Genomic DNA, 115343 nt, shown 5'->3' on the forward strand with positions numbered 1-115343 from the left:
CACCCTTGCCCGGGACGGTCACCGTGTCGAAGACGGCCAGGCCGCCGAGCGTCGCGGTCGCGCCGCCCGTGCTCTGCGGACCCTCTTCGGCCATCGCCGGACCCGCGACGGCTATCGCACCCGCGGCGACGAGGCCCGAGACCACGGTCGCGGCGGCAAGGCGGGCGGCGCCGCGCCTCAGAACAGAAGACATGTTTTCCCCTCCGGGCGAGCTGCTCCGGCACCGTGTGTCACGACGCGTGGGGGGAGCGCTTCGCCAGCAGATGCACAGACCCAAGTGACTCAAGGCCGGACTCGCGTGCAGACTCAAGTCCCGTATGAGTACCCGCGCATCCTAGGGACGGGGAAGAGCTGGGTGCCCGTTCGTACGGTCTGATAACCATTCCGACTCGGAATCGTTATCACCGAGGTCCGATTCGCGTGGATGCGCAGGTCACAGTGTCGACATATCCCCCACAACTCCTGTTCAGGGCACGGGTTCCAGCACGTGTGTGACCAGTGGGGCGGCTTTCGCGGCGACCGCCGGGGGGACCGGCGAGGGCGCCGGGCCCTTCGTCGGAGGCGTGGGCCGCGCGTCCCACGGGTCACGCGAATCGCCCGCGACACCGTTCTCCTGGCGTTCCGTCAGGCGTGGCTCCCCCTTCACCACGCGCCGGAACGCTGCCGTCCCCCGTGACAGATCGTGACCGACCGCGACCGCGTCGATGTCGACGAACGTCTTGCGCTGACCGTCGCGTTCCTCCTCGCGCACCTTCAAACGGCCGTGCACGACGAGCGGTTCCCCCACCGAGACCGAGGCGGCGAGATTGACGCCCAGCGCCCGCCAGGCGAAGACCGTGTAGAAGCTGGTGTGCCCGTCGGCCCAGGCGCCCCGCTCCCGGTCCCACCGCCGCGCGGTCACCGCGAAGCGGAACCGCGCCACCCCGCCCGTCGCCGTGTCCCGGTACTCCACGCCCGTCGCCACGTTCCCGACCAGCGTCACCGTCGTGTCGTTCATGACTCCGTCCCCCTCCGTACCCTCTCGACCGTGCCCGCCCGGTGCGCGCTCGGCCTGTCACCAGGGTGGTGGGGTGACGGAGAACCCGCCACGGGCTGTGGACAGAGGGGTGCCTGGGGAGAACCGGCTCACCCGTGCGGGTGAGCCCGTTCTCCTCACGCGGCCTGGCTACGTACGCGGGTACGTGCGCGGCCTGGCTACGTACGCGGGTACGTGCGCGGCCTGGCTACGTACGCGCCGCCCGCACCGCGCTCTCGTGGACTCAGCGCACCCGCGCGCCGGGCCGGGTCCCTCCCCATCGGGCGCCGCCGAGCCGGGTGACCCGCGTGCCCGAGCGGGTTCCCGATACCGTCACGTACTGCTCGCGCACCTCGCGGTAGCGCATCAGCTCCGCCGAGATCGGGTCGAGTACCCGAGCGCGCCCGCAGGCGGCCGCCGCCTCGCGCAACTTCCGCTCGGCCTCCTGCCCGTACCGCCGCGCCGGCCCCTTCACGGCGGCCGCGCACGCCCACTCCACCAGCGGTCCGCCGACGATGCCGGCGATCATGATCAGGACGGGCGGCAGCAGACCCGGCTCCACCACACCGATGATCTGACCGACCAGCCACAGGGCACCCGCGAACTGGAGGAGGGTCATCAGGACCTGTGCCAGCACGGCGGCGGGCCACCAGGCGGGCCGGGGCGGGCGTGCCGCCGGGTCGCCGACGCCCGCCGCGAGCTCGTCGAGGGCCTCGGGCAGCCCCTCCGCCCCGCGTGCCGCGGCCTCGCGCACCGCCTGCGCCCAGGGGGCGGGCAGCCCCCGTGAGGCGTCGGCCGCCACGATCCGTACCGCCTGCTCCACCCGCTGGCGGGCCGTCAGCTCGTCCTCGGCCGGGGGCTGGAGGCGCGGGTCGGTGGAGCCGTGGTCGCGGATCCGCTCGTACCAGCGGTAGAGCCGCAGCCAGGGCGTGCCGCAGGCGCGGATGGCGCTGCGGCGCCAGACCCGTTCGGCGGCCTCGCCGGCCGCGACGGCACCGACGGCGACGGCGAGGCGGGCCGAGAAGTCGTCCCGGGCGCGTTCGCCGAGACCGGTGGGCCCGTCGGAGACGTACACCGGCCGCAGCCGGCCCGCCGCGGCGTCGATGTCGGCGGCGAGCCGCCGCGCGGGCGCGGTCCGGTCCTGGACGAACCGGCCGAGCATCTCGCGCAGTTCGCCGACGCCCTCCCCCGTGAGGGCGGAGAGGGCGAGGACGGTGGCGCCTGGTTCGCCGTGTTCGCCGAGGGCCACGCCGTCCTCGTCGAGCAGCCGTCGCAGGTCGTCCAGGACGAGGTCGGCGGCGTCGGTGCTCAGCCGGTCGATCTGGTTGAGGACGACGAAGGTGACCTCGGCGTGGCCGGCGAGCGGCCGGAGGTAGCGCTCGTGGAGGGAGGCGTCGGCGTACTTCTCGGGGTCCACGACCCAGATGACGGCGTCGACCAGGCCGAGGACGCGGTCGACCTGGTCGCGGTGGGTGGTGACGGCCGAGTCGTGGTCGGGCAGGTCGATCAGGACGAGCCCCTGGAGTTCCTCGTCGGCGGCTCCGCCCGCGAGGGGGCGGCGGCGCAGCCGGCCGGGGACGGCGAGCCGGTCCAGGAGCCCGGCGGAGCCCTCGGACCAGCTGAGGGCGATCGGCGCGGCGGTGGTGGGGCGGCGCAGTCCGGTCTCGGAGACGGGGACGCCGGCGAGGGCGTTGAAGAGGGTGGACTTGCCGCTTCCGGTGGAACCCGCGATGGCGACGACGGTGTGGCGGGCGGAGAGCCGCTGGCGGGCGGCGGCTTCGTCGAGTACGCGTCCGGCCTCGGTGAGCGTGTCGTTCTCCAGTCGGGTACGGGAGAGGCCGACCAGTTCGTGCAGGGCGTCGAGGCGGCGGCGCAGGGAGCCGCCGTACTGTCCGCCCAGGAGGGGGAGTCCGTCCTCGTCTCCGGGGTGTTCTCCGCGTTCTCCGCGTGTGCCTCCGGGGTGCGCTCCGGGGTACTCCCCGGGAAGGGCTCCGGGATGCGCTCCGGGGTGCTCTCCGGGGCGCGCCTCGTGCGGGAGCGGGCCGCCGTGCGCCCGTGCGGCCGCCCGTTCGGCGGCTCTGCGGGCGATCAGGCCGTCGTCCCAGCGGTCGTCCCAGCGGTCGTCCACCGTGCTGCTGCTGCTCACCGGTCCTCACTTCTCCTTCTGCAGTACGGAGAGCGCGGCGATCAGCTCCGCCTGCGGCTCGGGGGTCACGTCGAGGGCGTCCAGGGGGGCGAGGAGCCGGTCGCGTTCGGCGTGCAGGGCGCGGTCGAGGTACGTGGTGAGGAGGTCGCCGCCCTTGTCGCGCAGGCGCAGGGCCGCTTGGGCGCCGAGGAGTTCGGCGAGGCGTTCGCCGGCGGCGCGGGCGCGTCGGGCGCCGAGGAGGGCGGTGGCGAGGAGGGCGGCGACGGTGTCGGGGTCGACGCCGACGGTGCGGGAGGGGACGGAGCGGGAGCCCGCGGTGCGTTCGCCGCCCCGTACCTCGTCGTCGGCCAGCTCTTCGAGTTCGCGCCGCCAGCGCCGTACCACCACGCCGATCCGCTCTCCGGCCTCCGGGTCGGTGCCGGTGGCGCCGGCCGCGCCGAGCGCCGCGGCGGCGGGCTCGCGCCGCCAGGCGTCCCGTACCCGCTCGTCGGCGGCGGCGACGGCGCAGTGGACGAGGGCGGCGAGGGATTCGGCGAGGGCGTCGAGGAGTTCCTCGGCGGAGCTGTCGCGGGGGTAGGCACGCCAGCGGGTGCGGGCGTCCCCGGCGAGGACGGCGCCGCGCTGGAGCCGGCGGCGGACGCGTTCTGCCTGTTCGGCGTAGGCGGCCTCGACGGCGCCGCCGAGGCGGACGGCGGCGGCGTACTGCGCGGCGACCGCCGCCGCCAGCTCGGGGATCCGGCTGTCGAGGGAGTCGACGACGCCGGAGACGGTGCGGCTGACGGCCTGCTGGCGGGCGGCGGGGTCCTGGGCGCGGTGGGCGAGCCAGGCGCGCAGCGGGGCGACGGCGGTGTCGGGCAGCAGCCCGCTGCCGTCGCCGGTGGACTCGGGCAGCTCGGGGATGGTGAACCGGGGGACGTCGGCGAGCCCGGCCTTGTCGAGCAGGGCCTCGTACTGCCGGGAGACCTCGCCGATGACCTGGTGGGGGACGCGGTCGAGCACGGTGAGGAGGGTGACGTCGTACTCCTTCGCGGTACGGAGGAGGTGCCAGGGGACGGCGTCGGCGTACCGGGAGGCGGTCGTGACCATCACCCAGATGTCGGCGGCGCACATCAACTCGGCGGCGAGAAGACGGTTCTCGACGACGAGGGAGTCGATGTCGGGGGCATCGAGCAGGGCGATGCCGGGGGCGAGGGCGGAGGAGGTCTCGACCCGCAGGGCGTTGTCCTGCGGCGGCTCCTCGGCGGGGTGGTCGTCGTCCTGCTGGGGCAGCCAGACGCGGGTGAGCTGGGGGAGGACGCGCATGCCGGCGAACCAGTGGTGGTCGTCGGGGTGGCAGACGAGGACGGGCGTACGGGTGGTCGGCCGGAGCACACCGGCCTCGCTGACCCTCCGTCCGACAAGGGAGTTGACGAGGGTGGACTTCCCGGCTCCGGTGGAGCCGCCCACGACGGCGAGGAGCGGGGCGTCGGGGTCTTTGAGCCGGGGGACCAGGTAGTCGTCGAGCTGGGCGAGCAGCTCGGTACGGGTCTGCCGGGCGCGCGGGGCGCCTGGGAGGGGGAGGGGTAGACGCACGGCGGCGACACAGTCGCGCAGGGCGGAGAGTGCGTCGATCAGCTGAGGCCGTTCGTCCAAGGTCACCACATGCGAAGAATGCCCAATTTTGGAGCCTTTTTGAAGCGTATAACGGTCCTACGCGCCGACCGAACAACTGACGACACGAGCCTCAGGCATAACGAGTGCACAACACCCGGGCCGAGTGGCGCGAAAAGCGCTGCGGGAATCGCACCTGCCTGCGATTATCGTTCCGCTTCACCGAACCTCCACATCGTGCCACGCAGGTGAAGCAACCGGGCCAAGGCGATCGGAGCCCTATCCTTGTCCCGGCAGGCCACGCCCCACCCACGAGGGGCTCCCGGCCACCGGTCCACCACCCGGCCCCCGTAGCTCAGTGGATAGAGCAGGTGCCTTCTAAGCACTTGGCCGCAGGTTCGAGTCCTGCCGGGGGCGCTCCAGGCGAGACCCTCCTTCGGGAGGGTCTTTTTGCTGTTCAGGGGCCATTCTCGATCGGGGACGGAGACGCCCGGGGAGACGGCCTCGGATGACCCGTTCTGTCCGCATGAAACCGGCCATAAGTGACCTCAGCGGCCGCCCGGCCCGAAAACGGCCCGAAGGTCCGGGACGAACTTTCCGCAGGTTCGGGGGGACAAATCGGCATTCGGGTTGAAGCCGCGATCACGCCCGGATCATCCTTACCGTCATGTCTCTCGCCGCCGCGCTCGACGTGTCACAGTGCCCGCCTACGCGTACGACTGGGCTCTGGTCGACGTCGAGACCTCCGGTCTGATCGCCCGGCGTGACCGGATCCTCTCGATCGCAGTGCTGACCTTCGGGCCGGACGGCGCCCAGACCGGCGAGTACTCCACCCTGCTGAACCCACGTTGCGACCCCGGACCCGTGCACATCCACGGCCTGACGGCGGAACGGCTGAGCGGCGCCCCGACCTTCGAGCAGGTAGCCGGACGGATCGGGGCGCTCCTGCAGGACCGCGTCATGGTGGCCCACAACGCACAGTTCGACTATGACTTTCTGGCCCATGAGTTCGCCCGGGCCCGGCTCTGTCTCCCGGTCACCCAGCGCCTGTGCACCCTGGCCCTGAACCGGCGCGTGGAACCGCCCGCCGCCGACTTCAGCCTGGCATCACTGGCCGCCCACTACGGCGTGCCGCAGACCAGCGCTCATGACGCACTGGACGACACGCGCGTCCTCGCAGGGATCTTCCGGTCGTCCCTCTCCGAAGCCGCACGGCTGGACGTCCCGCTGCCACTGGTGCCCTGCCCTCCCCGGCAGGATCCGCAGTTCGCGCCGAATCCACCGAAGGCCCCGTGCGCGTACCGGAACCCGGGCCGCCTGACACCCGGCGGCCCGCTCGTCCAGGGCATGAAGATCGCCATCACGGGCGAGACGGCGACCTCCCGGGCCGAGCTGGTGGCCCGGTCCGTCGCCGCCGGCCTGAACATCATGTCGTCGGTGAGTCGGCACACCAGCGCTCTCGTCACCCATGACGCGGCTTCGGGCTCGGCGAAGGCACGGCGCGCGATCGCCGAGGGCGTCACGGTCATCGACGAGCACACGTTCCTCAAGCTGCTGGGAGAGGTGCGTTCCGGAACACCGCACGAGCATCAGACTCCGAAGAAGACCCCGGAAGCAGCGGCCCCGGCCACACCGCCCACCACGCCGACGCCGTCCCCCGCTGCGACCGCGGCTGTCGCGGATGTGCCGGCGCCCAGGCAACCCGAGCCCAAGCATTCCGCCAAGCCGTTCGGCCGTCGGCGCGTCCTGATTCTGGGCGGCACCCACGAGGAGGCGTCCGCCGCCCGGGCCAGGGTCGTCGAGCTGGGTGGGGCCGCCGCGATCAACCTCTCGGCGAGCGTCACCGACGTCGTCCTCTTCCCCGGGGGCGAACTCGACCGCCGCATGCCCCGCATCACCGCGCTGGAGCTTCCGATCCACGCGCACGGATGGCTCGGAACCCCCGCCTCCGAGCAGGCCGACATCCCCGCACAGGACGGTGCGGTGACCGATGTCCTGCCGCGCGGCGGAGTCATCGATCTCCCCACACTTCCCAGCGCCGGCCACTGGCACGTGAGTGCCTCCTGGGCGCAACAGATGGACTGTGAGATCGACGTCGTCGCCTTCGTCCTCGACGAGGACGAGCAGGTCTCCTGCGACGGTGACTTCGTCTTCTACAGCGCGCCGGAAAGCCCCGACGGAGCCATCCGGCTCCTCTGCGACGGCCCGACGGAGCAGACCATCGTCATCGACCTCGGGGCACTGCCCCCCGCCGCGCACAGGATCGCGATCGCCGCCGCCATCGACGGCGCCGCCACCTTCGGGGACGTCGGAGCGGTCCAGATGACCCTCGCTCCGGGTGTGGATGCCCCGGCCACGGCCCAGGCCACTCTGGACGACGCCACGAGCGAACGCACCCTGCTCCTCACCGAGATCTACCGCCGGGGCCCGAGGTGGCGCTTCCGCGCCGTCGGCCAGGGCTACGACCAGGGTCTGGAGACCCTCGTACGGGGATACGGCGTCGACGTGGAGTAACCCTCGTCGCCTGCCGGATCGCAGAGGCCCTCGAGAACGTTCCCACCGGAATGGCCGAACGGCGGATGTCGCGCACCACAGGCATAGGCGTTGACGGGGGCGATGGGTACCGTCAGGGTCGCTGCATGCATGCAGCCACCGCGCCGCTCAGCCACGCAGCAGCCTGGGCGAAGCTCCTGGAGACGTACCGCTCCCAGCCCCGTTCCGGCCATCCGCTTCGGCCCTCCCTGGGCTGTCTGATCGCGGCCGCCCGCGACGAAGCCACGCTCGGCGCCATGTACCCCTGGGTGTCGATGGAAAAGTTGCGTGTGTCCGCAGGGGACAGTTGGGAGAAGCGGGGGCATGCTCCGCTGCCGGCGATGTTCACCGGTCCGGACCGGTACGAGGCAGTGGGCCTCGACGGTCGGGGAAACACCGTGCGGCTGACGACGCCCGATCCGGCGAAGGCCGCCGCGTTCGCGGCCCGTCTGGTGCGCACCGATGACGCCGTGAGGCCGAAGGGGCCGCACGCCTGGTCGTCCGAGGTGGAGCGGGCTCTGCGGGCGGCGGGCTGGTATCCCGGACGGGCCCTCGACACGAGGGACTGGAAACAGCAATGGGAGCAGGACGGCTTCCGCTCTCATGCCGCTGCCGAGGACTTTCTGCGCGAGTTCGGCGGACTGTGGGTCGGACACGGTGGTGCCGGCATCACACGCGCCCGGGAGCCCTTCGATCTGGACCCGCTCCTGGCGCTGGGCGAGGCCGACCGCTTCGGCGAGTGGGGCGAGGAGATCGGCCGCCGCCTCTTCCCGATCGGCGAACTCGACCGCGGTCACGCGTTCCTCGGCCTGGACGAGGACGGAGAACTGTACGCCGTCGACGACTGGTTGGCCCGCTTCGGCCGTATGCCCGAGGCCATGGAGAACCTCGTTCTCGGCGTCATGCCAGTTCGCATGCCGCACCCCTCATAGACCGGAGGAGCAGAAAAACCGTCCTCGCACGCCCCACCGCCGTCAGGGAAAACCCGGCAGGGGGCGCCATCAGTCGGACCGGCGCCCCCGCTCCGGGCAGGCCCGCACCTGGCCGGAGCGGGGTCGGCCCCGTGGGTCAGGAGGTGGGGGCGGGGCCGAAGCGGGTGCGGAAGGTGGTGAGGTCGTCGTCCGTGATCTTGGCGAAGAGGACCGGGGGGACCGTGAAGGGGGTGCCCGCCGGGACCGTGTCCAGGGCGGCGGCCTCGGCGGGGGTCGCCCAGGTCGCGGTGTCGTCCGGGAGGGCGAACGCGGCCCGCATGGCGGCGGACGTGGTCGGGATGAAGGGCTCCGAGACGACCGCGTACAGGTGGATCAGGTTCATCGCGGTGCGCAGCGTCAGGGCCGCGCCCTCCGCGTCGGTCTTGATCTCCAGCCAGGGGGCCTTCTCCTCCAGGTAGGAGTTGCCCGCGGACCACAGGGCGCGCAGGGCGGCGGCCGCCTTGCGGAACTGGAGCGCCTCCATCTGGTCCTCGTACTCGCCCAGCAGGCGGGCGATCTCCTCACCCAGCTTCGCCTCCGCCTCGCCGGCCGTGCACCCCGCCGGGACCTCGTCGCCGAACCGCTTGCGCGAGAAGGACAGGACGCGGTTGACGAAGTTGCCCAGGGTGTCGGCGAGGTCCTTGTTCACCGTGGCGGTGAAGTGCTCCCAGGTGAAGGAGGAGTCGTCCGACTCGGGGGCGTTGGCGATCAGGAAGTACCGCCAGTAGTCGCTGGGCAGGACCTCCAGGGCCGCGTCCGTGAAGACGCCGCGCTTCTGGGAGGTGGAGAACTTGCCGCCGTAGAAGGTCAGCCAGTTGAAGCCCTTGACGACGTCGACCTTCTTCCACGGCTCGCGCACGCCGAGTTCGGTGGCCGGGAACATCACCGTGTGGAAGGGGACGTTGTCCTTGGCCATGAACTGGGTGTAGCGGACGGTGTCGTCGGCGTCGAACCACCACGACTTCCAGTCGCGGCTCTCGCCGTCGGCGGCCGCGTCCGCCCACTCCTTCGTGGCGCCGATGTACTCGATCGGGGCGTCGAACCAGACGTAGAAGACCTTGCCCTCGGCGGCCAGCTCCGGCCAGGTGTCGGCGGGGACCGGGACGCCCCACTCCAGGTCGCGGGTGATGGCGCGGTCGTTGAGGCCCTCGGTCAGCCACTTGCGCGCGATGGACGTCGACAGGTGCGGCCACTGGTCGCTCACGGCGGCGATCCACTCCTCCACCTCGTGCTGCAGCTTGGACTGCAACAGGAAGAGGTGCGTGGTCTCGCGGACCTCGAGGTCCGTGGAGCCGCTGATCGCCGAGCGCGGCTCGATCAGGTCCGTCGGGTCGAGGACGCGGGTGCAGTTCTCGCACTGGTCGCCGCGGGCCTTGTCGTAGCCGCAGTGGGGGCAGGTGCCCTCGACGTACCGGTCCGGCAGGAAGCGGCCGTCGACCGGCGAGTACACCTGCCGGATCGCCCGCTCCTCGATGAAGCCGTTCTCGTGCAGCCTGCGCGCGAAGTGCTGGGTGATCTCGACGTTCTGCGGCGAGGAGCTGCGGCCGAAGTAGTCGAAGGCCAGCGCGAACCCGTCGTACACGGCCTTCTGCGCGTCGTGCGCCTGCGCGCAGAACTCGGCGACGGAGAGCCCGGCCTCCTTGGCGGCCAGCTCGGCCGGCGTGCCGTGCTCGTCGGTGGCGCAGATGTAGAGGACGTCGTGACCACGGCGGCGGAGGTACCGGGAGTACACGTCCGCCGGAAGCATCGACCCGACCATGTTGCCCAGGTGCTTGATCCCGTTGATGTAGGGAAGCGCGCTGGTTACCAGGTGTCGAGCCATCCTTGGATGCTCCATTTCGTGCGTACGGCGCCGGTGGCGCTGCCACGGCGGGCCCAGGTCGGGAGGCGGCAGCCGGCGCGATCACTCCGATCGCTCGTCGGCATCACGGCGGGTGACGGAACGGGGCTGCGAGCCGCCGTCATCGTAGCGAACCGGGGTACGGCCGGCTCGCGGGTTTACCGCCCGTCCCCGGCGCCCGCACGGGCCCGCGCTCCCCCGCGCGCGCCTCTCGTCACTCCCTCGCGCCCGGGCCCGAGTGTGACCTGCGCCACATCGCGTCACAGCCGTCACGCATGCGGTGTCTTGAGGCCGAACCCATGAAGACGCGTGAAGACGGAGGAGACACCATGAGCGAGAACACCCAGGTCGTCGTGGTCGGCGGAGGTTACGCGGGCGTCATGGCCGCCAATCGTCTGACCCTGCGCGAGGACGTGACGGTCACCCTGGTCAATCCGCGGTCGGTGTTCGTCCCGCGGCTGCGGCTGCACCAGCTGGTGGGCGGGACCCATGACGCGGTCGTCGACTACCGCGAGGTGCTGGCGGAGGGCGTCCGGCTGGTCGTCGGCAGCGTGGCGCGGATCGACGCGGCGGGGCGCCGGGTCGAGCTGGTGGGCGGGGACGCCGTGGGCTACGACCACCTCGTCTACGCGGCGGGCAGCGGCAGCGCCCCGTCCCCCGTACCGGGGGCGGCGGAGTTCGGCTACCCGGTCGCCACGCTGGAGGCGGCTCAGCGGCTGCGGTCGGTCCTCGACGCCGCCGACGCGGCGGCCGCGGTGACGGTCGTGGGCGGCGGTCCGACCGGGATCGAGACCGCGGCCGAGCTGGCGGAGCGGGGCCGCCGGGTGACCCTGGTCTGCGGAGGGGCGCTCGGCCCGTACCTCCACGCCCGGGGCCGGCGGGCGGTCGCCCGGCGGCTCGCGCGGCTCGGAGTGAGCGTGCACGACGGCCCCGGCTCCCGGGTCACGGAGGTGACGCGGCACCTCGTGCGCCTCGCCGACGGCCGTGAGCTGCCGAGCGAGGTCACCGTGTGGACCGTCGGCTTCGGCGTGCCGGACCTGGCCGCGCGCAGCGGGCTGAGCACCGACGCCGCCGGCCGCCTGCTGACCGACGAGACGCTGACCAGCGTGGACGACGAGCGCATCGTCGCCGCGGGGGACTCGGCGGCGCCCTCGGACCTGCCGTACCGCATGAGCGCCTACGTGGCGGGGTGCACGGGCGCCCACGCCGCCGACACGATTCTCCGCCGCCTCGCGGGCGAGCGGCCCGAGCCGGTCGGCATCGCGCTCAACGCGATGTGCGTGAGCGTGGGGCGCGGCTCCGCCGTATTCCAGCTCGCGCACAAGAACGACGTCTCGATGCCGCTCCACATCGGCGGCCGCGCGGGAGCCAAGCTGAAGGAGTTCGCCTGCCAGATCAGCGTCAAGCACTTGACGAACGAGGCGCGCAAGCCCGGCTCGCACAGCTGGCTCAAGAGCGACCACCGCGAGAAGCAGCTCCGGGAGCGGCCCGCCACCCGGCCGGGCACGGCGCCGACCGTCCCCGAACAGGTCGCCTAGACCTGCTTCCAGAGGGCCTGTCAGGAAAAGGAGCCGGTCCGGTCGGGGCGGGTGGGGCGATGATCATGACGTCCCGGCCGGAGTGTACGTATGACGTACGCACGGAGGAGGGCCGGCGCCATCGGGCCGGCCCGCGAAGGAAGGCACCCGAGAGATGAGCGACCAGGACACGGACCGGGCCGACACCGACCCCGCCCCCAAGCCCGACACCGCCCCCGCGACCGACACCGACCCCGCCGGCGGTCCCGCGACCGACCCCGCGACCGACACGTTCGTCGCGCACCGCAACCTGCTCTTCACCGTCGCCTACGAGATGCTCGGCTCGGCCGCCGACGCCGAGGACGTCCTCCAGGAGACCTGGCTGCGCTGGGTCGGGGTCGACCTGGCGCAGGTGAACGACGAGCGTGCCTATCTGGTGCGGATCACGACCCGGCAGGCGCTCAACCGGCTGCGCACCGTGAAGCGCCGCAGAGAGTCGTACGTCGGGCAGTGGCTGCCCGAGCCGTTGCTGACCGCGCCGGACGTGGCCGAGGACGTCGAGCTGGCCGAGAGCATGTCGATGGCGATGATGCTGGTCCTGGAGAGCCTTGCGCCGACCGAGCGGGCGGTGTTCGTGCTCCGCGAGGTCTTCGACGTCGGTTACGACGAGATCGCGGCGGCCGTCGACAAGAGTCCCGCCGCCGTACGCCAGATCGCCTCCCGGGCCCGTCGGCACGTCGACGCGCGCCGCCCCCGCCGGGCGGCCTCCGCGCGCGAGACGCGGGCCGCCGTGGAGTCGTTCCGGCGCGCGATCGCGACCGGGGACCCGCAGGCCCTGCTCGACGTGCTCGCCCCCGAGGTCGTCCTGCTGAGCGACGGCGGCGGCGTCAAGCGGGCCGCGCTCCGGCCGGTCATCGGCGCCGGGAAGGTGACCCGCTTCTACTTCGGCGGCTCGGCCAAGGTCGACGCTGTGATCACCACCGAACCCACCGTGCTCAACGGCAGTCCCGCGCTGGCCGTGTACCTCGACGGCGAGCTCGACGGTGTCATGGCCCTGCACGTCGAGGACGCCCTCATCACCGGTCTCTACTACGTCCGCAACCCGCAGAAGCTCACGCGCATGACGGAGGAGACCTCGCTCACCCTGCGGTGAGTCGGGCCGGACCCCGCCCCCCGGCCCCGGCTCCCGAGGCAGCGACGCGTCCTGTCCCCGTCGCCGCCTCGGGCCGCCGTCACGCGCGCGCTTCCGCCAGGTCCGCGCGGGTCAGCGTCGCCGGGCCGGCGTGGCCCGAGAGGGCCAGGGTGAGGTCGAGTTCGGCGAGGAGGCAGCGCAGGACGTGGTCGACGCCCGCCTGGCCGTCGAGTGCCAGGCCGTAGGCGTAGGGGCGGCCGACGAGGACCCCCGAGGCGCCCAGGGCGAGGGCCTTGGCGATGTCGGCGCCGGTGCGGACGCCGCTGTCGAAGAGGACGGTGAGGCGGTCGGCGACGGCGTCGCTCACCGCCGGGAGGGCGTCGGCGGCGGCGATCGCGCCGGCGACCTGGCGGCCTCCGTGGTTGGAGACGACGACCCCGTCCATGCCGGCGTCGGCCGCGGCCCGGGCGTCGTCGGGGTGGAGGACGCCCTTGAGGACGATCGGGCCGTCCCAGTGTTCGCGGAGGAACGCCAGGTCGGGCCAGGTCTTGCCCGGGTCGGCGAACATGCCCACGAAGTGCATCACGGCCGCGTTCGGGTCCTCCTCCACCGGCTTGGCCAGCCCCGCCCGGAACGCCGGGTCGGTGAAGTAGTTGGCGGTGCCGACACCGTGCAGGAACGGCAGGTAGGCCTGGTCCAGGTCGCGGGGGCGCCAGGAGAGGAGCGGGGTGTCGAGGGTGACGACGAGCGCGGTGTAACCGGCGGCCTTCGCCCGGCCAAGGAAGGAGCGGGCGACCTCGACGTCCCTGGGCCAGTACAGCTGGAACCACCGCTCCCCGCCCCCCATCGCCCGCGCCACCTCCTCCATCGGGGTACTGGAGGCGGAGGACAGGATGTACGGGATGCCGCGCGCCGCGGCCGCGCGGGCGGCGGCCGGTTCCGCGTCGGGGTGGAGGATCGACAGGACGCCGACCGGCGCGAGGGCGACGGGGGCGGGCAGCGGGCGCCCCAGCAGCTCGGTGGACAGGTCCCGTTCGCGGACGTCCCGCAGCATCCGGGGGACGATCCGGTGCCGGTCGAGGGCGGCCCGGTTGGCGCGGGCGGTGGAGCCGTCGCCCGCGCTGCCGGCGACGTAGCCGACGGGTCCCGGGCCGAGCCGGGCGGCGGCCAGTTCCTCCAGGCGGGTGAGGTCGGTGGGGAGCCGGGGGACGGCTCCGGACAGCCCGTTCAGATAGATCTCGTACTGGAAGTCCGACCAGTTCACGCGTGATCCGCCGCCTCTCCGCAACCGATTCGATGTCCGTGCCGTGCCGTGCCGTCCCGGGCGCCGGGACGCCGTCCGGCCTCAGCCTGCCATCGGATGCCACCATTGCCACCGGCCCGGATCGCACCTATCTTCGAGCTCACACCTACGGACCGGGATGCTCGTCAGTCCCGGGGCGGCCCGTCGCACGGGCCGGACGGCGGGGGGTGCTCCGGCGGCGCACGCGACGCGGGGCATTGGACGCCGGGCGTACGGGATCTTCGTATCCGCGTACCCGCAGGAGTTTCGCCACATGAGCAAGCACGTCCTCGCACAGAACCAGTACGGCAAGGCCGAGAACCGGATCGTGACGGTGACCCGCAAGGGTTCCGACGGTTCCTGGCACGAGATCCGCGACCTGAACGTGTCGGTCGCGCTCCGCGGTGAGTACCGCGACGTCCATCTGACCGGCGACAACGGCAACTGTCTGCCGACCGACACCACCAAGAACACCGTCTACGCCTTCGCCAAGGAGCACGGCGTCGACTCCCCCGAGGCCTTCGGCATCCACCTCGCCCGCCACTTCGTGGAGTCGCAGGCGGTGATCCACGAGGCGCAGATCCGGGTGGAGGAGTACGCCTGGGAGCGGGTGTCGGTGCCCAGCCGCAAGGAGCAGCACTCCTTCGTCCGCAGCGGGCAGGAGGTGCGGACGGCGCAGATCACGTACGGCGAGAACACCGGTCGGCCGCAGGTCGTATCGGGTCTGAAGGACCTGACGGTGATGAACTCGACGAACTCCGAGTTCCACGGCTACATCAAGGACAAGTACACGACGCTGAAGGAGGCGTACGACCGCATCCTCGCCACCAAGGTGACGGCCCGCTGGGCCAACTCGGCCGCCGCCGCCGGCGACCCGGGGCACGACTGGGACACGTCATACAGGAAGGTGCGCCGCCACATGCTGGAGGCGTTCGCGGAGACGTACAGCTACTCGCTGCAGCAGACGCTGCACGCGATGGCGGACCGGGTCCTGGACAACGTCACCACGGTCAACGAGGTCCGCCTCAACCTGCCCAACAAGCACCACTTCCTCGTCGATCTGGAGCCGTTCGGGCTGAAGAACGACAACGAGGTCTACTTCGCGGCGGACCGGATGTACGGCCTGATCGAGGGCACCGTCCATCGCGACGGCGTGCAGCCGGTGATCGCCACCAGCGACTGGATCACCGCCTGAGGGGCCGTCACAGAAGCGTGGCCGCCCCGACTCCCAGCCATACGGCTCCGAGTCCGGCGGCCGCGCTCCCGGCCACGTTGGCCACGGCGAACCCCCGCGCCCCGCTCTCGTACAGCCGCAGCGTCTCGTACGAGAAGGTGGAGTACGTGGTCAGCGCCCCGCACAGGCCCGTGCCGAGGAGCAGCTGCGCCCGGGCCGAGGTGACGCCGGTGAGCAGGCCGAGGACGAGGGAGCCGACGACGTTCACGAGGAAGGTGCCCCACGGGAAGAGGGAGTCGTGGCGCGCCTGGACGGCCCGGTCGGTGAGGTAGCGCAGGGGCGCGCCGACCGCCCCGCCGGCGAGGACGAGGAGCCAGTTCACCGGCGCTCCCGGCCGGTGTAGCGGATGACCTCGCAGTCGTCGAGGATGACCAGGCCCTCGCCCACCACCGCGTCGAGCTGGGGCAGGAACGCGCGGATCCGCTCCTCCGTGTCCACGAGCACGATCGCGACCGGCAGGTCCTCGCCGAGCGAGAGCAGGCGCGAGGTGTGGACGAGGGAGGAGGCGCCGTACCCCTCCATGCCGCGGAAGACGGAGGCCCCGGCGAGGCCGCTCTCGTGCGCCCGGTGGACGATCTCGGAGTACAGCGGCCGGTGGTGCCAGACGTCGCCCTCCCCGACCAGGACCGTCACCCGCAGGGCCCTGCCCGCCAGTCTCGTCATCGCGGTCTCCTCACCAGCACGCCACGGGCCGCCGTGGTCCCGGCCCAGACGGCGGTCAGTGCCACGATCGCCGTCGCTCCCAGATAGAGGATGCCCCGGGCCGCGTCCCCGGCGCTCAACAGGCGCTGCGTGTCGAGCGCGTACGTGGAGAAGGTGGTGAATCCGCCGAGGACTCCGGTGCCGAGGAAGGGGCGCAGGAGGGGGTGGAGCGGGGGCCCGGTCTCGGTGAGCAGGACCATGAGGACGCCGAGGGCCGCGCAGCCGGACGCGTTCACGGCGAGGACGGTCCACGGGAAGGCGCCGGGCGGGGTGGGCCAGGCCAGCACGGCGGCGTAGCGGGCGGCCGCGCCGAGGGCGCCGCCGGCCGCCACGGCTCCGACGGCCGGCAGCCGCCCGCGCAGTTCCATGGCGGCAGGTTAGCGGCGCCGGGGCCGGCCGGCCCCGCACCCCGCGCTCTCCCGGGCCTCCGCACTCCGCTCCCCCGCTCCCCGGCCGTCGGCCGTCGGGCGGCGGGCGTCGGGCGGCGGGCGTCGGCTACGCGGTCAGGGAGTCCAGCAGCGTGGTCGCCCAGCCGGCGTCGTAGTGGTCGAGGCGCGGGAAACCGCCGTCGTAGAGGTCTCCGGTGAAGACGTAGGTGGCGCCCGGGTTGTGCTCGGCGTAGCCGCCCGGGGCGAAGAAGTGCGGGCTCCCCTGGATCCGGGGGCCGCGGGCCTCGTGCCACTGTGCGTACACCTCGCGCCGGCCCGCGCCCTCGGAGAGGGCCTTCTCCAGGGCGGTGGCGTCCACGTCGGGGCACTCCTCGGCGATGTCGAGGATGACGGAGTGCAGGGATATGCAGCGGTGCTCGGTGTAGAAGGCGCGCCGCAGACCTGCGTCGAGCTGGTCGGAACCGCGCAGTCCGCCGGCCTCGGGCGCCTTGGCGGCCTGCACGGCCTCGAGGGCGGGCAGGATGCTCGACGGGTACTCCCAGGCGGGCGCGTTCCAGAGCCGCCAGCCCAGTTCGGGGCGGTGGGCGCCGAGCATGACGACCTCGGCGTCGACGATGTGCTTCGGCGTGGGCTGGCGGTTGAACAGCTCCAGGGGGAAGGCGCGGTGGTCGATGAGGAGGTCCTGGCCGCGGTCGGCGGCGGCGGTCCGCAGGGTGTTCAGGGCGAGCGAGGCCCAGGGGCAGCCGATGTCCGACCAGACGGTGACGACGGACGCGGTGGCTTCTCGTACGGGTGTCATGGCCGTGAGCGTGAGCATGCGGCGGCGGGGCGTCCAGCCCGCGCGGAAGACTTCGTCACCATGGCCGGTCGTGCGGTGGAGAGCGGCCGGAAGGCTACCCGGATAAGTTTCCGTTTCTGCCGGAGGTCGTGCACTATGGGGAGGACGGACTTTCCTGGGGCGGCTTGGAGTGTTGTGTCATGCAGTTCGGAATCTTCACCGTCGGGGACAGGACCACCGATCCCACCGACGGCACCACGCCGGGTGAATACGAGCGCATCAAGGCGATGGTCACCATCGCCCGCAAGGCGGAGGAGGTGGGTCTCGACGTCTTCGCGACCGGCGAGCACCACAATCCGCCGTTCGTGCCGTCCTCCCCGACCACGCTCCTCGGGCACATCGCGGCCCGTACGGAGCGGCTGATCCTTTCGACGTCGACGACGCTGATCACCACCAACGACCCGGTGAAGATCGCCGAGGACTTCGCGATGCTCCAGCACCTGGCGGACGGGCGCGTCGACCTGATGATGGGGCGCGGCAACACCGGCCCGGTGTATCCGTGGTTCGGCCAGGACATCCGGCAGGGCATCCCGCTCGCCGTGGAGAACTACGCGCTGCTGCACCGGCTGTGGCGGGAGGACGTGGTGAACTGGGAGGGCCGCTTCCGCACGGCGCTCCAGGGATTCACCTCGACTCCGCGCCCGTTGGACGGTGTCCCGCCGTTCGTGTGGCACGGCTCGATCCGCTCCCCCGAGATCGCCGAGCAGGCCGCGTACTACGGCGACGGGTTCTTCGCCAACCACATCTTCTGGCCGAAGGAGCACACGGCGAAGATGGTCGGTCTCTACCGGCGGCGGTACGCGCATTACGGCCACGGCACGCCGGAGCAGGCGATCGTGGGCCTGGGCGGCCATGTGTTCCTGCGGAAGAACTCGCAGGACGCGGTACGGGAGTTCCGGCCGTACTTCGACAACGCGCCGGTCTACGGCCACGGTCCGTCCCTGGAGGAGTACACGCGGGAGACCCCGCTGACGGTCGGCTCCCCGCAGGAGGTGATCGACCGGACGCTGTCCTTCCGGGAGTATGTGGGCGACTACCAGCGGCAGTTGTTCCTGATCGACAGCGGCGGTCTGCCGCTGAAGACGGTCCTGGAACAGCTGGACCTGCTCGGCGAGGAAGTGATCCCGGTGCTGCGCAAGGAGATGGAGAGCCTGCGGCCGGCCGGCGTGCCGGAGGGGCCGACGCACGCGGCCCGGGTGGCGCGGCGCGACGCCGAGGCGGCGGCGGGGGCGAGCCGGGGGTGACCGGGTGGTGAGCCGGGCGGCCGGGTGGCGAGCCGGCGCGGGGCCGAAGGCGCGGGCCCGGGGGCCCGGGGGCGCGGGGGCCTGTGCGTGAGGCTTGTGCGTGAGGCTTGGGCCGCGAGCGGGCCGCGAGTTGAGCGAGACGGACAGGCGCGGCCTCTGGCCTGGGGCATTAACCAGGGGCCGGCCCGTTCCGTCTCGTCCTGCGATGGTCGGGCCGCGCCCCACCGCGGTCAAAGCAGGGCCGCCGAGTCTGTCAGATCACCGGCGCGCCGGTTTGAAACCGGGTGACGCGAATGTGGCCGGACCACACCCCCTGGTGGTCCGGCCACACCTCTCTCCCCTCCCGGACGGTGTCCGGCCCCCCACGCGTCACCCGGGAAGCCACCACCGGTGGTCCGGTCACCATCCGGCGGCCAAGACGGGTGCCGGGTACACCTCGCCGCAGGTACGCACCAGGCGAGACGGTGTGAGGGCAGCTGGAGGGAGCTGCGAAACCGTCGGGCAGGAGTGTCGTGAGTACATCCGTCGCAACCAAGCGCAGGACCGTTCTCGATTCACTGGGGATCCAGCACCGCACCGGACTCGGGCCGCACTCGGCGCCGTACCGGAACGCGGTGGCCGACGATGTCTACGACGAGCTGTGCGCCACGCTCTTCTCGGGGTTTCCCCGGCGCGATCAGCGTCTGAAGGCAGAGCAGTACCTTCGGGGGCTGCTGACCGCACAGGGCCGGAAGTCGATCCGTAACATCGCCGCACAGATCGGTGGCGCCGCCGCCGAGCAGAGTCTGCACCATTTCATTTCGAGCTCCACCTGGGACTGGCGGCCGATGCGGGCCGCACTCGCCGGGTTCCTGGAGCAGAACAGCTGCCCGCAGGCGTGGGTGGTCCGTTCGATGCCGATTCCGAAGGCCGGCGAGCACTCGGTCGGCGTGGACCGTCGCTTCGACCCGGAGCGGGGGCAGGTGTTCCGCGGGCAGCAGGCCTTCGGGGTCTGGTTCGCCGCCGAGGAGCTGAGCGTGCCGGTCAACTGGCGGCTCTTCCTGCCCGACCCCTGGGTCAAGGACCGGACGCGGCGCGACCGTGCCGAGGTCCCCGAGGGGGCGGGCGAGGAGACCCTGGAGGAGTGCGCGGTCGCCGCGGCGCTCGACACCGCGCGCTGGCAGGACGTGACCCGCAAGCCGCTGCTCCTCGACATCCGGGGCGGGGCGGGGCGGGCGGCGCTGAACCGGCTGGCCGGGGCGGGGGTGCCCGTGGTCGCCAGGATCGGCGCGACGTGCCGGCTCTCGGTCGCGGACCGGGCGCTGCCCGGCTTCGGCGCCGGGCCGCTGCCGGCCCAGCAGATCCTCGAATCGCTCAAGGGCCTGCGCCGGCCGGTCGGCTGGCTGGACACCGCCTCGGGTACGCGGACCTCGCGGACCTCGCTGGCGACGGTGGTCCGGGTCGCGCTGCCGGCGCCCGCCGGGGAGCGGATGCGTCCGTTGCTGCTGCTGGGTGAGTGGGACGATCCGCGGCGGCCTCCGAGCCGGCTGTGGATCACCGATCTGACCGGGGCGACCGTCGGGACGCTGCTGCGCCTGACGAAGCTGTCCCGGCGGGTGGAGCGGGACTTCACCCAGGTCGGGGAGGGCGCGGGCCTGCGGGACTTCGTGGGCCGCTCGTTCCGCGGCTGGCACCGCCACATCACGCTGGCCTCCGCCGCCCACGCGGCGACGGTCCTCGCGACGGACTGGGACACCGCGTTCGAACCGGGCCGCACGGCGAGCTGACCTGGGCGGCCCGGCGAGCCGCCGACTCGCCCCCGGACAGGGGGGCGGGTCGGCGGCTCGTCGGCGCGGCGGCCTCTGCGCCGCCGGAGCACGCCCGGCCGGACGCGGGTCCGGCCGAGACCGTCGGCGGGACCCGCGGACGCCGGGTCGGCACACCACCACCGCCGCCGGAGCCCCGCCCGGGGGGTCGGCCCCGCCGGGGGGCCTGGCCGGCCCCCCGGCGCCTCGTCCACCCCGCGCGTTCCCGCCCGCGCCTACCCCGCCGGACGGTCGCGGTCGCGGTCCTGGGCGGAGGGGCGGGTCGGGTCCGTGCCGCGTTGGCGGGAGAGGACGTCGCGGGTGCGCTGGAGGCGCAGGGCCAGCTGGACCTCCAGGACCTGGCCGGGCTTCTGCCACTCCGCGCCGAGGAGTTCGCCGATCCGTTCCAGCCGGCGCGAGACCGTGTTGGGGTGGACGTGCAGTTCCTCCGCCGCGTTCGTCGGGCTCGCGCCCGAGGCGAAGTACGCCTCCAGCGTGCGCGTCAGGTCCGTGAACCGCTCGGCGTCGTAGTCCAGTACGGGCCCGATCGCGGACTCGATGAACCCGTCCACGTCGTGGTCGTCGGAGAGCAGCAGCCCGAGGAACCCGAGGTCCTGCACGGACGCGGCCGAACCCGAGCCGCCCAGCGCGCTCATCGCGTCCAGGCAGCGCATCGCCTCCAGGTACATCCGCGCCGCGCTGTCCGGGCTCCAGCCGGGGCCGGCCGCGCCTACCGAGACGGGGTGCCCGAGCAGCGGCGACAGCTCCCCCGAGACCGCCTGGGCGGCCGCGGAGGCGTCGACCCCGGGCAGCAGCAGGACGATGCAGCCGCCCTGCACGGTCTTCAGGCCCGCCATGCGGTACGCGTACGAGGACGCCCAGACCACCGCCCGGCCCTGCTCGCCGCCCTCCGGGCGGGCCACCACCAGGACGTGCGGTTTGCGCAGGTCGATGCCGAGGCGGCGGGCGCGCTGCACGATCTGTTGCGGGGCGTGCTGCGGGTCGGCGAGCAGGTCGTCGAGGAGTTCGTCGCGCACGGGGCCTTCGGCGACGGCCGTGGAGCGCTGCATCAGGAGCAGGAAGGCGACGGACTGGGCGGCGAGTTCCAGCAGCCGCTCGTCCTCGCCGGTGAGCCCGGTGGCGGTACGGATCACCAGCACGCCCAGGTCCTCGGAGCCGGCGATGACCGGCGCCACCCACGTGTTGTCGCCGGTGACCACGGGCCGCCGCCCCGCGTGCGCGTCCAGCGAGGCCTTCGCCACCGACTCCTCGTCGAGACCCGGTATGTCCCCGCCGGAGGCCAGGCTGCGGCCGCCCGGGTCGCGGATCATCACGGTGCCGTCCAGGGCGTCCCCGGCCGCCTTCGCGACGTTGCACAGGTCCCCGCCCGACAGGACGAGGTTCATGATCCGGCTGTGGGCCTCGCTGACGTGCCGCATCCGGGTGAGGCTGGTGCGCGCCCGTGAGCTGTCCAGCTCCAGTTCGGTGACCTCGGCCCGGGTCTGGTCGAGCAGTCCGGCCTTCTCGATGGCGACGGCGGCCAGGTCGGCCAGCGAGGACATCAGCCCGATCTCGTCCGGGGTGTAGTGGCGCACCCGGCGGTCGGCCCCGTACAGCGCGCCGACGGTCGTGTCCCCGCTGCGCAGCGGCACGGCCATGACGGCGTGCAGCCCCTCGGCGCGGACGACCTCGTCGATCGCCTCCGCGTGCGGAAAGCGGTCGTCCTCCAGATAGTCGGCGCTCCAGGCCGGTTCGCCGTGGGCGTGCGCCTCGCCGCCGAGTCCGTGGCCGTCGAGGACCCGCAGTCCGGTGGTCAGGCCGGTGAGGGAGCCCTCGGTGGTGTGGATGTAGGAGGAGCCGCCGGCGGTGCGCAGGCTCACGTACGCCATGTCGAAGTCGAGGAGTCGCCGGGCCCGGCGGGTGATGACCCGCAGGAGGCTGTCCAGGTCGTACGGGAAGGTCAGGTCCCGTGCGGTGTCGACCAGGGCGGCGAGTCCGGCCTCGCGCTGTTCGCGGCGGCTGAAGGAGGTGCTGATGCCGGTGGCGAGCTGAACGGCTCGTTCCAGCCTTGCCAGTTCGCCGTCGGGAAGGCCCGCCCGGCGGGCGTCCCCGAGGAGTGCCTCGAAGCGGCCTGGTGGTGCGTGTTGAGCCAACAGCTCAAGGACCGCGAGCGCGTCGGTGCCCCCGCCCCCGTCCGCGCCGTGCATGGACATCGTCCCAACCCCCGTTGTTGGAAGAAAACCGGGGACTCCGGAGAGTACCCGTACCGCTGGCCGAAACTAATTCGGTCCGGGGGTACGGTCAACGGTGACCTCGGCCACTTCATTCCCGGCCAGTGCAGGGGGGGTTGGGGCCGGACGGGTACGGGGCGGGGCGACGTCGCCTCAGTCGACCACCGTGCCCGACGTCGTGCGGAGCACGATGCGGCTGCCGTGCGGGCCGTGCGTCTCGATGCGGCGGTGGACCGCGGCCGCCTCGCTCAGCGGGCGGACCTCGATTTCACGCGGACGCAACGAACCGGCCGCGAGGAGCCGGTTGATGGTCTCGGCGGCTTCGGCCAGTTCGGCACTGGTGGCGTGCGAGATGACGAAACCGGCGATCGATCCGTCCTTCATGTACAGCCGCCCGGCGGGGAGTACGGGCTCGGTGCGGGCGCCCGCGAGGAGCACGATCCGGCCGCGACGGGCGAGCAGGTCCACGCTGTGGCCGAGGTCGTTGGTGCCGGAGGCGTCGAGATAGGCGTCGACGCCGTCCGGGGCCGCCTTGGCGATCAGCGCGTACACATCGGGGTCGGTGTAGTCGAAGACCTCGTCGGCGCCCAGCGAGGAGACGTACCCCGCGTCCCGCCGGCGGGCCGTGGCGATGACCCGGGCGCCCGCCTGGGCGGCGAGGACGACCATCGCGCTGCCGACGTTGCCCGCCGCGCCCGCGACGACGACCGTCTCCCCGGCCCTGACCCGGCCGTGGGTGAACAGGCCGAGGTAGGCGGTGGCCGCCGGGTGGACCACGGCGACCGCGCTCTCCGGGTCGACGCCGTCCGGGAGGCGGTAGAGCCGGTCGGCGGCGACGACGGCCCGTTCGGCGGCCGCGCCCTGCCGGCCCTCGTGGCCCAGGCTGTTGCACCACACCAGATCGCCGGTGGTGAATCCGGTGGCGCCGGCTCCGGTGGCGGCGACCCGGCCGACGAGGTCGCGGCCGATCACGAACGGAAAGGGCAGCGGCGTGCGGAAGAGTCCGGAGCGGACGAACGTGTCGACGGGATTGACGGTCGTGGCCAGGACGTCGACGAGAACATCCGTCGGTCCGGGACGGGGGTCGGCCACTTCTCCGTAATGAATCGCGTCCGGCGGTCCGAGCTCTTCGATGTAGGCAGCGCGCATGCGACGGATACTCGCAGAACCCCGGCCCGCTTTTCCGAAGACGGCCCATGATGTGTCAACTCGGCTCGAAGGTCGGCGCATTCGCACCCTAGGGTGCCGTTCATGGAATTGTCATTGACCGATCTCACCCCGGCCGATCCCGCCCTGGTCACCGACGTCGGCCCCTTGATACGGGCCCTGCGGCCCGGCCTCGACGCGGCCGCCTTTCTGGAGTTCGCGGTCGCCGCCCACGGCCAGGGGCTGGTCTTCACCGCCGCCCACGGCCCCGACGGGCGGTGCCTGGGAGTGGCCACCCACCGGGTTCTCGCCACCAGCCGGGGCAGGCTGCTCTTCGTCGACGACCTCGTCACCGCACCCGAGTCCCGCTCGGCCGGCGTGGGCGCCCGCCTCCTCGGCGCGCTGCGGGAACGGGCGAGCCGCGCCGGCTGCGTACGGATCGAGCTGGACACCGGCACCGCCAACCACCGGGCACAACGCTTCTACCACGCACAACGGATGAACATCGTGGCCCTGCACTATGCGCTGGACACCGCACCCGCGGACCGGACTTGACGGACCCTGATTCGTTCCGTTGACCCCACCCCCGGGCGCTCAGCAGTATCCCGTCCCGAGAACGGCGAAAAATACGCCCATTCTCCGTCCGCTCCGTCCGCCATTTTCCGACTGCCATTGCCCACCCGCGCGTTGTGGCGGGAGCGGCCCGCGCGTTCTCGCGGGAGCGGTCCGAATTCGCCTTGCCGATCAGAGTCGATCTCGGCATTTCTACCGACGAAAGCCTGGGGACATGCTGCTGCAGCGTATTGGAAACCGTGGTATCCGCCTGGGCACGCTGTTCGAGCGAGCGGCGTCCCGGCACCCCGCGAACGTCGTGATCCTCGATCACGACCTCGACATCGCCCCCGGCCTCGGGCGGCGCATGACCGTCGCGGAGATCGCCGACCTCATCGACGACTACGCGTCCCGCCTGTGGGCGGCGAAGGTCCGGCCCGGCGAGCGGGTCGTCGTCTACAAGTCGGACGGCTTCGACATCACGCTGCTGTCCTGCGCCATCGCCCGCGTCGGGGCCGTACCGGTCCTCCTGTCCCCCAAGCTGGACGGCGCGACCGCCACCGAGCTCGTACGGCGCACGGACCGGCCGTTCCTGCTGACGGACGCGGCCAAGCTGGAGAAGGAGCTGCCCGCCGAGGTCTTCGACCTGGCCGGGAAGGTGCTGCTCGCCTCCGGGAGCCACGAGGGCGCCACCGAGCTGGCCGCCCTCGAGGGCGTGGCGCGGGTCCCCGCGGTGACCATGCCGCCCGAGTACCCGACGCTGATCACGCACACCTCGGGCACCACGGGCACGCCGAAGCTGGCCGTGCACACCGGCCGTACGCTGCAGGCCCGCTACCGCCCGCAGATATCGGCGATCAGCGCGCTGATCCGGGACCGCGAGACGATCGCGATGCACGTGTCGTTCGTGCACTCGCGGCTCTTCACCGCCCTCGCGATCTCCCTCTTCCGCGGGTTCCCGATCCTCGTGCTCGCCGATCCCGACCCGCGGCAGGCCGCCGACCTCTTCGCCCGGCTCAAGCCCGGCATCCTGGAGGCGCACCCCAACTCCTTCATGGAGTGGGAGGAGCTGGCCAAGGACCCGCGGGGGCCGCTCTCCAACGTCAAGCTGTTCTCCTCGACGTTCGACGCCATCCACCCGCGGACCGTGCACACCCTGCTGCGCGCCACCAGGCGGCGGGCGCCGCTCTTCGGCCAGCTGTACGGCCAGAGCGAGGTCGGCCCGGCCGTGGTCCGCGCCTTCACCCGGCGCCGCTCGCTCGACGACGACGGCCGCTGCGTCGGCCGTCCCTTCCCCGGCATGACGGACGTGCGGGTGGTGAGCCGCGACGGCAAGGAGCCCTCGCAGGACAACCCCGGCTACATCGAGGTGCGCAGCGACGGCCGGATCGTCACCTACCTCGGCGAGCAGGAGCGGTACGACCAGCAGGTGTCGGCGGACGGCTGGTGGCGGATGGGCGACGTCGGCTACCGCACCAAGTGGGGCTGTGTGCACCTCCTCGACCGCGAGGTCGACCTGATCGAGGGCTTCGGCTCGACGCTGGCGGCGGAGGACACCCTCTTCGGCAAGCTGGAGGAGCTGGCGGAGGTCATCATCATCCCCGGCGAGGACGGCAGGGCCGTCCCGGTGGTCTGCACGAAGGACGACCGGCCGCTGGACCCGGCGGCCTGGAAGGCGGCCGCGGCGTCGCTGCCGCCGATGGCGGAGCCGGTGCAGTGGCGGCTCGGCGAGCTGCCGCAGACCGCGACCACCAAGATCAAGCGGTTGGAGCTGGCGCGTCTGCTGGCGGCCGGGTCGAAGGGCCCCGCCGGGTCGGACGGCGCGCCGGCGACGACGGGCGCGGCCACGGCCGCCGGTGCCCCGGCCGGTGCCTCCGGTACGGCCACGGCCGCCGGGGAGCAGGCATGAGCGGGGACCGGGGCGCCCTGGGCGGGCGCCACGGTACGGGCGTGGGCGACAGTCACGCGGAGTACTGCGTCGTCGGCGCCGGGCCCCGCGGCCTGTCCGTGCTGGAGCGGCTCTGCGCCAACGAGCGGCTCTCGCCCTCCCACCGGACCGTGACCGTCCATGTCGTCGACCCGGCCGCGCCGGGCGCGGGTGCGGTGTGGCGCACGGAGCAGTCCAGGCACCTGCTGATGAACACCGTGGCCTCGCAGGTCACCGTCTACACCGACGACAGCGCGCGGATCGAGGGCCCGATCGAGCCCGGTCCGAGTCTCCACGAGTGGGCCAGGGAGCTCGCCGTCCTCACGGACGCGGGCGCGTCCGTCGACGGCTACGACATGGCGACGCTGGAGGAGGCGCGCCGGCTCGGCCCGGACGACTACCCGTCGCGGGCCTTCTACGGCCGCTATCTGCACGACTGCTTCCAGCGGGTGGTGGCCCGCGCCCCCGCGCACATCACGGTCCGCGTGCACCGCTCGCGGGCGGTCGCGATGGCCGACACCCACGGCGTGCCCGGCGGACCGCAGGGCGTGCGCCTGGAGGACGGCACCCGGCTCAACCACCTCGACGGCGTGGTCCTCGCCCAGGGTCACGTGCCGGCCCGGCTGACGGCCCGCGAGGCTCGTACGGCGAGCCTGGCCCGCATCCACAACCTGCGGTACGTCACGCCCGCCAACCCGGCCGACCTGGACCTGAGCGGTATCGAGCCGGGGCAGCACGTGCTGCTGCGCGGGCTGGGGCTCAACTTCTTCGACCACATGGCGCTGTTCACGGCCGGTCGGGGCGGGGTCTTCGAGCGGCGGGACGGCCGGCTGGTGTACCTCGCCTCGGGGCGGGAGCCGAAGCTGTTCGCGTCCTCCCGGCGCGGGGTGCCGTACCACGCGCGGGGCGAGAACCAGAAGGGCGCGTACGGGCGTCACCTGCCGCGGCTGCTGACGCCGGAGTTCATCGAGCGGCTGCGCGCCCGCAACGCCGACGGCGAGCGGGTGAACTTCGCGCAGGACCTGTGGCCGCTGATCTCGCGGGAGGTGGAGAGCGTCTACTACGGCACCCTCCTGGACTCGCTGGGGCGCGGCGCCGAGCGCGAGGAGTTCACCGGCCGGTACCTGGCGACGGCCGGTGAGGCGGAGCGGACGGCGCTGGCGGCGGAGTACGGCATTCCGGAGCCGGACCGGTGGGACTGGGAGGCGCTGTCCCGGCCGTACGGGGAGCGGGAGTTCACCGGTCGGGACGACTTCCGGGCCTGGCTGCTGCGCCACCTGGAACGGGACGTGGCCGACGCGCGGGCCGGCAATGTGCACGGCCCGCTGAAGGCGGCCCTGGACGTGCTGCGGGACCTGCGCAACGAGGTCCGGCTGGCCGTCGACCACGGCGGCCTGGAGGGCAACTCGCACCGGGACGACCTGGAGGGCTGGTACACCCCGCTCAACGGCTTCCTGTCGATCGGCCCGCCGGCCTCCCGTATCGAGGAGATGATCGCGCTGATCGAGGCGGGCGTCCTGGAGGTCATGGGGCCCGGCACGCAGATCCGGCTGGACGCGGCGGCGCCGTCGTTCGTGGCCGCGTCGGACACGGTGCCCGGGCCGCCGGTACGGGCGTCGGTGCTGGTCGAGGCGCGGCTGCCGGAGCCGGACGTGCGGCGCACCCAGGACCCGCTGCTGCAGCACCTGCTCGGCACGGACCAGGCGACGCCGTACCGGATCGCCGGTTCCTGCGGCACGAGTTACGAGACGGGCGGCCTGGCGGTCACCGAGCGGCCGTACCGGGTGGTGGACGGCCGGGGCCGTCCGCATCCGCGCCGGTTCGCGTACGGCGTGCCGACCGAGTCGGTCCACTGGGTGACGGCGGCCGGCATCCGGCCGGGCGTCGACTCGGTGACCCTCGGGGACTCCGACGCGATCGCCCGGGCGCTGTGCGCGCTGCCGCCGGCGGCGCAGGTGCCGGCCGGGGTTCGTCCGGTGCCGGAGGGCTCCTCGGCGGAGCTGAGCGGGGTGATCGTGTGACCCGCGCGTGGGACGACGCGGGTCTGCTGTCGCCGGTGCGGGCGGGGACGCCGGTGGAGGCGGCGGTCGGCGACGTCGCCTGGCTCCAGGCGATGCTGGACGCGGAGGCCGCGCTGGTCCGGGCCCAGGCCCGGCTCGGCACGGTCCCGGAGTCCGCGGCGCGGGCCGTGTCCCACGCGGCGCGCGCCGAGCGCCTCGACGTCCGCGCCCTGGCCCTCGCGGCCCGTGAGACGGCCAACCCGGTCGTCGGGCTGGTCCAGGCGCTGACCCGGGTGGTCGCCGAGGACGACGGGGACGCGTCGGAGTACGTCCACCGGGGCTCGACCAGCCAGGACATCTTCGACACGGGTGCGATGCTCGTCGCGGACCGGGCGCTGCGGCTGATCCGCGCGGACCTGTCCCGTACGGCGACGGCGCTCGCCGCCCTCGCCGAACGCCACCGCGACACCCTCGTCGCCGGCCGCACCCTGGGTCTCCACGCGGTCCCGACGACGTTCGGCGTGAAGGCGGCGGGCTGGTACACCCTGGTCGTCGCCGCCGACGCACGCCTCTGCCGGGTCCAGGACGCGCTGCCGGTCTCCCTTGGCGGGGCGGCGGGGACTCTGGCGGGGTACGTGGAGTACGCCGTTCCGGCGGTGGGCGCCGGGGAGACGGCGGGGACGCGGGACGGGGACGGGGGCGCGGCGGCCTTCGACGTCGGCGCGTACCACGACCGGCTCCTGGAGGCGTTCGCCGAGGAGACCGGCCTGCGGACGGCCACGGTCCCGTGGCACGCGCTGCGCGCGCCCGTCGCCGATCTGGCGGCCGCGCTGGCGTTCGCGTCCGGGGCGCTCGGGAAGATCGCCGTCGACGTGCAGTCGCTGGCCCGGACCGAGGTCGGGGAGGTCGCCGAGCCGGCCGGGCGCGCCGGGCGCGGGGCGTCGTCCGCGATGCCGCACAAGCGGAATCCGGTGCTCGCCACCCTCATCCGTTCCGCATCGCTCCAGGTGCCCGCGCTGGCGGGCGCGTTGACGCAGTGCCTGGTCACCGAGGACGAGCGGTCCGGTGGCGTGTGGCACGCCGAGTGGCAGCTGCTGCGGGAGTGCCTGCGGCTGACCGGCGGCGCCGCCCACACGGCCGTCGAGCTCGCCGAGGGCCTGGAGGTGCGGGCCGACCGGATGCGGGACAACCTGGCGCTCACCGGCAGCCGGATCGTCTCGGAACGGATCGCCGCGGTGCTGGCCCCCCGGCTCGGGAAGGCCGCCGCGAAGGAGCTGCTGACCTGGGCGTCGGCCACGGCGGACCGGGAGGGCCGGCCGCTCCCCGACGTCCTGGCCCAGGCTCCGGAACTGGCCGGGGTCATGGACACCGCCGAGGTGGCCTCGCTCTGCGACCCGGCCGCCTACACGGGAGCGGCGGGCCCGCTGGTCGACCGCGCGCTGAAGGGATCGCCGTGACCACCCCGGGGACACCGGGCCGTCCGGGAGCGCCGGGCACCCCCGCCCCCCGTCCCCCGCGCCGCGCACGAGGGCGGCGGATCGAGGACTGGGATCCGGAGGACGTCCGCTTCTGGGAGGCCCGGGGGAAGCGGATCGCCCGGCGCAACCTCGCGCTCTCCGTCGCCTCCGAGCACATCGGCTTCTCCGTCTGGTCGATGTGGTCGGTCCTCGTCCTCTTCATGTCGCCGCGCATCGGGCTGCCCTTCACGCCCGGCGAGAAGTTCCTCCTCGTCGTCACCCCGACGCTCGTCGGCGCGGTGCTGAGGATCCCGTACAGCCACGCCGTCACCCGCTTCGGCGGCCGCGACTGGACCGTCTTCGCGACCGCCGTCCTCCTCGTGCCCGCCTGCGGCGCCGCCTATTTCGTCCAGCGGCCCGGCACGCCCCTGTGGGTCTTCCTCCTCATCGGCGCCCTGGGCGGCGCCGGCGGCGGCAACTTCGCCTCCTCGATGACGAACATCACCGCCTTCTTCCCGCAGCGCCACCAGGGCTGGGCCCTCGGCCTGAACGCGGGCGGCGGCAACCTCGGCGTGGCCGTCGTCCAGCTCCTCGGGCTGCTCGTCATCGCCACCGCGGGCGACACGCACCCGGCCTACGTCGCCGCCTTCTACCTCCCCCTGATCGTGACGGTCGCCCTGCTGGCCGCCCTGCGGATGGACAACCTGGCGCCGCCCGCCCGCAAGGAGAAGGGCGCCTGGACCGAAGCCGTGCGGTGCGCGCACACCTGGTGGATCTCGCTGCTCTACATCGGCACGTTCGGCTCGTTCATCGGGTACGGCTTCGCCTTCGGCCTGGTGCTGCAGACCCAGTTCGGCTCCACCGCCCTCGAAGCCGCCTCGTACACGTTCCTCGGCCCGCTCCTCGGCTCGCTCGCCCGGCCCTTCGGCGGGCGGCTGGCCGACCGGTGGGGCGGGGCGCGGGTGACCGCCTGGACGTTCGTGGCGATGGCGGCCGGCACCGGCGGGCTGCTGCTGGCCTCCGCGCGCGGCTCGTTCGCCCTGTTCGTGGGCGGTTTCACCGTCCTCTTCGTGCTCACCGGGCTCGGCAACGGCTCCACGTACAAGATGATCCCGGCCGTCTTCGCCGAGCGGGCAGGCCGCGAGGTCACCGACGGCCGGGACGCGCGGGACGCCTTCGCCCGGGCCCGGCGCCTGTCGGGTGCGGTCATCGGGATCGCGGGCGCGGTCGGCGCGCTGGGCGGGGTGGCCGTCAACCTCGCCTTCCGGGCGGCGTACGGCTCCGAGGGCGGCAGCGGCGCCCCCGCCTTCGTCGCCTTCCTCTGCTTCTACGCCCTGTGCGTCGCGGTCACCTGGACGGTGTACCTGCGCCCGGCACGCGGCTCCGGGCACGGCGACCGGAACGCCAACGGGGCCGGAAACAGCAGCGGCAACCGGGGCGCCGCCGGCGCCCGGCCCGCCCGACGCTCCGGAGCCGGCCGTGTCTGAACCCACCACCCACCCCACGCCCCCCACCCGTCGCACGGTCCACACCCACTGCCCGTACTGCGCGCTGCAGTGCGGTACGCGGCTCGGCAACGGCCTCGGCGAGGTGACCGTCACCCCCTCCGACTTCCCCGTCAACCAGGGCGGCCTGTGCCAGAAGGGCTGGACCGCGCCGGACGTGCTCGCCGTCCCGGACCGGCTGCGCACCCCGCTGGTGCGAGGCGCGGACGGCCGGCTCTCCCCCGCCGACTGGGACACCGCCCTGGACCTGGTCGCGGGGCGGCTGCGGGAGATCCGGCGGGAGTCCGGCCCGGACGCCGTCGGCGTCTTCGGCGGCGGCGGGCTCACCAACGAGAAGGCGTACATCCTGGGGAAGTTCGCCCGGCTGGCGCTGCGGACCAGCCGGATCGACTACAACGGCCGCTTCTGCATGTCGTCGGCGGCCGCCGCCTCCAACGCCGCCTTCGGTATCGACCGGGGACTGCCCTTCCCGGTCACGGACCTAGGCCGGGCGGACGTGGTGCTGCTCGCCGGGGCGAACCCGGCCGAGACGATGCCGCCGCTCATGCGCCACCTGGACCGGGCGGCCCTGATCGTGCTCGATCCGCGCCGCACCCCGACCGCCGAACGGGCCGCGCTGCACCTGCGGCCCGCGCCCGGCACGGACCTGGCCCTGGCGCTCGGCCTGCTGCAGCTGACCGTGCTCGACGGGCGGCTCGACCACGCCTTCGTCCGGGAGCGGACCAACGGCTTCGAGGAGACCTGGCAGCGGGCGCTGCCCTGGACGCCGGAGCGGACCGAGCGGGTGACCGGGGTGCCGGTCGACGCACAGCGGAAGGCCGTCCGGCTGCTCGCCGACGCCCGGCGGGCGTACGTCCTGACCGGGCGGGGCGCCGAGCAGCACAGCAAGGGCACGGACACGGTGTCGGCGTTCGTCAACCTGGCGCTCGCGCTGGGGCTCCCGGGACGGGAGGGCAGCGGTTACGGCTGTCTGACCGGCCAGGGCAACGGCCAGGGCGGCCGCGAACTGGGCCAGAAGGCCGACCAGTTGCCCGGCTACCGGATGATCACCGACCCGGCGGCGCGGGAGCACACGGCCCGGGTGTGGGGCGTACCGGCGGCGAGCCTTCCGGGTCCGGGGCCGAGCGCGTACGAACTGCTCGACTCGCTCGGCACGGACCACGGCCCGCGCGCCCTGCTCGTCCTCGGCTCCAACCCGGTCGTCTCCGCCCCGCACGCCGGGCACGTCGCCGAGCGGCTCGGCGCGCTGGACCTGCTGGTGGTGGCCGACTTCGTGCCCTCGGAGACCGCGCGCCTGGCCGACGTGGTCCTGCCGGTGACCCAGTGGGCGGAGGAGGAGGGGACGATGACCAACCTGGAGGGGCGGGTGCTGCGCCGCAGGGCGCTGCTCGACCCGCCGGCGGGGGTGCGCAGCGACCTGACCGTGCTGCGCGATCTCGCCGTACGGCTCGGGGAGCCGGCCGAGCGGTATCCGGACCGGCCGCAGGAGGTCTTCGAGGAGCTGCGCCGGGCGACGGCGGGCGGGCGGGCCGACTACTCCGGCGTGAGCTACGAACGGCTCGACGCGGGCGAGGCGCTGTACTGGCCCTGCCCGGCGGTGCCGTCGGGGCCCGCGCACCCGGGCACGCCCCGGCTCTTCCTCGACGGGTTCGCGCACCCGGACGGGCGGGCGCGTTTCGTGCCGGTCGAGCACCGCGACCCGGCGGAGGTGCCGGACGCGGCCTTCCCGCTGTACGCGACGACCGGGCGGGCGCTCGCCCACTACCAGTCGGGGGCGCAGACCCGCCGGGTGCGGCGGCTGACGGCCGCCGAGCCGGAGCCGTACGTCGAGATCCATCCCGACGCGGCCGCCCGCGCGGGCGTCGAGGCGGGCGGGCTCGCCCGGGTGGTGTCGGCGCGCGGAACGGTGGTGGCGCGGGTGCGCGTGGTGGAGGGCCTGCGGCCGGACACAGTCTTCGTGCCGTTCCACTTCGCGGGCGACGGCCGGGCGAACCTGCTCACCGGCCCGGCGCTGGACCCGCGCAGCGGGATGCCGGAGTTCAAGGTGAGCGCGGTGCGGGTGGAGCCGGTGCGCCCGGACGGCGACGACGAGCGGACCGCGGCGGGAGGCGTACGCGCCGAGGCCGTGCGCGACCGGGCCGTCCGCGACGAGCCGGTGGGGGCGTGATGCGGATCGTCGTCGTCGGCAACGGACTCGCCGCGCACCGGCTGACCGGCCGTCTCGCGGCCCTCGGCCATGACGGCCAGGTGACGGTCCTGGGCGCCGAACCGGGCCCGGCCTACCAGCGCACCCTCCTCGGCTCGGTGCTCGACGGCGGGCTGCCGCCCGGCGCCCTGACGCTGCCGCCGCCCCCGGAGGGGGTGCGGGTCCTGACGGGCGTCCGGGTCGTCGCGATCGACCGCGGGCGACGGTTCGTGCGCTGCGCGGACGGGACGCGGCACGACTACGACACGCTGGTCCTGGCCACCGGAGCGCGGTCGGGCGGCGATGTGCACACCCTGGCGGACTGTTCCCGTCCGGTCCGGGGCCGGGTGGCCGTGATCGGCGGGGGCGTCCTCGGCGTGGAGACCGCGACGGCGCTGCGGCGGCTCGGCCACCGGGTGGTCCTGGCGCACGCCGGGCCGTATCCGATGCACCGCCAGCTGGACGAGGTGGCAGGGCAGTTGGTCGCGGCCCGGCTGGAGGAGTGGGGCATCGAGCTGCGGCTCGGCGCGCACGTCCCGCCGTCGGACACGCTGGACGCCGACACGGTCCTGCGCTGCACCGGGACCGCGCCGGAGACCGCCCTGGCCCGCGGGGCCGGCCTGGCGGTCCGGCGTGGCATCGTCGTCGACGGGCACCTGCGGACGAGCGACCCGGCGATCCACGCGATCGGCGCCTGTACGGGCGCGTCCGCGTCCGACCTGACGGGCGCCATGGCCCAGGCGGAGACCCTGGCCGTCCTGCTGACCGATGGCGACGCGCGGTACGTCCCGGCACCCCGGATCCTGCGCCCCCGGGTGCCGGGCCTGGACGTCGCCTGCGTGACCGCCCCACCGGCCGACCGGCCACCGACGACCACGGCCCCGGCGACCTGGCCGGGCTCCGCCGGGCCCGACGCGCCGGCGGAGGGCCCGGCACCGGCCGACAGCGCCGCGGGGCCGACCGGTTCCGGGCACACCGGGCCGGACGAGGTGGTCACCTTCTCCGATCCCGCCCGGGGGCGGTACGCCCGGATCGAGATCCGGGACGACCGCGTCTCGCGGGCCGTGCTCGTGGGCCTGCCCGACGGCATCGCCGCCGTCGGCCAGTTGTGCGCCGAGGGCCGGCCCGTGCCCGGCGACCGGCTGGCCCTCCTGCTGGGCGGCGTCCGGGACGGGGCCGACGACGATCCGGCGGCGATGGCCGACGACGCCGTGCTCTGCCACTGCAACAACGTCAGCAAGGGAGCCGTCGTGCACGCCTGGCAGAACGGGGCTCGGGACGTCGGGGCGGTCGCCGCCGCGACCCGCGCCACCACCGGCTGCGGCGGCTGCGCGGACACCGTCCGCGCGGTGTGCGCGGCGCTGCGCGTCCCGGAGGGGGTCGGATGAGCCGCCGGACGCTGGTGGTCGTCGGGTACGGGCCCGTCGCGCACCGGCTGGTCACGGAGGTGCGGGCGCTGGACCGGACCGACGGGTGGCGGATCGTCGTGCTCGGCGAGGAGCCGCGCGGCGCCTACGACCGGGTCGCCCTGTCCTCGCTCGTCTCCGGTCTGACGCCGGCCGATCTGGCGCTGCCCGCCCCCGACTTCCTCGTGGACGTGCGCCTCTCGACGACCGTGACGGCGGTCGACCGGGAGCGGCGGATCGTACGGTGCTCCGACGGGACGCGGCACACGTACGACGCGCTGGTCCTGGCCACCGGCTCCCGCCCATTCGTGCCGCCCGTGCCGGGCCACGACCTGCCGCACTGCTTCACGTACCGCACGGTCGAGGACATCGACGCCATCCGGGCGGCGGCGCGGTCCGGCCGGCCGGGGCGGCCCGGGGTCGTCATCGGCGGCGGGCTCCTCGGCCTGGAGGCGGCCGACGCGCTGCGGCACCTCGGGCTGCGCCCCCACGTGGTGGAGGCGGCCCCCCGGCTGATGCCGCTGCAGGTGGACACGGGCGGCGGGCGGCTGCTCGCCTCGCTCGTCCGGGACCTCGGCGTCGACGTGCGCTGCGAGGCGGCCACCGTCTCCGTGGAGGAGGACGGCGTCCGGCTCGCGGACGGTACGGAGATCGAGGCCGGTCTCGTCGTCTTCTCCGCCGGGATACGGCCCCGGGACGAGCTGGCCGCGGCCGCGGGCCTGGCGACCGGGGAACGGGGCGGGTTTGTCGTGGACGACCGGCTGCGCACGGACGACGAACGGGTCTGGGCGGTCGGCGAGTGCGCCGCCGTCGAGGGCCGCTGTCACGGGCTGCTCGCCCCGGGCCACCGGATGGCCGCGTCCGTGGCCCGGCAACTCCTCGGCCTCGCCCACCCGCCGTTCACGGACACCGGCCAGCCGACGCGGCTGAAGCTGCTCGGTATCGGGGTCTCCGGCTTCGGCGACATCCACGCCCGCACCGAAGGGGCGATCGAGTTCAGCGAGGACGACCGCGCGGGCGGCCGCTACCGCAAACTGGTCCTGTCCCCGGACGGCCGCACCCTCCTGGGCCGCGTCGAGGTGGCCACGGCCTCCTCCCCCTGACCCGTCCGGGGCCGGCGGCCGTGCTCAGGCGCGGGCGTCGCCACGGAAGGCGTCGACGTTCTCCGCGGCCCACTGCCGGAAGGTGCGGCCCGGTGCTCCGGTGACCCGCGCGACCGTGTCGCGTACCTTCAACAGCTCGTCGTTCACGTCTCCGCCCGTGACGTCGAGCACCGCGTCCGCGGCCTCCTCGCCGAAGACGGCGGCCATCTGCGCGTGGGCCTCCTCACGGCTGATCTCGGCGAAGAGGACCTCTCGGCCGAGGGCCGCCGCGATGGCCTCGACCTGCTGTCGGGCGGTCACCGGCTCGGGACCGGTCAGGGCGTGGACGCGTCCCCGGTGGGCGGGGTCGGTCAGGGCCACCCGTGCCACCGACGCGATGTCCGCGGGGTGGACGGTCGGCAGCGCGGTGTCGGCGTACGGCGCGCGGACCGTCGCGTGGTCACGGATGGCAGCCGCCCACATCAGGGAGTTGGACGCGAACTGCGTCGGGCGCAGGATCGTCCAGGCCATGCCGCTCTCCTTGAGCAGCTGCTCCACCGCCAGGTTCTCGGCGGCGGGGCCGAGGTGCGGGTGGGTCAGGACCGTGATGGACGACACCAGGACGACGTGCTCCACCCCGGCCTGCCGGGCGGCTTCGAGGACGTCGGCGTCCGGGCCGAGACGCGACACGAGGAACAGCGAACGCACGCCTTCCAGCGCGGGCTTCAGCGACGCCGGCTCGGCGAAGTCGCCCTCCACGGCCTCGACCCCTTCGGGGAGGACGGCCCGCCCGGCATCGCGGGTGAGCCCTCTCAGCGGCCCGGCACCGTGGGCGCGCAGCTCCTTCAGCAGGGCGCTGCCTATGTTTCCGGTGGCTCCGGTCACGAGGATCACGGGCATGTTTCCCATCGTCAGATGATCAAGTGAGCTCACCCTAGGCGGTGTCCTGCCGATCGTGCCGGGGCGCGGTGGGCGGGCGGCGGCGGGAAGCCGAAATGGCCTGTTCAGGGCGGGAGTCGGGGCCGTAAGGTCGGGGCCATGCCTCCAGAGACATCCCCCGCGGCCTCGCCCCCCGCGCCCTTCCGTACGGTGCCGCCGTCCCGCTGCCGCTGGCGCGTCGAGGGCCCGCTCCGCCGGGCCGCGCGGGGGGCGGCGGCGTGATCGACTCCACCGCCCACGTCCGGGTGGCGCGGCCCTCGCGGAGCCTCGCCGCGGCCGAGCGCTTCTATGTGGACGGCCTGGGCCTGCACGTCCTGTGGCGCACCACCGAGCGCGTCCCGGGCGAGCACGACCTGCTCATGGTCGGCCCGCCCGACGGGGCCTGGCACTTCGAGCTGACGCACGACCCCGAGCGGCCGCTGGAACCCACCCCGACGGTGGACGACCTGTTCGTGGTCTATCTGGGCGAGCCGGTGGACGAGGAGTCGGTCGACCGGCTGGTCGCCGCCGGCGGCACCCGCGTCCCGGCCCACAACCCGTACTGGGACGAGCACGGGGTGACCATCGCCGACCCGGACGGGTACCGCCTGGTGCTGTGCTCGCGCACCTGGACCTGAGCCTCCTGCCCACCGCTCGACCGCACACCGCCACTCCCACGATCGAGAGCACACCTTGGACCTCACCGACCGCCGCGTGGTCATCACCGGCGCGGGCCGCGACTTCGGCCGCGCGCTCGCCCACCACTTCGCCGGCCTCGGCGCCGAACTCTTCCTCGCCGCCCGCGGCCTGGAGGCGGCCGAACGCACCCGCGCCGAGATCCGCGACCGCGGCCACGACCGCGTGCACGCCTTCGCCTGCGATCTCGCGGACCCCGCCTCGATCCGCGCGTTCGCCGCGGAGGTCGGCCGCCTGACCGACCGCGTCGACGTTCTCGTGAACAACGGCGCCCGCTGGCTGGAGGGCCCTGACCTCCTCTCGGTCTCCGACGAGGACGTGGCCGACACGATCGCCTCGGGCAGCACCGGCACCATCCTGGTGACGAAGAACCTGCTGCCGCTGCTCCTCGCCTCCGACCGCCCCGACGTGGTCACGATGGTGTCCGTCTGCGGTGTTCCCGGCGCCCGGCATCCCGTGGCGCACGAGGCCTATCACGCGGCCAAGCACGGCCAGAGCGGCTTCACCGAAGCGCTCTCGCGCCGGCTGCGGCCCCAGGGCGTCCGGGTGATCTCCCTCTTCCCGCCGGACTTCGACAGCAGCCGCGACCCGCTGTCCCCGGAATGGGACACCACCCCGCGCGGAGCCCAGGATCCGCTCGCGGCGCAGTCGGTGATCGACTGCATCACCTTCGCGATCCGGCAGCCCCGCGACTGCTACATCAGCGCCTTCCACTTCGAGTCCCCGCAGCCCCCGGTCACGGTCGGCGGCACATCGCCGCTCTGAGCGGCGGCGCCCCGGGGTGGTGGACGACGCCCTGCCGGGCGGTGCGGTCACCGGATCTGGAGGTTGTCGAGGTAGGAGCGGACGTTGCGGCGGGTCTCGGGGACGCTGTCGCCGCCGAACTTCTCGACCACGGCGTCGGCCAGGACGAGCGCGACCATCGCCTCGGCCACGATCCCGGCGGCCGGGACCGCACACACGTCGGAACGCTGGTGGTGGGCCTGGGTCGCCTCGCCGGTGACGACGTCGACGGTCGCCAGAGCCCGCGGGACGGTGGCGATCGGCTTCATCGCCGCCCGCACCCGCAGCAGCTCACCGGTGGTCAGACCACCCTCCGTACCGCCCGAGCGGCCCGACGTGCGCCGCAGACCCTCGTCGGTCTTCACGATCTCGTCGTGCGCCTGCGAACCGGGCACCCGGGCCAGCGCGAAGCCGTCCCCGACCTCCACACCCTTGATCGCCTGGATACCCATCAGCGCCGCCGCCAGCCGGGCATCCAGCCGCCGGTCCCAGTGCACGTGCGAGCCCAGACCCACCGGCACGCCGTACGCCAGGACCTCCACCACCCCGCCGAGGGTGTCACCGTCCTTGTGCGCCTGATCGATCTCCGCGACCATCGCCTTCGACGCATCCGCGTCCAGACACCGCACCGGATCCGCGTCCAGCCGCTCGACGTCTCCCGGCTTGGGGTAGACCCCGTACGGCGCCTTCGCCGCGGCGAGTTCGACCACGTGCGACACGATCTCGATCCCGGCGGCCTCCTTGAGGAAGGAGCGGGCCACCGCACCGAGGGCGACGCGGGCGGCCGTCTCCCGGGCGCTGGCGCGCTCCAGGATCGGCCGGGCCTCCTCGAAGCCGTACTTCTGCATACCGGCCAGGTCCGCGTGACCGGGACGCGGCCGGGTCAGCGGCGCGTTACGGCCCGTCTCCTTGAGCTCCGCCGGATCGACCGGATCGGCCGACATGACCTTCTCCCACTTCGGCCACTCGGTGTTCCCCACCATCACCGCGACCGGAGAGCCCAGGGAAAGCCCGTGACGCACACCGCCGAGGAAGGTGATCTCGTCCCGCTCGAACTTCATCCGCGCACCACGCCCATAGCCGAGACGCCGCCGCGCAAGGTGGTCCGCCACCAGCTCCGTGGTGACAGGGACGCCGGCGGGAAGACCCTCCAACGTCGCGACCAGCGCGGGTCCGTGGGACTCCCCAGCGGTCAGCCAACGCAACCTGCTCAACGACGTTCCTCCTGTGCGTACGTAGGGAAGAGCCGGGCCATCTCCGCGTGGAAGCCCGGGAAGGTCTTGGCCACGCACGCCGGGTCGTCCAGCGTGATCGTCCCCGGGACCGCGAGGCCGAGCACCGAGAAGGCCATGGCGATCCGGTGGTCCCTGCGGCAGGCGATCCGCGCGGGGCGCGGGACGCCGGGGTGCACGGTGATCCGGTCGGGGCCCTCCTCGACGCGGATGCCGCACGCCCGGAGGTTCTCCGCGACGGCCGCGATACGGTCGGACTCCTTCAGCCGGGCGTGGGCGATCCCGGTGACGGTGATCGGCGCGTCCGCCAGCGGGGCGATCGCCGCGAGGGTCATGAAGGTGTCGGAGATCGCCCCCATGTCGATGGTGAACCCGCCCCGCAGCCGGGCCGCGCCTCCCCCGCCCGCGCCCTCCGCGACCGGCGCCGCTCCCGTGACCGTCGTCGCGTTCCCGCGGGTCTCGACGTGCGCGCCGGCCTGCCGCAGGGCGTCGACGAACCGCAGGTCGCCCTGGAGGCTGTCGCCGCCGAGTCCGGGCACGGTGACGGCCGTTCCGGTGACGGCCGCGGCGGCGAAGACGTACGAGGCGGTGGAGGCGTCGGGTTCGACGGCCAGGTCGGTGGCGCGGTAGCGGCCGGGGGACACGGCGATGGCCCCGTCCCGTTCGGTCACCTCGGCGCCGAAGTGGCGCATCAGGGCGAGGGTCATGTCGATGTAGGGGCGGCTGACGAGGTCGAGCGCCTCGACCGTGAGGCCGTCGTCCATGAGGGGCGCCGCCATCAGCAGGCCGGTGAGGTACTGGCTGCTCAGCGAGGAGTCCAGGGTGATCCGGCCGCCGGGGAGCCCGTCGGACTCCACCGTGAGCGGCAGCCCGCCCGTACGCCCCCCGGCGTCGTCCGCGCCCGCGCCGCCGGCCCGGGCGCCGAGGCGTGTCAGCGCGTCGGTCAGCGGGGCGAGGGGGCGGGCGCGCAGTTGCGCCGAGCCGTCGAAGGTGAACGCGCCCCGCCCGGTGGCCGCGAACGGCGGCAGGAAGCGGGCCGCCGTCCCCGCGTCGGCGCACCAGACGCGGGCGGTGCCGCGCGGGCCGCGACCGCTGCCGGTGACCTCCCAGTGGCTGTCGTCCGGGGTGGCGCGGACGGGGGTGCCGAGGTCGGCGAGGGCGGTGCGGAAGGCGAGGGTGTCGTCGCTGACGAGCGGCGCGAGGAGGCGGGTCGTGCCCTGGGCGGCCGCGGCGAGCAGCAGGGCGCGGTTGGTGATGCTCTTGGACCCGGGGATCCGGGCCGCGACGGCGTCACGGGCCGGGACGGGTTCGGGGCCGGTAGGGGTGGCGGGTGCGGTACGGGCGGTGGTCAAGGGGACACCTCGCGGTACGCGGTGGCGAGCAGGTCGGGGGCGGGGCCTTCGAGGACGCCGGGCCGGCCGGGCCCGGGTCCGTCGAGGACGATGAAGCGCAGCAGGTCGCCGCGGGTCTTCTTGTCGACCCGCATGGCCCGCAGCAACTCCGGCCAGGCGTCGGCGCGGTAGGTCAGCGGGAGTCCGAGCGAGCCGAGGACCGCGCGGTGCCGGTCGGCGGTGGCGTCGTCGAGCCGTCCGGCGAGCCGGCCCAGTTCGGCGGCGAAGACCATGCCGACGGAGACGGCGGCGCCGTGCCGCCAGGTGTAGCGCTCGTTCTTCTCGATCGCGTGGGCGAGCGTGTGGCCGTAGTTCAGGATCTCGCGCCGACCGGACTCCTTGAGGTCACCGGAGACGACCTCCGCCTTGACCCGGATCGACCGGACGATCAGCTCGGCGGTGTGCGGTCCGGCGGGCGTACGGGCCGCCTGCGGGTCCGCCTCGATCAGGTCGAGGATCACCGGGTCGGCGATGAACCCGGCCTTGACGACCTCCGCGAGACCGCCGGCGTACTCGTCGACCGGCAGCGAGTCCAGCGCGGCCAGGTCGCAGAGGACGCCGGCGGGCGGGTGGAACGCGCCGACCAGGTTCTTGCCCTCGCCGGTGTTGATGCCGGTCTTGCCGCCGACGGCCGCGTCGACCATGCCGAGGACGGTGGTGGGCACCGCGATCCAGCGCACGCCCCGCAGCCAGCTCGCGGCGACGAAACCGGCCAGGTCTGTGGTGGCGCCGCCGCCGACGCCGACGATGACGTCGGTGCGGGTGAAGCCGTGCCGGCCGAGCGTCTCCCAGCAGGCGGCCGCGACCCGGGCGGTCTTGGCCTCCTCGGCGTCCGGCACGGGGACCGGGACCACGGTCAGGCCGGGGGCGGCCAGGGCGTCCACGACCCGGTCGGCGAGCGGGGCGAGCGCCGTCGGGTGGAGGACGGCGACGCGGACGGCCCGGTCGCCGACGAGGGCGGGCAGCTCGCCGTACAGGTCCGTTCCGACCAGCACGTCGTACGGCTCGGTGCCGGCCGAGCCGCCCACCCGGACGGTCGTCGTGCGGGCCCGAGGGGGTGTGGGCGTGGATGTCATGAGCGGATCGGCTCCAAGGCGTGCAGGACGGCGTCGGCGACCTCGTCGGGGGTGCGGCCCGAGGTGTCCACGACCGCGCGGGCGACCTCCGCGTACAGCGGTCGCCGCGCCTCCATGAGCACCCGCCACCGTGCCGCGGCCTCGGCGCCGGAGGTGGCCGGGGGCCCGGAAGCGGCAGCGGGCCCGGCGGCGGTCCCGCCCGCCGAGGGGGCGCCCCGTCCGGCTCCGCCGAGGAGGGGCCGGCCCGCGCCGCCGCCCACCCGGTGGACGGCCTCCTCGGCGTCGAGGGCGAGATGGACGACGGGCCGCCCGACGAGCAGGGCACGGGTGCCGGGGTCGGTGACGGCGCCGCCGCCGAGGGAGAGCACCCCCTCGTGCGCGGCGACGGCCGCCCGTACCGCCCGGCGTTCCAGGGCACGGAAGTGCGCCTCGCCGTCGGCCGCGAAGATCTCGGGGATCCCGCGGCCTTCGGCGGCGGCGATGTCGTCGTCGGTGTCGCGGTGGGTGGTGCCGAGGCGTTCGGCGAGAAGCGCGCCCACGGTGGACTTGCCGGAGCCCATGGGTCCGACGAGGACGACGAGGGGCCCGGTCATGCGACCGGCACGCCTTCGGCCACGGCACCGGCGACCGTGGCGTTCCGCACCAGTCCGCCCAGGAGGGAGGCGACGATCCGCGGGCCGCTCTGGGTGAGCACCGACTCGGCGTGGAACTGCATGGACGCGAAGTGCGGCCCGCGCAGGGCGTGCACCTCGCCGCTCTCCGGGTCGCGGCTGACCTCGACCTCCCCGATGCCCGCGCAGTGCAGGCGGTCGGTGTCGCTGCGGGCGGCGAAGGTGTTGTAGAAGCCGACGCGTTCGCGGCTGCCGAAGAGGTCGATCTCCTTCTGGACACCCTGGTTGGGCACGTCGCGGCGGGCGAGGTCCAGGCCGAGGCGCAGGCTCAGGACCTGGTGGCTGAGGCAGACCGCGAGGAACGGCCGGCGTTCGCGCAGCAGGGCGGAGACCGCCTCGCGCAGATGGGCGATCTTGGGGTGTCCGGCCTCGCGCGGGTCGCCGGGGCCGGGGCCCATGATGACGAGGTCGTAGCCGTCGAAGGCGTACTCCTCGTCGAAGCGGCGGACCGTCACCTCCGGCCCCATCGCGCGGACCTGCTGGCCGATCATCGAGGTGAAGGTGTCCTCGGCGTCGACGATCAGGACGCGCTGCCCGGCGAGCAGCGGGTCGGGACGGCCGCGTGCCGCGTCCCCGGCCAGCCAGAAGTCGGCGATGGTCGCGTTGCGCTGCTCCAGGGCCTCGCGGACCCGCGGGTGGGCGCGGAAGCGGGTGGAGCCGTCCTCCTGGAGGGCGGAGAGCAGGCCGGCGGCCTTGGCGCGGGTCTCGGCGACCTCCGACTCGGGGTCGGAGTGCCGCACCAAGGTCGCGCCGACGCCGATGGAGACCCGTCCGCCGGCGTCGATGTCGGCGGTGCGGATGAGGATGGCGGAGTCCATGGCCCGGCCGCCGAGGGCGTCCCGGCCGATGAGGGCGACGACCCCGCTGTAGTAACCCCGGCCGTGCGGCTCGTACTTGGCGATGACGCGGGCCGCGCTCTCCAGCGGCGAGCCGGTCACCGTCGGCGCGAACATCGTCTCGCGCAGGATCTCGCGCGGGTCGCGGTCGGTCCGGCCTTCGATGAAGTACTCGGTGTGGGCGAGCCGGGCCATCTCCTTGAGGTAGGGGCCGACGACCCGGCCGCCCTCCTCGCAGATCCGGGCCATCATCTTCAGTTCCTCGTCGACGACCATGTACAGCTCGTCGGCCTCCTTGCGGTCGGCGAGGAAGTCGAGCACGCCGGGCAGGGTGGGTCCCGACGCCGGATAGCGGTACGTGCCGCTGATGGGGTTCATCACGGCGGTGCCGTCGGCGAGGCTGACGTGTCGCTCGGGGGAGGCTCCGACGAAGGTGCGGTCCCCGGTGTGGATGACGAACGTCCAGTACGCGCCCGTCTCCCGCTGGAGCAGGCGGCGGAAGAAGGTGAGGGCGCTGCCGGGGCCGTAGTCCGTGATCTCGGCGGTGAAGGAGCGGCGGATGACGAAGTTGGCGCCCTCGCCGGTGCCGATCTCGTCGGCGACGATCCGGCGGACGATCTCGGCGTAGGCGGCGTCGTCGACGTCGAAGCCGCCGTCGGCGAGGGTGATCGGGACGTCGGGCAGCGCGGCCAGGACGGTGGCGAGCGGGAGGGTGGCCTGCTCGGTGACGGTCATGGCGATGAGCGGGGCGTCGTCGTCGGCGTGGTCGTAGCCGCGCTCGCCGATCTGCCGGTACGGGACGACGGCGAGGACGTCGTGGTGTCCGGCGCCGGTGTCCTGGCGTACGGGGATGTCCGCGAGGGTCGCGGGCAGCGAGATCTCGCCCGTGAGCAGGTCGAGGGCGCCGGGGCCGGTGGTCTCCGGCCGGTACAGGAGGGCGAAGGCGGGCGGGTTGGGGCCGAGGACGCGGCCCAGCAGCTCCTCGTGGCCGGACGCGGTCATCCCAGCACCTCCTTCGTGGTGGTGACGACGGCGCAGCGCTTGGCCGCGTACGTGAGGGCGGACCAGTGCTCGGCCTCGGTGAAGTCGCCGAGCGCGTCGGCGACCAGGAAGGTCTCGATGTCGTTGGTGAACGCCTCGACGGCGCTGGCGAGGACGCCGACGTGGGCGTACACCCCGCAGATGATCAGCTGGTCGCGGCCGGCGGCCCGCATCCGCTCCAGCAGGTCGGTCTTGAAGAAGGCGCTGTAGCGCCACTTGGTGAGCAGCCAGTCGTCGGACGCGGGCGCGAGGGGTTCGACGACCTCGCGGTCGACGGGGTCGACGCGCATGCCGGGGCCCCAGAAGTCGGCGAGCAGGCCGCGCTGTTCGGGGGTCATGCCACCGGGCTGGGCGGTGTAGGCGACCGGGACGCCGTGCGCGGCGCAGCGGTCGCGGAGCAGCGCGGCGTTGGCGATGATCTCCTCGCGCAGCGGCGAGGGGAACGGCGCCAGGAAGTAGCGCTGCATGTCGTGGACGAGCAGGACCGCGCGGTCCGGGTCCACGGTCCAGTGCGGGGTGGCGGGCGGCAGCGAGCCGGCCGCCGGCAACGGATAGGCCTCGATGGGCGGTATCCCGGCCATGACCGTCCTCTCGGGTACGTAAGGGATGAGGGGTGTACGGCACGCGGCCGCGCTGCCGTCCGGCCGCGCGGCGCGGGTTCACGGGCGCGGCACGCCACGGCCCGGACGCCCGGGCTGCGCGGACGCTCGGGCGCGGGCGCTCCGGCGCGCTCCGGCGCTCTCAGGCGCCGAGGGACGCGCCGCCGTCGACCGTCAGGTCGTGGAGGGTGATGTGCCCCGCCTGGTCGGACAGCAGGAAGACCACCGCGTTCGCGATGTCATCGGGCAGGGCCAGCTTCTTCAGCGGTATGCCGATCCGGAACGCCTCCGGGCGGCCTTCGATGGTGCCCTTCGGCCCGGACTCGTCGTGCCACATCGAGGAGAGCATCGGGGTGTCGGTGGAGCCGGGCGCGACCAGGTTGCAGCGGATGCCGTAGGGCGCGACCTCCAGGCCGAGCGACTTGGTGAAGAGGGCCGCGGCGGCCTTGGAGGCGGCGTAGGCGGCCATCTCGGCGCGCGGGGTGTTGGCGGCGTTGGAGGCCACGGTCACGAGCGCTCCGGAGCCGCGCGGGATCATCCGGTCGACGACGGCGCGGGAGAGGTGGAAGACGCCGGTGGCGTTGACGGCGAAGGTGGCGGCCCAGTCCTCGTCGCTGAAGGTGCGCACGGGCCCCAGGCGCAGGACGCCGGCCGAGTTCACGAGGTAGTCGATCGGACCCAGCCGTCGCTCGACCTCGTCCACGAGGGCGTTGACCTGCGCGCTGTCGGTGACGTCCGCGGGGAACGCCTCGACCGCCAGCCCGTCGGCGGCGTACGCGGCGACCCGCTGCTTCAGCGCGGTCTCGTCGCGGTCGACGGCGGCGACGGTGACGCCCCGCCGGCCCAGCATGTGGACCACCGCGGCGCCGATGCCCCCCGCGGCGCCGGTGACAAGGGCGATCTTGTCCTGCATGACGGTTCCTCCGTGGTCGTGGGCGAGAGAGGTGTACGGATCGGGCGGGCGCGGACGGGACGGCTCGTACGGACCGGCGCGTACGGGCGCCTCCGGACGGGCGCGCCGCGGGCCGGCGCGTACGGTCAGCCGCGCCAGGCGGACAGCACCGTGACGGCCTGGCCGGGGTTGAGCCGGGGGTCGCAGAAGCTGGTGTAGTGGTCGCCGCAGCGGCCCGCCCACTGCTCGCCGAGCACGCACTCGGTGACGTCGTCGGGGGTGGTCTCCAGGTGCACGCCTCCCGCGATGCCCCCGGAGGAGCGCACGGCGAGCTGGAACTCGGAGATCTCGTGCTCGATGGTCGTGGTGTAGCGGGTCTTCAGGCCGCCGGGGGCGTTGACCGTGTTGCCGTGCATCGGGTCGGTCAGCCAGATGACCGGGTGGCCGGCGGCGCGGACGGCCTCGACGAGCGGCGGCAGCTTCTTGGCCACGTTGTCGGCGCCCATGCGGGCGATGAGGGTGAGCCGGCCGGGCTCGCGGGCCGGGTCGAGGATCTCGCAGAGGGTGAGCAGCTCGTCGGGGCTCATGCTGGGGCCGACCTTGCATGCGACCGGGTTGACGACCTCGGCGAGCAGGGCGACGTGGGCGCCGTCGGTGCGACGGGTGCGTTCGCCGATCCACGGGAAGTGGGTGGAGGCGAGCAGCAGCCTGCCCTCGTCGTCGCGGCGGAGCATCGGCACCTCGTAGTCGAGGAGCAGGGCCTCGTGGCTGGTCCACACGGGCGGGTCGATGACCGGGCGGCCGACGGGCTTGCGCCAGCCGAGGTGGCCCATGATGTCGTTGGCGGCCATGTAGCCGGTCAGCAGGCGCAGCGGGTCGGGGCGGCGGGACTCCGGGTCGGGCTCCGGGCCGTTCACCATGTGGCCTCGGTAGACGGGGAGTTCGAGCTCGCCGATCTTCTCGGTGTTGTTGGACCGCGGCTTGCCGAACTGGCCCGCCATGCGCCCGACGCGGATCACCGGCTTGTGGGTGATCATCTTCATGGCACCGGCGAGCAGGTCGAGCACGGCGGCCTTGCGGGCGACGTGCTGGGCGGTGGACTCGTCGGGGTCCTCGGAGCAGTCCCCGGACTGGACGATGACGGCCTCGCCCGCGGCCACGCGGGCGAGCAGGGTGCGCAGGGTGTGCACGTCCTGGGGGCTGACCAGCGCGGGCCGTACGCTCAGTTCCTCCCGTACGCGTTCCACCTGCGACTCGTCTTCCCAGACGGGCTGTTGCAGGGCCGGCCTTTGCCGGATGTCGAGCAGAGTGTTGTCCACAGGGGGTCTCTCCTAAGACGACAGGGCGACGGTGCGGCGGCGTTCTCGGTGGGGATCCGCTCGGCGGGAAAAGCGCGGTGGCCGGGCGCGAGCGGAGGACGCGTGAGCGGGCGGAAGGGCCGGCCGGCCGGCGGACCGCCGAAACCGGTGTCCGCAGCAGGGGCGGCCGGCCCTGAATTCGTTCGAATCATGTGCCGGATGCGGGCCCGCGGCCAATGCCGCGGGCCGCACTCCGTCAAGTGGGCAGAGAATCCATCAGGTCGGACGGAGTCCCGGTTCGCGTGCGTTTGCGGTGTCGTACGCGGCGTGTCGGGCGGGCTTCACCCGTCACTTCGCCCGCGCATTCCGTCGGCTTCACGCGCCGGCGCGTACTCCGGTTCTCGCCGCGTTCACACGATTTCCATCTGGGCCATCATTCCCATGGCCGCGTGGTCGAGCATGTGGCAGTGGTACAGGTACTTTCCGCGATAGCTGTCGAAGGTTGCCTGGAACTTCACCGTCTCGCCGGGCATGACCCGGATCGTGTCCTTGAGTCCCGCCTCGGCCGGGCCGGGCGGATTTCCGTTCCGTTCCAATACGCGGAACTGCACGAGGTGAATATGGAAGTTGTGCGGAATGGCCTGGTTGCTGTTGGTCACCGTCCAGATCTCCGAACCTCCCCAGGGCACGGTGTTGTCGACGCGGTTGTGGTCGTAGATCTTTCCGTCCATGTAGCCCTGCGGGTGGGGGCGCCCGTCCTCGTCCATGCTCATGACGACGGTCCGGTGGCCGGTGACGGCCGGCAGCGGGGGCAGCGTGCGCAGCGTGGCGGGCACGGAGCTGGAGTCGGTCGTCGTCTTCACCACGTCGAAGCGGAGCACCTTGCCGGTCAGCTCGGCGGGCCCGGGGCCCTCGGTGTTCTCCAGGACGAGCTTCGTGCCGACGGGATAGCGGGAGAAGTCGATGACGACCTCGGCGCGCTCGCCGGGCGAGAGGGCGACGGTGTCGGTGGAGAAAGGTCTCTCCAGGAGGCCGCCGTCGGAGCCGATCTGGACGAACGGCGACCCGTCCGCGAGACGGAGGGTGAAGAACCGCAGGTTGGTGGAGTTGAGCAGCCGGAAGCGGTACTTCCTGGCGGTGACCTGGAAATACGGCCACGCCTTGCCGTTGGCGATGATGGTGGACCGACTACGGAAGTCGTCCATGGTGTAGACGAGCCGGCCCTTGTCGTCGAAGTGCCCCTCGCGAAGCATGATCGGCACGTCGTAGGGACCGGTGGGCAGCGGGAGCGCCTTCTCCTGGGCGTCGCCGAGCAGGTAGAACGCGGAGAGTCCGCGGTAGACGTGCTCGCTCTCCATGTGGTGGGCGTGGTCGTGGAGCCAGAGCGGGGCGTGCGCCTGCTGGTTGGGGTAGTGGTACGTCCGGACGCCGCCGGGCTCTATGGTGGCCATCGGGTCACCGTCGTGTTCCGGGGCCACGTGGCCGCCGTGCAGGTGGATCGAGGCCGGCATGGTGAGCTTGTTGTACTGGTTGATGACGACCGGGCGGCCGGACGTGGCCCGGATGAGCCCGGGGAAGCCGCCGTTGAAGGTGAAGACCTCGGTCCACTTGCCGGGCAGGATCTCCTTGCTGGTCCGCTTGATCGAGATGTTGTAGGTGTCCACGCCGTTGGCGGTGGAGCTGGGCGCGATGACCTGTGGCAGGGGCATCGGCTGGGTGAACAACGCGACGGCAGTCGCGTCGGCGGCGGAGGCCGACGCCGATCCGAGCAGCGGGGTCAGGGCTGCGCCGGTGGCCAGAGTGCCGCCTGTCGCCAGGGAGGCACCGATGAACCGTCGTCTGGAAAGCATGGGGATTCCCCTCGTCAAGGACGCGCGTGGTTCGCGCGCCCGTATCTCCGTGCTGTGGGCGTGGGGGGACGTGGGGGGAGCGTGGGGGTGTGGGGGTCCCCGGCCCCGCCGACAAGGGCGGACCCGGGTGTTTCACGGCCCGCGCGTGCACGCGGACCGAGCTTGTGGGGGCCGGGAGCCGCGGGGGACGGACCGGCCGGCGGGGCGGGAGCCACGGGGGACGACTCCGCGGGCCAGGGGCCGGAGGCCGTAGGGCGGACCCGCTGGCGGGGCGGGAGCCACGGGGGAGGCGGCTCCGCAGGTCAGGGGCCGGAAGCCACGGGGACGGCTCGGCAGGTCCGGGCCGGAGGCTCGGCGGGGTTCGTGACGGTCTACGTACGAGGGGGCCGGGACTCAGGCGGCCCGGCACGTGAGCGGCCCGGAACGGGCAGGGCGGGCCCGCCCGGGTCGTACGGCGTCCGGCTGCCCCCGGCCGGCGTTCGCTCGGTCGGCCTTCTCGGCCGCTGGTCGGGCGGGCCGGTGGCGTCCGGTACGACGTTCGCGGCGGGTCGGGCCCGACCACCCGGCGGCCCGTATGGGACCGGCCGGGGTCGGCTCACGGTCACACCGGCCCGGATTGCCTCGGCCGCTGGTCAGACGGGCCCGAGGCGTGCGGTACGCGGTCCTGGCGGCGCCGAGGCGTGGCTCGAACGGCCTCGGCCGCGCGGAATCGGGGCCGCCAGCCCCTCCGCCCCGCGCCGGCCCCGTCCCAGCACCCCTCAGGCGGACGGGCCCAGGGCCTGAAAGGGCCGGGGCCGGCCGGGCGGGCAAGGAGGCTCCGGGAATTCGGGGTGCGGGCGCCGGCACAATGCGGGCTGCCGCCGGCCAGGCGACCGACCCCGAAATCCGTTTCCCGGAACGCGGTCGCGCGCGTCAGTCCTTTTCGACGACGACCTTGATCTTGCCCAGCGTCTCGGTGATGTCCCGCGTCATCTTCTCGGTCCAGTCCGCGATGAACTTCCGCTTCCCGTCCTCGTCCATGTCCTTGGTGATCTCATGGATTCCGGGCGAGGCGTATCCCATGCGGAAGGTCTGCGAGAGCGTGGCCCCGTCCTCCGCGGGCTCGATGAGGAACGACCAGGTGAGTTCCTGCGGAGCACCCGTCTTCGAGTGGATCTTCCAGCGGAAGGCGCGGCCCGGAGTCGTCTCCAGCACTTCCGACTTCGTGTGCCAGATTCCGCGGATGAGCGGAGCCCACGACACGATGTCGTCGCTGCGGAAGTTCTCTCCCTCGAAGATCGAGCCGACCTGGCCCGGCTCTCCGGACAGCCACTTTCCGCCCTGGAGTTCCGAGCTCCACTCGGAATGCCGCTTCATGTCACTGACGATCGAGTAGATCTTGTCGGCGGAGGCCGCGATGTGAATCTCGGCACCCAGATCGAAAAGGGGGCGGGAGTCCAGAATCGACGTTGTCATGCCTGGATCCTGCCGATCCCCCCGAGTGTGCTCAAAGGTTCACGAGTGAATCCGTCAGGTCACGGTGACATGGCCCGACACCCCCGCGGCGACTGACCTGACTGAGTACGCCGAAGCGCATTGGCCGGGCCAGGGGCGTACGGCACCCTCGCAGCGTCGTCACTCTTCGACGTGCCGTCTTTCGGCATTCGCATACCCGGGGAGTTTTGTTTATGGACCGGTCGGGAGTTGGACATGAGCCGCCTTACAGTCCGCGGAGACGTACCGTCGTCGCGGCCGCCGCAGCAGTGGCGACCGCGGTGACCGTGCCGGGCGCGGCCGCCGCCGGCACCGCGTCCACCGCGGAGGCCACGGGTGTCGTCACCCGGGTCGGCGGCGGTCTCATCAGGGGCGAGCGGGCCGGCGGTCTGTCCGTCTTCCGCGGGGTCCCCTATGCCGCTCCCCCGGTCGGCGCGCTGCGCTACCGCTCGCCGCGTCCGGTGACCCCCTGGAGCGGGGTGCGGGACGCGACCGCGTTCGGTCCCGTCTCGTACCAGTCGTATCTGCCGGGCTCCAGCGAGGACAGCCTCTACGCCAACGTCTGGACCCCCGACACGCGGGGCTCCCGGCCGGTCGTGATCTACATCCACGGCGGTGGCTGGTTCCTCGGCGCGGGCAGCGAGCCGGACTTCGACGGCGCCCGGCCCTCCGCCCACGGCGACATGGTCGTCGTGACGTTCAACTACCGTCTGGGCGCGCTGGGCTGGGGCCTGCACCGGGATCTGGTGGACGGGCAGACCGGCGGATACTCCAACTGGGGCCTCCAGGACCAGGTGGCGCTGGTGCGGTGGGTGCGGCGCAACGCCGCGGCCTTCGGCGGCGACCCGGACAACATCACGCTCGTCGGCACCTCCGCGGGCGGCTCCTCGACCTGGCAGCTCGGTCTCCTTCCGGAGCTGCGCGGCATCATCAAGCGGATCGTCCCGATCAGCGTCAAGCACGTCTGGGAGCCGGCGAGTTCGATGAGCCCGGAGGACTCCCACCGGGTCTTCGAGCTGGTCGCCCGCAAGCTGGGCACCACCGTGCGGGGCCTGCGCGCGGTGCCGGCCGACCGACTGAAGGACACCTGGGAGAAGATCTTCTCCGGCAGCCCCACGGACCGCGAGATATCCACCTGGCGCGAATACCAGGGCCCGGTCGTCGACGGCCGGTGGATGCTCGGCCACGACTACGAACTGCCCACCCCGGACCTGCCGACGCTGTCGATCTACGGCCGCACCGAGGGCACCTTCTTCACCACCGGACCCGGCTATCCCTTCCCCGGCCCGCACCCCACCGACGACGAGAGCCTGCGGACGGCGGTCCGGGCCGTGCTCCACAAGGGCGCGGTCCACGTCGCCGACACCGAGGTCGACGCGGCCATCTCGGCGTACCGCAGGGCCGCCTCCATCGACGGGCTGCCCCAGGACCCGGTCTCGATCTGGGGGGCGATCTGGGGCGACAGCCTCTTCCGCTTCCAGATCACCCGGCTCGCCGAGCGCCAGGCCCGGGAACGGCCCACCGTCCCCAGCTATCTGATGGAGTTCGCCCACCCGGTGGCGCCGCCGCTGACCGGCACCCCGCACGAGGCCACCTCCAAGTTCCTGTTCGGCACGTACGGTTCCGCGGTCAACGCCCCGCAGTACGGCGACGGGCCGCTGGAGCGCCTGGTCTCGGACACCTTCATCGACCTGATCTCCTCCTTCGCCCGCGGCGGGGCACCGAGCAGCCCGAACGCGCCGACCGTCCCGGTGTTCTCGCCGGACCGGCCCAGCACGCTGCTCCTGGGCGGCGCGCGGGTGGCCGAGATCGGCGAGCGCTCCGCGCCGCGCCAGCTCGCCCACTGGGACACCGCGGGCTGGGTCCCGGTCCCCGCGCCGGCCCGCCCCGCCCGCACCTGACTCCGTACACCCCGCTCACCGTTTTTCGAGGAAAGGACCTGAGGCGCCATGTGCGGACTCACCGGCTGGGTCGCCTACGACCGCGATCTGACGCTCGGCGGCGACACCACCGAGGCCATGACCCGGACCCTGGAGTGCCGGGGCCCGGACGACGGCGGCATCTGGCTCTCGCGCCACGCCGCCCTGGGGCACCGCCGTCTCTCCATCATCGACCTGGAGAACGGCCGGCAGCCCATGCACGCCGTCCCCGGCGACGACAGCCGGCCCGTCCTCATCTACACCGGTGAGGTCTACAACTTCCGCGAGCTGAGGGACGAACTGGCCGGGCTCGGGCACGAGTTCCGCACCTCGTCGGACACCGAGGTCGTGCTGCGCGCCTATCTGGAGTGGGGCGAGGAGTTCGCCGAGCGCCTCAACGGCATGTACGCGCTGGCCATCTGGGACCCGCGTACGGAGGAACTCCTCCTGGTCCGCGACCGGATGGGCGTCAAGCCGCTCTACTACTACCCGACCGCCGACGGCGTCCTCTTCGGCTCCGAGCCGAAGGCGATCCTCGCCCACCCCGACGCCGAGGCCGTGGTCGACGCCGAGGGCCTGGCGGAGATCTTCGCCATCATCAACACCCCCGGCCACGCCGTCTTCAAGGGCATGCACGAGGTCGTCCCGGGCACCGTCGTCCGCTTCTCCCGGACGGGCACGACCACCCGCACCTACTGGACGCTCCAGGCCCGTCAGCACACCGACGACCTGGACGCCACCATCGCGAAGGTCCGCGAGCTGCTCGAGGACATCATCGAGCGCCAGCTGATCGCCGATGTGAAGGTCGGCACGCTGCTCTCCGGCGGCCTGGACTCCAGCGCGGTGACCGCGATCGCCGCGAAGGTGCTGCGCGACCAGGGCTCCGACGAGAAGATCACCGCCTTCTCGATCGACTTCAAGGACCACGGCAAGACCTTCCGCGACAACGGCATCTGGATGGACCCGGACACTCCGTACGCCGTCGACGTGGCCGAGCAGTCCGGCGCCGAGCACGTCATCGTCGAGCTGGAGAACCACGACATCCTCGACGAGGGCGTCCGGTCCGCGGTGCTGCGCGCGCAGGACCTGCCGGTCTCCACCGGCGACATGGAGCACTCCCTCTACCACCTGTGCAAGGCGCTCAAGGAGCGCGTCACGGTGGCGCTCTCGGGTGAGGCGGCCGACGAGATCTTCGGCGGCTACAACTGGTTCTTCGACGAGGAGGCCGTCAACGGCGACACCTTCCCGTGGTACGACGCCTGGCGGCGGCTCGGCGGCCTGGACACGATCAAGGAGATCGGTCTCTGGGACCGGCTCTCCCTGGAGGAGTACGTCAAGCGGCGGTACACCGAGTCCCTGGAGGCGGTGCCGCGGCTCGCCGGCGACTCCCGGCACGAGGAGCGGATGAAGGAGCTGACCTGGCTCAACATCACGCACTGGGAGAAGTTCCTGCTGGACCGCAAGGACCGGATCTCGATGTCCACCAGCCTGGAGGTCCGCGTCCCGTTCACCGACCACCGGCTCGTCGAGTACGTCTACAACGTGCCGTGGGAGATGAAGAACTTCGACGGCCGGGAGAAGAGCCTGCTGCGCGCGGCCGCCGCGCACGTGCTGCCCCAGTCGGTGCTGGAGCGCAAGAAGAGCCCGTACCCGTCCACGCAGGACGTCGAGTACGTCACCGCGCTGCGCGCCAAGGTCGAGGCGCTGCTCGCCGACGGCTCGCCGGTGCTCCGGCTCGTCCCGCGCGAGGGGATCCAGAAGCTCCTGGACAAGCCGCTGGAGGAGTACGCGGCGCTCGGCGGGCTCTGGGGCACCCGGGCGGTGATGGAGCGGCTGGTCGAGTTCAACGCCTGGGCGCTCGCCTATGAGGTCCGCATCCAGCTCTGACCCGCGCTCTCGCCCTGCTGCGGCGTCGTGTTCGGCCTCCCGGCCGGATGCGGCGCCGCGGCCGCATGTGTACGCCTCGCACCACCGGCGCCACCCGTTCCAACCGCATCACAGCTGGGAGCTGGTCACCATGACCAACACTAGTCGTCACCGTGCCGCCCGCCGGTCGGCCCTCTCGCCGCGCGCCCGCACCGTCGTCCTGGAGTTCCTGATCACGGCCGGGATCCTGTTCCTGATCGTCACCACGGCCCGGTGGATCTTCGCCCCGGACGCGCCGCTCGGCTCCGTACTGCGGGGACGTGCGGCCTTCGTCGCGCTCGGGATCTTCTTCGGCGTCGTCAACACGGCGATCATCCACTACTCGATGAGCCGCAAGACGGCCGGGCACATGAACCCGTCGGTGAGCATCGGGCTCTGGCTGCTGCGCGTCTTCCCGGGCCGGGACGTGCTGCCGTTCTGCGTCGCGCAGATGACCGGCGCGGTGGCCGGGGTGGGGCTCGCCCGTCTGGTGTGGGGGGCCGACGTCGGGCTGCCGCAGGTCGGCTGGGCGGCCGTCGCGCCGCAGCCCGACTGGGGGTTCTGGGGCGTCCTGACCGCCGAGACGGTGGGGCAGCTGATCTGCATGACCCTGGTCGCCGCGCTGCTGATACGGCCCCGGTGGGAGTGGCTGATACCGGGGGTCGTCGGGCTGTGCATCACCGGCTTCATCATGATCCTCGGACCCATGTCGGGTGGTTCGGTCAATCCGGCGCGGCAGTTCGGGCCGGCGCTGTGGGCCGGGAACTACGGCTTTCTGACCGCCTATCTGATCGGTCCGGTGCTGGGCGCGGCGCTCGCGGCCGGGCTCGCGGCGGCGCTCAGGCCGCCCCTCGCCCCGCCGACCGTCGCCGATGTCCTCCCCGTGGACATCGGCATTCCCGCCGCCCCCGTGCCGCCGCCTCCCTTCCCGCCGCCGGTGGCCGCACCGGCCGCCGCCGAGGGGACGGTGTGTCCCGACACGATCCCGCCGGAGTTCCTGTGGGACGACCCGCACCGCATCTGACCGAGACCCGAGAGCCCGACCGATCCAGGAAGACGGAGAGAACCATGTGGGGAACGTACGGACTGCCCGTGGCGGTGGAGACCGACCCGGAGTGGCAGACCGACCTGCTCGACCTCGACGCGTATCTCGCGCGGATCGGCTTCACCGGGCCGCGCACGCCCACCGCCGACACGCTGCACCGGGTGCTGCGCGGGCACATGTCCGCGATCGCGTTCGAGAACCTCGACATCGCGCTCGGCCGCCCGGTCTCCCTGGACCTCGGCCGGATCCAGGACAAGCTGGTCCGGGCGGGACGCGGCGGCTACTGCTACGAGAACAACCTCCTGCTCGCCGCGGCGCTCGACCGGCTCGGCTTCCCGGTGACCCGGCTCCTCGCCCGCATCCGGCAGGGGGAGACCCGGCGCCGGTTCCGTACGCACACGGTGCTGCTGGTCCGGGCCGACGACCGGGTCTGGCTGGCCGACGCCGGATACGGCTACAGCGGGCTGATGGAGGCGCTGCCGCTGGAGGACGGGGCGACCTCGACGGTCGCCGACTGGACGTGGCGGCTGGCGGCGGAGGGTCCGGACTGGGTGGTCCGCATCCCGGAGGGCGACGGCTGGTTCGACATGTACAGCTTCCGGCAGGAACCGCAGTTCCGGATCGACTTCGAGGCCGCTCACTACCTCTCCTCCACCCGGCCCGGCTCGCCGTTCGTGGGTCAGCTCGTCGCCCAGAAGGAGACCGAGAAGGAGCGCCGGCTGCTGCGGGACAAGACGCTGGAGCTCCGGTACGCCGACGGGCGGGTGGAGCAGCGTGAGCTGAGCGCGGCCGAGACGGTGTGCGCGCTGGACGAATTGTTCGGGATCGAACTGACCGACGAGGACGAGCGGCTTCTGCTGCGGTTCTTCGCCGGAAAGTGACATCCAGGGGTGGGACTTGACGGACTTTCCCCGGGCCCGTGGATCGCCGCCGTAACGTTCGGAGAAGGTCGCGAACGGGCCCTTCCGTTCAGCCGGTGCCCGTCATTCCGAAGTCAAGGAGCAGGTCTGTCATGACCAACGTCGCAGTCATCTACTACTCGTCCACCGGCAACGTCCACGCGCTGGCCACCGCCGCCGCGAACGCCGCGGAGAAGGCCGGTGCGGAGGTGCGGCTGCGCAAGGTGGCGGAGCTGGCCCCGCAGTCGGTGATCGAGACGAAGCAGGAGTGGGCCGACCACGTCGAGGCCACCCGCGACATCGAGGTCGCCTCGCCGGAGGACCTGGAGTGGGCCGACGTCGTGCTGATCGGCACGCCGACCCGCTTCGGTCTGCCCGCCGCCCAGGTCAAGCAGTTCATCGACACCACCGGTGGCCTGTGGGCGCAGGGCAAGCTGGTCAACAAGGTCGCCTCGGCGTTCACCTCGACGTCGACCGCGCACGGCGGCCAGGAGTCGACGCTGCTGGCGCTGAACAACACCTTCTACCACTGGGGTGCGGTCATCGTGGCGCCCGGCTACGCCGACCCGGTGCAGTTCGCCCCCGCCAACGGCAACCCGTACGGCACGAGCAGCGTCTCGGCGAACGAGGCGAACAACGTGGCGGGCGAGAACCTGGCCGCGATCGAGTTCCAGACCCGTCGCGCCGTCGAGATCGCCACCGCCCTGAAGAAGGGCTTTGCCGCCGTCTGACGGCCGCGGACACACGTGAAGGGGCGGGACGCTTCGGGCGTCCCGCCCCTTCGGCGACTTCGCGAGTCGCCGTGATGGCGCGTCATGTCGGCCGGATCCTTCGGCCTTGGAGTGCCCTGGCCACGGAGTTCCACGGCCCGGACGGCGTCCGGTCTCAGCCGAACGCTCCGGCGGTCAGGAGGCGGGGCCGGGCGGAGGTCTGTCGGCCGAAGGCCGGCCGGGCCACGTCGCGGACGGTCAGGATCGAGCGCTGGAGCCTGCGCAGCCGCGCGGACGGCTCCATGCCGGTCTCCTTCTTCAATCCGTTGCGGAGCCGCTGGTAGACCTCCAGTGCCTCGTCCTGGCGGCCGCAGCGCAGCAGGGCGACCATGAACTGCCCGTGCAGCGGCTCGTTGGTGCGGTACTGCGCGACGAGTTCGGACAGGTCGGAGATCATCTCGAAGTGGCGGCCGAGCCGGAGCTGCGCCTCGACCCACTGGTCGAGGGCGCTCAGCCGGGAGGCCTCCAGGCGCTCGATCTCGGTGCGCAGATGGGGTCCGGCCGCGACTCCCGCGTACGGTTCGCCGCGCCACAGGGCGAGCGCGTCGCCGAGGCGGCGCGCCGCGCGCTGGAGGTCACCGGCCTCCATGGCGCGGTAGCCGGCGCCGGCCGCCCGCTCGAACTGCCAGGCGTCGTTGGAGCCGCCGCCCGTGTCGAGGCGGTAGCCGCCGGGCAGCGAGACGAGGACCGACTCGGCGGTCCGCCGTTCCAGCCAGGCGGTGCCGGTGGCCGGCGGTTCGGCGCTGGGCAGCGCGGTCGTGATCAGAGCCCGCAGATCGATGATGTGGGACTGGAGTTCGACACGTGCGCCGCGCGGCGCCCCGGACGGCCAGAGCTCCTCCATCAGGACGGTCACGGGTACGACCTGGTCGGCCTTGGCCGCCAGCAGTGCGAGCAGCTGCCTCGGTGCGGCAGCCGTCGGAGTGATCGACACCCCGTTCTCGCGTACTGACAGTCCCCCCAGGATCCGGACGTCCACTTTGCCCCCTCAGTGTCTGTGCGCGGCTAAGGCCCTGGACGATTAGAAAAGAGACCGGGAGGCATGTCAATAAGAAACCGCGGGGTACGGAAACTCGGACTCGACGTTCCGCCAGGTTTGCCCCGGTTCACAGGGGTCTGACGACATCAAGAATCCGTGAACGAGAGAAGAAAACGTACCCGCGCGTCCAAGATCTGGACTCACGGGTACGCTTTCCGTCATTGATTCGTGACGACCAGGAGATGGCGGGTTCGTGTCATCCTCAGAAAACCAGCGCAGGGGTATGGTTTCAAACCATACAAATGTCATGCGGGGTTCACGGAGCGTGACACCCGGGCGTCGGGTCTAGGACGTGCTTCGAAAGTAGCGTCGTCCGCCCGCAGGGCGGGGCCGGGGGCGTCTGGTGCGTGCGATCGCAGGCGGAGGGTGGGGGCACCTCCCGCGCCGCCAGGCGCAGGGGGAGAGAGCGCAGCGGGCTGCGCCGACGACCGACAACGCAGCGTGGGGGCACCTCCCGTGCCCGAAGGGCTACGGGGGAGTACGTGCCAGGCGTTCCCGGCCAGACGGGACTTTCGAAACACGCCCTAGCCCGCCGCCGCCTCCGCGGCGCGCAGCGCGCGGGCGCCCCGGCCGGGCTCCATGTCGAGCATCGCGAGGACGGCGGGCACGGCGATGCTGGGCAGCACGTGGCGGTAGAGCGCCGAGGCCCAGCGGTCCATCTCGGACCGGTTGCTGCCCAGGGCCTGGGTCATCAGGTTCAGTCCGGCGTAGGAGCCCACGACGAGCGGGGCCACCTCCTCCGGGTCGGCGTGCGGCAGCAGTTCACCGCGCCGCTTGGCCTCGTCGAGGACCTTGAGGTTGAGGTCGGTCCACTCGCGGTAGGGCCCGCTGCGGTTGAGCTCGTGCCCGCCCTGGTCGAGGGTGAGGCGCACGCTCCCGCGCAGCAGGCCGTCGTGGGTCAGCCGGTGGGCGAACACCATGCCGATGTCGACGAACTCCTGCAGCTTGGACACTTGCGGCATGGGCATCGGCGCCGTCGACACCTGGGCGTCGATGACGGCGTGCGCGAGGTCTTCCTTGGAGTCGAAGTGGAAGTACAGCGCACCCTTGGTGACCTGGGCGAGCTGCAGGATGTCGGAGAGTTTCGCGGCTTCGTAACCACGCTCGTCGAAGACGGTGGCGGCCGCTTCCAAGATCGCCTGGCGCGTCCGAATCGCGCGATCCTGCTTCGCCATCGGGGTTCACGTCCCTCTCATAGCCCGAAGCCCCTCGGGGCGCTCGCGCTCGCTCCGTGCCTGCTCGCACTTCACAGTTGAAAACAGCAAGTATGGACGGATACGTGCAGGGGGCACAAGCCGTCCCGCACGTGCCGTCCGGCCGCTCGCGGAGCCCGTCAGAGCACGGGTCGTCATGGCGGTCACACCATCGTGAAGCCGCCGTCCACCGGCATGGTGACGCCGGTGACGAACGACGCTCGGCCGCTGCAGAGCCAGGCCGCCGCCTCGGCGATCTCCTCGGGCTCGGCGGTACGGGGCTGGGGCGTGGCGGCGTGCAGGGCGGCCTCGACCCCGGGGACCGCGTCGAACCAGGCGCTGACCACTTCGGTACGGGTCGTCCCGGGGGCCACCGCGTTGACGCGGATGCCCTGGGCGGCGTACTCGGCGGCGGCCGCCTTGGTCAGTCCGATGACGGCGTGCTTGGCGGCGACGTAGGGGGCGGCGACCGGGGTGGCGAGCAGACCGCCGACGCTGCTGTTGTTGACGATCGCGCCGCCTCCGGTGGGCAGCATGGCCGCTATCTCGTCCCGCAGGCAGTTCCAGGTGCCGCGGACGTTGACGTCCATGATGCTGTCGTAGAGGTCGTCGTCCATCTCGTGCAGGGGCTCTCGCGGGGTGCCCCAACCGGCGTTGTTGAAGGCGAGGTCGAGCCGGCCGAAGGTCCGGACGGCGTGTGCCACGGCGGCCCGGGTGTCCTCGCGTCGGGTGATGTCGGTGACCACGTACTCGGCCTCGAAGCCCTGTTCGCGCAGGTCGGCGACCACGGTCTTGAGCTTGTCCTCGCGGCGGGCGGCGAGGACGACCCGGGCGCCCTCCCGGGCGAAGACCCGGGCGGCGGCCGCTCCGATTCCGCTGCTCGCTCCGGTGATCAGGGCGACCTTGTCGGTCAGCAGGCGATGGTCGGTGGTCATGGGACTGTCGTCTCCCTCGGCAGGTGGACGGCCGGTGGCCGGCGGCGGGACGTCGGACCCGCCGTCGGCTTCATGCCGGCCCTCCAGGTGGCTTCGTGTACATACGCCACGGAGGCCTCAGCGGTTCCGTGGGCGACCGGTGGCGGCCTCGTCGTCGAGGGTCCGCAGCAGGGGCTCGTCGATCTCGTCGAGCGAGCGCACCAGGTGCCGGACGCCCGCGGCGCGCATCAGTTCGCCCTGGAAACCGTACGCGAAGTCGCCGGGGTGGCCGATGAAGGGGATGCCCAGCTCCTGGGCGGCCTCGGCGACGCGCGCGACGTCGTCGATGAACAGGGCCTGGTCGTGGCGGAGACCGAAGATCTCCGTGGTGATCTCGTGCAGGCCGGGGCGGAAGTCGTTGGTGCAGACGTAGCCGGGGCCGTCGAACAGGTGCGCCCACTCCCCCAGATGGCGGTCGAAGTGGCTCTTGTCCAGTCCGCCGTAACAGACCGTCCGCAGGCCCAGGCCGCGCAGCCGCAGCAGCAGCTCGACCGCGCCGTCGAGCAACCGCAGCGGATCCTCGGCCAGATGGCGGGCGCGTTCCTCGAAGTAGGCGGTCAGGACCGCCTCGGGGCTCGCGTCGAGCCCGGCGGCGGCGCCGAGGGCCTTGGCCGCGACGAGCTGGGGCTGGGAGAAGACCTCCCGCTCGACCGTCGCGTCGTAGCGCCCGCCGCGGCTGGTGACGAAGTGGTGGATGACCGGGCTGAACGTGTCGTTGAGCAGGACGCCGTCGATGTTGACGGCCGCGAGGCGTATCTGACGCAGAGGTTCCACGGTGGTCTCCCAGGGACAGCCGATCGGCGAGCCGGTCTTACCGGGGCGAATCGCTCGGATCGTGACGCACCCACTCGAACCGGCGTCTCGGGGGCCCGAGAAACAAACCTGGCGGTACAGATTTCCGGCAGCCTGGAAGATACCCGAAGCAACCTCCTTCGTGAACCCTGGGGTCTCACGAACCGGACATCCGCCGTGCTGACAGGCGCCGTTGGGCATATGACCGCCTCACGGGGCCCAGCGCGACCCGCGGCCGTTTTTCGTACCGGTCGCGCACCGACCTGACAGAACCGTACTCGGACGCTTGTCAAACAGACCCATGAGTTCGTACTTTCCGCCTGCTGATTGTCCGAATCTTCTTAGTAGGCCCCTAGTTGAGGGATCTCATGCTGCAGACGCCCGCTCCGAGCGACATCGTGGACACCGAACACCTCTCCCGGCTCACCACGACGGCTCCCCGCGAGTACGTCCACCGGGCCGCGCTCGCCGAGGTCTTCCTGACCGCCGAATGGTCCCGTACGGACGAGGCACACTTCACCCTGAGCGCCCAATGGCCACGTACCCACGCCTTCTTCGCCCCGCTCGGGCGTACGCACTACGACCCGATGATGGCCGCCGAAACGATCCGGCAGGTCGGCGCGCTGCTCGCCCACGCCGGGTTCGGCGTCCCCCTCGGCCACCAGTTCCTCATGTGGGAGCTCAACTACCGCGTCGTGCCCGGCGCGTTGAGCGTGGGCGAGACACCCGCCGACCTGCGCCTCGACGTGTACTGCTCCGACATACGCCGACGCGGCGGACGCCTGACCGGGCTCGCCTACGAGGTCGTCATCAGCGAGAACGGCCGCACGCTGGCCACCGGCGACGCCCGCTACACCTGCACCAGCCCCGAGGTCTACCGCCGGCTGCGCGCCGACCGGCTCGACGCGCCGCCCACCGCCTCCGCGCCGCCCACCGCACCCGTGGAACCGCGCACGGTCGGCCGCGTCGACGACTTCGACGTGGTGCTCACCCCGGCCGGCCGGCCCGACCGCTGGCGGCTGCGGGTCGACACCCGCCACCCCGTCCTCTTCGACCACCCCGGCGACCACATCCCCGGCATGGTCCTCCTGGAGGCGGCCCGCCAGGCGGTGCACTCGCTCGCCCCCGAGGGGCAGGTGGTGATGCCGACCGCGATGGACTCCACCTTCCACCGGTACGCGGAGTTCGGCAGCCCCTGCGTGATCGGGACCGAGCCGGCCGTGAACTACCCGGGCAGCAGCGAGCGTCTGGTCCGGGTCATCGGGCGCCAGGACGGCGAACTCCTCTTCACCGCGATCACCGCGGTCACCGCCCTGCCCACCCGGAACTGAGCCCTCCGGGCACCGACGGGTGCGGGCCCGGCGGCCCGGGTCAGGCGACCGCCGCGGCGGTCAGCAGCCCGAACGCCGCGGTGATCAGCACCGTACGGATCAGATGGAAGCCGTTCCACCGCTTCTCGAAGGCCGCCCGGACGGTCGTCGGCGACTCGCCGGTGCTCTCCGAGGCGGCCAGCGCGGTGTTGAGCGGGATGTTGCCGCCGATCGTGACCAGGTGGTTGAGGACGGCGCAGACGAGCCCGGCCAGGACCAGCCACGTCCCCGTCCGCGTCCGCCCCTCCTCGGGGACGAGGAAGGCGGCGACCGGGAAGGCCACGACCCCGAGGAACACCACCAGGAACACCGGCTTGGGAACGTACTCGTTGATCCGGCGCATGGCGTCGACGAACGCGGCGTCGTCCAGCCGGGCCAGGGCCGGCATGATCCCGGTGCGGAAGATCAGCATGAAACCGGCGTAGAGCCCGGTCGAGGCGACGGCGAGAGCGAGCAGCAGGGTGGCCATGGGCCCCATCATGGGGGCACGCACGGCCCGCCCGCAGCACCTGTGGATCAACCGCTGTACGGATCCCCGGATTCCGCTCCCGCCCCCGGATCCGCGTCCGTACGGACGCGGGCCGCCCCGAGGCGGTCCGCCCGCCGGATCGACTCCGTCAGCTCACGGACCACCTTCGAGTCCCCCCGCTCGGCGATCCCGCCCGCGTGCTCCGCGAGCCGGGAGAGCGGCGGCGCGCCCGGCAGGTCGCCGCCGCGCAGCGCATCGGCGAAGTACGCGGCCACGGCCGTCAGCTGCAGGCTGTCGTGCCCCCGCGCCCAGACGGAAGGGACGAGCGCGCCCGTCGCCATCGCGCCGGACCGCTCCCGCGGGGCACGGGTCGCCGGATCGAGCCACCGGACCGTCGCCGTCGCCAGCCGACCGGACCGGCCGGGCCGCGTCTCGACCGCGTACAGCGCCGTGACGGTGTGCCCCGCGCCCACCTCGCCGCCGTCCACCCGGTCGTTCCTGAAGTCCTCGTCGGCGACCTCCCGGTTCTCGTACCCGATCAGCCGGAACCGCTCCACGGTCGCCGGATCGAAGGCGACCTGCGCCTTGGCGTCCCGCGCGCGCAGCTCGACGTGGCCGGGGAGCTGCTCCACGAAGACCTTGCGGGCCTGCTCGCGGGTGGAGACGTACGTGGTGTGGCCGTCGCCCTTGTCGGCGAGCCGCTCCATGAACGCGTCGCCGTAGTCGCTGCCGACCCCGACCCCGAAGAGGGTGATCCCGTGGCTGCGGCGCTCGGCGTCGATCCGGCTCAGGATCGACTCCGCCTCCGTGTCACCGGTGTTGGCGAGGGCGTCGGAGAGCAGCACCACCCGGTTGGTGGCGCCCGCGCGGCGGCCCTCGACGGCGACGTCGTACCCCGTGCGCACCCCGGCCTCGACGTTGGTGGAGGAGGAGGTCGCCAGCTCGGCCACCGCGCTGCGGATCCGCTCCCGGGCGCCGCCCACCCGGGTCATCCGCAGCCGGGTCTCCGCCCGGTCGCTGAAGGTGACCAGGGCGACCGAGTCGTCGTCGCGCAGCTCGTCGGTGAGGAGCCCCAGGGACTCCTTGACCAGGTCGAGCCGGCCGGGCTCGGCCATGGAGCCGGAGACGTCGACGACGAAGGTGAGGGCGGCGGGCGGGCGTTCGCCCCGGCGGTCGGCGGTGCGGGTCGCGAGGCCGACCCGGACGAGCGACCACCCCTCGGCGCCGGTCCGCCCGCCGTCGACGGTCACGCTGAACCCGTCGTCCTTCGGCCGGGGGTAGTCGGGCCGGAAGCTGTTGACGAACTCCTCCGGCCGTACGGTCGCCGGGTCGGGCAGCCTCCCCTCGGACAGGGTGCGGCGGGCGTATCCGTACGAGGCGGTGTCCACGTCCAGCGCGAAGGTGGAGAGCCAGTCGGCGGCGGGCGGCCGCGACCGCTGCTCCCCTTCGGCCGCCCCTTCCCCCGGGGGCGCGGGGGCGTCGGGCGCGGCCGGTGAGCGCCGCCCGTCCGGGGCGACCGGCGCCCGTTCACCCCCGCTCCGGTCGGCCGTGGCCTCGCCGCCCGACCCGCCCGCGCACCCGGTCACCCACAGTCCGGCGGCCAGGATCCCGGCCGCGAGCCGCACCCGTCGTCGTCGCTGCATGTCATCTCCCCCTCATGACTCGGCACTTGTGTATGGGACGTCCGCGGAGCACGGAAGGAGCAGACGGGAGGGTTGCGGAAGGATCTCGATGCGGCAACGGCGAGCGGTGTGGACGGCCATGGCATGGAGTCGCCATCCTTTTCAACAGGGGTTGTCACCGTGTGCAGTCACATGCGTACATGGAGTGGCACACCGATCGGGCGGGGGTGGTGAGCGGTGTCAGAGACTGCGGGCTCCGTGATGCTCGCCCGGTCGGCCATGGACCGGGCCGCGCCCGAGGCGCAGCGGCCGCCGGGACGCCCGGTGCGCGGGACGCGCCGGATCAGCGCCGCCCTGGCCGGCCTCACGGCGTCGGTGCGGCACGAGCTGCTCACCTTCGACGACCCGGCCGCCTCCGCGGGCCGAGCGATCCCCGAGGCGTTCCTGGAGTTGGCGGCAGCGTGCATGCGGACCGCGGCGGAGCAGGCCCGCGAGGTCAGACGGATCGTGCCCCGGCACGCCCTGGCGCTGGTCGCGGGAATGGTCGATACGCCCGGCCAGGCGCGGATGACGGACACGATCCCCTTCAAGATGATCGTCGTCGACCGCACGGTCGCGGCCGTCCCCCTGGATCTGGAGCTGCTCCACAACGGCCTGCTCCTGATCCGGGACCCGGTCGTCGTCCAGGCCCTGGTCCGCGCCCATCACGTCAGTTGGGACCTGGGCGAGGAGCTGGTCGGGGCGACGGCCCCCTCGCGCGAGCTGACCCCCCAGCTCCGTCCGGTCCTGGAGGCCCTCCTCTCCGGGCTGACGGACGAGGCCGCCGCCGCCCGCCTCGGCATGTCCCCGCGCACGTACAGCCGCCGGGTGGGCGAGCTGATGCACGCCCTCGGCACGACGAGCCGCTTCCGCGCGGGCGCGGAAGCGGCTCGAAGAGGCTGGCTGTGACCGGCCGCCGGACAGGGCCCGGCCATGGCCCGGGGCACTCCCTAGGACACGATGTCCTTGCGGGAGAAGCCCCGGAAGGCCAGGGCGAAGAGGATCAGCGCGTAGGTCACCGAGATCGACGCTCCCTTCGCCATGCCGGCCCACTCCAGCTGGGGCTGGAGGGCGTCCGCCCAGGCGAACTGCCAGTGCGCCGGCAGGAAGTCGCGCCAGGAGCCGAGCGCCGTCACCGCGTCCAGGACGTTGCCGACGATCGTCAGGCCCACCGCGCCGCCGACCGCGCCCAGCGGGGCGTCGGTGCGGGTGGAGAGCCAGAACGCCAGACCGGCCGTCACGAGCTGGGAGACGAAGATGAACGCCACGGCGAGCGCGAGCCGGGGCAGGGTCTCGGCGGCCGGCAGGGTCCCGCCCGTGGGCAGCCGCAGCGGGCCCCAGCCGTAGGCGACCGTCCCCGCGACCAGGGCGACCAGCGGCAGCAGGACCATCGCCGCCGCGCTGAAGCCCAGGGCCACCGCCAGCTTGGACCACAGCAGCCGGGCCCGGGGCACGGGCGCGGCCAGGAGGTAGCGCAGCGAGGACCAGCCGGCCTCGGAGGCCACGGTGTCCCCGCAGAACAGCGCCACGGGAATGACGAGGAGGAAGCCCGCCGAGACGAAGAGGCAGGTCGCCGCGAAGTTCGCGGCGGACGCCGTCGCCGTGTCCATCAGCGTGATGCGGCCGTTGCCGTTGCCGTCCGGGGTGCCGCCGATCGCGAAGGCGACGATCAGCACGAACGGCAGGGCGGCGAGCACCGCGCCCATGACCAGGGTGCGGCGCCGCTTCAGCTGCCGTACGGCCTCGACGCGCAGGGGCAGGGTGTGCGAGGCCCGGTAGCCGGGAGCGGTCTCCACCGGTTCCGCGATCGCGCTCATGCGGATCCTCCTCCGATCAGGGTCAGGAACGCGTCCTCGAGGCGCCGGTGCGGTCCCACACCAGTCACGGGCACGTCGTGCCGCACGAGTTCGCCGATCAGCTCGGTGGCGGTGGCGCCGTCGAGCGCGACGAGCAGTCCGTCGTCCGCCCGTACCACCGACGCGATCCCCGACAGGGCGGCGATCTTGTCGACGAGGGGCGCGTCGACGGGCCCGCCGAGGGTCACCAGCAGGGTGTCCCCTGCGCCGGTGATCTCGGCGACCGGCCCGGCCTGGACCAGTCGGCCGCGGTCCATGACCACGAGGTGGGTGCAGGACTGTTCGACCTCCGACAGGAGGTGGCTGGAGACGATGACGGTCCGGCCTCCGGCGGCGTACCGGATCATCACGTCCCGCATCTCGCGGATCTGCGGCGGGTCGAGGCCGTTGGTCGGCTCGTCCAGGATCAGCAGGTCCGGCAGCCCGAGCATGGCCTGGGCGATGGCGAGCCGCTGCCGCATGCCCTGCGAGTAGGTCCGGACGGCGCGGGAGAGCGCATCGCCGAGGCCGGCGATCCGCAGCGCCTCCTCCGTGTGCGCGTCCTCGGCGGGGCGGCCGGTGGCCTTCCAGTAGAGGTCGAGGTTGTCCCGGCCGGAGAGGTGGGGCAGGAAGCCGGCGCCCTCCACGAAGGCGCCGACCCGTGAGAGGACGGGGGCGCCGGGCCGGATGGCCTGCCCGAAGACGCGGATCTCGCCGTCGTCGGGGGTGATCAGGCCCATCAGCATGCGCAGGGTGGTGGTCTTCCCTGCGCCGTTGGGTCCGAGGAGCCCGAGGACCTGGCCCTGTTCGACCCGGAAGGAGAGGTCCTGCACGGCATAGCGGTCGGAGGACTTGGCGTACTTCTTCGTCAGTCCGGTGATCTGCAGCGGTACGGCGGCCAGGGCCGGGTCCGGGGCGGGCGCGGCGGTCCGACGGCGGGCGGTGAGCAGCAGGGCCGCGGCGACCGCGAGTCCGAGGAGCGGCAGCCCCCAGACCCACCAGGGCAGCCCGGCCGCCTGGGTGGCGACGGCGGGCGCGGTCGGCACGGTCAGTCCGCTCGCGACCGCGACCGTGTAGGTGGCGGGGGCGGCCGGGGAGGCGTAGCCGAGGTCGGTGGCCGCGACCACGAGCCGCAGCCGGTGCCCGGCCTCCACCTCGTGGTCGATCGCGGGCAGGGTCAGCGCCACGCTCCTGCCCTGGCGGGCGTCCTCCACCCGGACGGGGGCGACGAGCTGGGCGGGCAGCACCTGCTGCCGTCCGTCGGGCCCGACGTCGTACACCTTGCCGAAGAGGACGGCGGAGCCGTCGGCGCTGTCCGACGTCACCGTGACGCGGACGGTCGGCGAGCCGGTGATCCGCAGGGGCGCCGACCGCGGCTTCGTGTCGAAGGCGGCGAACTGGCCGGGGAAGTCGAGGGAGAGGCCGACGCCGAGGGAGGAGAGCTGGGACAGCCCGCCGCCGATGCCGGGGACGGCGGAGATGGCGGGCGGGTTGGCGCCGGCCGGGTTGTGGAAGGGCCGGGGGCGGTCGCCGTCCAGCGGCAGGGAGGTGGCGCCGGCCGAGAGCCCCGGGTAGGCGGCGGCGGTCGCTCCGCGCAGCAGCGCCTGCCCGTCGGTGGAGTCGACTCCTCCGGTGCGGCTGACCCGGAAGGCGGGGCCGGTGTCGGCGCCCTTGTCGTCCTTCAGGTGGCGGTCGAACCAGGTGGCGATCCGGGCCTCGACGCGGCCGGCCTCGCGGTTGCCGCCGTCGTGTCCGCCCGCGATCCAGTCGACGGCCACGGGGGCGCCGTTGGCGGTGATCGTCCTCGCCATCGCGTCGGCGTGGGAGAGCGGGAAGAGCGAGTCGGTCTGGCCCTGCACGATGAGGGCGGGCACCTTGATGCGGGCGCCGACGGCGGAGGGGCTGCGCGCCTCGAGGAGAGCGCGGGCTGCGGCGTCGGGCTTCCCGGCGACGGCGACGCGTTCGTAGAGGGCGCACAGCTCGGCGGTGAACCGGCCGCAGGCGGGGGGTGCGGCGGCGCGCGTGGCGGCGGCCGGGGCGGCGGGCTGCGCGCCTGCCGGCCGCTCGCCCTGCCGCTCACTCGGCTCGCCCTGCTCCTCGCCCTGCGGCCGGCCCTGCTGGAGGCCGCCCGGCTGGTTGCCCGACGAGAAGAAGATCCCGGCCCAGAGCTTCTTGAAGACCCCTTCGGGGAAGAGCGCGTCGGCGAGGTTCCAGTACGTGATCTGCGGGGCGATCGCGTCGACCCGCGGGTCGTGTCCGGCGGCGAGCAGGGCGATCGCGCCGCCGTAGGAGGCGCCGGTGACCCCGACGCGCGGGTCGCCGTCCTTGTCGAGCCGTACCTCCGGCCGCTTCGCGAGCCAGTCGACGAGTCGTCGGACGTCCTTGACCTCGTGGTCGGGGTCGTTGAGCCCGATCTGCCCGGTGGAGGCGCCGAATCCGCGCGCGGACCAGGTGAGGACGGCGTATCCGTCACGGGCCAGGGTCTCGGCCTGGGCGCGGACGTCGTCCTTGGAGCCGCCGAACCCGTGGCCGAGGAGGACGGCCGGCCGCCGCTCCGAGGGGGATCCGGCGGTGAAGTAGGAGGTGTCGATGCGTGCCCCGGGCACGTCGAGCACCTGGTCCGCGCGGTTCACGGGAGGTGGTTCGTCGCCGGCGACGGCGGTCACGGTGCCGGCCCCCGCGAGCAGGGCGAGGGCCGCGGTGACCGCGGCCCACCGGGGAAGTCGGAGCTTCATGTCTGTGAGCCTAGGCGGACCGGCCGGGGGGCACGGGCGTCCCCAGGCGGAATTCGTCGGCCTCCCCTGGTCGTACGCAGTACGGTCGCCGTACAGCAGGCGCGGTACGCGCGCCTCGGATCCGGGGGGGGCGGGCGTGGAGATCCGGCGGGCGACGACGGTGGCGGAGCACCTCTACGACGGTCCGCCGCGGCCGGAGTGGGCGGAGCGCTTCCTGGCCGCCCCGGGCCATCTGATGCTGATCGCGTACGCGGAGGACGGGTTCCCGGCGGGCCTGGTCTCCGGGATCGAGATGCTCCACCCGGACAAGGGCTCGGAGATGTGTCTGTACGAGCTGTCGGTGGACGAGGGGCACCGGCGGCGCGGCATCGGCCGGGCGCTGACCGAGGCGCTGGCGGCGGTGGCGCGGGAGCGGGGCTGTTACGACATGTGGGTGGGGGTCGACACGGACAACGTCCCGGCCCTCGCGACGTACCGCTCGGCGGGCGCGGCGGACGACGGCGTGTTCGCCATGCTGACGTGGGAGTTCGAGGCGAAGGGCCGGTGAGGCCCTACCCGCCGGTGGTGCTCTGAGCCGAAGGGGCCGTCGGGGGAACACGGCCGAGCGCCGTCGCCTCATCCCGGGGTGCCCTATGGCGAGTGAGCTGAAGGGGCCGTCGGGGGAACACGGCCGAGCGCGCGCAGCTCCCGAGGAACGAGGGAGCGAGCACGTACGGCTGTGTGAGTCCGGCTCATAGGCCCCGGAGGCGAACCGAGCCCTAAGAAAAACGCTCCGCGACGAGCTGTCCGATGAGCTCGGGGCCCATCGGGTAGGGACGCTCCTCGGGCAGCCTCGTCCTGGCGTCGTCGGTCCGGCCGTCGCGTACGAGCGCGTGGATCTCGTGCGCGAGCGGGGTGACGTCCCGTATGCCCACCGTCCACCGGTCCGCGTAGAGCCGCGCCGCCTCTCCGGTGAGCCCCAGCTGTAGGGAGCGGTACGACAGCGCCTGCAGGTGCGGGTCCCGTTCGGGGTCCCACTGGACCCGCGCCGGAGAACGCCGCAGCTCCTTCTTCCAGGCCGCGTGGTCGGCGTGGATCTTCCGGACGTAGTGCGACAGGCAGGCGTGGCGCAGCGCCCACTCGAAGCCCTCGCGGGTGATCTCGATGGCGAGGACCGTCTGCTGTCCCTCCTTCAGGCCCCAGCCGCAGCGGTACATCATCCACAGGAACGAGGGCTTGATCCAGGTCATCCGGTCCCGCTTCCACGCGGGCGGGAACCGGCCGTCGCGGGCCGCCGGGAGGCCGATGGACGGGCCGTAGGCCTGGTAGACGGTCACCGTCGTCGCGGTGTGCAGGGCGCGGATCTGGTACTTCGGCGGAACGACGGACATGGCCCCCAGGGTGCGCCGTCACGCGCCCCGGGGGCCACCGGTTTTCCGGGTCCGGCCGTGTCAGTGGTTGCGCGGGAAGCCCAGGTCGACGCCCGCGGGCGCGTCGGAGGGGTCCGGCCAGCGGGTGGTGACGACCTTGCCGCGGGTGTAGAAGTGGACGCCGTCGTTGCCGTAGACGTGGTGGTCGCCGAAGAGCGAGTCCTTCCAGCCGCCGAAGGAGTGGTAGCCGACCGGCACCGGGATGGGGACGTTCACGCCGACCATGCCCGCCTGGATCTCCAGCTGGAAGCGGCGGGCCGCGCCGCCGTCGCGGGTGAAGATCGCGGTGCCGTTGCCGAACGGCGAGGCGTTGATGAGGGCGACACCCTCCTCGTACGTCTCGGCGCGCAGCACGCACAGGACCGGGCCGAAGATCTCGTCCTGGTACGCCTTCGCCGTGGTGGGGACCTTGTCCAGGAGCGAGAGGCCGATCCAGTGGCCGTTCTCGTGCCCGTCGACGGTGTGGCCGGTGCCGTCGAGGACGACCTCGCAGCCCTCGGCGGCGGCGCCCGTCACGTAGGAGGCGACCTTGTCGCGGTGGACGGCCGTGATGAGCGGGCCCATCTCGGAGGTCGGGTCGTTGCCGGGGCCGATCTTGATCTTCTCGGCGCGCTCGCGGATCTTCTGGACCAGCTCGTCGCCGATCGCGCCCACCGCGACGACCGCGGAGATCGCCATGCAGCGCTCGCCCGCGGAGCCGTAGGCGGCGGAGACGGCCGCGTCGGCCGCCGCGTCCAGGTCGGCGTCGGGCAGCACCAGCATGTGGTTCTTCGCGCCGCCGAGCGCCTGGACGCGCTTGCCGTTGGCGGAGGCGGTGGTGTGGATGTGGCGGGCGATCGGCGTCGAGCCGACGAAGGAGACCGCCGACACGTCGGGGTGCTCCAGGAGCCGGTCCACCGCGGTCTTGTCGCCGTGGAGGACGTTGAAGACGCCCTCCGGCAGGCCCGCCTCGGCGAGCAGCTCGGCGATCTTCAGGGACGGGGAGGGGTCCTTCTCGCTCGGCTTGAGGATGAAGGTGTTGCCGCACGCGATGGCGATCGGGAACATCCACATCGGCACCATGGCCGGGAAGTTGAAGGGCGTGATGCCGGCGACGACACCGACCGGCTGGCGGATCGAGGCCACGTCGACCCGGTTCGACACCTGGGTGGACAGCTCGCCCTTGAGCTGGGTGGTGATGCCGCAGGCCAGGTCGACGATCTCCAGACCGCGGGCGACCTCGCCCAGCGCGTCGGAGTGGACCTTGCCGTGCTCGGCGACGATCAGCTCGGCGATCGCGTCGCGGTTGGCGTCGAGGAGCGCCCGGAACTTGAAGAGGATCGTGGTGCGCTGCGCCAGGGACGCCGTGCCCCACGTCTCGAACGCGGTCTTCGCGGCGGCGACGGCCGCGTCGACCTCCTCGACGGAGGCCAGGGCCACCTGCGTGGTCACGGCTCCGGTGGCCGGGTCGGTGACCGGGCCCCAGTTGCCCGACGTGCCCTCGACGGTCTTGCCACCGATCCAGTGGTTGACGGTCTTCGTCATGACGGAATGCTCCTTCTGGCTGTTACAGGTGGCGGCGTCGGGCGGTGACGTGCCGGTCGTACTCCTCCCGTGCCTTGACCGCCGACGAGCGGGTCGCGGTCTCGGCCACGGGAACATCCCACCACGCCTGGGCGGAGGGCGGGCCCGACACTGTGTCTGCCGTTTCGGTCTCGGTGTAGACACATGTGGGAACGGTCGACGCGCGGGCGTCGGCCAGGGCTTCTCGCAGGTCACGTACGGTGCGGGCGCGCAGCACCCGCATGCCGAGGGAGGCGGCGTTGGCCGCCAGGTCGACGGGGAGCGGGGCGCCGGTGAAGGTGCCGTCGGGGGCCCGGTGGCGGTAGGCGGTGCCGTACCCCTCGCCGCCGACGGCCGCCGAGAGCCCGCCGATGGAGGCGTAGCCGTGGTTCTGCAGGACGACCAGAGTGAGGGGCAGCCCTTCCTGTACGGCGGTGACGATTTCGGTGGGGTTCATCAGATACGTCCCGTCCCCGACCAGGGCCCAGACGGGCCGCTCGGGGGCGGCGAGCGCGACGCCGATCGCGGCCGGGATCTCGTAGCCCATGCAGGAGTAGCCGTACTCCAGGTGGTACTGGTCCGAGGAGCGGGCCCGCCACAGCTTGTGGAGATCGCCGGGGAGCGAGCCGGCGGCGTTGATCAGGATGTCGTCCTCGGTGACGAGGGTGTCGAGCACGCCGAGGACCTGGGCCTGCGTGGGCCGGGCGTCCTCGTCCGGCACGGCGTAGGCGGCGTCGACGCGTCGCTCCCACTCCGCCTTGGCCGGGGCCCAGGCCGGCGGGTGCCCGTCGAGGCGGTGGCCTTCGAGGGCTTCGGTGAGGGCCGTGAGGCCCTCGCGGGCGTCGGCGACGAGCGGCAGCCCGCCGAGTTTGTGGGCGTCGAACCCGGCGATGTTGAGGTTCACGAACCGTACGTCCGGCCGGGCGAAGAGGGTGGAGGAGGCGGTGGTGAAGTCGGTGTAGCGGGTGCCGACGCCGATGACGAGGTCGCTCTCCGCGGCGAGCGCGTCGGCGGTGGCGGTGCCCGTGTGGCCGATGCCCCCGACGTCGCAGACGTGGTCGTACGGCAGCGCGCCCTTGCCGGCCTGGGTGGAGGCGACCGGGATGCCGGCCCGTTCCGCGAAGGTGCGCAGCGCGCCCTCGGCGCGGCTGTGCTTCACCCCGCCGCCGGCGACGATCAGCGGCTTGGCGGCGCCCCTGATCGCCCACACCGCCGCGTCGAGCTCGCCCTCGTCGGGCCGCGGCCGGCGCACCCGCCAGATCCGCTCGGCGAAGAACTCCTCCGGCCAGTCGTACGCCTCCGCCTGCACGTCCTGCGGCAGCGCGAGCGTCACGGCCCCGGTCTCGACGGGGTCGGCGAGGACCCGGGCGGCGGCGAGCGCGGCCGGGATCAGCGCCTCGGGGCGGGTGATCCGGTCGAAGTACTTCGAGACCGGACGCAGGCAGTCGTTGACGGACACGTCCCCGGCGTAGGGGACTTCGAGCTGCTGGAGGACGGGGTCGGCGGGGCGTCCGGCGAAGACGTCGCCGGGCAGCAGCAGGACCGGCAGGTGGTTGACGGTGGCGAGGGCGGCGCCGGTGACGAGGTTGGTGGCGCCGGGGCCGATGGAGGTGGTCACGGCGTGCGCGGAGAGCCGGTTCGACTGCCGGGCGTAGCCGACGGCCGCGTGCACCATCGCCTGTTCGTTGCGCCCCTGGTGGTACGGCATGACGTCGGCGTACTCCAGCAGCGCCTGGCCGACCCCCGCGACGTTGCCGTGTCCGAAGATGCCCCAGGTCGCGGAGACCAACCGGCGCCGCACGCCGTCGCGTTCGGTGTACTGGGCGGCGAGGAAGCGCACCAGTGCCTGGGCGACGGTGAGCGTGCTCACGTGTATCCCTCCGTGTGGTCGGGATGGAAGCAGATCTTCCATTCGCGCTCGGGACCCGGCCCCGCCATGACGTTGAGGTAGTACATGTCGTGGCCGGGCTGGGCGATCGACGGGCCGTGCCAGCCGTCCGGTACCAGGACGGCGTCACCGCTGCCGACCTCGGCGAGGAGGTCGGCGCCGCCGGGGCGGGAGGGGGAGATCCGCTGGTAGCCGAGGCCGGCGCGCCGGATCTCGTAGTAGTAGATCTCCTCCAGCTCGGACTCCGCACCGGGGCGGTGCTCGTCGTGCTTGTGGGGCGGGTAGGAGGACCAGTTGCCGCCGGGGGTGATCACCTCGACGGCGATCAGCCGGTCGCAGGGGAAGACGCCGGCGGCGGCGAAGTTCCGCACCTGGCGGGCCTGGGAGCCGCTGCCGCGGGCCTCGACGGGAACCTCCGGCGCGGGGCCGTAGCGAGCGGGGAGTCGTCGCTCGCACTTCGCTCCTGCCAAAGCGAAGCGGCCTCCCGCACCGGAGGCGATCTGGGCCCGGGTGTCGCGGGGCACGTAGGCGAAGTCGGAGACTCCGTCGAAAACGCTCTCGCGGCCGTGCACCTCGAAGGTCTCGTCGTCGAGCCGCACCGTGCAGCCGCCGGACAGCGGGAGCACGATCCATTCGCCGTCCCCAGTGTCCAGCAGATGGCTCTCGCCGGGGCGGAGTTCGAGAACGCGCAGGGCGGAATACCGCCACCCGGCCCGCGCCGGACCGACATCGAGGGCGTAGGGCCCGCCCGAGGCGGTCCCGGCGGGCAGATGCAGGGAGTTCATGCTCCTGTGCCTACCCCTTCCGCGAGGAGACTCGCCGCCGTGCCGGTGGCTTCGGCCGCCTTTCCGTCCGGCGGGTGGAGGAGGAAGCGTCCGCCGACGAGGCCACGGACGGCCGGCAGGCATGGCACGGCAGCGGGTGCGGCCGGTCCGCCGGCCGGGGTGTCGTGGGGTGCGGCGGGTCCGGTGGCCCGGGGGGCATGAGGTGGGGCCGGTCCGCCGGCCGGGGTGTCGTGGGGTGCGGCGGGTGTCACGGGGTGCGCTTCGGGATCGAGCCGGTGCCGGCGGCGAGGGCCAGGGCGATCTCGTCGTCGTACGGCATCGCGGGCGAGCAGGCGAGCCGGCCGGCGACGATCGCGCCGGCGGCGTTGGCGTAGCGGATGACGCGGTCGAGGTCCCAGCCGGCCAGGAGGCCGTGGGCGAGGGCCCCGCCGAACGCGTCGCCGGCGCCGAGGCCGTTGACCACCTCGACCGGCAGCGGCTCCGCCTCCGCGCTCTCGCCGTCGGCGGTCAGCGCGAGGACGCCCTTGGGCCCCTGTTTGACGACGGCGACCCGGACCCCGGCGTCCAGGAGGGCGCGGGCGGCGGCGTGGGGTTCGCGCTCACCGGTGGCGATCTCGCACTCGTCGAGGTTGCCGACGGCGACCGTCGCGCTGCCGAGGGCGGCGCGGTAGAGGGCGGGCGCCTCGCCGGGGTCGTCCCAGAGCGCGGGACGCCAGTCCAGGTCGAGCACGGTCGGTCCCTCCGGCGCCTCCCCCGGGCCCTGCCCGGCGGCGCGTGCCCGCAGGGCCGCGAGCGTCGACTCCCGGCTCGGCTCGGCGCTCAGGCCCGTGCCCGTCACCCAGAACGCCCGCGCGGAGCGGATCGCCGCGAGGTCCAGCTCGGACGGGTGGATCTCCAGGTCCGGCGCCTTGGGCTGACGGTAGAAGTGGATCGGGAAGTCGTCGGGCGGGAAGATCTCGCAGAAGGTGAGAGGCGTCGGATAGGCCTCGACGGCCGTCACCCACCGGTCGTCGACCCCGAACGCCCGCAGCTCCTGGTGCAGATACTCCCCGAAGGGATCGGCGCCCGTCCGGGTGATGACTGCCGTGCGCCGGCCGAGCCGCGCCGCCGCGACCGCCACGTTCGAGGGCGAGCCGCCCAGGAACTTGCCGAAACTCTCGACCCGGGCGAGTGGCACCCCGATCTGCAGGGGGTAGAGGTCCACGCCGATCCGCCCCATCGTGATCAGGTCGTACGGCTCCGCCCGCATACGTCACCTCTCGCCTCGGCCCCGCACCCAGGTCTAGCCGCCTGCCCAGAACCATGTCAACGCTATGTCCTTACATTCGGACGTCCGTCTTGACGCGTCTCCGAGAACCCGGCCAAGGTGACGTTCATGACGAATCCGTCGCCACTGTCCCGTATTCGCATCGGCTCCGCCCCCGATTCCTGGGGCGTCTGGTTCCCCGACGATCCCCGTCAGGTCCCCTGGCAGCGCTTCCTGGACGAGGTCGCCGGGGCCGGCTACTCCTGGATCGAGCTGGGTCCGTACGGCTATCTGCCCACCGACCCCGCGATCCTCGCCGACGAGACCGGCCGCCGGGGGCTGAAGGTCTCCGCCGGGACGGTCTTCACCGGGCTCCACCACGGCCCGGCCGTCTGGGAGAAGACCTGGGCGCACGTGGCCGACAACGCCGCCCTCGCCCAGGCGATGGGGGCGGAGCACCTGGTCGTCATCCCCTCCTTCTGGCGGGACGACAAGACAGGGGAGGTCCTGGAGGACCGCACGCTCACCGCCGACCAGTGGCGGCAGCTGACCGGTCTCACCGAGCGTCTCGGGCACGAGGTCCGGGAGCGCTACGGCCTGCGGATCGTCGTCCACCCGCACGCCGACACCCATGTCGACAGCGAGGAGAACGTGGCCCGCTTCCTGGACGCCACCGACCCCGACCTGGTCTCGCTGTGTCTGGACACCGGCCACTACGCCTACTGCGGCGGCGACAGCGTCGCACTGATCGAGACCTACGGCGAGCGGATCGGCTACCTCCACCTGAAGCAGGTCGACCCGGAGATCCTGGCGGGGGTCGTCGCGGACGGGGTCCCCTTCGGACCGGCGGTGGCGCGCGGCGTGATGTGCGAGCCGCCCTCGGGCGTGCCCGCCCTGGAACCGGTCCTGACGGCGGCCCAGGCCCTCGACGTGGACCTCTTCGCCATCGTGGAGCAGGACATGTACCCCTGCGACCCCGACAAGCCCTACCCGATCGCCGTCCGCACCCGACGCTTCCTCCGCTCCTGCGGCGCGTAGGGCGCAGAGCTCAGGGCGAAGGGCGTAGAGCCGGGCCCGGAACCGATGTCCCCCACGGGTGCGGGGAGAAGGCCCGTCGCCACGCCGATCCGCTTGTGCGCCACTTACGTCACATCCGTCCCCCCGTTGTCACACATATCTCCATTACGCGGGCTTTCCGTCACAGCCGGTCGACAGCCGCTCTCCTCCCGTCCGAGGGTGTCGTTCAACGGGCACAGGCTCAGTGATCGCCAGCGCTGGCCTCGCAGCTCCCCCGAACGGCACCCCCGCCGCAGCTGTGAGGCGCGCAGGGAGGTGCCACGCATGACGGACAGAAGGCTCTGGTCGTACAAGGACATCGCCGCGCACATCAAGGTGCAGCCGGACACCGTCCGTTCCTACCGGAAACACGGTTTGCTGCCGCCCCCCGACCATGTGGAGTCGGGCAAGCCCTACTGGTACGCGGACACCATCCGCGCCTGGGTCGCCAACCGCCCCGGCAACCGGAGCCGCCGGGACTGACCCCCGCCCCGCCCTTCCTCCCGAACCCACGACGGCCCCGCCCCCCGATCCGGCGCGGGGCCGTCCGCGTGCCCGGACGTGGCCGCTAGCTCCCCACTGGTTCCTTGGCACGGTCGGCACGGTCGGCCGGCTCCGGCGCGGCCGTTCGGGCCGGCGGGGCCGGCACGGGTATGCCGCCCTCGGTGATGCCGAACCGGTCGTGGAAGCGGCGCAGGGGTCCGGGCGCCCACCAGGTGAGGCGGCCGGTCAGCTTCATGACGGCCGGGACCAGCAGGCTGCGCACCACCATCGCGTCCATGAGCACGGCGAGCGCGACGCCGAGGCCCAGCATCTTGGTGTTGGTCACCCGGGAGGTGCCGATGGCGACCATCACGACGGCCAGGATCACGGCGGCGGCGGTGATCAGGCCGCCGGTGTGCCGCAGGCCGAAGCGGACGGAGTGCTCGTGGTCGCCGGTGGCGTCGTACTCCTCCTTGATCCGGGAGAGCAGGAAGACGCCGTAGTCCATGGAGAGGCCGAAGGCGACGCAGAACATCAGCACCGGCAGGGTCGTCTCGATGTCACCGGTGGCGGTGAAGCCGAACAGCCCGGACAGATGGCCCTCCTGGAAGACCCAGACCACGGCTCCGAACATCGCCGTGAGGCTGAGGGCGTTGAGGACGACGGCCTGGAGGGGGATGAGCACGCTTCCGGTGAGGAGGAAGACCAGCAGCAGCGTGACCACCACGATGATCCCGAGCGCCCAGGGCAGCCGGTCGGCTATGGCGTCCTTGGAGTCGACGAGGACGGCGGCCGCGCCGGTCACGGAGGTGTCGAAGGGCGCTTCCCGCTCCCGGATCTCACCGACCACCCGCTGGGCGTCCTCGCCGACGGTCTCGCCTTCGGGCAGCACGGTGAAGGTGGCGTAGGCGTGTGCGCCGGGCTCGGGGGTCATCGGGCCCTCCACCCGCGCGACGCCGTCGACGGCCGCGATCCGCTCGCGGTACTCGGCGTACTGGGCGGGGGTGGCCCGGCCCTCGGCGAGCACCGTGAGACCACCACCGGGGTCTCCGGGGAAGCCGTCACGCAGCCGGTCCTGGAGGACCCGGGATTCGGCGGTGGCGGGCAGCTGACGGTCGTCGGCCGTGCCGAACCGGACGCCCAGGAAGGGCAGTCCGAGGAGGAGGAGTCCGACGGTGGTGACCACGGCGAAGACGGGGGCGCGGCGCATCACCAGCGCGGCCGTCCTGGCCCACCCGGCCCCGGGCCGCCGCCCGGCACCGCCCGCATCCGGGCCCGTACCCGAGCCACGTCGGAACAGGCGTCGCAGAGCGAGGGCGTTGACCCGTTCGCCGAGCAGGACGAGGGCGGCGGGGAGCAGGATCAGCGCGGCTCCGGCGGCGAGCAGTACCACCGCGATGCCGGCGTAGGCGAAGGAGCGCAGGAAGTACTGCGGGAAGACGAGCATGGCCGCGAGCGAGACGGCGACGGTCAGCGCGGAGAAGAGCACGGTCCGTCCCGCCGTGCGCAGCGTGGTGCCGACGGCGGTGCGCGGGTCGGCTCCGGTGGCCAGCTCTTCGCGGAAGCGGCGGACCACGAACAGGGCGTAGTCGATGGCGAGTCCGAGGCCGAGCGCGGTGGTGAGGTTCTGCGCGAAGACGGACACGTCGGTGAGCTCGGTGAGGCCGCGCAGCACGGCGTTGGTGCCGAGGATCGCCACGATTCCGATGCCGAGCGGCAGCAGGGCGGCGACGGCGCTGCCGAAGACCATCACCAGCAGGACGAGCGTCACGGGCAGCGCGATCAGCTCGGCGCGCAGCAGGTCCTCCTGGATGGTGGCCTGCATCTCGTGGCGCACGGCGAGCGGCCCGCCCACGGATACCTCGACCGGACCCCGCTCGCCCCGGTACGCGGGGGCGATGCGCTGGAGGATCTCCCCGGCCGCCTTCTCGTCGCCGTCGATCCGGGCGACGATCACCGCCTGCCGGCCGTCCTCGGAGCGGAGGGACGGGGAGCCGGTCCGCCAGTAGGAACCGACGCCGCTCACCCCCTCCTCGGCGGCGAGCCGGGCGTCGAGCCGGCGGGCCTCGGCGGCGACGGCGGGGGCGTCGACCCCGGCCGGTCCCGCGTCGAGGAGGAGGAGCAGATTGGGCTGGGAGGCGGGGAACTCCCGCTCCAGGACCCGGTGGCGTACGTCGACTCCGCGTCCGGGTCCTCCCAGCCGCCGCTGCCCATCCGGTCGGCGACGCCGCTGCCCGCGAAGACCGCGAGGGCGGTGATCACCAAGGCGGCGAGGAGGGAGAGACGAGGCCGGGCCGTGACGAACCGTGTCCACCCCCCTCCCCGGGCGGGCGCTGGATTCTTGACTTCGGCCATGACGCGGTGTCCCCTTCACCGTGACCCATGCGCTCGCTTCCCGGCAGGCCGCATGGGTCGTCCGTTGCCATAGACTGGCAAACACGAGTCATCGCTCGCGTTTCTCAAGAATGCGAGCGACCACTCGCGTTTGTCAAACAGTCCACGAAAGCTGGGGACAGCCATGTCCGAGAATCCACCGGCAGGCGAGGCGCCCGAGGAGTCCGGCGAACCCCGGCCGCGCCGGCGCCAGGCCCGCGGCGAGCGCCGCATCACGCAGCTGCTCCAGGCGGCCGCGAACGTCTTCTGCGCGAACGGGTACACGGCGACCAGCACCAACGCGATCGCCCGCGAGGCGAGCGTCTCCCCCGGCACGCTCTACCAGTACTTCCCCAACAAAGAGGCCATCGCCATCGAGCTCGGCGACCGCCTGCTGCACCAGATGCGGGAAGCGCACGGCCAGGCCTTCACGCCGGAGAACTTCGAACTGCCGCTGCCCGAGCTGCTCGACGCCGTCGTCGACCCGCTGATCGAGTTCAACTGCCAGAACCCCGTCTTCCTCGCCCTGATGCAGGGCTCGGAGATCCCGGGCAGGATCACGGAGGAGCACGACGCCCTGCACGCCTCGCTGCTCGCCCGGGTCAGGGACCTGCTCCACCACTACCTCCCGGGCCTTCCGGTCGAGGAGGCGACCCGGATCGCCGACATGACCTTCGCCGTCTTCAAGGGCGGCCTCGCGCTCGTCCTCGCCGCCCCCGAAGGGCCGGAGCGGAACGCCGTGACCGCCGAGCTGAAGCAGGTCCTGCTGCGCTACCTCGACCCGGTCATCGGCGACGCGCACCTCGCCGGGCCGCCCGCCACGGCCCCGGCACCGGCCCGCTGACCGGGTCTCTCGGGACGCTTCTCCCCGACACCGGCACCTCCGGTGGAATCGATACCCCCTAGGGGTATAAGGTGTGCGAGTGTACGACCTGGAACCGCCACGCTCGAAGAGGAGAACGTCATGACCGCCGAGACGAAGACCGAACTTCCGCAGGCCGCCGGCGGCTGCTGCTCGCCGACCGGCTCGTGTCACGACGGCGCGGCCGAGCCCGCGGGCGGCGTCACCACCGTCTACCAGGTCAAGGGCATGACCTGCGGTCACTGTGAGGGCGCGGTCTCGAGCGAGATCTCCGAGATCGCCGGCGTCTCCTCCGTCACGGCCGCCGCCGCGACCGGCGAGGTCACCGTGGTCTCCGAGGCCCCGCTCGACGAGGCCGCCGTACGCGCCGCCGTCGACGAGGCCGGCTACGAACTGCTCGGCCGGGCCTGACCCCCGGCCCGCCGAGGCCGGCCCGCCGTCCGCGGGCGGGACCCGGCGGCCGGCACCGGCATGTCCGAGCGGGGCCGTACTGTGAAGACGGTACGGCCCCGCTCCCTTTTGGAACGCACATGCCTCCCAGCACCGCCACCCCGTCCGCCGCCCCCCGCACCACCGAGCTGACCATCGGCGGGATGACCTGCGCCTCCTGCGCGGCCCGCGTCGAGAAGAAGCTCAACCGCATGGACGGGGTCACCGCGACCGTCAACTACGCGACGGAGAAGGCGCGGATCGACCACGCGGCGGAGGTGGCGGTCGCCGATCTGATCGCGACGGTCGTGAAGACCGGCTACACCGCCGAGGAACCCCCGCCGCCGCGCCCCACGCCCGAGCCGGCGGCGCACGCGCGAGAGGAAGCGGACGCGGAACCCGCAGCGGAACCGTCCGCCCGGCGCGGCGAGCCCGACCCGGAGCTGGACGCGTCCCGCACCCGCCTGACCGTCTCGGCGCTCCTCGCCGCGCCCGTGGTGCTCCTCGCGATGGTCCCGGCCCTCCAGTTCGACCACTGGCAGTGGCTCTCGCTCACCCTCGCCGCCCCCGTCGTCGTCTGGGGCGGGCTCCCCTTCCACCGGGCCGCCTGGACCAACCTCCGGCACGGCGCCGCCACCATGGACACCCTCGTCTCGGTCGGCACGCTCGCCGCCTTCGGCTGGTCGCTCTGGGCGCTGTTCCTGGGCACCGCCGGCATGCCCGGCATGCGCCACGGCTTCGACCTCACCGTCGGCCGCACCGACGGCCCCGCCACGATCTATCTGGAGGTCGCCGCCGGGGTCGTGACCTTCATCCTGCTCGGCCGCCATCTGGAGGCCCGCGCCAAGCGGAAGGCCGGTTCCGCGCTGCGCGCGCTGATGGAGCTGGGCGCCAAGGACGTGGCCCTCCTCCGGGACGGCGTGGAGGTACGGGTTCCGGTGACCGCCCTGCACGTCGGCGACCGTTTCGTCGTCCGGCCCGGGGAGAAGATCGCCACCGACGGCACCGTCGCGGCGGGGCTCTCCGCCGTCGACGCCTCCCTGCTCACCGGCGAGTCCCTCCCGGTCGACGTGGCGGCCGGGGATCCGGTGACGGGCGGCTGCGTCAACTCCTCCGGCCGGCTGGTCGTGGAGGCCACCCGGGTCGGCGCCGACACTCAGCTCGCCCGGATGGCGAAGCTGGTGGAGGACGCGCAGAACGGCAAGGCCGCCGCCCAGCGCCTGGCCGACCGGATCTCCGCCGTCTTCGTGCCCGCCGTGCTGCTGATCGCGCTCGGCACCCTGGCGGGCTGGCTGGGGGCGACCGGCGACACGACGGCGGCCTTCACGGCCGCGGTCGCCGTCCTGATCATCGCCTGCCCCTGCGCCCTCGGCCTGGCCACCCCGACCGCCCTCATGGTCGGCACCGGCCGCGGCGCCCAGCTCGGCATCCTCATCAAGGGCCCGGAAGTCCTCGAATCCACCCGCCGCGTCGACACCGTCGTCCTCGACAAGACCGGCACCGTCACCACGGGCCGGATGACGCTGCGGAAGGCGTACGCGTACGAAGGGGAGGACGAGGCCGAGCTGCTGCGCCTCGCGGGCGCCCTGGAGCACGCCTCCGAGCACCCGGTCGCCCGCGCCGTCGCGGCCGGCGCCGCCGAGCGCCTGGGCCTGACGACGGCCGGGCTGCCCGCGCCCGAGTCGTTCGAGAACGTGCCCGGCCTCGGTGTGCGCGGCACCGTCGGCGGCCACCGGGTCCTCGCGGGCCGCGCCGCCCTGCTGGAGGCCGAAGGGGTCGAGGTGCCCGGGCCGCCCGCCCCCGGGGCCGTCCACATCGCCTGGGACGGCCGCGCCCGCGGGTTCCTCACCGTCGCCGACGAGGTCAAGGAGACCAGCGCCGAGGCGGTGGCCCGGCTGCGCGCCCTCGGCCTGACACCGGTCCTGCTGACCGGGGACAGTCTCACCGTGGCCGAGACGGTGGCGGCCGAGGTGGGCATCCCGGCCGACCGGGTCTTCGCCGAGGTGCTGCCTCAGGACAAGGTCGACGCGGTACGACGTCTTCAGGCCGAAGGCCGGACGGTCGCGATGGTCGGCGACGGCGTGAACGACGCCGCCGCGCTCGCCGTGGCCGACCTGGGTCTCGCCCTGGGCACGGGCACGGACGCGGCCATCGAGGCGGCCGATCTGACGCTGGTCCGCGGCGACCTGCGGGTCGCGGCCGACGCCATCCGCCTCGCCCGGCGCACCCTGGCCACCATCAAGGCCAACCTGGCCTGGGCTTTCGGCTACAACCTCGCCGCCCTCCCACTGGCGGCCGCCGGCCTGCTGAACCCCATGATCGCCGGACTGGCGATGGCCTTTTCGTCCGTTTTCGTGGTGACCAACAGCCTCCGTCTCCGAAGGTTCACGTGAATTCACCTACACGTGACCGCACAGGACCTTCACAAAGAGACCTAGATCACAGATATTTGGGGGTAACCATTCAGGCCGTTCGCGAGTCTAAGTGGGCGATGCCGAGAACGTCTTGGGGGACGTTCATGGGATGTCTTGGGGGACGTCTCAGGCAAGCGTTGGCCGGGGCACGTGCACCGGGGAGCTTTGAGCGGCCCTCCCGTACGTACCCCGGCAGACCGCGCAGACCCGCGTAGCTTCTGTCGACCGACAGGCGCCCGGCCCGGATCCCGTGGGGGGAATCCGCACCGGGGATATGGGAAGCGCCCCGCTCGCCGACCCGTGGGGGGATCGGTGGCGGGGCGCTTTTCGTTCAGCGGCCCGAAGGCCGGGGCCGGGGGCCGAGACAGGCCCTCGGCCCCATCAAGGCTGCCCACGGCCCCGTCAAGGCTGCCGTCCCTGAGGTCAGCGGCCCTCGACCGGCACGAAGTCGCGCAGGACCTCGCCCGTGTAGATCTGGCGCGGGCGGCCGATGCGGGAACCCGGCTCCTTGATCATCTCGTGCCACTGGGCGATCCAGCCCGGGAGACGGCCGAGCGCGAAGAGCACGGTGAACATCTCGGTCGGGAAGCCCATCGCGCGGTAGATCAGACCCGTGTAGAAGTCCACGTTCGGGTAGAGGTTGCGCGAGACGAAGTAGTCGTCGGAGAGCGCGTGCTCCTCCAGCTTGAGCGCGATGTCCAGCAGCTCGTCGGACTTGCCGAGGGCCGAGAGGACATCGTGCGCCGCCGCCTTGATGATCTTGGCGCGGGGGTCGAAGGACTTGTACACCCGGTGGCCGAAGCCCATCAGGCGGACGCCGTCCTCCTTGTTCTTCACCTTGTTGATGAAGGAGTCGACATCGCCGCCGTTGGCCTGGATGCCCTCGAGCATCTCCAGGACCGACTGGTTGGCGCCACCGTGCAGGGGGCCCCACAGGGCGGAGATGCCGGCGGAGATCGACGCGAACATGTTCGCCTGGCTCGAACCCACCAGACGGACGGTGGACGTCGAACAGTTCTGCTCGTGGTCCGCATGCAGGATCAGCAGCTTGTCGAGCGCGGAGACCACGACCGGGTCGAGCTCGTACTCCTGGGCCGGGACCGAGAAGGTCATGCGCAGGAAGTTCTCGACGTACCCGAGGTCGTTGCGCGGGTAGACGAAGGGGTGGCCGATCGACTTCTTGTACGCGTACGCCGCGATCGTCGGCAGCTTGGCGAGCAGCCGGATCGTGGAGAGGTGGCGCTGCTTCTCGTCGAACGGGTTGTGGCTGTCCTGGTAGAACGTGGACAGCGCCGAGACCACCGAGGACAGCATGGCCATCGGGTGCGCGTCGCGCGGGAAGCCGTCGAAGAAGCGCTTGACGTCCTCGTGCAGCAGCGTGTGCTGGGTGATCTCGTTCTTGAAGGTCGCCAGCTCGTCGACCTTGGGAAGCTCACCGTTGATCAGCAGGTACGCCACCTCGAGGAAGGTGGAGCGCTCGGCCAGCTGCTCGATGGGGTAGCCGCGGTACCGCAGGATCCCCTGCTCACCGTCGAGGTAGGTGATCGCGGATTTATAGGCGGCCGTGTTGCCGTAGCCGCTGTCCAGGGTCACCAGACCGGTCTGCGCCCGGAGCTTCCCGATGTCGAAGCCCTTGTCGCCGACGGTGCTCTCGACCACCGGGTAGGTGTATTCACCGTCCGCGTACCGCAGTACTACAGAGTTGTCGCTCACGTCATCCCTCACCGACGTAGTGCCTCTTCTTCGAGGTGCCCTGACTGTCTCTACCATCCCCCATTTGGCTCAGGAGAGTGCACTCGGGGTCGACCATTGGGCCATTTGGCGGCACTCAGTGCCGCCAACCTGCTCATCTTGCCCCCTTCGCCCCGCTTCCGGAAGTCGGGGGTCGTCTTTCACACGACCGGATGCCCGCCGCCGCGCCCCCGGCGTCACACCCGCGCGGCGGACGCCCCGGCCAGCCGATGGGCGAGGCCGGTGCAGCGCCTGCCTGCGGAAACGGTGCGAACGGCCTGGCCGATCGCCTTGCGGGAGCCCACCAGGACCACCAGCTTCCGGGCCCGCGTGACGGCGGTGTAGAGCAGATTCCGCTGGAGCATCATCCAGGCGCTGGTGGTGACAGGGATCACCACCGCCGGATACTCGCTGCCCTGCGAACGGTGGATCGTCACGGCGTACGCGTGGGCCAGCTCGTCCAGCTCGTCGAAGTCGTACGGCACCTCCTCGTCCTCGTCCGTCCGCACGGTCAGCCGCTGCTCCACGGTGTCGAGCGAGGTCACGACGCCGACCGTGCCGTTGAAGACGCCGTTCGCCCCCTTGTCGTAGTTGTTGCGGATCTGCGTGACCTTGTCACCGACACGGAAGACGCGGCCACCGAAACGCTTCTCGGGCAGATCGGGCCGGGCCGGGGTGACGGCCTGCTGCAAGAGCCCGTTCAGCGCGCCCGCACCGGCGGGACCGCGGTGCATCGGCGCCAGAACCTGCACGTCACGGCGCGGATCGAGACCGAACTTGGCGGGAATCCGACGGGATGCGACCTCGACCGCGACCCGCGCCGCGTCCTCCGTCTCGTCCTCGACGAAGAGGAAGAAGTCCGGCAGCCCCGTCGTCACGGGCACGAGCCCCGCGTTGATCCGGTGCGCGTTGGTCACCACACCCGACTGCTGCGCCTGCCGGAAGATCCGGGTCAGCCGCACCGCCGGCACCGGACTGTCCGGGGCCAGCAGATCGCCAAGGACCTCCCCCGCGCCCACCGAAGGCAACTGGTCCACATCCCCCACGAGCAGCAGGTGCGCACCGGGCGCCACGGCCTTCACCAGCTTGTTGGCCAGCAGCAGATCGAGCATCGACGCCTCGTCCACGACCACCAGATCGGCGTCCAGGGGGCGGTCCCGGTCGAACGCCGCGTCGCCGCCCGGCTTGAGCTCAAGGAGCCGGTGGACGGTCGACGCCTCCGCCCCGGTCAGCTCGGCCAGCCGCTTCGCCGCCCGGCCCGTGGGCGCGGCCAGCACCACCTTGGCCCGCTTCGCCCGGGCCAGCTCCACGATCGACCGGACCGTGAACGACTTCCCGCACCCCGGCCCGCCGGTCAGCACCGCGACCTTCCGGGTCAACGCGAGCCGCACCGCCTCCTCCTGCTCGGGCGCGAGCGACGCCCCCGTACGGTCGGCCAGCCAGGCCAGCGCCTTGTCCCACACCACATCCCGGAAGGCCGGCATCCGGTCCTCCTCCGCCCGCAGCAGCCGGCCGATCTGGGCCGCGAGCGAGATCTCCGCCCGGTGGAACGGCACCAGATAGACGGCGGTGACCGGCTGCCCGTCGGGCCCCGGCACCGGCTCCCGCACGACCCCCTCCGGGTCGTCGGCCAGCGCGGCGAGGCACTCGATGACCAGCCCGGTGTCCACCTGCAGCAGCTTCACCGCGTCGGAGATCAACCGCTCCTCGGGCAGGAAGCAGTGCCCCTGGTCCGTGGACTGCGACAGCGCGTACTGCAGACCCGCCTTGACCCGGTCGGGGCTGTCGTGCGGGATGCCGACGGCCTGGGCGATCTTGTCGGCGGTCAGGAACCCGATGCCCCAGACGTCGGCGGCCAGGCGGTAGGGCTGGTTGCGCACGACGGAGATCGAGGCGTCCTCGTACTTCTTGTAGATCCGCACGGCGATGGAGGTGGAGACCCCGACGCCCTGGAGGAAGACCATCACCTCCTTGATCGCCTTCTGCTCCTCCCAGGCCGCCCCGATCAACCGCGTCCGCTTGGGCCCGAGCCCGGGCACCTCGACGAGCCTCTTCGGCTCCCGCTCGATGACGTCGAGGGTGTCGGTGCCGAAGTGCTCGACGATCCGCTCGGCGATCCGCGGGCCGATGCCCTTGATGAGACCGGAGCCGAGGTACCGGCGTATGCCCTGGATCGTGGCGGGCAGCACGGTCGTGTAGTTCTCCACCGTGAACTGCTTGCCGTACTGCGGATGCGAGCCCCAACGCCCCTCCATCCGCAGCGACTCACCCGGCTGCGCCCCGAGGAGCGAGCCGACCACGGTGAGAAGATCCCCGGCGCCCCGACCGGTGTCGACACGGGCGACGGTGTACCCGCTCTCCTCGTTGGCGTAGGTGATCCGCTCGAGAACCCCTTCGACCACTGCCTGGCCCTGACCCTGGTTGGACATGGTCCGAAGGTAGCGAAGGGGTCGGACAAGGGGCGTCCCGGGCCGAGAGGCACCCTTCACCGGGTGGGCTGCGCGAAGACACATGGCGATGCAAGCGGAACGGACAGAACAGTGACTGCGGATCAGCAGCAAGGTGCCATCTGGGCGCTGCCCGATGTGTCCCTCGTCGTCAGGGGAGGACCCGAGCTCGACCCCGAGGAGGTGAGCAGGAAGCTCGCCATCCAGCCGACGGGAACCCGGGAGCCCGGGCCCAGTCGGTGGGGGCCGCCGGGAGATGTCGACGGGGAATGGCGGCTTCAGGTCGACGAGCGCTCCACGAGGGTCTTCTCGGAGCAGCTCGACACCGTCCTGACGGCAGTCGAACCGCACGCCGGCGCGGTGGGCGAACTCATGGCGGACGGGCTCTCCGTGACCCTCACCATCAGGGGATACGTGGGCAACGACGCACAGCTCGCCTTCACGCCCGAGCAGATGCGCCGCGTGGCCCTCCTCGGCGTTCCGCTGACCCTCGCCCCCAGCACGAGCGAACGGTAACCGCCATGTGGACCTCGATCACCACCTCCCTCGCCCTCACCGGAAGCGGCCTGGACCCCTCGGCCGTCGACCGTGCCCTCGGGCTGTCCCGGCTCGCGGAGCAGCTGACCGGCGCGTCGGTCCACCATGGGCCGGGCTGGTGGGCCTACAGCCTCGACGAGCACTTCTCCACCGACCTGGGCGAGCAGGTCGCGGCGCTGACCGCCCAGGTCGCGCCGCGCCTCGACGCCATCAGGGCGCTGTCGGCCGTCGGCTGCTTCGCCCAGGTGTCGATCGCGGGCACGGTACGGGCGGACGAGCGGCTGACGCTCTCGCCCGAGTCCGCCGACCGGCTCGCCGCACTCGGGTTGCCGGTCTCCTTCACGACGCTCCTGGAGGGCAACACCGCTTCCGAGGACTCGCTGGACTGGCTCGACTGAGGCACTCGCCGGCCGGGGGCCGCGCCGCGCGGGACGGGGGCGGTGCGGCCGAGCAGGCCGGGGCCCTCCGCCGGATCAGACCGCCAGGAACCTCCTCGTCGTCTCCTCCAGCACCTCCACGCCGTCCCGCGCCCACAGTTCGTCGTTGAAGAGCTCCACCTCGATCGGGCCCGTGTATCCGGCCGCCTCGACATGGGCGCGCCACGCGCGGAGGTCGATCGTGCCGTCGCCCAACTGGGCGCGGCCGTTGAGGACTCCGGCCGGGAGGGGGGTGGTCCAGTCGGCGAGCTGGAAGGTGTGGATGCGGTGCGCCGCGCCCGCGCGGGCGACCGCCGCAGGGGCGCGGTCGTCCCACCAGATGTGGTAGGTGTCCACGGCCACGCCCACCTGCGAGGACGGAAAGCGCTCGGCGATGTCCAGCGCCTGGTCCAGGGTGGAGACCGCGCACCGGTCCGCCGCGTACATCGGGTGCAGGGGTTCGATCGCCAGGCGGACGCCTCGCTCCCCCGCGTACGGGGCGAGTTCGGCGATCGCGTCGCCGATCCGGGCCCGGGCGGCCGCCAGGTCGCGGCTGCCCGGGGCGAGGCCGCCCGAGACCAGGACCAGGGTGTCGGTGCCGAGGGCGGCCGCTTCGTCGATCGCCGCGCGGTTGTCGTCCAGCGAGTCGGCGGTGGTGAAGAAACCGCCCCGGCACAGGGTGGTGACGGCCAGTCCGGCGTCCCGTACGAGTTCGGCCGTGGCCGCCAGGCCGTACGCGTGCACGGGCTCGCGCCACAGGCCGATGCCCGGGATGCCGAGACGTACGCACTGCTTCACGAGCTCCGGCAACGACAGCTGTTTCACCGTCATCTGGTTGACGCTGAAGCGCGAGAGGGGGTTCGACGGGTTCACCGCGGGACTCCGTACACCGTGAGCAGGGACCGCATCCGGGACTCGGCGAGCTCCGGATCGGGGAACAGGCTGAGCCCGTCGGCCAGTTCGTACGCCCGCGCCAGGTGCGGCAGCGAGCGGGCCGACTGCAGGCCGCCGACCATCGTGAAGTGGTCCTGGTGGCCCGCCAGCCAGGCCAGGAAGACGACCCCCGTCTTGTAGAAGCGGGTCGGCGCGCGGAAGAGGTGGCGGGACAGTTCGACCGTCGGGTCGAGGAGCGCGCGGAACCCCGCGACGTCGCCGGTGTCCAGGACCCGTACCGCCCGGGCCGCCAGCGGACCCAGCGGGTCGAAGATGCCGAGCAGGGCGTGGCTGAACCCGTGCTCGTCGCCGACGATCAGCTCGGGGTAGTGGAAGTCGTCGCCCGTGTAGCAGCGGACGCCCTCGGGGAGGCGGCGGCGCAGGTCGACCTCGCGCCGGGCGTCGAGGAGGGAGACCTTGATGCCGTCGACCTTGTCCGGATGGGCGGCGATGACCTCCAGGAAGGTGTCCGTCGCGGTGTCCAGGTCGGCCGAGCCCCAGTAGCCGTCGAGCGCGGGGTCGAACATCGGCCCGAGCCAGTGCAGGATCACCGGCTCGGAGGCCTGGCGCAGGAGGTGGGTGTACGTCTCCACGTAGTCGTCCGGGGACGCGGCGGCGGCCGCGAGGGCCCGGGAGGCCATGAGGACGGCGCGGGAGCCGGTCTCCTCGACGAGGGCGAGCTGCTCCTCGTACGCCCGGCGGACGGTCGTCACGTCCGCGGGCCCGGTCAGCTGGTCCGTGCCGACACCGCAGGCGATGCCGCCTCCGACGGCCTTGGCCTCGGCGGCCGAGCGGCGGATCAGCTCGGCGGCGCCGGCCCAGTCCAGGCCCATCCCGCGCTGCGCGGTGTCCATCGCCTCGGCGACGCCCAGGCCGTGGGACCAGAGGTGGCGGCGGAAGGCGAGGGTGGCGTCCCAGTCGACCGCGGCGGGCGCGTCGGGGGTGGTGTCGGCGTACGGGTCGGCGACGACATGGGCGGCGGAGAAGACGGTACGGGAGGCCAGGGCGCCGCTACGGGCATCCGGGGCGCCCGTACCCGAGACCGGCGCGCCAGTCCCCGCGCCCAGGGCGGTCGCGCGGCGCGGCGTGTACTCCCGTACGCCGCCGTCCCCTCGGGGCAGGCGGATCACAGCGTGATCTCCGGGACGGACAGGCGGCGGCCCTCGGCCGCCGACCGCAGGCCCAGCTCGGCGAGCTGCACACCGCGCGCGCCGGCGAGCAGGTCCCAGTGGTACGGCTCCCCGAGCACCACGTGCCGCAGGAACAGCTCCCACTGCGCCTTGAAGCCGTTGCCGAAGTCGTCGTTGTCCGGGACCTCCTGCCACTGGTCGCGGAAGGGTTCGGTGGCGGGGAGGTCCGGGTTCCAGACCGGCTTCGGGGTGGCCGAGCGGTGCTGGACGCGGCAGTTGCGCAGGCCGGCGACGGCCGAGCCGTGCGTGCCGTCGACCTGGAACTCGACCAGCTCGTCGCGGTGGACGCGGACCGCCCAGGAGGAGTTGATCTGGGCGACCGCCCCGCCCTCCAGCTCGAAGATGCCGTACGCCGCGTCGTCGGCGGTCGCCTCGTACGGCTTGCCCCGCTCGTCCCAGCGCCGCGGGACATGGGTCGCGACGTGCGCGGTGACGCTGGTGACCCGGCCGAACAGCTCGTGCAGGACGTACTCCCAGTGCGGGAACATGTCGACGACGATGCCGCCGCCGTCCTGCGCGCGGTAGTTCCAGCTGGGGCGCTGGGCCTCCTGCCAGTCGCCCTCGAAGACCCAGTAGCCGAACTCGCCGCGCACGGACAGGATCTCGCCGAAGAAGCCGCCGTCGATCAGCCGCTTCAGCTTCAGCAGGCCGGGGAGGAAGAGCTTGTCCTGGACGACGCCGTGCCGGACGCCGGCGGCCCGGGCGAGGGCGGCGAGCCGCAGGGCGCCGTCGAGGTCGGTGGCCGTGGGCTTCTCGGTGTAGACGTGCTTGCCGGCGGCGATGGCCTTCTCGAGGGCCTCGGCGCGGGCCGAGGTGACCTGGGCGTCGAAGTAGAGGTCGATCGAGTCGTCGGCGAGGACGGCGTCGAGGTCGGTGGACCATTCGGTGAGGCCGTGGCGCTCGGCGAGGGCGCGCAAGGCGTGCTCCCGGCGCCCGACGAGGACGGGCTCGGGCCAGAGGGTCTCGCCGTCGCCGAGGTCGAGGCCGCCCTGCTCGCGCAGGGCGAGGATCGAGCGGACGAGGTGCTGGCGGTGGCCCATCCGGCCGGTGACGCCGTTCATGGCGATCCGGATCGTCCTGCGTGTCACGACGGTTCTCCTCCACGTGCATGGATCGGCGCGGGCGTGACGCGGCGCGCGCCGGACGGCGCGCAGCGGCGATCACGCGATAGAAAGCGCTTACTATCGGAGATGACGCTAGCCTGCCGACAACACGCCGGACAAGGGGTCGGCCCCCGTCACCTCGGAGGTACGCGATGACCGTCACGCTCGCGGATGTGGCCGCGCGGGCCCAGGTGTCCCCCGCGACCGTCTCCCGCGTCCTGAACGGCAACTACCCGGTCGCCGCCTCGACCCGGGAGCGGGTGCTGCGGGCGGTGGACGACCTGGACTACGTCCTGAACGGGCCGGCGAGTTCGCTCGCCGCCGCCACCTCCGACCTGGTCGGCATCCTCGTCAACGACATCGCCGACCCCTTCTTCGGGATCATGGCGGGGGCGGCGCAGAGCGCGATCGGGGAGGGTGCGTCGGGGCGGGCCGGCGGCGAGAAGCTGGCCGTCGTCTGCAACACCGGCGGTTCCCCCGAGCGCGAGCTGACCTATCTGACGCTGCTGCAGCGGCAGCGTGCGGCGGCCGTGATCCTGACCGGTGGTTCGCTCGAGATGCCGGAGCACATGGCGGCGGTGGCGGTGAAGCTGACGAAGCTGGCGGACGCGGGGACCCGGGTCGTGCTGTGCGGGCGGCCGCCGGTGGCGGGCGACGCGAGCGTGGCGGCGCTGACCTTCGACAACCGGTCGGGGGCGCGGCGGCTCACCGACCACCTGCTGGCGCTGGGGCACCGGCGGATCGGGTACGTGGCGGGGGCCGCGAACCGGACGACGACCCGGGACCGGCTGGAGGGGCACCGGGAGGCGCTGGCCGCGGCCGGGGTGGTGGAGGGGCCGACGGTCCACGGTTCCTACGACCGGCGCTCCGGTTACGACGCGACGCTGGAACTGCTGCGCCGGGAGCCGGAGCTGACGGCGGTGGTGGCGGCGAACGACACGGTGGCGCTCGGCGCGTGCGCGGCGCTGCGGGACCGGGGGCTGAGCATTCCGGGAGACGTGTCGGTGGCGGGCTTCGACGACCTGCCCTTCTCGCTCGACGCGGTGCCCGCGCTGACGACCGTACGGCTGCCGCTGCAGGAGGCGGGGGCGCGGGCGGGGCGTCTGGCGATGGGCACGGAGGCGACGCCGCCGGGCGGCATCGCCAGGATCGCGGCGGAACTGATGGTCCGCGACTCCACGGCCCCGCCCCGGGGGTGACCGAGGGGACCGGCGGCCACCGGAGGCGTCACCCGTCGGTCCCCGCGCTCAGCCGCTCGCGTACGCGGGACCGCACGTACCGCACCGTCTCGCCCAGCTCTCGCACCTGAGCGTGCGGGTTCCCCTCGCCGTGGACGCGGGCGGTGAGGGAGTGGAGGCCGATGTCGAGGCCGAATGCCCGGCCGAACAGGCGCATCCAGCCGCGGAGTTCGGAGTGGTCGACCGGGAACTCGTAGGCCGGGGTCGAGACCAGCACACGTGCGAGCAGGTCGACGCGGATCCCTATCGCGGTGAGGGGGTCGACAGGCTCGGTCGGGGGCGCGCCGTCGAAGAGGTCGACGCGGACGGACCGGGAGCCCCTCAGGTCCTCGACGAGATCGCCGGCGGCGCCGCCGAGGCCGAGGACGCGGGTGAGTCCGCCGTCGATCGCGCGGAGGTGCGCGAGGGCGCGGCGAGCGGCCCGGGCGCGGGTGGGGATGAGGGCGACGGGACCGGTGCGCTCGCGCTGGGCACGCGCGAGCCCGCGGTCGACGGCGAGGAGGCGGCGAGCGATCTCGGCGAGAAGAGCGTCCATGTGACGGAGACTCGCCGTGTGGTCGGAAGAAGCGGCGGGCACGCGTGACCTCCTTGCTGCGACGGTGTCATCGTCGCAGCAGCCCGCCGACAGCCCAACCCCCGACCGGACGAGGATCGTTCAACGAGCCACGCACGGGGCGAGGGCGGGGTCGCGGTCGATCGGCGCGTGGTCCCGGGGCGCGCGGGCTCGCGGGTCGGCGGGGTCGCGGGCGGCGCCGGCCTCAGACCGGGGTGACGCAGGCACCCGGCTTCCCGGGGGAGTCGACCACGTACTCCGCGTGCAGCAGATAGTCGCCGGGGCCGCAGGACGCCTCGTCGAGCACCCGGTATTCCGCCAGGGGCGACCCGCAGCCGACCTTCTCCAGACGCTGTTCCGGCCAGTCGGCCTCGTTGCGTACGCAATCGCCCGCCGACAGCGCGACCGGTTCCCCGCCGCTCGACAGCAGGCCCACGACGAGCAGGGTCGGAACCGCCAGGGCGAGGAGGGCGATCGGGGTGAGGATCAGCATCGCGGGGGCGCGGCGCAGGACCCTCCTGCCCGGGTCGAGCGGCGGTCGGGCGGCACCGTACGGCTCGGGCAGCCGGCGCAGGGCGGCGCGGGCGCCGAGGACGTTCCCCAGGACCACGAAGGGCGTGACGAAGAGGGAGAACAGGCCCCACCAGCCCGTCACCAGCGTGTCGGAGGTCATCTGCCGGTAGACGGAGAGCCCGCAGGTGCGGCAGAAGGAGCCCCGCCGCGTGACCGTGCGCATGATGACGACCATGCCCTGGTGGGCGCGGACGGTCACGGCGGCCGCGGGCTGCGCCCCGCAGACCTCGCAGCCTGCCGCCTGCGGTCCTGACGGCCCCGGCTGTCCGGGGTATCCGTAGGGGCCGGGCTGCTGCTGCCCTTGCTGCCCGTAGGAACCCGCCTGCCCCTGCCCGTAGGGGCTCGGCGGCGGCTGCCCGTACGGCGGGTACGGGTGTGGCTGCTGCGGGTGCTGCGGCGGGTGTGGTTGCGCATGCGGATGCGGAAACGTCATGGCTCCGGTCCCCCTCGGTCGTCGAAACCAGCACCCTAGCGGCAGCCTCGTCATGCACACGCCCGAGGTCGCCCCGGGCCGCCCCCGGGCACCCCCACCCCGCCTCCGCCCCCGACGCGGATCCTGCGCAGGTGCTTGACCTGGCAGTTACTTTCGGGCTATCCGTGACTCCTTGGAAGTTTCCTTCAATCTGCACGGCCGGAAGGAGCATCAGTGCACCACCGCGCCACCTCCCGACGCACCCTCCTCACCGTCACCGCCGCGGCCGCGGCCGCCGCCGTCACCGGAGTGACGGGACCGCTCGCCCACGCCGCCCCGCCCGAGGACCACGGCACCGACCACGACCGGGGCCGCGACCACGACCGCGCTCTGCGGCGGCTCATCTCCCGCATGTCGCTGGAGGAGAAGGTCGGCCAGCTCTTCGTCATGCGGGTGTACGGCCACTCCGCCACCGCCCCCGACCAGGCCGACATCGACGCCAACCTCCAGGAGATCGGCGTGCGCACCGCCGCCGAGCTGGTCGAGAAGTACCACGTCGGCGGGATCATCTACTTCACCTGGACCCACAACACCCGCGACCCGCACCAGATCGCCGACCTCTCCAACGGCATCCAGAAGGCCGGTCTCGCCCAGCCCACCCCGCTCCCCCTGCTCATCTCCACCGACCAGGAGCACGGCATCGTCTGCCGGGTCGGCAGGCCCGCCACCCTGCTCCCCGGGGCGATGGCCCTCGGCGCCGGAGGCTCCCGTTCCGACGCCCGCGAGGCCGCCCGGATCGCGGGCGCCGAGCTGGCCGCCGTCGGGATCCGGCAGAACTACGCGCCAGTGGCCGACGTCAACGTCAACCCGGCCAACCCCGTCATCGGCGTGCGCTCCTTCGGCTCCGACCCGCAGGCCGTCTCGGGCCTGGTCGCCGCACAGGTGAAGGGGTATCAGGGGGCCGGGGTGGCGGCGACCTCCAAGCACTTCCCCGGCCACGGCGACACCGCCGTCGACAGCCACTACGGCCTGCCGACCATCAGCCACACCCGCGCGCAGTGGGCCGAGCTGGACGCCCCGCCGTTCCGCGCCGCGATCTCCGCCGGGATCGACTCGATCATGACCGCGCACATCGTGGTGCCCGCGCTCGACCCGAGCGAGGACCCGGCGACGCTCTCCCGTCCCATCCTGACCGGCATCCTGCGCGAGGAGCTCGGTTACGACGGGGTGGTGGTGACGGACTCGCTCGGCATGGAGGGGGTCCGCACCAAGTACGGCGACGCGCGCGTGCCCGTCCTCGCGCTGCAGGCCGGCGTGGACCAGCTGCTCAACCCGCCGAAGCTGGACGTCGCGTGGAACGCCGTCCTCCAGGCCGTCAAGGACGGTGAACTGACCGAGGCCCGGCTCGACGAATCGATCCTGCGGATCCTTCGCCTCAAGGCGAAGCTCGGCCTGTTCCGGCAGCCGTACGTGAGCCACGTCGGCGTCGACCGTACGGTCGGCACCCGCGCCCACCTGGCCCGCGCGGACCGGATCGCCGAGGAGACCACCACCCTCCTCCGCAACGAAGGGGGCTTCCTGCCCCTCAGCCGGCGTGTCCACGGTGACGTCCTGGTCGTCGGCGCCGATCCCGCCTCCCCGTCCGGGACGACCGGCCCCCCGACCGCCACCCTCGCCGGGGCGTTCACCGCGCTGGGCTTCTCGGCCACGGCGCTGTCCACCGGGATCACTCCCACCGCCGCGAAGATCGAGGAGGCGGTGGCCGCGGCGGCGGGCAAGGACGTGGTCGTCGTCGGCACGTACAACGTGACGGCGACCAGCACGCAACGCACGCTCGTCTCCCGGCTGGTGGCGACCGGTGTGCCCGTCGTGACGGTCGCGATCCGCAACCCGTACGACATCGCCCATCTGACCGGCCAGCGGGCGACCGTCGCCGCCTACTCCTGGACCGACGTGGAACTGCGGGCCGCGGTCCGGGTCATCGCGGGCGCGGCGCGGCCGCGCGGCCGGCTGCCCGTCCCCGTCCAGCGGGCGGACGATCCGACGCGCGTGCTGTACCCGGTCGGCCACGGCCTGTCGTACGGATAGCCGCGGACGGGTACGGGGAGACGGCCGACGGGCCGCGCCCGGGGTCCTGGACCCCGGGCGCGGCCCGTCGCCGCGTCATGACCGTGCTGCCGGGCGGGCTCAGGCCCGCACGGGCACCACGGCCGTACGGTCCACCGCCTGCCGTCGCGTCACGGGCGCAGGCCGTGCTCCCGGCTCAGCTCCTCGTCGACCGGCTTGTCGAGTCGGGCGTCGAAGCGCGCCAGCGGGCGGGCCGCCTGGGCCGCCGGGGCGTCGACTCCGGCCCAGGCGAGGATGCGGGCCGTGGCCTTGGCCCGCTCGGCCTCCACCAGTCCGTCGACGGTCGCGCCGTGGTTGGCGCCGGGGGCGGTGAGGACGTAGCTGTCCCGCGCGCCCTTGCCGAGGCGGAACGGCTCCGAGCCCCAGGGGTCGTTGCCGCCGTACACGAACATCATCCGGTGGGCGTTCTTGCGGACCCAGTCGTCGACGTCCCGCATGGCCTGCGGCTTGAACGTCATCGGGATCTCGCGCGGCACGAAGTTCCGGGCCGGCTGGTAGCCGTAGCGGGACAGGCCCTTCAGGTGCGGCTGCCGGATGCTGGGCGAGCCGAGTTCGGTGGCCGCCTGGTAGTAGTACGGGGTGTACCCCTCCAGGCTCTGGTCGGTGTAGAAGGACCAGCCGGCGTAAGCGTCGATGGTCTCGTAGATCTCGTCGTCGCTCGCCGTCGCGGCGACCGGGACGGTGTCGCAGACGTCCTCGCCGTAGTACTGCCAGAAGCCCCAGACGAAGTCGAGGACGACGGCTTCGTACGCCCGGTCGAGCGAGCCGACGGTGGTGAAGGTGGCTCCTTCGGACTCGGCCCACGCCTGGTACTTCGCCTGGAGCGGGGCGCGGCGGACGAGGGCCTCGCGCTGGAGGGCGTTGAGCCGGTCGCGGCACTCCTTCGTGCCGACGGTCGCGAAGAACCGGTCGTACGCCGAGTCCTCCTTCTCGACCACGTCGTTGGGGGCCACGTAGGCGACGACGCCGTCCATGTCGCGCGGGTAGAAGCGCTCGTAGTACGTCGCCGTCATCCCGCCCTTGGAGGCGCCGGTCGAGAGCCACTTCCGGTCGTAGATCCGCTTCAGGGCGGTGAAGATGCGGTGCTGGTCGCTCGCGGCCTGCCAGATGTCCAGCTTGGACCAGTCGGCGGGCTGGGGGCGGGACGGCGTGAAGTAGCGGTACTCCATGGAGACCTGGTTGCCGTCGATGATGCGGGTGGGCTCCCGCCGGCTCGGGGTGGTGCTCAGTCCGTAGCCGCTGGTGTGGAAGACCGTGGGGCGGCTCGTGTCCTTGTGCAGGAGGGAGAGGCGCTGCTTGAAGGTGCCCGCCCAGGGGCGCCGGTGGTCGACCGGCTGGGTGTACTCGAGGACGAAGTAGCGGTAGCCGGCGTACGGCTTCTCCTCGATCAGGCTCATCCCGGGGATGGCCAGGACGCGGTCCTTGATGTCCGCGCCGACCGGACTGTTCGCTTGGTGCGCACGGTCCGCGGTGGCGGACGTGTGTTCGGCGGCGGTTCCACCGAAGGTGCCGATGGCCGGCTCCGCGGCGGTAGCCGCGCCGGTCGCACCGACGGTGCCTATGAGCACCGTGAGCGACAGCAGCCATCCGAGCGACTTACGCATTCACCCTCCCCTTGGTTCACAACGGTGTCGCGAACCTAGCGGGGGCAACAGACGTACCGCCAGACCCTCTTGGCCCTTACCTCCGTATCAGCACAGGATCCAGCCGGTCGTTCCACTCCGGCCGTCGACGGTGCCGGACGCGCGGACGCAGCGGTTGAGGGCGTGGACGGTGACGGGCCCTGCCTGGCGGGTGAAGCGGCCGCTGCTGACGGCCGCGCGGCCGCCCCGGGGCTGGAGCGAGACCGACATCGCGCGGCGCGGTCCCGGGGTCTTGGCGACGACGAGGGCGCACACGTACTGACGGTTCTTGTAGAGGCGCAGCTCGCCGGTGGCGAAGGGGACGGTCTTCGTGGGGCGGCCGCCGCAGAGGGAGGCGGCGGACGCGGTGCCGGGGGCGGCGAGGGCGAGGGCGCCGGCGGTGAGCAGCAGCGCCATGAGGTGCGCGAGCAGCCGGCCCCGGCGGTCCCGGCCCTTCGCCGCCCCGGACGTGCGACGGGTGCGGGGCGCCGCCGCCCCGGACGTGCGACGGGTGCGGGGCGCCGCCGCCCCGGTCGTCCCGTCGAACACGCGCTGTGCTCTGTCTGTCGCCCCACGGAACATGCGCTGCCCTCCCGCCTCGGTGCCGTACATGCGTACGACGCAGCGGGCGCCCGTGCGGTTGCCTCGGCGGCCGGGCGGGGCTCAGACCCGCTCGGGCTCCTCCTCGCCGATGAAGGTCCGCCACAGCGCCGCGTACCGCCCGTCGCGCGCCAGCAGCTCGTCGTGGGTGCCGTCCTCCGCGACGCGGCCGCGGTCCATGACGATCACGCGGTCCGCGCGGGCGGCCGTGGTGAGCCGGTGGGCGACGACGAGGGTGGTGCGGCGGCCCGCGAGCCGCTCGGTGGCCTGGTTGACCTGGGCCTCGGTCGCCAGGTCGAGGGCGGCCGTCGCCTCGTCGAGCAGCAGGATGTCGGGGTCGACGAGTTCCGCGCGGGCGAGGGCGATCAGCTGGCGCTGGCCGGCGGAGAGGTTGCGGCCGCGCTCGGCGACCTCGTGGAGATAGCCGCCGTCCAGGGTCGCGATCATGTCGTGGGCGCCGACCGCGCGGGCGGCCGCCTCCACCTCGGCGTCGGTCGCGGCGGGGCGGCCGTAGGCGATGGCGTCGCGGACCGTCCCGGGGAAGAGGTACGCCTCCTGGGGCACCACCCCGAGCCGGTGGCGGTACGCGGTGAGATCGAGGTCCCGCAGGTCGGTGCCGTCGGCGGTGACCCGGCCGCCCGTCGGGTCGTAGAACCGCGCCACCAGCTTGACCAGGGTCGACTTGCCCGCGCCGGTCTCACCGACGAAGGCGACCGTCTGCCCGGCCGGGATCCGCAGGTCGATCCCGGCGAGGGCGGTCTCGTCGTCGCCGTACGCGAAGGAGACGTCCTCGAAGGCGATCTCGCCACGCAGCGCGCGGACGTCCCGGGGCTTCTCGGCGGCAGCCGTCGACGTCGGCTCCTGGAGGAGCTCCCGCATCCGCTTCAGCGAGACGGCGGCCTGCTGGTAGCCGTCGAAGACCTGCGAGAGCTGCTGGACGGGGGCGAAGAAGAGGTCGATGTAGAGGAGGTAGGCGACCAGCGCGCCGGTGGTGAGGGAGCCGGCCTCGATCCGGTTCGCGCCGACGATCATGACGGCGGCGGCGGCCACGGTGGAGAGCATCGTGACGAACGGGAAGTAGATCGAGATCAGCCACTGGCCGCGGACGCGGGCCTGGCGGTAGGAGTCGCTGCGGGCGGCGAAGCGGGCCGCTCCCGCGCGCTCGCGCCGGAACGCCTGGACGATCCGCAGCCCGGCGACGGACTCCTGGAGGTCGGCGTTGACGACGCTGATGCGGTCCCGGGCCAGTTCGTAGGCCTTCACGCTGGAGCGGCGGAAGAAGTACGTGCCGACGGCGAGGACCGGCAGGGTGGCGAAGACGACGAGGGCGAGCTGGAGGTCGAGGAAGAGCAGCGCGACCATGATGCCGAAGAAGGTCACCACGGAGACGAAGGCGGTGACGAGCCCGGTCTGCAGGAACGTGGACAGGGCGTCCACGTCGGTCGTCATCCGGGTCATGATCCGGCCGGTCAGCTCGCGCTCGTAGTAGTCGAGGCCGAGCCGCTGGAGCTGGGCGAAGAGCTTCAGGCGCAGGGCGTAGAGGACCCGTTCGCCGGTGCGGCCGGTCATCCGGATCTCGGCGGTCTGCGCGACCCACTGCACGAGGACGGTGAGCAGGGCGAGCGCGGAGGCGGCCCAGACGGCGCCGAGGGCGAGCCGGTTGACGCCGTCGTCGATGCCGTGGCGGATCAGGACGGGCAGCAGCAGGCCCATGCCGGCGTCGACGGCGACAAGGCCGAGGCTGATGAGCAGCGGGGCGCGGAAGCCGCGGAGCAGGCGGCGCAGCCCGTAGGTGGCCTCGGGGGTGACGGCCGCGGCCTCGTCGATGTCGGGGACGTCGGTGGCGGGTGGCAGCGCTTCGACGGAGGCGAGGAGTTCGGGGGTGGCCCCGGGGGCCTGGGACTCCTCGGCGGGCGTCTCCTCGCGGACCCAGAGGGTGGGGGTGATGCCGCGCTCGGCGTCGAACTCGGCATCGAGTTCGGCGCGCAGGGTGCGGTCCTCGGGCAGCTCGACCGGCGGGGTGTGGCCGGGCGAGACGCCGCCCAGCTCGTCGGGGTCGGTGAGCAGCCTGCGGTAGAGCGCGGAGCGCCGTTCCAGCTCCTCGTGGGTGCCGAGGTCGGAGAGCCGGCCGTCGTCGAGGACGGCGATCCGGTCGGCGAGACCGAGGGTGGAGCGGCGGTGGGCGATGAGGAGGGTGGTGCGGCCGGCCATCACGGAGGCGAGGGCTTCGTGGATCTCGTGCTCCACGCGCGCGTCGACGGCGGAGGTGGCGTCGTCCAGGAGGAGGAGCCGGGGGTCGGTGAGGATCGCGCGGGCGAGGGCGATCCGCTGGCGCTGGCCGCCGGAGAGGGTGAGGCCGTGCTCGCCGACGGTGGTGTCGTAGCCGTCCGGCAGCTCGGCGATGAAACGGTCCGCCTGGGCGGCCCGCGCGGCGGTCTCGATCTGCTCCTGGGTGGCGTCCGGGTGCCCGTAGGCGATGTTGGCGCGGACGGTGTCGGAGAACAGGAAGCTGTCCTCGGGGACGAGTCCGATGGCGGCGCGCAGCGAGTCCAGCGTCAGCTCGCGGACGTCGTGGCCGCCGACGAGGACGGCGCCGTGGCTCACGTCGTAGAAGCGGGGCAGCAGGAGCGAGACGGTGGACTTGCCGCTGCCGGAGGCGCCGACGACGGCGACGGTCTCGCCGGCGCGGATCTCCAGGGAGAAGCCGTCGAGGACCGGGCGGCCGTCCTCGTAGGCGAAGCGCACGTCGTCGAACTCGACGGTGGCGTCGGCGTCGGCCGGGAGCTCCTTCGTGCCGTCCTGGATGACCGGCTCGGTGTCGATCAGCTCCAGGACGCGGTCGACGCCGGCGCGGGCCTGCTGGCCGACGGTGAGGACCATGGCGAGCATGCGGACGGGGCCGACGAGGGAGGCGAGGTAGGCGGAGAAGGCGACGAAGGTGCCGAGGCTGATCTGGCCGCGGGTGGCGAGCCAGCCGCCGAGGGCGAGGACGGCGACCTGGCCGAGGGCGGGGACGGCCTGGAGGGCGGGGGTGTAGCGGGAGTTGAGCCGGATGGTGCGCATGCGGCCCGCGAAGAGCTTGCGGCCGGCGGCCCGGATCTTGCCGGTCTCCTGGTCCTCCTGGCCGAATCCCTTGACGACGCGGACGCCGGTGACGGCGCCGTCGACGACTCCCGCGACGGCGGCGGCCTGCGACTGGGCGTACCAGGTGGCGGGGTGGAGGCGGGTGCGGCTGCGCTTGGCGATGTACCAGAGGGCGGGGGCGACGGCGAGGGCGACGAGGGTGAGCGGGATCGACAGCCAGGCCATGACGACCAGGGAGATCAGGAAGAGCAGGATGTTCCCGATGGTCATCGGGAGCATGAAGAGCAGGCCCTGGATGAGCTGGAGGTCGCTGGTGGCGCGGCCGACGACCTGGCCGGTGGACAGTTCGTCCTGCCGGCGCCCGTCGAGCCGGGTGATGGTGCCGTACATCTCGGTACGGAGGTCGTGCTGGACGTCGAGGGCGAGCCGTCCGCCGTAGTAGCGGCGGATGTAGGTGAGGACATAGATGACGACGGCGGCGGCGATGAGGAGGCCGGTCCAGACGGTGAGGGACCGGGTCTTCGCCCCGATGACGTCGTCGATGATCACCTTGGTGACGAGGGGGACGAGGGCGAGGACGCCCATGCCGGCGAGCGAGGACCCGAGGGCGAGCACCACGTTGGCCTTGTACCGCCAGGCATACCCGGTGAGCCTGCGCGCCCACCCCTGCTCTTCTCGCCCCGCCGCGGCCACGTGGTGCCTCCCGTTCGTCCTGCTCTACCGGATGGCTCCAACGCGGCTGAGGTGCGATTTCATCCCGCCGTCACAAAAGTACGGTCTCCGGTCCTAGGACCGGGGACCGCGCGGGTCACAGGTGGGTGGGCTCGAACATGCGGAGGAGGGCGGGGAGGACCACGACGGAGGGGCCCGGGGTGGCGAGGGCCTTGGCCAGGTCGGCTGTCAGGGTCTCCGGGGTGGTGCGGACCGCCGGGACGCCGAAGGACTCGGCGAGGGCGACGAAGTCGGGGCGGGCCAGTTCGGTGGCGGTGGCCTCGCCGAAGGTGTCGGTCATGTACTCGCGGAGGATGCCGTAGCCGCCGTCGTCGACGATCAGCCAGGTGACGTCGGAGCCGTACTGCTTCGCCGTCGCCAGTTCGGCGATCGAGTACATGGCGCCGCCGTCGCCGGAGACGGCGAGGACCGGCCGGGTGGGGTCCGCCGCGGCCGCGCCGAGGGCGGCGGGGAAGCCGTAGCCGAGGCCGCCGGCGCCCTGGGCGGAGTGCATGGTGTTGGGGTGGCGGGCGTCGAAGGCGGACCAGGCCCAGTAGGCGAGGATCGTCATGTCCCAGAAGCTCGGGGACCTGTCGGGCAGGGCCTCGCGGACGGAGGCCACGATCCGCTGCTCCAGGCCGAGGTCCTGGGCGGCGATCCGGTCCCGCACCTTGGCCAGGACGGCCTCGACCCGCTCGGGGGCGGTCGGGTCCCGGCGCACCTCCGTCGTCTCCAGGAGGGCCTGGAGGGCGAGGCGGGCGTCGGCGTGGATGCCGAGCGCCGGGTGGTTGGACTCCAGCTTCCCGGCGTCGGCCTCGATCTGGATCACCCGGCCGCGCGGGGCGAAGGTGTGGTAGTTCGAGGACAGCTCGCCGAGGCCGGAGCCGACGACCAGGAGGACGTCGGCGTCCTCCAGGAAGTCGGTGGTGTGCCGGTCCTCCAGCCAGGACTGGAGGGAGAGCGGGTGGTGCCAGGGGAAGGCGCCCTTGCCGCCGAAGGTGGTGACGACGGGGGCGTCGAGCCGTTCGGCGAGCGCGCGGAGCTTGCCGGAGGCGTCGGAGCGTACGACTCCGCCGCCGGCGATGATCGCCGGCCGGGCCGCCCTGGACAGCAGGTCCGCCGCCACGGCCGTCAGCTCGGGGCGCGGGACGACGTCCTCGGGGGTGGCGTCCATCGCGGTGACGACGGGGATCGCGGTCTCGGCCAGGAGGACGTCCTGCGGGATCTCCACCCAGACCGGCCCGTGCGGGGCGGTGAGCGCCGACTCCCAGGCCGCCGCGATCGCCGAGGGGATCTGGGACTGCGTACGGACGGTGTGGACGGACTTCACGATGTCCCGGAAGGACGCCTGCTGGTCGCGCAGCTCGTGCAGATAGCCGTGCCGCCCGCCGCCGAGGCCGGCGGCCGGGACCTGACTCCCGATGGCGAGGACGGGCGCCGAGGCGGCGGCGGCCTCCTGGAGCGCGGCGAGCGACATGAGCGCGCCCGGGCCGGTGGAGAGCAGCAGCGGGGCCGCCTCGCCGGTCATCCGGCCGTAGGCGTCGGCGGCGAAGCCCGCGTTGTTCTCGACCCGCAGCCCGACGTAGGTGAGGGAGGAGCGGCGCAGGGCGTCGAACATGCCGAGCGCGTGCTGCCCCGGCAGCCCGAAGACGGTGGTCGCGCCCAGCCCGGAGAGGCTCTCGACGACGAGGTCGCCGCCGTTGCGCCCCGCGGGGGGGTTGAGCGCGGCCTCGCTCTGCGCGGCCGTCGGCCGGAGCACCAGGTCGTGGTCGTGGGTCATGACGTCCCCTCGGGTGTGGCTCGTTCTGCGTGTCGGATACGGGCGCGGGCGCGGGCAGGCGGCCGGCCCGGGTGCGGCGCTCGCGGCGCGGGTCCGGCCGGTGCGGCTCGGTGGAGCTCCGCCGGACCGCCCCACGGTACGGCCCGGCCCGGACGGGGCCGTACCGAGGCACCCGCCCGCCCCCGGGAGGGGGGCGGGAAGGCCGACGACCGGTGGGTTACTTCGTGCCCGTGGCGCGGCTCGCCGCGATCTGGCGGGACATGATCGTGGTCAGCTCGTACGCCGTGTGCGAGGCGGCGACCGCCGTGATCTCCGCGTGGTCGTACGCCGGGGCGACCTCCACGACATCGGCGGAGACGAGGTTGCAGGAGGACAGGCCGCGCAGGATCTCCAGGAGCTCGCGGGAGGTCATGCCGCCCGCCTCCGGGGTGCCGGTGCCCGGCGCGTGGGCCGGGTCGAGGCAGTCGATGTCGATGGAGATGTAGAGCGGACGGTCCCCGATGCGCTGGCGGAGCTGGTCGGCGACCTCGTCCGCGCCCCGGCGGTAGATGTCCGCCGACGTGACGATGCCGAAGCCCATCTTCTCGTCGTCGGTCAGGTCCTGCTTGCCGTACAGCGGGCCGCGGGTGCCGACGTGGGAGAGCGCCTCGGTGTCGAGGATGCCCTCCTCGACGGCGCGGCGGAACGGCGTGCCGTGGGTGTACTCGGCGCCGAAGTACGTGTCCCAGGTGTCGAGGTGCGCGTCGAAGTGGAGCAGGGCGACGGGGCCGTGCTTCTTGGCGACGGAGCGCAGCAGCGGCAGCGCGACCGTGTGGTCGCCGCCCAGCGTCATCATGCGGGCGCCGGTGGCGAGCAGGTCGTCGGCGGCGGCCTCGATGGTCTCGACGGCCTCGTTGATGTTGAACGGGTTGGCCGCGATGTCACCGGCGTCGGCGACCTGGGCGAGGGCGAACGGCGAGGCGTCCTGCGCCGGGTTGTACGGGCGGAGGAGGCGGGACGCCTCGCGGATCGCGTTGCCGCCGAAGCGGGCGCCGGGGCGGTAGGAGACGCCGCTGTCGAAGGGGATGCCGACCACGGCGACGTCGGCGGTGCCGACCTCGTCGAGCCGCGGCAGCCGGGCGAACGTCGCGGGGCCGGCGTACCGCGGGATGCGGGACGAGTCGGTCGGGCCGCGGAACGCGTTCTGGTCGCTGCTGCTCATGGTCGGGTCCTCCTGGGTGTGTCGGGGTCTTCCGGACGGGTCGCGTCCGGTGGCGCGGGGTCAGCCGGTGGTGGTGGCCGGTACGGTCGCGGGCTCCCGGCCCTCGGCCGCGTCGGTGTCCCGGCCCGCCAGCCGGGCGCGCCAGGCGGCCAGGACGGCGGGGTCGGTCGGGCGGGTCGCCAGGGAAACGATCACATAAGCGGCGAGCGATGCCAACAAACCATAGTAAACAGGCTCATTCGCAAGGATTCCGTAAGTCCACATCAGGCCGATCACCGAGAGGCCACCGACGGCGACCGCCGCCAGGGCGCCCTGCACCGTGCCGCGGCGCCACAGCAGCCCGCCGAGGATCGGGACGAGCAGCCCGCCGACCAGGAGGTTGTAGGCGACGGTGAGCGCCTGGACGACGTCGTTGAGGGCGATGGCGATGCAGATGACGGCGATGCCCATGATCAGGATGAAGAGCCGGTTGCCCTTCACCTCGTCGTGATCGCTCCCGCTCCCGTCGTTCCGCGCGGTGAGTCCGCGCAGACGCGACCAGATGTCGTTGTTGGCGACGGTGGCGCAGGCGATGAGCGCGCCGGAGGAGGTGGACATGACGGCGGCGAGCGCGGCGGCGAGGACGAGGCCGCGCACGCCCATGGGCAGCTCGTCCTTGACGATGGTGGCGAAGGCATCGTCGGCGCTGGGCAGCTTCGGGTAGAGGACCTTGGCCGCCGTGCCGATGACGGCGCCGGCGAGGGCGTAGACGAGACAGTACGTACCGGCGACGGTGCCGCCCCACTTCGCGACCTTGTCGCTCCTGGCGGTGAAGACGCGCTGCCAGATGTCCTGCCCGATGAGCATGCCGAAGGTGTAGATCAGCACGTACGTGAAGATCGTCTCGCCGCCGATGCCGAGCGGGGCGAAGTACTCGGTGGGCAGCTGGGCCTTCATCTCCGCGAAGCCGCCGGCCTTGATCACGGCGATCGGCAGCAGCAGGATCAGCACGCCGATGGTCTTCACCACGAACTGCACCATGTCGGTGAGGGTGATGGACCACATGCCGCCGAGCGTCGAGTACGCGACGACGATGGCGCCGCCGAGGACGATCGCGACCGTGCGGGGCAGGTCGAAGAGGACGTCGAAGATGGTCGCGTACGCGATGGTCGAGGTGACGGCCAGCATCAGCGTGTACGCCCACATGACCACACCGGAGATCACGCCCGCCCGGCCGCCGTAGCGCAGGTCGAGCATCTCGGAGACGGTGTAGACCTTCAGCCGGGCGATCCGCGCGGAGAAGAAGACGGAGAGGGCCAGCAGGCCGAGTCCGATGGTGAAGACCATCCAGGCGCCGGAGAGACCGTACTTGTAGCCGAGGCCGACGCCGCCGATGGTGGAGGCACCGCCGAGGACGATGGCGGCCATGGTGCCGGAGTACATCCACGGGCCGAGCCGGCGGCCCGCCACCAGGAACTCGCTCTTGGACTTGGCGCGGCGCATGCCCCACCAGCCCATCGCGAGCATGCCGGCCAGGTACACGACGATCACTGCGTAGTCGACGGCCATGGGGCCCTCCTTCTCACCTCGGTGGCGTGTCGTGCGGGGGAAGCCCCGAAAGGCTGACCAGGGGCGGATCGCGGGGACATCCGCCCGTACCCGCGGCCCCTGGATGGCACGACAGTAGGTGGCCGGAAAGCGACGCTGAAGTGTACGTTTCATCCATTGTTCACGCTTCGGATGTACGAAGGATCCATGGCGATGCCCGCGCAGGAACCGACCTTCACGCCCCCGGCCCAGCCGGTCCCGCTGGCCGCGCTGCTCGGCCGCCCGGACCTCGGGCTGCGGCTGCTCGCCGGAGCGGCCACCGGCCCCGAGGACGTCCACGTCCATTGGGTCCACACCTCGGAGATGGCCGACCCGTACCCCTATCTCCTCGGCGGTGAGCTGCTGATGACGGCGGGGGTGCAGCTCACCGACCCGGAGCGGTACGTCGAGCGGGTGGTGGAGGCGGGCGCGGCGGCGCTCGGGTTCGGCGTCACGCCGGTGTACGACACGGTCCCGGCGGCCCTGGTGGCGGCATGCGACCGGGCCGGTCTGCCGCTGGTCGAGGTGCCGCCGGACACGCCGTTCACGGCGGTGGCGCGGGCGGTGTGGCGGCTGATGGCGGAGGCCCGGCACCGGGAGCTGCGCCGGGTGACGGAGGCGCAGCAGTCGCTGGCGACGGCGGCGGCCCGGCCCGCGCCGGTCCCGGCGGTGCTCGGCGCGCTGGCGTCCCGGCTGGGCGGGCGGGCGGTGCTGTTCGCGGCGGACGGCACGGAGTACGCGACGGCGGGGCGGCCGGTCCCGCCGGAGGCGGCGGGGGCGCTGCGGGAGCTGGCGGGGGTGGTCGGCCCGCGCCCGGGCGGCCCGGCGTCGGCGAGCGGCGACGGGGGCGGGCTGCGGCTCGCCGCGTACGCGCTGGGCGGCGGGGAGGGGCTGACGCTGGGGGTGGCGGCCGAGCGGAGGGAGACGGCCGACCACACGATCGCCGGGGTGGCGGTGGTCCTGCTGTCCCTGCTGACCGCCCCGCACCGGGGCGCCGACGCCTCCGTCCGCGACGCGGCCCTGGTCCGCCTGCTGCTCGGCGCGCCCCCGGCGGAGGCGGCGGCGCCGCTGGGCCCCGGGCCGTGGTCGGTGGTGCACGCCCGCGGCGGCGACGGCACGCCGTTCGCGGCGGGGGCCTTGGCGGCGGCCCTGGGGACGGCGCTGGTGGCGGGGGACGAGAGCCCCGCCGACGAGGGCGCGGAGCCGGGCGAGGCCCGGGGGCCGGGGCCCGCGGGCTCCCGGCCCCGGGGGGTCGTGCGGTTGCTGGTGCCGGCCTCGGCCGGTGCCCGGGCGCAGGACGGGTGGGTGCTCGGGGTCAGCGCCCCCGTCGCGGCGGAGGAGCTGGCCGTCGGGGACGCGCAGGCCGCGCGGGCGCTGGCCAGGGCGGAGGCCCTGCGGGTGGGGCTCGTGCGGCACCGGGTGGCCGGGATCGGGGGGCTGGTGGACGGGGACGAGGCGGACGCGTACGCCCGGTCCCTCCTCGCCCCCCTCACCCCGCCGCTCGTCGGGACCCTGCGGGCCTGGCTCTCCCTGCACGGCAACTGGGACCGGACGGCGGTGGCGCTGGACATCCACCGCAACACCGTCCGCCAGCGCGTCGCCCGCTGCGCCGCGCTCCTGGGCCGGGACCTGGACGACGCCGACGTGCGCATGGAGCTGTGGTTCGCGCTGGGCCGCCTCCCGGACTGACTCCGGCCCCGCCCCGGGATCAGTAGAGCTTGTTGACGGCGGTCTTCGTCGTCGTGCGGAAGGCGGTCAGCGGGGCGTCCTGGAGGTCGCCCATCTGACCCCAGCGGACGAGGGTGACGGTGCGGCCGTCGCGGCCGACCGAGAAGAGGTGGATGTCGGTGCTGCCGACCTGCGGGTCGGCGGTGTCCAGGCTGTAGACCCAGGCGCCCTCCTCGACGGCGAGCTTGCCGTGGTACGCGCTGACGGCGTCCAGGCCCGGGTTCTGCCGCTCCAGCAGGGGCCCGCAGCCGGCGAGGGCCTTGCGGAGGGTGTCGACCAGCTTCACGGCGTCGGCCTCGGTGCGGGCGACGGTGGTGACCTGGACGCCGTTGGTGTCGAGTTCGGTGCTGAACTCGCGGTAGCGGGTGTTCTGCGCCGGGATCTTGTACGGGGCGCAGAGGACGCCGCCGTTCTCCGGAACGCCGGTGAAGACCTGGGTGGCGGTCCACGGCGTCGACGACGGCGGCATCTGGGAGGCGGCGAGGAAGGCGGGCTGGGCAGCGGCCTGCGCCGGGGCCGTGGCGAGGGCCGCGAGGCCCAGGGCGGCAGCGGCGGCGGTGGCGAGTGCGGTACGGAGCTTGTTCATGCTGGTGGATCCCCCGTCGGGTCGTTCGGTCAGTGCTCCACCAGCGTCGGGCCGGCGCCCGCCGTCTGCAACGGTGACGCACCCTCCACCCGTCCCGGAACCATCCCACCCCCGCTGACGTGCAAGGACATGAAGCATGGGACGCAGGGTCGAGGGGGATGGAATGCCGAAGGACGCCGCCGTCGAGGAGTTCGCGCGGTTCGTGCGCGCGCTGAAGGCGCGGGACGGGCGCAGTTACGAGGCGCTGGGCCGGCGCCTGAGCGTCAGCGCGTCCACCCTCCACCGCTACTGCTCGGGCGCGACCGTCCCGGAGGAGTTCGCCGTGGTCGACCGCCTCGCCCTGCTGTGCGGGGCGGACGAGGAGGAGCGGCGGGCCCTGGAGGCGGCCTGGAGCCGCGCGGACCGCACCCGCCGCCCTCCGGCGCCGGAGCCCGCGGCAGAACCCCAGCCCGGCCCGGAACCGAAGCCTGCGCCCGCACCCGGCCCGGAAACGAAGACGCCCGAGCCCGACCCGGCCCCCGCGTCCGAGCCTGCGTCCGAGCTGGAACCCGTGCACGCGCGCGTGCCGGGCGGTCTCCCGTCCGAGCGGCGGAGGCGCCGGTGGGGGTGGCTGGGCCTGGTCGGCGGGACGCTGGCGGTCGTGGGGACGGTGACGCTCGGAGCCGTACTCCTGCCCGGGAAGGCCCGGGAGCGGGCCGCCGAACCACCGGCGCCGCTGACGTGGACGGTCGCCTCGCACCTGTGGAAGAACGGGTGCGGGCACACCTACCTCGTGGAGCGGACGCCCCCTCCCCCGCCGCAGGCGGCCGACGCGCGCAGCTGGGCGGCGGCGCAGGGGGCCGTGGACGGCGGCCAGACGCTGGTGCGGGTGTCGGTGCAGGGGAAGAGCGCGGCGGCGGTGGTGCTCCAGGCGCTGCACGTGCGGGTGGTGGAGCGGGGCGCGCCGCTGCCGTGGGCGGCGTACCGGACGGACGACGGGTGCGGCGGGGCGGTGACGCCGCGCCGTTTCGAGGTGGACCTGGACCGGCCGCGGCCGGTGGCGCGGGCGCTGGACGGGTACGACGCCTCCGGGGAGGAGGGCCGGACGCTCCCGGCGGTCTCCTTCCCGTACGCGGTCAGCGCCGCCGAGCCGGAGGAGCTGCTGGTCTCGGCGGGGACGTCGGGGTGCGACTGCCGCTGGTACCTGGAGCTGGAGTGGAGCTCGGAGGGGCGCCGGGGCACGGTCCGGATCGGGGACGAGGACGGCGGGCCCTTCCGGACGAGCGGGGCGAAGGGGCGGCCCGTGCACGGATACGACTCCGTCGGTCTGCGCTGGGTCCCCGGCGAGGCGTCCGGGGCGTGAGCGGACGTGATCTGGGCAACCCTGGCGCCTCAGATCTGGACAGCGGCGCGAACCCACCGGTAACTTGACTGAGCAAGCGCTTAGGCATACTGCGTCTGGCACCCAGGCACCCAGGACTCCGAAGGAGGCGGCTCGTGCGCCGTACCGTATTCAACGAGGACCACGAGGCGTTCCGGGACACCATCCGCGCCTTCATCGAGGCCGAGGTCGTCCCCGTCTACGACGAGTGGTTCGCCGCGGGCCAGGCGCCGCGCGACTTCTACTACAAGCTCGGCGAGCTGGGCGTCTTCGGCATCAACGTCCCCGAGGAGTTCGGCGGCGCGGGCCTGGACACGCACAAGTTCGAGGCCGTCCTCTACGAGGAGACCTCCCGCGCGGGCGTGAACTTCGGCGGCTCCGGCGTGCACGTGCTGCTCGCCCTGCCGTACATCAAGATGCTCGCCACCGACGAGCAGAAGAAGCGCTACCTCCCGAAGTTCGTCTCCGGCGAGGAGATGTGGGCCCTGGCGATGACCGAGCCGGGCACCGGCTCCGACGTCGCGGGCATGAAGACCACCGCCAAGCTCTCCGAGGACGGCACGCACTACGTCCTCAACGGCGCCAAGACCTTCATCACCGGCGGCGTGCACGCCGACCGCGTCATCGTCTGCGCCCGTACCGCCGCGCCCACCGCCGAGGACCGCCGCTCCGGCATCTCCCTCTTCGCGGTGGACACGAAGTCCGCGGGCTACTCCATCGGCCGCAAGCTGGACAAGCTCGGCCTGCGCACCTCCGACACCGCCGAGCTGGCGTTCGTCGACGTGAAGGTGCCCATCGAGGACCTGCTCGGCGAGGAGAACAAGGGCTTCTACTACCTCGGCCACAACCTCGCCTCGGAGCGCTGGGGCATCGCCTTCGGCGCCTACGCGCAGGCCAGGGCCGCCGTCCGCTTCGCGCAGCAGTACGTGCAGGAGCGCACCGTCTTCGGCAAGCCGGTCGCCCACTTCCAGAACACCAAGTTCGAGCTGGCCGCCTGCCAGGCCGAGGTCGACGCCGCCGAGGCCGTCGCCGACCGCGCCCTGGAGGCCCTGGACGCGGGCGAGCTGACCCCGGCCGAGGCCGCGAGCGCCAAGCTGTTCTGCACCGAGGTCGCCCACCGCGTCATCGACCGCTGCCTCCAGCTGCACGGCGGCTACGGCTACATGAACGAGTACCCGATCGCCCGCCTGTACGCCGACAACCGCGTGAACCGCATCTACGGCGGCACCAGCGAGATCATGAAGACGATCATCGCCAAGTCGATGGGCCTGTAAGTGCCCGAAGCGCTCGACTCCCTGCTCGATCTGCTCGACCTGGAGCAGATCGAGCAGAACTTCTTCCGGGGGCAGTCCCGTTCGGCCGTCGTCCCTCGCGTCTTCGGCGGCCAGGTGGCCGCCCAGGCGCTGGTGGCGGCCGGCCGGACCGTCCCCGAGGACCGGCTCGCCCACTCCCTGCACGCGTACTTCCTGCGCGCCGGGGACCCGGGTGCGCCGATCGTCTACACCGTCGACCGGATTCGGGACGGCCGCTCCTTCACCACCCGCCGGGTCGTCGCCGTGCAGCACGGGCAGCCGATCTTCCACCTCTCCGCGTCCTTCCAGACGTACGAGGAGGGGCTGGAGCACCAGTACGACATGCCGGCCGCGCCGGACCCGGAGTCGCTGCCGACGGCGGCCGAGATGCTGCCCCGGCACCTTCCGGCGGACGTGGCCGCGCGCCTGGTCGAGGCGCGGGCGGCGGTGGACCTGCGCTACGCCGACACCCCGCCGTGGGGTTCCGTCGGGGAGCCCCGCGAGCCGCGTTCCCAGGTGTGGTTCCGTACGAACGGCAAGCTGGCCGACGATCCGCTGCTGCACGTCTGCCTGGCGACGTATGTCTCCGACATGACGCTGCTGGACTCGGTGCTGCTCGCCCACGGGCGCGGCGGCTGGGCCGTCGGGGACGTCGTCGGGGCGTCGCTGGACCACGCGATGTGGTTCCACCGGCCGTTCCGGGCCGACGAGTGGCTGCTCTACGACCAGGAGTCGCCGTCCGCCTCGGGCGGCCGGGGCCTGGGCCAGGCGCGGATCTACACGCGGGACGGGCGGCTGGCGATCTCCGTCATCCAGGAGGGTGTCGTTCGCGTTCCGCGCTGATGATCGGACATACCGTCCGGAGCATGGCGCAGAACGGCGAGAGCACGTCCACGGTGATCGTGGCGGCGGCGGCGAACCTCGGGATCGCCGCCGCCAAGGCCGTCGCGGGCCTGATCAGCGGATCGAGCGCGATGCTCTCCGAGGCGGCCCACTCGGTCGCCGACACGGTCACCGAGGTCATGCTGCTCACCGCGCTCAAGCGGAGCGCGAAACCGGCCGACGAGGACCATCCGCTCGGATACGCGAACGAGCGCTACGTCTGGGCGCTGCTCGCCGCCGTCGCCACCTTCGTCGGCGGCGCGGTCTTCTCCGTCTACGACGGCATCCACACCCTGACCCATGGCGAGGAGCCGGGCGATCCGCTCGTCTCGTACGTCGTGCTCGCGGTCGCCTTCGTCCTGGAGGGCTTCTCGCTGCGGACGGGCCTGCGGCAGGTCAGGGGCGAGGCCGAGCGGGTGAAGGCGCCGTTCGGGCGCTATCTGCGGCTGACCCCCGACACCACCGTCAAGGCGGTCGTCCTGGAGGACTCGGCCGCCCTGGCGGGCCTGATGCTGGCGGCCGGCGGCCTGCTGGGCGGTCAGATCACCGGCTCGGGGATGTGGGACGGTGTCGCCTCGATCCTGATCGGCGCGCTGCTGGTGTACGTGGCGTGGGTGCTGGGCCGCTCCAACGCGGAGCTGCTGATCGGCCGGCCGGTGCCGCGCGCGATGCGGGCGCTGGTCGTGGAGGAGCTGCTCTCCGTGCCGCACATCGTCGGCGTCCTGGAGCTGACGACGCTCATCCAGGGCCCGGAGGAGGTCATGATCGCGGCCAAGATCGACTTTCGGGACGTGTCCTCGGCGGCCCAGGTCGAATGGGCCTGCGAGGAGGCCGAACAGCAGCTGCGCGAACGCTTCCCCGCGATCCGCCGGGTCTATCTGGACCCGACCCCCGGAGCCGGCCGCCGTCCGGCCGAAGGGCCGGCCGGCCCGACGGGGACGTGAACGTGCCGGGGCGGGGGCGGGTCTGCGGCGGCCGGGACGCGGGCCCGTCCGCGGGCGGACCCCTCAGACCGTCAGGCCCGCCGCGTCCAGGAGGTAGGCCGTCAGGGGCTCGTAGGAGCGGGGGTCGATGACGTGGTCGTCGAGCGGGATGGCGACCTGCATGGTGCCCTCGGCCTCGCCGATGAAGAGGGCGGGGTCGTTGCAGTCCGCGTAGCCGACGGAGTCGATGCCCCGCTGGCCGGCGCGGCCGGCCCAGCCGTGGTCGGCGACCACGAGGTCGGGCCGCGGCTCGCCCTCGCGCTCCAGGCCGTCGAGGATCGCGTTCATCGGCTCGGGCGAGTGGGTGTGCCAGAGGGTCGCGCCCCGCTCGAAGACGGCGACGTCGGCGAACTGCACGACGTACCCCTCGTCGGCGGTGAGCCCGCCGGGGATCCGCACGATGTCGCAGCCCGCCGCCCGCAGCGCGGCGGCGACCCGGCTGTGGGCGTCGATCAGCGCGCCGGGGTGGCCGGTCGCGAACAGCACCCGCTGCTTGCCGGCGGCGGCCTTGCGCAGCCGGGCGGCCATCCGGTCGAGTCCGTCGACGGTCAGCTCGGGGTCGATGGTGTCCTGCCCGCTCCGGTGCGCGGGGTCGTCGTTCACGCCGCACCGCTCGGCCATCACGGCGAGCACGTCCTGCTCGTCCGTCCACCGGTCGCCCAGCTCCAGGCCCAGCCAGTAGTGGCGGTCGCCGTTGGCGAGCTTGCGGTAGTGGGAGAGGTTGTTGTCACGCGGGGTGGCGACGTCCCCCGCGATCCGGGTCCGGACGAGGTGCTCGACGAGGGCGGGGCGGCTGAGTATCGGCATGGTGCCCATTCTGCCGTCCGCCACGGCCCGTGGCCGCCCCGTTTCGTCCCGTGGACCTCAGCGCCGGGTCCGGTCGCCGCCGTGGGGGCGTCCGGCGAGGGTCACCGCGCGCAGCAGCCACTCCACCGGGCCGAGCCGGAAGCGGCGCATCAGCCACCCGCTGAGGAGCAGCTGTCCCGCGTAGAGCGCCAGAGCTCCGGCGAGGACGGCGACGGCGTCGACGCGGCCGTACAGCGCGAGTCCGTAGCCGGTGAAGACGAGCGCCATCACCAGGGACTGTGTCAGGTAGCCGGTGAGCGCCATCCGGCCGGCGGGGGCCAGCAGC

91 protein-coding genes, 1 tRNA gene and 1 pseudogene (2 of these 93 cut by a window edge) are annotated in these 115343 nt (G+C 73.0%); 40 read left to right on the forward strand and 53 right to left on the reverse strand.

Going from position 1 to position 115343, the window contains the following annotated elements; translation table 11 throughout:
* The 4 genes from ACFZBD_RS23930 to ACFZBD_RS23945 form a co-directional block, all read right to left on the reverse strand.
* Positions 1-193, reverse strand: partial view of a Cys-Gln thioester bond-forming surface protein gene (locus ACFZBD_RS23930; RefSeq protein ID WP_391142802.1) — the start only. It extends 1199 nt beyond the left edge of the window; only the first 193 of its 1392 coding nucleotides appear in the window; it begins with the start codon at positions 191-193; its stop codon lies beyond the left edge, outside the window.
* 273 nt (positions 194-466) lie between these two features.
* A complete protein-coding gene (locus ACFZBD_RS23935; protein WP_391142805.1) occupies positions 467-997 on the reverse strand; it encodes a single-stranded DNA-binding protein in 531 nt (176 codons plus the stop codon).
* 262 nt (positions 998-1259) lie between these two features.
* A complete protein-coding gene (locus tag ACFZBD_RS23940; protein WP_391142808.1) occupies positions 1260-3161 on the reverse strand; it encodes a GTPase in 1902 nt (633 codons plus the stop codon).
* Between the two features lie 6 nt (positions 3162-3167).
* Complete coding sequence (locus ACFZBD_RS23945; RefSeq protein ID WP_391142811.1) at positions 3168-4802, reverse strand: dynamin family protein; 1635 nt, start codon at positions 4800-4802, stop codon at positions 3168-3170.
* Positions 4803-5095: 293 nt separating this feature from the next.
* On the opposite strand from ACFZBD_RS23945, the gene ACFZBD_RS23950 reads away from it, so the two are divergent.
* The 3 genes from ACFZBD_RS23950 to ACFZBD_RS23960 all read left to right on the forward strand — a co-directional run bounded on the left by ACFZBD_RS23950 (position 5096) and on the right by ACFZBD_RS23960 (position 8215).
* Positions 5096-5168: transfer RNA gene (locus ACFZBD_RS23950), tRNA-Arg, on the forward strand.
* A gap of 282 nt (positions 5169-5450) precedes the next feature.
* Positions 5451-7265: a TerD family protein gene (locus tag ACFZBD_RS23955; protein WP_391142813.1), complete on the forward strand. Its 1815-nt coding sequence runs from the start codon at positions 5451-5453 to the stop codon at positions 7263-7265.
* A 125-nt stretch (positions 7266-7390) separates the two neighbouring features.
* Entirely contained in the window at positions 7391-8215 is an 825-nt protein-coding gene (locus ACFZBD_RS23960) for an SUKH-3 domain-containing protein (RefSeq protein WP_391142815.1), read from the forward strand.
* Between the two features lie 136 nt (positions 8216-8351).
* Here the strand turns inward: ACFZBD_RS23960 and metG are convergent, their stop codons facing one another.
* Positions 8352-10076, reverse strand: a complete 1725-nt coding sequence (metG, locus tag ACFZBD_RS23965; protein ID WP_391142818.1) for a methionine--tRNA ligase — start codon at positions 10074-10076, stop codon at positions 8352-8354.
* 347 nt (positions 10077-10423) lie between these two features.
* On the opposite strand from metG, the gene ACFZBD_RS23970 reads away from it, so the two are divergent.
* Positions 10424-11632 carry an FAD-dependent oxidoreductase gene (locus ACFZBD_RS23970; protein WP_391142819.1) on the forward strand — a complete coding sequence of 403 codons (1209 nt, stop codon included), beginning with the start codon at positions 10424-10426 and terminating at the stop codon, positions 11630-11632.
* Positions 11633-11786: 154 nt separating this feature from the next.
* The gene (locus tag ACFZBD_RS23975; protein WP_391142821.1) at positions 11787-12764 is read left to right on the forward strand and encodes an RNA polymerase sigma-70 factor; all 978 of its coding nucleotides are present in this window, start codon (positions 11787-11789) and stop codon (positions 12762-12764) included.
* Positions 12765-12843: 79 nt separating this feature from the next.
* Here ACFZBD_RS23975 and ACFZBD_RS23980 read toward each other — a convergent pair whose 3' ends face one another.
* Positions 12844-14007: an alpha-hydroxy-acid oxidizing protein gene (locus ACFZBD_RS23980; protein WP_391142823.1), complete on the reverse strand. Its 1164-nt coding sequence runs from the start codon at positions 14005-14007 to the stop codon at positions 12844-12846.
* Positions 14008-14299: 292 nt separating this feature from the next.
* Here ACFZBD_RS23980 and pucL point away from each other — a divergent pair, with 292 nt between their 5' ends.
* Positions 14300-15220 (forward strand): factor-independent urate hydroxylase, encoded by a 921-nt coding sequence (pucL, locus tag ACFZBD_RS23985; RefSeq protein ID WP_391142826.1) that lies wholly within the window; start codon positions 14300-14302, stop codon positions 15218-15220.
* A 7-nt stretch (positions 15221-15227) separates the two neighbouring features.
* Here the strand turns inward: pucL and crcB are convergent, their stop codons facing one another.
* The 4 genes from crcB to ACFZBD_RS24005 form a co-directional block, all read right to left on the reverse strand.
* Positions 15228-15581, reverse strand: coding sequence for a fluoride efflux transporter CrcB (gene crcB, locus ACFZBD_RS23990; RefSeq protein WP_391142829.1), 354 nt, complete (start codon positions 15579-15581; stop codon positions 15228-15230).
* Complete coding sequence (locus ACFZBD_RS23995; RefSeq protein WP_391142831.1) at positions 15578-15922, reverse strand: DUF190 domain-containing protein; 345 nt, start codon at positions 15920-15922, stop codon at positions 15578-15580. The genes crcB and ACFZBD_RS23995 overlap by 4 nt, the downstream gene beginning before the upstream one ends.
* Positions 15919-16329, reverse strand: coding sequence for a CrcB family protein (locus tag ACFZBD_RS24000; RefSeq protein ID WP_391142835.1), 411 nt, complete (start codon positions 16327-16329; stop codon positions 15919-15921). Before ACFZBD_RS24000 ends, ACFZBD_RS23995 begins: the two co-directional genes overlap by 4 nt.
* Before the next feature lie 127 nt (positions 16330-16456).
* Complete coding sequence (locus ACFZBD_RS24005) at positions 16457-17149, reverse strand: DsbA family protein (RefSeq protein ID WP_391142837.1); 693 nt, start codon at positions 17147-17149, stop codon at positions 16457-16459.
* A gap of 179 nt (positions 17150-17328) precedes the next feature.
* Between ACFZBD_RS24005 and ACFZBD_RS24010 the strand changes: the two genes are divergently transcribed.
* Together ACFZBD_RS24010 and ACFZBD_RS24015 are read left to right on the forward strand one after the other, a co-directional pair.
* Positions 17329-18432, forward strand: a complete 1104-nt coding sequence (locus ACFZBD_RS24010) for a CE1758 family FMN-dependent luciferase-like monooxygenase (protein WP_391142838.1) — start codon at positions 17329-17331, stop codon at positions 18430-18432.
* A gap of 512 nt (positions 18433-18944) precedes the next feature.
* Entirely contained in the window at positions 18945-20198 is a 1254-nt protein-coding gene (locus tag ACFZBD_RS24015; RefSeq protein ID WP_391142841.1) for a transposase, read from the forward strand.
* A gap of 254 nt (positions 20199-20452) precedes the next feature.
* Here the strand turns inward: ACFZBD_RS24015 and ACFZBD_RS24020 are convergent, their stop codons facing one another.
* On the reverse strand, positions 20453-22429 hold the full coding sequence (locus ACFZBD_RS24020; protein ID WP_391142844.1) for a GAF domain-containing protein: 1977 nt from the start codon (positions 22427-22429) through the stop codon (positions 20453-20455).
* Positions 22430-22600: 171 nt separating this feature from the next.
* A complete protein-coding gene (locus tag ACFZBD_RS24025; RefSeq protein WP_391142846.1) occupies positions 22601-23596 on the reverse strand; it encodes a zinc-binding dehydrogenase in 996 nt (331 codons plus the stop codon).
* A gap of 102 nt (positions 23597-23698) precedes the next feature.
* On the opposite strand from ACFZBD_RS24025, the gene ACFZBD_RS24030 reads away from it, so the two are divergent.
* The 8 genes from ACFZBD_RS24030 to ACFZBD_RS24065 all read left to right on the forward strand — a co-directional run bounded on the left by ACFZBD_RS24030 (position 23699) and on the right by ACFZBD_RS24065 (position 35728).
* A complete protein-coding gene (locus ACFZBD_RS24030) occupies positions 23699-24148 on the forward strand; it encodes a GNAT family N-acetyltransferase (RefSeq protein ID WP_391142849.1) in 450 nt (149 codons plus the stop codon).
* Positions 24149-24380: 232 nt separating this feature from the next.
* Positions 24381-26054, forward strand: a complete 1674-nt coding sequence (locus tag ACFZBD_RS24035) for an AMP-binding protein (protein ID WP_391142851.1) — start codon at positions 24381-24383, stop codon at positions 26052-26054.
* Complete coding sequence (locus ACFZBD_RS24040; RefSeq protein WP_391142853.1) at positions 26051-28093, forward strand: FAD/NAD(P)-binding protein; 2043 nt, start codon at positions 26051-26053, stop codon at positions 28091-28093. Before ACFZBD_RS24035 ends, ACFZBD_RS24040 begins: the two co-directional genes overlap by 4 nt.
* Complete coding sequence (locus ACFZBD_RS24045) at positions 28090-29529, forward strand: lyase family protein (protein WP_391142855.1); 1440 nt, start codon at positions 28090-28092, stop codon at positions 29527-29529. The genes ACFZBD_RS24040 and ACFZBD_RS24045 overlap by 4 nt, the downstream gene beginning before the upstream one ends.
* 80 nt (positions 29530-29609) lie before the next feature.
* Positions 29610-31016 carry an MFS transporter gene (locus ACFZBD_RS24050; protein WP_391143339.1) on the forward strand — a complete coding sequence of 469 codons (1407 nt, stop codon included), beginning with the start codon at positions 29610-29612 and terminating at the stop codon, positions 31014-31016.
* On the forward strand, positions 31009-33201 hold the full coding sequence (locus ACFZBD_RS24055) for a molybdopterin-dependent oxidoreductase (RefSeq protein ID WP_391142857.1): 2193 nt from the start codon (positions 31009-31011) through the stop codon (positions 33199-33201). Before ACFZBD_RS24050 ends, ACFZBD_RS24055 begins: the two co-directional genes overlap by 8 nt.
* The gene (locus ACFZBD_RS24060) at positions 33201-34607 is read left to right on the forward strand and encodes an FAD-dependent oxidoreductase (RefSeq protein ID WP_391143342.1); all 1407 of its coding nucleotides are present in this window, start codon (positions 33201-33203) and stop codon (positions 34605-34607) included. Before ACFZBD_RS24055 ends, ACFZBD_RS24060 begins: the two co-directional genes overlap by 1 nt.
* On the forward strand, positions 34604-35728 hold the full coding sequence (locus ACFZBD_RS24065; RefSeq protein WP_391142861.1) for an FAD-dependent oxidoreductase: 1125 nt from the start codon (positions 34604-34606) through the stop codon (positions 35726-35728). Before ACFZBD_RS24060 ends, ACFZBD_RS24065 begins: the two co-directional genes overlap by 4 nt.
* 24 nt (positions 35729-35752) lie before the next feature.
* Here the strand turns inward: ACFZBD_RS24065 and ACFZBD_RS24070 are convergent, their stop codons facing one another.
* Entirely contained in the window at positions 35753-36601 is an 849-nt protein-coding gene (locus ACFZBD_RS24070; protein WP_391143345.1) for an NAD(P)H-binding protein, read from the reverse strand.
* A 263-nt stretch (positions 36602-36864) separates the two neighbouring features.
* Between ACFZBD_RS24070 and ACFZBD_RS24075 the strand changes: the two genes are divergently transcribed.
* Both ACFZBD_RS24075 and ACFZBD_RS24080 read left to right on the forward strand, forming a co-directional pair.
* The gene (locus tag ACFZBD_RS24075; RefSeq protein ID WP_391142863.1) at positions 36865-37263 is read left to right on the forward strand and encodes a VOC family protein; all 399 of its coding nucleotides are present in this window, start codon (positions 36865-36867) and stop codon (positions 37261-37263) included.
* Positions 37264-37318: 55 nt separating this feature from the next.
* Positions 37319-38086: an SDR family NAD(P)-dependent oxidoreductase gene (locus ACFZBD_RS24080; protein WP_391142864.1), complete on the forward strand. Its 768-nt coding sequence runs from the start codon at positions 37319-37321 to the stop codon at positions 38084-38086.
* A 47-nt stretch (positions 38087-38133) separates the two neighbouring features.
* Here the strand turns inward: ACFZBD_RS24080 and aroC are convergent, their stop codons facing one another.
* The 10 genes from aroC to ACFZBD_RS24130 all read right to left on the reverse strand — a co-directional run bounded on the left by aroC (position 38134) and on the right by ACFZBD_RS24130 (position 50445).
* On the reverse strand, positions 38134-39318 hold the full coding sequence (gene aroC / locus ACFZBD_RS24085) for a chorismate synthase (protein ID WP_391142865.1): 1185 nt from the start codon (positions 39316-39318) through the stop codon (positions 38134-38136).
* Entirely contained in the window at positions 39315-40610 is a 1296-nt protein-coding gene (gene aroA, locus ACFZBD_RS24090) for a 3-phosphoshikimate 1-carboxyvinyltransferase (RefSeq protein ID WP_391143348.1), read from the reverse strand. Before aroA ends, aroC begins: the two co-directional genes overlap by 4 nt.
* Positions 40611-40684: 74 nt before the next feature.
* Positions 40685-41803, reverse strand: coding sequence for a 3-dehydroquinate synthase (gene aroB / locus ACFZBD_RS24095; RefSeq protein ID WP_391142868.1), 1119 nt, complete (start codon positions 41801-41803; stop codon positions 40685-40687).
* Complete coding sequence (locus ACFZBD_RS24100; protein ID WP_391142871.1) at positions 41800-42396, reverse strand: shikimate kinase; 597 nt, start codon at positions 42394-42396, stop codon at positions 41800-41802. The genes aroB and ACFZBD_RS24100 overlap by 4 nt, the downstream gene beginning before the upstream one ends.
* Positions 42393-44312, reverse strand: a complete 1920-nt coding sequence (locus ACFZBD_RS24105; protein WP_391142877.1) for a chorismate-binding protein — start codon at positions 44310-44312, stop codon at positions 42393-42395. Before ACFZBD_RS24105 ends, ACFZBD_RS24100 begins: the two co-directional genes overlap by 4 nt.
* Positions 44309-44932, reverse strand: a complete 624-nt coding sequence (locus ACFZBD_RS24110; RefSeq protein WP_391142880.1) for an isochorismatase family protein — start codon at positions 44930-44932, stop codon at positions 44309-44311. Before ACFZBD_RS24110 ends, ACFZBD_RS24105 begins: the two co-directional genes overlap by 4 nt.
* Before the next feature lie 160 nt (positions 44933-45092).
* Entirely contained in the window at positions 45093-45863 is a 771-nt protein-coding gene (locus ACFZBD_RS24115; RefSeq protein ID WP_391142882.1) for a 2,3-dihydro-2,3-dihydroxybenzoate dehydrogenase, read from the reverse strand.
* 125 nt (positions 45864-45988) lie between these two features.
* Positions 45989-47161, reverse strand: coding sequence for a 3-deoxy-7-phosphoheptulonate synthase (locus ACFZBD_RS24120; RefSeq protein ID WP_391142886.1), 1173 nt, complete (start codon positions 47159-47161; stop codon positions 45989-45991).
* Between the two features lie 389 nt (positions 47162-47550).
* Entirely contained in the window at positions 47551-48990 is a 1440-nt protein-coding gene (locus ACFZBD_RS24125; protein WP_391142888.1) for a multicopper oxidase domain-containing protein, read from the reverse strand.
* A 912-nt stretch (positions 48991-49902) separates the two neighbouring features.
* Positions 49903-50445 carry an SRPBCC family protein gene (locus tag ACFZBD_RS24130; protein WP_391142890.1) on the reverse strand — a complete coding sequence of 181 codons (543 nt, stop codon included), beginning with the start codon at positions 50443-50445 and terminating at the stop codon, positions 49903-49905.
* 299 nt (positions 50446-50744) lie between these two features.
* Between ACFZBD_RS24130 and ACFZBD_RS24135 the strand changes: the two genes are divergently transcribed.
* The 5 genes from ACFZBD_RS24135 to wrbA all read left to right on the forward strand — a co-directional run bounded on the left by ACFZBD_RS24135 (position 50745) and on the right by wrbA (position 56962).
* Positions 50745-52364, forward strand: coding sequence for a carboxylesterase family protein (locus tag ACFZBD_RS24135; RefSeq protein WP_391142893.1), 1620 nt, complete (start codon positions 50745-50747; stop codon positions 52362-52364).
* A 48-nt stretch (positions 52365-52412) separates the two neighbouring features.
* Positions 52413-54269 carry an asparagine synthase (glutamine-hydrolyzing) gene (gene asnB, locus ACFZBD_RS24140; RefSeq protein WP_391142895.1) on the forward strand — a complete coding sequence of 619 codons (1857 nt, stop codon included), beginning with the start codon at positions 52413-52415 and terminating at the stop codon, positions 54267-54269.
* 130 nt (positions 54270-54399) lie between these two features.
* Positions 54400-55311, forward strand: coding sequence for an aquaporin (locus tag ACFZBD_RS24145; protein ID WP_391142896.1), 912 nt, complete (start codon positions 54400-54402; stop codon positions 55309-55311).
* Positions 55312-55355: 44 nt separating this feature from the next.
* The gene (locus ACFZBD_RS24150; protein WP_391142898.1) at positions 55356-56213 is read left to right on the forward strand and encodes an arylamine N-acetyltransferase; all 858 of its coding nucleotides are present in this window, start codon (positions 55356-55358) and stop codon (positions 56211-56213) included.
* Between the two features lie 131 nt (positions 56214-56344).
* Positions 56345-56962: an NAD(P)H:quinone oxidoreductase gene (gene wrbA / locus ACFZBD_RS24155; protein ID WP_391142901.1), complete on the forward strand. Its 618-nt coding sequence runs from the start codon at positions 56345-56347 to the stop codon at positions 56960-56962.
* Between the two features lie 154 nt (positions 56963-57116).
* On the opposite strand, the gene ACFZBD_RS24160 is transcribed toward wrbA, so the two are convergent.
* The 4 genes from ACFZBD_RS24160 to ACFZBD_RS24175 form a co-directional block, all read right to left on the reverse strand.
* Positions 57117-57935, reverse strand: a complete 819-nt coding sequence (locus ACFZBD_RS24160) for a BTAD domain-containing putative transcriptional regulator (protein WP_391142902.1) — start codon at positions 57933-57935, stop codon at positions 57117-57119.
* A gap of 629 nt (positions 57936-58564) precedes the next feature.
* The gene (locus ACFZBD_RS24165; protein WP_391142905.1) at positions 58565-59215 is read right to left on the reverse strand and encodes a ScbR family autoregulator-binding transcription factor; all 651 of its coding nucleotides are present in this window, start codon (positions 59213-59215) and stop codon (positions 58565-58567) included.
* A gap of 182 nt (positions 59216-59397) precedes the next feature.
* On the reverse strand, positions 59398-60168 hold the full coding sequence (locus tag ACFZBD_RS24170) for a glucose 1-dehydrogenase (RefSeq protein ID WP_391142906.1): 771 nt from the start codon (positions 60166-60168) through the stop codon (positions 59398-59400).
* Positions 60169-60285: 117 nt separating this feature from the next.
* Positions 60286-60972, reverse strand: coding sequence for an HAD family phosphatase (locus tag ACFZBD_RS24175; protein WP_391143351.1), 687 nt, complete (start codon positions 60970-60972; stop codon positions 60286-60288).
* 395 nt (positions 60973-61367) lie between these two features.
* Between ACFZBD_RS24175 and ACFZBD_RS24180 the strand changes: the two genes are divergently transcribed.
* Positions 61368-62330 (forward strand): ScbA/BarX family gamma-butyrolactone biosynthesis protein, encoded by a 963-nt coding sequence (locus ACFZBD_RS24180; RefSeq protein WP_391142908.1) that lies wholly within the window; start codon positions 61368-61370, stop codon positions 62328-62330.
* 40 nt (positions 62331-62370) lie between these two features.
* Here the strand turns inward: ACFZBD_RS24180 and ACFZBD_RS24185 are convergent, their stop codons facing one another.
* Both ACFZBD_RS24185 and ACFZBD_RS24190 read right to left on the reverse strand, forming a co-directional pair.
* A complete protein-coding gene (locus ACFZBD_RS24185) occupies positions 62371-62838 on the reverse strand; it encodes an anthrone oxygenase family protein (RefSeq protein WP_391142910.1) in 468 nt (155 codons plus the stop codon).
* Positions 62839-62885: 47 nt separating this feature from the next.
* Positions 62886-64481, reverse strand: coding sequence for a von Willebrand factor type A domain-containing protein (locus ACFZBD_RS24190; protein WP_391142912.1), 1596 nt, complete (start codon positions 64479-64481; stop codon positions 62886-62888).
* A 216-nt stretch (positions 64482-64697) separates the two neighbouring features.
* On the opposite strand from ACFZBD_RS24190, the gene ACFZBD_RS24195 reads away from it, so the two are divergent.
* Entirely contained in the window at positions 64698-65408 is a 711-nt protein-coding gene (locus tag ACFZBD_RS24195) for a DNA-binding response regulator (protein WP_391142915.1), read from the forward strand.
* 41 nt (positions 65409-65449) lie between these two features.
* On the opposite strand, the gene ACFZBD_RS24200 is transcribed toward ACFZBD_RS24195, so the two are convergent.
* Positions 65450-66316, reverse strand: coding sequence for an ABC transporter permease (locus ACFZBD_RS24200; protein WP_391142916.1), 867 nt, complete (start codon positions 66314-66316; stop codon positions 65450-65452).
* Complete coding sequence (locus tag ACFZBD_RS24205; protein WP_391142918.1) at positions 66313-69069, reverse strand: alpha/beta fold hydrolase; 2757 nt, start codon at positions 69067-69069, stop codon at positions 66313-66315. Before ACFZBD_RS24205 ends, ACFZBD_RS24200 begins: the two co-directional genes overlap by 4 nt.
* A 136-nt stretch (positions 69070-69205) precedes the next feature.
* On the opposite strand from ACFZBD_RS24205, the gene ACFZBD_RS24210 reads away from it, so the two are divergent.
* Positions 69206-69616, forward strand: coding sequence for a GNAT family N-acetyltransferase (locus ACFZBD_RS24210; RefSeq protein ID WP_391142921.1), 411 nt, complete (start codon positions 69206-69208; stop codon positions 69614-69616).
* Between the two features lie 211 nt (positions 69617-69827).
* Here ACFZBD_RS24210 and ACFZBD_RS24215 read toward each other — a convergent pair whose 3' ends face one another.
* From ACFZBD_RS24215 to iolC, 5 genes are all read right to left on the reverse strand, one after another.
* Complete coding sequence (locus tag ACFZBD_RS24215; RefSeq protein ID WP_391142924.1) at positions 69828-70439, reverse strand: DUF4291 family protein; 612 nt, start codon at positions 70437-70439, stop codon at positions 69828-69830.
* A gap of 60 nt (positions 70440-70499) precedes the next feature.
* Positions 70500-72002 (reverse strand): CoA-acylating methylmalonate-semialdehyde dehydrogenase, encoded by a 1503-nt coding sequence (mmsA, locus tag ACFZBD_RS24220; RefSeq protein WP_391142926.1) that lies wholly within the window; start codon positions 72000-72002, stop codon positions 70500-70502.
* A gap of 22 nt (positions 72003-72024) precedes the next feature.
* Positions 72025-73932 carry a 3D-(3,5/4)-trihydroxycyclohexane-1,2-dione acylhydrolase (decyclizing) gene (iolD, locus tag ACFZBD_RS24225; protein WP_391142929.1) on the reverse strand — a complete coding sequence of 636 codons (1908 nt, stop codon included), beginning with the start codon at positions 73930-73932 and terminating at the stop codon, positions 72025-72027.
* Positions 73887-74693 (reverse strand): 5-deoxy-glucuronate isomerase, encoded by an 807-nt coding sequence (gene iolB, locus ACFZBD_RS24230; RefSeq protein ID WP_391142930.1) that lies wholly within the window; start codon positions 74691-74693, stop codon positions 73887-73889. Before iolB ends, iolD begins: the two co-directional genes overlap by 46 nt.
* A 247-nt stretch (positions 74694-74940) precedes the next feature.
* Positions 74941-75942, reverse strand: coding sequence for a 5-dehydro-2-deoxygluconokinase (gene iolC, locus ACFZBD_RS24235; RefSeq protein WP_391142933.1), 1002 nt, complete (start codon positions 75940-75942; stop codon positions 74941-74943).
* 126 nt (positions 75943-76068) lie between these two features.
* On the opposite strand from iolC, the gene ACFZBD_RS24240 reads away from it, so the two are divergent.
* Positions 76069-76977, forward strand: a complete 909-nt coding sequence (locus ACFZBD_RS24240; protein WP_391142936.1) for a TIM barrel protein — start codon at positions 76069-76071, stop codon at positions 76975-76977.
* Positions 76978-77280: 303 nt separating this feature from the next.
* Positions 77281-77478: a MerR family transcriptional regulator gene (locus tag ACFZBD_RS24245; RefSeq protein ID WP_362477803.1), complete on the forward strand. Its 198-nt coding sequence runs from the start codon at positions 77281-77283 to the stop codon at positions 77476-77478.
* Positions 77479-77563: 85 nt separating this feature from the next.
* Here the strand turns inward: ACFZBD_RS24245 and ACFZBD_RS24250 are convergent.
* Positions 77564-79833 (reverse strand): annotated as a pseudogene (locus ACFZBD_RS24250) (MMPL family transporter).
* Positions 79834-79996: 163 nt separating this feature from the next.
* Here ACFZBD_RS24250 and ACFZBD_RS24255 point away from each other — a divergent pair.
* From ACFZBD_RS24255 to ACFZBD_RS24265, 3 genes are all read left to right on the forward strand, one after another.
* Positions 79997-80695 carry a TetR family transcriptional regulator gene (locus ACFZBD_RS24255; RefSeq protein ID WP_391142939.1) on the forward strand — a complete coding sequence of 233 codons (699 nt, stop codon included), beginning with the start codon at positions 79997-79999 and terminating at the stop codon, positions 80693-80695.
* A 120-nt stretch (positions 80696-80815) separates the two neighbouring features.
* Positions 80816-81124, forward strand: coding sequence for a cation transporter (locus ACFZBD_RS24260; RefSeq protein WP_391142943.1), 309 nt, complete (start codon positions 80816-80818; stop codon positions 81122-81124).
* 119 nt (positions 81125-81243) lie between these two features.
* Complete coding sequence (locus tag ACFZBD_RS24265) at positions 81244-83535, forward strand: heavy metal translocating P-type ATPase (protein WP_391142946.1); 2292 nt, start codon at positions 81244-81246, stop codon at positions 83533-83535.
* Between the two features lie 444 nt (positions 83536-83979).
* On the opposite strand, the gene ACFZBD_RS24270 is transcribed toward ACFZBD_RS24265, so the two are convergent.
* Together ACFZBD_RS24270 and ACFZBD_RS24275 are read right to left on the reverse strand one after the other, a co-directional pair.
* The gene (locus ACFZBD_RS24270) at positions 83980-85269 is read right to left on the reverse strand and encodes a citrate synthase (protein WP_352190558.1); all 1290 of its coding nucleotides are present in this window, start codon (positions 85267-85269) and stop codon (positions 83980-83982) included.
* A gap of 215 nt (positions 85270-85484) precedes the next feature.
* The gene (locus ACFZBD_RS24275; RefSeq protein ID WP_391142949.1) at positions 85485-87716 is read right to left on the reverse strand and encodes an ATP-dependent RecD-like DNA helicase; all 2232 of its coding nucleotides are present in this window, start codon (positions 87714-87716) and stop codon (positions 85485-85487) included.
* A 111-nt stretch (positions 87717-87827) separates the two neighbouring features.
* On the opposite strand from ACFZBD_RS24275, the gene ACFZBD_RS24280 reads away from it, so the two are divergent.
* Both ACFZBD_RS24280 and ACFZBD_RS24285 read left to right on the forward strand, forming a co-directional pair.
* Positions 87828-88250 carry a DUF4279 domain-containing protein gene (locus tag ACFZBD_RS24280; RefSeq protein ID WP_391142953.1) on the forward strand — a complete coding sequence of 141 codons (423 nt, stop codon included), beginning with the start codon at positions 87828-87830 and terminating at the stop codon, positions 88248-88250.
* Between the two features lie 5 nt (positions 88251-88255).
* Complete coding sequence (locus tag ACFZBD_RS24285; RefSeq protein WP_391142956.1) at positions 88256-88669, forward strand: DUF4279 domain-containing protein; 414 nt, start codon at positions 88256-88258, stop codon at positions 88667-88669.
* A gap of 75 nt (positions 88670-88744) precedes the next feature.
* On the opposite strand, the gene ACFZBD_RS24290 is transcribed toward ACFZBD_RS24285, so the two are convergent.
* The 3 genes from ACFZBD_RS24290 to ACFZBD_RS24300 are packed head-to-tail and all read right to left on the reverse strand — an operon-like array spanning position 88745 to position 91898.
* The gene (locus ACFZBD_RS24290) at positions 88745-89518 is read right to left on the reverse strand and encodes a TIM barrel protein (RefSeq protein ID WP_391143354.1); all 774 of its coding nucleotides are present in this window, start codon (positions 89516-89518) and stop codon (positions 88745-88747) included.
* Positions 89519-89556: 38 nt separating this feature from the next.
* Complete coding sequence (locus ACFZBD_RS24295) at positions 89557-90750, reverse strand: DUF993 family protein (RefSeq protein WP_391142959.1); 1194 nt, start codon at positions 90748-90750, stop codon at positions 89557-89559.
* Positions 90747-91898, reverse strand: a complete 1152-nt coding sequence (locus ACFZBD_RS24300) for a Gfo/Idh/MocA family oxidoreductase (RefSeq protein ID WP_391142962.1) — start codon at positions 91896-91898, stop codon at positions 90747-90749. The genes ACFZBD_RS24295 and ACFZBD_RS24300 overlap by 4 nt, the downstream gene beginning before the upstream one ends.
* A gap of 167 nt (positions 91899-92065) precedes the next feature.
* Between ACFZBD_RS24300 and ACFZBD_RS24305 the strand changes: the two genes are divergently transcribed.
* Positions 92066-93112 (forward strand): substrate-binding domain-containing protein, encoded by a 1047-nt coding sequence (locus ACFZBD_RS24305; protein ID WP_391142965.1) that lies wholly within the window; start codon positions 92066-92068, stop codon positions 93110-93112.
* Between the two features lie 28 nt (positions 93113-93140).
* On the opposite strand, the gene ACFZBD_RS24310 is transcribed toward ACFZBD_RS24305, so the two are convergent.
* Together ACFZBD_RS24310 and ACFZBD_RS24315 are read right to left on the reverse strand one after the other, a co-directional pair.
* Positions 93141-93686: a hypothetical protein gene (locus ACFZBD_RS24310; RefSeq protein ID WP_391142968.1), complete on the reverse strand. Its 546-nt coding sequence runs from the start codon at positions 93684-93686 to the stop codon at positions 93141-93143.
* A 223-nt stretch (positions 93687-93909) separates the two neighbouring features.
* Positions 93910-94440 (reverse strand): hypothetical protein, encoded by a 531-nt coding sequence (locus ACFZBD_RS24315; protein ID WP_391142970.1) that lies wholly within the window; start codon positions 94438-94440, stop codon positions 93910-93912.
* Between the two features lie 483 nt (positions 94441-94923).
* Between ACFZBD_RS24315 and ACFZBD_RS24320 the strand changes: the two genes are divergently transcribed.
* Positions 94924-96777 carry a glycoside hydrolase family 3 N-terminal domain-containing protein gene (locus tag ACFZBD_RS24320; protein ID WP_391142972.1) on the forward strand — a complete coding sequence of 618 codons (1854 nt, stop codon included), beginning with the start codon at positions 94924-94926 and terminating at the stop codon, positions 96775-96777.
* Between the two features lie 149 nt (positions 96778-96926).
* Here the strand turns inward: ACFZBD_RS24320 and ACFZBD_RS24325 are convergent, their stop codons facing one another.
* The 6 genes from ACFZBD_RS24325 to ACFZBD_RS24350 all read right to left on the reverse strand — a co-directional run bounded on the left by ACFZBD_RS24325 (position 96927) and on the right by ACFZBD_RS24350 (position 107362).
* A complete protein-coding gene (locus tag ACFZBD_RS24325) occupies positions 96927-98420 on the reverse strand; it encodes an aminopeptidase (RefSeq protein WP_391142975.1) in 1494 nt (497 codons plus the stop codon).
* A gap of 87 nt (positions 98421-98507) precedes the next feature.
* A complete protein-coding gene (locus ACFZBD_RS24330) occupies positions 98508-98987 on the reverse strand; it encodes a hypothetical protein (protein ID WP_391142977.1) in 480 nt (159 codons plus the stop codon).
* A gap of 114 nt (positions 98988-99101) precedes the next feature.
* The gene (locus tag ACFZBD_RS24335) at positions 99102-102815 is read right to left on the reverse strand and encodes an ABC transporter transmembrane domain-containing protein (RefSeq protein WP_391142980.1); all 3714 of its coding nucleotides are present in this window, start codon (positions 102813-102815) and stop codon (positions 99102-99104) included.
* 115 nt (positions 102816-102930) lie between these two features.
* Complete coding sequence (locus ACFZBD_RS24340; protein WP_391142983.1) at positions 102931-104613, reverse strand: thiamine pyrophosphate-dependent enzyme; 1683 nt, start codon at positions 104611-104613, stop codon at positions 102931-102933.
* 217 nt (positions 104614-104830) lie between these two features.
* On the reverse strand, positions 104831-105814 hold the full coding sequence (speB, locus tag ACFZBD_RS24345; RefSeq protein WP_391142985.1) for an agmatinase: 984 nt from the start codon (positions 105812-105814) through the stop codon (positions 104831-104833).
* Between the two features lie 60 nt (positions 105815-105874).
* On the reverse strand, positions 105875-107362 hold the full coding sequence (locus tag ACFZBD_RS24350; protein ID WP_391142988.1) for a sodium:solute symporter: 1488 nt from the start codon (positions 107360-107362) through the stop codon (positions 105875-105877).
* Positions 107363-107554: 192 nt separating this feature from the next.
* On the opposite strand from ACFZBD_RS24350, the gene ACFZBD_RS24355 reads away from it, so the two are divergent.
* Complete coding sequence (locus ACFZBD_RS24355) at positions 107555-109069, forward strand: PucR family transcriptional regulator ligand-binding domain-containing protein (RefSeq protein ID WP_391143357.1); 1515 nt, start codon at positions 107555-107557, stop codon at positions 109067-109069.
* A 19-nt stretch (positions 109070-109088) separates the two neighbouring features.
* Here the strand turns inward: ACFZBD_RS24355 and ACFZBD_RS24360 are convergent, their stop codons facing one another.
* Positions 109089-109694, reverse strand: coding sequence for a hypothetical protein (locus ACFZBD_RS24360; RefSeq protein WP_391142991.1), 606 nt, complete (start codon positions 109692-109694; stop codon positions 109089-109091).
* 163 nt (positions 109695-109857) lie between these two features.
* On the opposite strand from ACFZBD_RS24360, the gene ACFZBD_RS24365 reads away from it, so the two are divergent.
* The 4 genes from ACFZBD_RS24365 (at position 109858) to ACFZBD_RS24380 (ending at position 114172) form a co-directional block, all read left to right on the forward strand.
* The gene (locus tag ACFZBD_RS24365; protein WP_391142993.1) at positions 109858-111036 is read left to right on the forward strand and encodes a helix-turn-helix domain-containing protein; all 1179 of its coding nucleotides are present in this window, start codon (positions 109858-109860) and stop codon (positions 111034-111036) included.
* A gap of 134 nt (positions 111037-111170) precedes the next feature.
* On the forward strand, positions 111171-112328 hold the full coding sequence (locus ACFZBD_RS24370) for an acyl-CoA dehydrogenase family protein (RefSeq protein ID WP_391142997.1): 1158 nt from the start codon (positions 111171-111173) through the stop codon (positions 112326-112328).
* Positions 112329-113189: an acyl-CoA thioesterase II gene (gene tesB, locus ACFZBD_RS24375; RefSeq protein ID WP_391142999.1), complete on the forward strand. Its 861-nt coding sequence runs from the start codon at positions 112329-112331 to the stop codon at positions 113187-113189. It begins immediately after the preceding gene.
* A 23-nt stretch (positions 113190-113212) separates the two neighbouring features.
* Entirely contained in the window at positions 113213-114172 is a 960-nt protein-coding gene (locus tag ACFZBD_RS24380) for a cation diffusion facilitator family transporter (protein ID WP_391143002.1), read from the forward strand.
* Between the two features lie 63 nt (positions 114173-114235).
* On the opposite strand, the gene ACFZBD_RS24385 is transcribed toward ACFZBD_RS24380, so the two are convergent.
* On the reverse strand, positions 114236-115018 hold the full coding sequence (locus ACFZBD_RS24385; RefSeq protein ID WP_391143004.1) for a phosphatase: 783 nt from the start codon (positions 115016-115018) through the stop codon (positions 114236-114238).
* A 57-nt stretch (positions 115019-115075) separates the two neighbouring features.
* A protein-coding gene (locus ACFZBD_RS24390) for a DUF418 domain-containing protein (RefSeq protein WP_391143007.1) crosses the window boundary here: on the reverse strand, positions 115076-115343 show its end. 929 nt of this gene lie beyond the right edge of the window; only the last 268 of its 1197 coding nucleotides appear in the window; the start codon falls outside the window, past its right edge; it ends in the stop codon at positions 115076-115078.

The organism is Streptomyces sp. NPDC008121, assembly GCF_042957155.1.
Taxonomy (GTDB): domain Bacteria; phylum Actinomycetota; class Actinomycetes; order Streptomycetales; family Streptomycetaceae; genus Streptomyces.

Coding starts and splice junctions, on each gene's coding strand:
- ACFZBD_RS23935 (WP_391142805.1), bottom strand. CDS start 997: ATGAACGACACGACGGTGACGCTGGTCGGGAACGTGGCGACGGGCGTG.
- ACFZBD_RS23960 (WP_391142815.1), top strand. CDS start 7,391: ATGCATGCAGCCACCGCGCCGCTCAGCCACGCAGCAGCCTGGGCGAAG.
- metG (WP_391142818.1), bottom strand. CDS start 10,076: ATGGCTCGACACCTGGTAACCAGCGCGCTTCCCTACATCAACGGGATC.
- ACFZBD_RS23970 (WP_391142819.1), top strand. CDS start 10,424: ATGAGCGAGAACACCCAGGTCGTCGTGGTCGGCGGAGGTTACGCGGGC.
- ACFZBD_RS23975 (WP_391142821.1), top strand. CDS start 11,787: ATGAGCGACCAGGACACGGACCGGGCCGACACCGACCCCGCCCCCAAG.
- pucL (WP_391142826.1), top strand. CDS start 14,300: ATGAGCAAGCACGTCCTCGCACAGAACCAGTACGGCAAGGCCGAGAAC.
- ACFZBD_RS23995 (WP_391142831.1), bottom strand. CDS start 15,922: ATGACGAGACTGGCGGGCAGGGCCCTGCGGGTGACGGTCCTGGTCGGG.
- ACFZBD_RS24000 (WP_391142835.1), bottom strand. CDS start 16,329: ATGGAACTGCGCGGGCGGCTGCCGGCCGTCGGAGCCGTGGCGGCCGGC.
- ACFZBD_RS24005 (WP_391142837.1), bottom strand. CDS start 17,149: ATGACACCCGTACGAGAAGCCACCGCGTCCGTCGTCACCGTCTGGTCG.
- ACFZBD_RS24010 (WP_391142838.1), top strand. CDS start 17,329: ATGCAGTTCGGAATCTTCACCGTCGGGGACAGGACCACCGATCCCACC.
- ACFZBD_RS24020 (WP_391142844.1), bottom strand. CDS start 22,429: ATGTCCATGCACGGCGCGGACGGGGGCGGGGGCACCGACGCGCTCGCG.
- ACFZBD_RS24025 (WP_391142846.1), bottom strand. CDS start 23,596: ATGCGCGCTGCCTACATCGAAGAGCTCGGACCGCCGGACGCGATTCAT.
- ACFZBD_RS24030 (WP_391142849.1), top strand. CDS start 23,699: ATGGAATTGTCATTGACCGATCTCACCCCGGCCGATCCCGCCCTGGTC.
- ACFZBD_RS24035 (WP_391142851.1), top strand. CDS start 24,381: ATGCTGCTGCAGCGTATTGGAAACCGTGGTATCCGCCTGGGCACGCTG.
- ACFZBD_RS24040 (WP_391142853.1), top strand. CDS start 26,051: ATGAGCGGGGACCGGGGCGCCCTGGGCGGGCGCCACGGTACGGGCGTG.
- ACFZBD_RS24060 (WP_391143342.1), top strand. CDS start 33,201: ATGCGGATCGTCGTCGTCGGCAACGGACTCGCCGCGCACCGGCTGACC.
- ACFZBD_RS24065 (WP_391142861.1), top strand. CDS start 34,604: ATGAGCCGCCGGACGCTGGTGGTCGTCGGGTACGGGCCCGTCGCGCAC.
- aroB (WP_391142868.1), bottom strand. CDS start 41,803: ATGACATCCACGCCCACACCCCCTCGGGCCCGCACGACGACCGTCCGG.
- ACFZBD_RS24100 (WP_391142871.1), bottom strand. CDS start 42,396: ATGACCGGGCCCCTCGTCGTCCTCGTCGGACCCATGGGCTCCGGCAAG.
- ACFZBD_RS24105 (WP_391142877.1), bottom strand. CDS start 44,312: ATGACCGCGTCCGGCCACGAGGAGCTGCTGGGCCGCGTCCTCGGCCCC.
- ACFZBD_RS24110 (WP_391142880.1), bottom strand. CDS start 44,932: ATGGCCGGGATACCGCCCATCGAGGCCTATCCGTTGCCGGCGGCCGGC.
- ACFZBD_RS24115 (WP_391142882.1), bottom strand. CDS start 45,863: ATGCAGGACAAGATCGCCCTTGTCACCGGCGCCGCGGGGGGCATCGGC.
- ACFZBD_RS24125 (WP_391142888.1), bottom strand. CDS start 48,990: ATGCTTTCCAGACGACGGTTCATCGGTGCCTCCCTGGCGACAGGCGGC.
- ACFZBD_RS24130 (WP_391142890.1), bottom strand. CDS start 50,445: ATGACAACGTCGATTCTGGACTCCCGCCCCCTTTTCGATCTGGGTGCC.
- asnB (WP_391142895.1), top strand. CDS start 52,413: ATGTGCGGACTCACCGGCTGGGTCGCCTACGACCGCGATCTGACGCTC.
- ACFZBD_RS24145 (WP_391142896.1), top strand. CDS start 54,400: ATGACCAACACTAGTCGTCACCGTGCCGCCCGCCGGTCGGCCCTCTCG.
- ACFZBD_RS24150 (WP_391142898.1), top strand. CDS start 55,356: ATGTGGGGAACGTACGGACTGCCCGTGGCGGTGGAGACCGACCCGGAG.
- wrbA (WP_391142901.1), top strand. CDS start 56,345: ATGACCAACGTCGCAGTCATCTACTACTCGTCCACCGGCAACGTCCAC.
- ACFZBD_RS24165 (WP_391142905.1), bottom strand. CDS start 59,215: ATGGCGAAGCAGGATCGCGCGATTCGGACGCGCCAGGCGATCTTGGAA.
- ACFZBD_RS24170 (WP_391142906.1), bottom strand. CDS start 60,168: ATGACCACCGACCATCGCCTGCTGACCGACAAGGTCGCCCTGATCACC.
- ACFZBD_RS24180 (WP_391142908.1), top strand. CDS start 61,368: ATGCTGCAGACGCCCGCTCCGAGCGACATCGTGGACACCGAACACCTC.
- ACFZBD_RS24185 (WP_391142910.1), bottom strand. CDS start 62,838: ATGGCCACCCTGCTGCTCGCTCTCGCCGTCGCCTCGACCGGGCTCTAC.
- ACFZBD_RS24190 (WP_391142912.1), bottom strand. CDS start 64,481: ATGCAGCGACGACGACGGGTGCGGCTCGCGGCCGGGATCCTGGCCGCC.
- ACFZBD_RS24200 (WP_391142916.1), bottom strand. CDS start 66,316: ATGAGCGCGATCGCGGAACCGGTGGAGACCGCTCCCGGCTACCGGGCC.
- ACFZBD_RS24205 (WP_391142918.1), bottom strand. CDS start 69,069: ATGAAGCTCCGACTTCCCCGGTGGGCCGCGGTCACCGCGGCCCTCGCC.
- ACFZBD_RS24215 (WP_391142924.1), bottom strand. CDS start 70,439: ATGTCCGTCGTTCCGCCGAAGTACCAGATCCGCGCCCTGCACACCGCG.
- mmsA (WP_391142926.1), bottom strand. CDS start 72,002: ATGACGAAGACCGTCAACCACTGGATCGGTGGCAAGACCGTCGAGGGC.
- iolD (WP_391142929.1), bottom strand. CDS start 73,932: ATGGAAGATCTGCTTCCATCCCGACCACACGGAGGGATACACGTGAGC.
- iolB (WP_391142930.1), bottom strand. CDS start 74,693: ATGAACTCCCTGCATCTGCCCGCCGGGACCGCCTCGGGCGGGCCCTAC.
- iolC (WP_391142933.1), bottom strand. CDS start 75,942: ATGCGGGCGGAGCCGTACGACCTGATCACGATGGGGCGGATCGGCGTG.
- ACFZBD_RS24240 (WP_391142936.1), top strand. CDS start 76,069: ATGACGAATCCGTCGCCACTGTCCCGTATTCGCATCGGCTCCGCCCCC.
- ACFZBD_RS24245 (WP_362477803.1), top strand. CDS start 77,281: ATGACGGACAGAAGGCTCTGGTCGTACAAGGACATCGCCGCGCACATC.
- ACFZBD_RS24255 (WP_391142939.1), top strand. CDS start 79,997: ATGTCCGAGAATCCACCGGCAGGCGAGGCGCCCGAGGAGTCCGGCGAA.
- ACFZBD_RS24260 (WP_391142943.1), top strand. CDS start 80,816: ATGACCGCCGAGACGAAGACCGAACTTCCGCAGGCCGCCGGCGGCTGC.
- ACFZBD_RS24265 (WP_391142946.1), top strand. CDS start 81,244: ATGCCTCCCAGCACCGCCACCCCGTCCGCCGCCCCCCGCACCACCGAG.
- ACFZBD_RS24275 (WP_391142949.1), bottom strand. CDS start 87,716: ATGTCCAACCAGGGTCAGGGCCAGGCAGTGGTCGAAGGGGTTCTCGAG.
- ACFZBD_RS24285 (WP_391142956.1), top strand. CDS start 88,256: ATGTGGACCTCGATCACCACCTCCCTCGCCCTCACCGGAAGCGGCCTG.
- ACFZBD_RS24290 (WP_391143354.1), bottom strand. CDS start 89,518: ATGACGGTGAAACAGCTGTCGTTGCCGGAGCTCGTGAAGCAGTGCGTA.
- ACFZBD_RS24305 (WP_391142965.1), top strand. CDS start 92,066: ATGACCGTCACGCTCGCGGATGTGGCCGCGCGGGCCCAGGTGTCCCCC.
- ACFZBD_RS24310 (WP_391142968.1), bottom strand. CDS start 93,686: ATGGACGCTCTTCTCGCCGAGATCGCTCGCCGCCTCCTCGCCGTCGAC.
- ACFZBD_RS24315 (WP_391142970.1), bottom strand. CDS start 94,440: ATGCGCACGGTCACGCGGCGGGGCTCCTTCTGCCGCACCTGCGGGCTC.
- ACFZBD_RS24325 (WP_391142975.1), bottom strand. CDS start 98,420: ATGCGTAAGTCGCTCGGATGGCTGCTGTCGCTCACGGTGCTCATAGGC.
- ACFZBD_RS24340 (WP_391142983.1), bottom strand. CDS start 104,613: ATGACCCACGACCACGACCTGGTGCTCCGGCCGACGGCCGCGCAGAGC.
- speB (WP_391142985.1), bottom strand. CDS start 105,814: ATGAGCAGCAGCGACCAGAACGCGTTCCGCGGCCCGACCGACTCGTCC.
- ACFZBD_RS24350 (WP_391142988.1), bottom strand. CDS start 107,362: ATGGCCGTCGACTACGCAGTGATCGTCGTGTACCTGGCCGGCATGCTC.
- ACFZBD_RS24355 (WP_391143357.1), top strand. CDS start 107,555: ATGCCCGCGCAGGAACCGACCTTCACGCCCCCGGCCCAGCCGGTCCCG.
- ACFZBD_RS24360 (WP_391142991.1), bottom strand. CDS start 109,694: ATGAACAAGCTCCGTACCGCACTCGCCACCGCCGCCGCTGCCGCCCTG.
- ACFZBD_RS24365 (WP_391142993.1), top strand. CDS start 109,858: ATGCCGAAGGACGCCGCCGTCGAGGAGTTCGCGCGGTTCGTGCGCGCG.
- ACFZBD_RS24380 (WP_391143002.1), top strand. CDS start 113,213: ATGGCGCAGAACGGCGAGAGCACGTCCACGGTGATCGTGGCGGCGGCG.
- ACFZBD_RS24385 (WP_391143004.1), bottom strand. CDS start 115,018: ATGCCGATACTCAGCCGCCCCGCCCTCGTCGAGCACCTCGTCCGGACC.